General features: G+C 67.1%; 104 protein-coding genes, 2 tRNA genes and 1 other RNA gene (1 of these 107 cut by a window edge). 54 read left to right on the forward strand and 53 right to left on the reverse strand.

Annotation, left to right across the window (positions count from 1 at the left end; genetic code table 11):
• The 3 genes from CHRYSEO8AT_RS04155 to CHRYSEO8AT_RS04165 form a co-directional block, all read left to right on the forward strand.
• Positions 1 to 578: uroporphyrinogen-III synthase (locus CHRYSEO8AT_RS04155; protein ID WP_159846647.1), on the forward strand; the 578-nt coding region annotated here is incomplete at its 5' end.
• 41 nt (positions 579 to 619) lie between these two features.
• Positions 620 to 695: transfer RNA gene (locus CHRYSEO8AT_RS04160), tRNA-Thr, on the forward strand.
• A gap of 172 nt (positions 696 to 867) precedes the next feature.
• Positions 868 to 1,221: a helix-turn-helix domain-containing protein gene (locus CHRYSEO8AT_RS04165; protein WP_159846652.1), complete on the forward strand. Its 354-nt coding sequence runs from the start codon at positions 868 to 870 to the stop codon at positions 1,219 to 1,221.
• Positions 1,222 to 1,253: 32 nt separating this feature from the next.
• Here CHRYSEO8AT_RS04165 and CHRYSEO8AT_RS04170 read toward each other — a convergent pair whose 3' ends face one another.
• Genes CHRYSEO8AT_RS04170 through CHRYSEO8AT_RS04185 form a run of 4 tightly spaced genes read right to left on the reverse strand, consistent with a single transcriptional unit; the run spans position 1,254 to position 2,911 of the window.
• Positions 1,254 to 1,613, reverse strand: coding sequence for a hypothetical protein (locus tag CHRYSEO8AT_RS04170; RefSeq protein ID WP_159846655.1), 360 nt, complete (start codon positions 1,611 to 1,613; stop codon positions 1,254 to 1,256).
• Positions 1,610 to 2,083, reverse strand: coding sequence for a hypothetical protein (locus CHRYSEO8AT_RS04175; protein ID WP_159846658.1), 474 nt, complete (start codon positions 2,081 to 2,083; stop codon positions 1,610 to 1,612). The genes CHRYSEO8AT_RS04170 and CHRYSEO8AT_RS04175 overlap by 4 nt, the downstream gene beginning before the upstream one ends.
• A gap of 11 nt (positions 2,084 to 2,094) precedes the next feature.
• Positions 2,095 to 2,427 carry a hypothetical protein gene (locus CHRYSEO8AT_RS04180; protein WP_159846661.1) on the reverse strand — a complete coding sequence of 111 codons (333 nt, stop codon included), beginning with the start codon at positions 2,425 to 2,427 and terminating at the stop codon, positions 2,095 to 2,097.
• 37 nt (positions 2,428 to 2,464) lie between these two features.
• Positions 2,465 to 2,911: a helix-turn-helix transcriptional regulator gene (locus CHRYSEO8AT_RS04185; RefSeq protein WP_159846664.1), complete on the reverse strand. Its 447-nt coding sequence runs from the start codon at positions 2,909 to 2,911 to the stop codon at positions 2,465 to 2,467.
• 158 nt (positions 2,912 to 3,069) lie between these two features.
• Between CHRYSEO8AT_RS04185 and metK the strand changes: the two genes are divergently transcribed.
• Entirely contained in the window at positions 3,070 to 4,275 is a 1,206-nt protein-coding gene (gene metK, locus CHRYSEO8AT_RS04190; protein ID WP_159846667.1) for a methionine adenosyltransferase, read from the forward strand.
• A gap of 6 nt (positions 4,276 to 4,281) precedes the next feature.
• On the opposite strand, the gene CHRYSEO8AT_RS04195 is transcribed toward metK, so the two are convergent.
• From CHRYSEO8AT_RS04195 to CHRYSEO8AT_RS04210, 4 genes are all read right to left on the reverse strand, one after another.
• Positions 4,282 to 5,550: a pentapeptide repeat-containing protein gene (locus CHRYSEO8AT_RS04195; RefSeq protein WP_159846670.1), complete on the reverse strand. Its 1,269-nt coding sequence runs from the start codon at positions 5,548 to 5,550 to the stop codon at positions 4,282 to 4,284.
• A 53-nt stretch (positions 5,551 to 5,603) separates the two neighbouring features.
• Positions 5,604 to 6,233: a bifunctional diaminohydroxyphosphoribosylaminopyrimidine deaminase/5-amino-6-(5-phosphoribosylamino)uracil reductase RibD gene (locus CHRYSEO8AT_RS04200; RefSeq protein WP_159846673.1), complete on the reverse strand. Its 630-nt coding sequence runs from the start codon at positions 6,231 to 6,233 to the stop codon at positions 5,604 to 5,606.
• Positions 6,230 to 6,943, reverse strand: a complete 714-nt coding sequence (locus tag CHRYSEO8AT_RS04205; RefSeq protein WP_159846676.1) for a 2,3-diphosphoglycerate-dependent phosphoglycerate mutase — start codon at positions 6,941 to 6,943, stop codon at positions 6,230 to 6,232. Before CHRYSEO8AT_RS04205 ends, CHRYSEO8AT_RS04200 begins: the two co-directional genes overlap by 4 nt.
• Before the next feature lie 241 nt (positions 6,944 to 7,184).
• Positions 7,185 to 9,683: a TonB-dependent siderophore receptor gene (locus CHRYSEO8AT_RS04210; protein WP_159846679.1), complete on the reverse strand. Its 2,499-nt coding sequence runs from the start codon at positions 9,681 to 9,683 to the stop codon at positions 7,185 to 7,187.
• Between the two features lie 350 nt (positions 9,684 to 10,033).
• Between CHRYSEO8AT_RS04210 and rpsT the strand changes: the two genes are divergently transcribed.
• The 6 genes from rpsT (at position 10,034) to gyrB (ending at position 17,604) form a co-directional block, all read left to right on the forward strand.
• Positions 10,034 to 10,303, forward strand: a complete 270-nt coding sequence (gene rpsT / locus CHRYSEO8AT_RS04215) for a 30S ribosomal protein S20 (RefSeq protein ID WP_135194610.1) — start codon at positions 10,034 to 10,036, stop codon at positions 10,301 to 10,303.
• A gap of 491 nt (positions 10,304 to 10,794) precedes the next feature.
• Complete coding sequence (gene dnaA / locus CHRYSEO8AT_RS04220) at positions 10,795 to 12,246, forward strand: chromosomal replication initiator protein DnaA (RefSeq protein ID WP_236547419.1); 1,452 nt, start codon at positions 10,795 to 10,797, stop codon at positions 12,244 to 12,246.
• A 108-nt stretch (positions 12,247 to 12,354) separates the two neighbouring features.
• Complete coding sequence (gene dnaN / locus CHRYSEO8AT_RS04225) at positions 12,355 to 13,473, forward strand: DNA polymerase III subunit beta (RefSeq protein WP_159846685.1); 1,119 nt, start codon at positions 12,355 to 12,357, stop codon at positions 13,471 to 13,473.
• A gap of 68 nt (positions 13,474 to 13,541) precedes the next feature.
• A complete protein-coding gene (locus tag CHRYSEO8AT_RS04230; protein WP_159846688.1) occupies positions 13,542 to 13,829 on the forward strand; it encodes a GIY-YIG nuclease family protein in 288 nt (95 codons plus the stop codon).
• Positions 13,830 to 13,878: 49 nt separating this feature from the next.
• Positions 13,879 to 15,033 (forward strand): DNA replication/repair protein RecF, encoded by a 1,155-nt coding sequence (gene recF, locus CHRYSEO8AT_RS04235; RefSeq protein ID WP_159851611.1) that lies wholly within the window; start codon positions 13,879 to 13,881, stop codon positions 15,031 to 15,033.
• 144 nt (positions 15,034 to 15,177) lie between these two features.
• Entirely contained in the window at positions 15,178 to 17,604 is a 2,427-nt protein-coding gene (gyrB, locus tag CHRYSEO8AT_RS04240) for a DNA topoisomerase (ATP-hydrolyzing) subunit B (RefSeq protein WP_159846691.1), read from the forward strand.
• A gap of 18 nt (positions 17,605 to 17,622) precedes the next feature.
• Here the strand turns inward: gyrB and CHRYSEO8AT_RS04245 are convergent, their stop codons facing one another.
• From CHRYSEO8AT_RS04245 to CHRYSEO8AT_RS04270, 6 genes are all read right to left on the reverse strand, one after another.
• On the reverse strand, positions 17,623 to 18,063 hold the full coding sequence (locus CHRYSEO8AT_RS04245) for a hypothetical protein (protein WP_159846694.1): 441 nt from the start codon (positions 18,061 to 18,063) through the stop codon (positions 17,623 to 17,625).
• Positions 18,064 to 18,150: 87 nt separating this feature from the next.
• Positions 18,151 to 18,534, reverse strand: a complete 384-nt coding sequence (locus tag CHRYSEO8AT_RS04250; RefSeq protein WP_159846697.1) for a DUF6491 family protein — start codon at positions 18,532 to 18,534, stop codon at positions 18,151 to 18,153.
• Positions 18,535 to 18,560: 26 nt separating this feature from the next.
• Positions 18,561 to 20,393, reverse strand: a complete 1,833-nt coding sequence (mnmC, locus tag CHRYSEO8AT_RS04255) for an FAD-dependent 5-carboxymethylaminomethyl-2-thiouridine(34) oxidoreductase MnmC (protein ID WP_159846700.1) — start codon at positions 20,391 to 20,393, stop codon at positions 18,561 to 18,563.
• Between the two features lie 82 nt (positions 20,394 to 20,475).
• The gene (locus CHRYSEO8AT_RS04260; protein WP_159846703.1) at positions 20,476 to 20,787 is read right to left on the reverse strand and encodes a hypothetical protein; all 312 of its coding nucleotides are present in this window, start codon (positions 20,785 to 20,787) and stop codon (positions 20,476 to 20,478) included.
• Positions 20,788 to 20,918: 131 nt separating this feature from the next.
• On the reverse strand, positions 20,919 to 21,785 hold the full coding sequence (gene motA, locus CHRYSEO8AT_RS04265; RefSeq protein WP_159846706.1) for a flagellar motor stator protein MotA: 867 nt from the start codon (positions 21,783 to 21,785) through the stop codon (positions 20,919 to 20,921).
• A gap of 84 nt (positions 21,786 to 21,869) precedes the next feature.
• Positions 21,870 to 23,669 (reverse strand): long-chain-acyl-CoA synthetase, encoded by a 1,800-nt coding sequence (locus tag CHRYSEO8AT_RS04270; protein WP_159846709.1) that lies wholly within the window; start codon positions 23,667 to 23,669, stop codon positions 21,870 to 21,872.
• Positions 23,670 to 23,994: 325 nt separating this feature from the next.
• Here CHRYSEO8AT_RS04270 and CHRYSEO8AT_RS04275 point away from each other — a divergent pair, with 325 nt between their 5' ends.
• Positions 23,995 to 24,576: a hypothetical protein gene (locus CHRYSEO8AT_RS04275; protein ID WP_159846712.1), complete on the forward strand. Its 582-nt coding sequence runs from the start codon at positions 23,995 to 23,997 to the stop codon at positions 24,574 to 24,576.
• Between the two features lie 45 nt (positions 24,577 to 24,621).
• Here the strand turns inward: CHRYSEO8AT_RS04275 and CHRYSEO8AT_RS04280 are convergent, their stop codons facing one another.
• Together CHRYSEO8AT_RS04280 and CHRYSEO8AT_RS04285 are read right to left on the reverse strand one after the other, a co-directional pair.
• Positions 24,622 to 25,947: a sorbosone dehydrogenase family protein gene (locus tag CHRYSEO8AT_RS04280; protein WP_159846715.1), complete on the reverse strand. Its 1,326-nt coding sequence runs from the start codon at positions 25,945 to 25,947 to the stop codon at positions 24,622 to 24,624.
• Between the two features lie 12 nt (positions 25,948 to 25,959).
• Positions 25,960 to 26,517, reverse strand: a complete 558-nt coding sequence (locus CHRYSEO8AT_RS04285) for a lipocalin family protein (RefSeq protein WP_159846718.1) — start codon at positions 26,515 to 26,517, stop codon at positions 25,960 to 25,962.
• Between the two features lie 147 nt (positions 26,518 to 26,664).
• Between CHRYSEO8AT_RS04285 and cysD the strand changes: the two genes are divergently transcribed.
• The 3 genes from cysD (at position 26,665) to CHRYSEO8AT_RS04300 (ending at position 30,668) form a co-directional block, all read left to right on the forward strand.
• Positions 26,665 to 27,633 (forward strand): sulfate adenylyltransferase subunit CysD, encoded by a 969-nt coding sequence (gene cysD / locus CHRYSEO8AT_RS04290; protein WP_159846721.1) that lies wholly within the window; start codon positions 26,665 to 26,667, stop codon positions 27,631 to 27,633.
• Complete coding sequence (cysN, locus tag CHRYSEO8AT_RS04295) at positions 27,633 to 29,558, forward strand: sulfate adenylyltransferase subunit CysN (RefSeq protein ID WP_159846724.1); 1,926 nt, start codon at positions 27,633 to 27,635, stop codon at positions 29,556 to 29,558. Before cysD ends, cysN begins: the two co-directional genes overlap by 1 nt.
• Before the next feature lie 69 nt (positions 29,559 to 29,627).
• Positions 29,628 to 30,668, forward strand: coding sequence for a mechanosensitive ion channel family protein (locus CHRYSEO8AT_RS04300; protein ID WP_159846727.1), 1,041 nt, complete (start codon positions 29,628 to 29,630; stop codon positions 30,666 to 30,668).
• Here CHRYSEO8AT_RS04300 and CHRYSEO8AT_RS04305 read toward each other — a convergent pair.
• Positions 30,656 to 32,812, reverse strand: a complete 2,157-nt coding sequence (locus CHRYSEO8AT_RS04305) for a malate synthase G (RefSeq protein ID WP_159846730.1) — start codon at positions 32,810 to 32,812, stop codon at positions 30,656 to 30,658. The two genes, CHRYSEO8AT_RS04300 and CHRYSEO8AT_RS04305, sit on opposite strands and share 13 nt — an antisense overlap.
• A gap of 241 nt (positions 32,813 to 33,053) precedes the next feature.
• Here CHRYSEO8AT_RS04305 and CHRYSEO8AT_RS04310 point away from each other — a divergent pair, with 241 nt between their 5' ends.
• The gene (locus CHRYSEO8AT_RS04310; protein ID WP_159846733.1) at positions 33,054 to 33,428 is read left to right on the forward strand and encodes a hypothetical protein; all 375 of its coding nucleotides are present in this window, start codon (positions 33,054 to 33,056) and stop codon (positions 33,426 to 33,428) included.
• A gap of 19 nt (positions 33,429 to 33,447) precedes the next feature.
• Here CHRYSEO8AT_RS04310 and CHRYSEO8AT_RS04315 read toward each other — a convergent pair whose 3' ends face one another.
• Positions 33,448 to 33,594, reverse strand: a complete 147-nt coding sequence (locus CHRYSEO8AT_RS04315; protein WP_201304354.1) for a hypothetical protein — start codon at positions 33,592 to 33,594, stop codon at positions 33,448 to 33,450.
• 198 nt (positions 33,595 to 33,792) lie between these two features.
• On the opposite strand from CHRYSEO8AT_RS04315, the gene CHRYSEO8AT_RS04320 reads away from it, so the two are divergent.
• From CHRYSEO8AT_RS04320 to CHRYSEO8AT_RS04335, 4 genes are all read left to right on the forward strand, one after another.
• A complete protein-coding gene (locus CHRYSEO8AT_RS04320) occupies positions 33,793 to 35,391 on the forward strand; it encodes a hypothetical protein (RefSeq protein ID WP_201304355.1) in 1,599 nt (532 codons plus the stop codon).
• Positions 35,392 to 35,422: 31 nt separating this feature from the next.
• Positions 35,423 to 37,066, forward strand: coding sequence for a peptide chain release factor 3 (locus tag CHRYSEO8AT_RS04325; RefSeq protein WP_159846736.1), 1,644 nt, complete (start codon positions 35,423 to 35,425; stop codon positions 37,064 to 37,066).
• A 62-nt stretch (positions 37,067 to 37,128) separates the two neighbouring features.
• On the forward strand, positions 37,129 to 37,467 hold the full coding sequence (locus CHRYSEO8AT_RS04330) for a hypothetical protein (RefSeq protein WP_201304486.1): 339 nt from the start codon (positions 37,129 to 37,131) through the stop codon (positions 37,465 to 37,467).
• Positions 37,468 to 37,575: 108 nt separating this feature from the next.
• Positions 37,576 to 38,790: a hypothetical protein gene (locus CHRYSEO8AT_RS04335; protein ID WP_159846741.1), complete on the forward strand. Its 1,215-nt coding sequence runs from the start codon at positions 37,576 to 37,578 to the stop codon at positions 38,788 to 38,790.
• Between the two features lie 4 nt (positions 38,791 to 38,794).
• On the opposite strand, the gene cysQ is transcribed toward CHRYSEO8AT_RS04335, so the two are convergent.
• The gene (gene cysQ / locus CHRYSEO8AT_RS04340) at positions 38,795 to 39,622 is read right to left on the reverse strand and encodes a 3'(2'),5'-bisphosphate nucleotidase CysQ (RefSeq protein ID WP_159846744.1); all 828 of its coding nucleotides are present in this window, start codon (positions 39,620 to 39,622) and stop codon (positions 38,795 to 38,797) included.
• A gap of 95 nt (positions 39,623 to 39,717) precedes the next feature.
• Between cysQ and chpT the strand changes: the two genes are divergently transcribed.
• From chpT to CHRYSEO8AT_RS04355, 3 genes are all read left to right on the forward strand, one after another.
• Positions 39,718 to 40,389 (forward strand): histidine phosphotransferase ChpT, encoded by a 672-nt coding sequence (gene chpT / locus CHRYSEO8AT_RS04345; protein WP_159846747.1) that lies wholly within the window; start codon positions 39,718 to 39,720, stop codon positions 40,387 to 40,389.
• A 93-nt stretch (positions 40,390 to 40,482) separates the two neighbouring features.
• Complete coding sequence (locus CHRYSEO8AT_RS04350) at positions 40,483 to 40,860, forward strand: response regulator (protein WP_159846751.1); 378 nt, start codon at positions 40,483 to 40,485, stop codon at positions 40,858 to 40,860.
• Positions 40,857 to 41,672, forward strand: coding sequence for a protein-glutamate O-methyltransferase CheR (locus tag CHRYSEO8AT_RS04355; RefSeq protein WP_159846754.1), 816 nt, complete (start codon positions 40,857 to 40,859; stop codon positions 41,670 to 41,672). Before CHRYSEO8AT_RS04350 ends, CHRYSEO8AT_RS04355 begins: the two co-directional genes overlap by 4 nt.
• 24 nt (positions 41,673 to 41,696) lie before the next feature.
• On the opposite strand, the gene cckA is transcribed toward CHRYSEO8AT_RS04355, so the two are convergent.
• The 6 genes from cckA to CHRYSEO8AT_RS04385 all read right to left on the reverse strand — a co-directional run bounded on the left by cckA (position 41,697) and on the right by CHRYSEO8AT_RS04385 (position 49,181).
• Positions 41,697 to 43,745, reverse strand: a complete 2,049-nt coding sequence (gene cckA, locus CHRYSEO8AT_RS04360) for a cell cycle histidine kinase CckA (protein ID WP_159846757.1) — start codon at positions 43,743 to 43,745, stop codon at positions 41,697 to 41,699.
• A gap of 51 nt (positions 43,746 to 43,796) precedes the next feature.
• A complete protein-coding gene (flhB, locus tag CHRYSEO8AT_RS04365) occupies positions 43,797 to 44,873 on the reverse strand; it encodes a flagellar biosynthesis protein FlhB (RefSeq protein ID WP_159846760.1) in 1,077 nt (358 codons plus the stop codon).
• Positions 44,866 to 45,651 carry a flagellar biosynthetic protein FliR gene (fliR, locus tag CHRYSEO8AT_RS04370; RefSeq protein WP_159846763.1) on the reverse strand — a complete coding sequence of 262 codons (786 nt, stop codon included), beginning with the start codon at positions 45,649 to 45,651 and terminating at the stop codon, positions 44,866 to 44,868. The genes flhB and fliR overlap by 8 nt, the downstream gene beginning before the upstream one ends.
• Positions 45,651 to 45,914: a flagellar biosynthesis protein FliQ gene (fliQ, locus tag CHRYSEO8AT_RS04375; RefSeq protein ID WP_017505641.1), complete on the reverse strand. Its 264-nt coding sequence runs from the start codon at positions 45,912 to 45,914 to the stop codon at positions 45,651 to 45,653. The genes fliR and fliQ overlap by 1 nt, the downstream gene beginning before the upstream one ends.
• 82 nt (positions 45,915 to 45,996) lie before the next feature.
• Entirely contained in the window at positions 45,997 to 47,685 is a 1,689-nt protein-coding gene (locus tag CHRYSEO8AT_RS04380) for a response regulator (RefSeq protein WP_201304356.1), read from the reverse strand.
• A complete protein-coding gene (locus CHRYSEO8AT_RS04385) occupies positions 47,682 to 49,181 on the reverse strand; it encodes an ATPase domain-containing protein (protein ID WP_159846766.1) in 1,500 nt (499 codons plus the stop codon). The genes CHRYSEO8AT_RS04380 and CHRYSEO8AT_RS04385 overlap by 4 nt, the downstream gene beginning before the upstream one ends.
• Before the next feature lie 362 nt (positions 49,182 to 49,543).
• On the opposite strand from CHRYSEO8AT_RS04385, the gene folE reads away from it, so the two are divergent.
• The 4 genes from folE to CHRYSEO8AT_RS04405 all read left to right on the forward strand — a co-directional run bounded on the left by folE (position 49,544) and on the right by CHRYSEO8AT_RS04405 (position 56,618).
• Positions 49,544 to 50,128, forward strand: coding sequence for a GTP cyclohydrolase I FolE (gene folE, locus CHRYSEO8AT_RS04390; protein WP_159846769.1), 585 nt, complete (start codon positions 49,544 to 49,546; stop codon positions 50,126 to 50,128).
• Positions 50,129 to 50,192: 64 nt separating this feature from the next.
• On the forward strand, positions 50,193 to 51,350 hold the full coding sequence (locus tag CHRYSEO8AT_RS04395) for an acyltransferase (RefSeq protein WP_159846772.1): 1,158 nt from the start codon (positions 50,193 to 50,195) through the stop codon (positions 51,348 to 51,350).
• Positions 51,351 to 51,488: 138 nt separating this feature from the next.
• Complete coding sequence (locus CHRYSEO8AT_RS04400) at positions 51,489 to 53,162, forward strand: MFS transporter (protein ID WP_159846775.1); 1,674 nt, start codon at positions 51,489 to 51,491, stop codon at positions 53,160 to 53,162.
• 90 nt (positions 53,163 to 53,252) lie between these two features.
• Positions 53,253 to 56,618 carry a PAS-domain containing protein gene (locus tag CHRYSEO8AT_RS04405; RefSeq protein WP_159846778.1) on the forward strand — a complete coding sequence of 1,122 codons (3,366 nt, stop codon included), beginning with the start codon at positions 53,253 to 53,255 and terminating at the stop codon, positions 56,616 to 56,618.
• Positions 56,619 to 56,628: 10 nt separating this feature from the next.
• On the opposite strand, the gene CHRYSEO8AT_RS04410 is transcribed toward CHRYSEO8AT_RS04405, so the two are convergent.
• Positions 56,629 to 57,240, reverse strand: a complete 612-nt coding sequence (locus CHRYSEO8AT_RS04410) for a response regulator transcription factor (protein WP_159846781.1) — start codon at positions 57,238 to 57,240, stop codon at positions 56,629 to 56,631.
• Between the two features lie 164 nt (positions 57,241 to 57,404).
• Between CHRYSEO8AT_RS04410 and CHRYSEO8AT_RS04415 the strand changes: the two genes are divergently transcribed.
• The 4 genes from CHRYSEO8AT_RS04415 to CHRYSEO8AT_RS04430 all read left to right on the forward strand — a co-directional run bounded on the left by CHRYSEO8AT_RS04415 (position 57,405) and on the right by CHRYSEO8AT_RS04430 (position 61,912).
• Positions 57,405 to 58,760, forward strand: a complete 1,356-nt coding sequence (locus CHRYSEO8AT_RS04415; RefSeq protein ID WP_159846784.1) for a DcaP family trimeric outer membrane transporter — start codon at positions 57,405 to 57,407, stop codon at positions 58,758 to 58,760.
• Positions 58,761 to 58,781: 21 nt separating this feature from the next.
• A complete protein-coding gene (gene acs, locus CHRYSEO8AT_RS04420; RefSeq protein ID WP_159846787.1) occupies positions 58,782 to 60,722 on the forward strand; it encodes an acetate--CoA ligase in 1,941 nt (646 codons plus the stop codon).
• Positions 60,723 to 60,805: 83 nt separating this feature from the next.
• On the forward strand, positions 60,806 to 61,816 hold the full coding sequence (locus CHRYSEO8AT_RS04425) for a bile acid:sodium symporter family protein (RefSeq protein WP_159846790.1): 1,011 nt from the start codon (positions 60,806 to 60,808) through the stop codon (positions 61,814 to 61,816).
• 22 nt (positions 61,817 to 61,838) lie between these two features.
• Positions 61,839 to 61,912, forward strand: a tRNA-Gly gene (locus tag CHRYSEO8AT_RS04430).
• A 47-nt stretch (positions 61,913 to 61,959) separates the two neighbouring features.
• On the opposite strand, the gene CHRYSEO8AT_RS04435 is transcribed toward CHRYSEO8AT_RS04430, so the two are convergent.
• The 5 genes from CHRYSEO8AT_RS04435 to CHRYSEO8AT_RS04455 all read right to left on the reverse strand — a co-directional run bounded on the left by CHRYSEO8AT_RS04435 (position 61,960) and on the right by CHRYSEO8AT_RS04455 (position 65,586).
• Complete coding sequence (locus CHRYSEO8AT_RS04435; protein ID WP_159846793.1) at positions 61,960 to 62,922, reverse strand: TraB/GumN family protein; 963 nt, start codon at positions 62,920 to 62,922, stop codon at positions 61,960 to 61,962.
• 45 nt (positions 62,923 to 62,967) lie between these two features.
• Complete coding sequence (locus CHRYSEO8AT_RS04440) at positions 62,968 to 63,618, reverse strand: hypothetical protein (RefSeq protein WP_159846796.1); 651 nt, start codon at positions 63,616 to 63,618, stop codon at positions 62,968 to 62,970.
• Positions 63,615 to 63,821, reverse strand: a complete 207-nt coding sequence (locus tag CHRYSEO8AT_RS04445) for a helix-turn-helix transcriptional regulator (RefSeq protein WP_039244055.1) — start codon at positions 63,819 to 63,821, stop codon at positions 63,615 to 63,617. Before CHRYSEO8AT_RS04445 ends, CHRYSEO8AT_RS04440 begins: the two co-directional genes overlap by 4 nt.
• Positions 63,822 to 63,824: 3 nt before the next feature.
• Positions 63,825 to 64,268, reverse strand: coding sequence for a hypothetical protein (locus tag CHRYSEO8AT_RS04450; protein WP_159846799.1), 444 nt, complete (start codon positions 64,266 to 64,268; stop codon positions 63,825 to 63,827).
• A 100-nt stretch (positions 64,269 to 64,368) separates the two neighbouring features.
• On the reverse strand, positions 64,369 to 65,586 hold the full coding sequence (locus tag CHRYSEO8AT_RS04455) for a DNA recombination protein RmuC (RefSeq protein ID WP_159846802.1): 1,218 nt from the start codon (positions 65,584 to 65,586) through the stop codon (positions 64,369 to 64,371).
• Between the two features lie 125 nt (positions 65,587 to 65,711).
• On the opposite strand from CHRYSEO8AT_RS04455, the gene CHRYSEO8AT_RS04460 reads away from it, so the two are divergent.
• Complete coding sequence (locus CHRYSEO8AT_RS04460; RefSeq protein ID WP_159846805.1) at positions 65,712 to 66,068, forward strand: hypothetical protein; 357 nt, start codon at positions 65,712 to 65,714, stop codon at positions 66,066 to 66,068.
• 6 nt (positions 66,069 to 66,074) lie between these two features.
• Here CHRYSEO8AT_RS04460 and recR read toward each other — a convergent pair whose 3' ends face one another.
• Entirely contained in the window at positions 66,075 to 66,677 is a 603-nt protein-coding gene (recR, locus tag CHRYSEO8AT_RS04465) for a recombination mediator RecR (protein WP_159846808.1), read from the reverse strand.
• Entirely contained in the window at positions 66,677 to 67,006 is a 330-nt protein-coding gene (locus CHRYSEO8AT_RS04470; RefSeq protein ID WP_159846813.1) for a YbaB/EbfC family nucleoid-associated protein, read from the reverse strand. Before CHRYSEO8AT_RS04470 ends, recR begins: the two co-directional genes overlap by 1 nt.
• Positions 67,007 to 67,163: 157 nt before the next feature.
• Here CHRYSEO8AT_RS04470 and CHRYSEO8AT_RS04475 point away from each other — a divergent pair, with 157 nt between their 5' ends.
• Positions 67,164 to 67,778 carry a malonic semialdehyde reductase gene (locus CHRYSEO8AT_RS04475; protein WP_159846816.1) on the forward strand — a complete coding sequence of 205 codons (615 nt, stop codon included), beginning with the start codon at positions 67,164 to 67,166 and terminating at the stop codon, positions 67,776 to 67,778.
• Positions 67,779 to 67,856: 78 nt separating this feature from the next.
• Here the strand turns inward: CHRYSEO8AT_RS04475 and CHRYSEO8AT_RS04480 are convergent, their stop codons facing one another.
• On the reverse strand, positions 67,857 to 68,579 hold the full coding sequence (locus tag CHRYSEO8AT_RS04480; protein WP_159846819.1) for a cytochrome c family protein: 723 nt from the start codon (positions 68,577 to 68,579) through the stop codon (positions 67,857 to 67,859).
• Positions 68,580 to 68,721: 142 nt separating this feature from the next.
• Between CHRYSEO8AT_RS04480 and CHRYSEO8AT_RS04485 the strand changes: the two genes are divergently transcribed.
• Positions 68,722 to 69,444 carry a 3-deoxy-manno-octulosonate cytidylyltransferase gene (locus CHRYSEO8AT_RS04485; RefSeq protein WP_159846822.1) on the forward strand — a complete coding sequence of 241 codons (723 nt, stop codon included), beginning with the start codon at positions 68,722 to 68,724 and terminating at the stop codon, positions 69,442 to 69,444.
• 292 nt (positions 69,445 to 69,736) lie between these two features.
• On the opposite strand, the gene nudC is transcribed toward CHRYSEO8AT_RS04485, so the two are convergent.
• Positions 69,737 to 70,657: an NAD(+) diphosphatase gene (nudC, locus tag CHRYSEO8AT_RS04490; RefSeq protein WP_159846825.1), complete on the reverse strand. Its 921-nt coding sequence runs from the start codon at positions 70,655 to 70,657 to the stop codon at positions 69,737 to 69,739.
• 49 nt (positions 70,658 to 70,706) lie between these two features.
• On the opposite strand from nudC, the gene ffs reads away from it, so the two are divergent.
• Positions 70,707 to 70,800: signal recognition particle sRNA small type (ffs, locus tag CHRYSEO8AT_RS04495), an RNA gene on the forward strand.
• Between the two features lie 306 nt (positions 70,801 to 71,106).
• Positions 71,107 to 72,966 (forward strand): DNA polymerase III subunit gamma/tau, encoded by a 1,860-nt coding sequence (locus CHRYSEO8AT_RS04500; protein WP_159846828.1) that lies wholly within the window; start codon positions 71,107 to 71,109, stop codon positions 72,964 to 72,966.
• 8 nt (positions 72,967 to 72,974) lie between these two features.
• Here CHRYSEO8AT_RS04500 and CHRYSEO8AT_RS04505 read toward each other — a convergent pair whose 3' ends face one another.
• Entirely contained in the window at positions 72,975 to 73,529 is a 555-nt protein-coding gene (locus CHRYSEO8AT_RS04505) for an ActR/PrrA/RegA family redox response regulator transcription factor (RefSeq protein ID WP_159846833.1), read from the reverse strand.
• Between the two features lie 87 nt (positions 73,530 to 73,616).
• Positions 73,617 to 75,071: an ActS/PrrB/RegB family redox-sensitive histidine kinase gene (locus CHRYSEO8AT_RS04510; RefSeq protein ID WP_236547420.1), complete on the reverse strand. Its 1,455-nt coding sequence runs from the start codon at positions 75,069 to 75,071 to the stop codon at positions 73,617 to 73,619.
• Positions 75,072 to 75,115: 44 nt separating this feature from the next.
• Here CHRYSEO8AT_RS04510 and CHRYSEO8AT_RS04515 point away from each other — a divergent pair, with 44 nt between their 5' ends.
• The 4 genes from CHRYSEO8AT_RS04515 to CHRYSEO8AT_RS04530 all read left to right on the forward strand — a co-directional run bounded on the left by CHRYSEO8AT_RS04515 (position 75,116) and on the right by CHRYSEO8AT_RS04530 (position 78,259).
• Positions 75,116 to 75,739, forward strand: coding sequence for an SCO family protein (locus CHRYSEO8AT_RS04515; protein WP_159846836.1), 624 nt, complete (start codon positions 75,116 to 75,118; stop codon positions 75,737 to 75,739).
• A gap of 101 nt (positions 75,740 to 75,840) precedes the next feature.
• Positions 75,841 to 77,121, forward strand: a complete 1,281-nt coding sequence (locus tag CHRYSEO8AT_RS04520; RefSeq protein WP_159846839.1) for a polyhydroxyalkanoate depolymerase — start codon at positions 75,841 to 75,843, stop codon at positions 77,119 to 77,121.
• Positions 77,087 to 77,806: a M48 family metallopeptidase gene (locus CHRYSEO8AT_RS04525; protein WP_159846842.1), complete on the forward strand. Its 720-nt coding sequence runs from the start codon at positions 77,087 to 77,089 to the stop codon at positions 77,804 to 77,806. The genes CHRYSEO8AT_RS04520 and CHRYSEO8AT_RS04525 overlap by 35 nt, the downstream gene beginning before the upstream one ends.
• A 75-nt stretch (positions 77,807 to 77,881) precedes the next feature.
• Positions 77,882 to 78,259: a lysozyme inhibitor LprI family protein gene (locus CHRYSEO8AT_RS04530; RefSeq protein ID WP_159846845.1), complete on the forward strand. Its 378-nt coding sequence runs from the start codon at positions 77,882 to 77,884 to the stop codon at positions 78,257 to 78,259.
• Positions 78,260 to 78,283: 24 nt separating this feature from the next.
• On the opposite strand, the gene CHRYSEO8AT_RS04535 is transcribed toward CHRYSEO8AT_RS04530, so the two are convergent.
• The 4 genes from CHRYSEO8AT_RS04535 to CHRYSEO8AT_RS04550 form a co-directional block, all read right to left on the reverse strand.
• Positions 78,284 to 79,507 (reverse strand): GAF domain-containing sensor histidine kinase, encoded by a 1,224-nt coding sequence (locus tag CHRYSEO8AT_RS04535; protein ID WP_201304357.1) that lies wholly within the window; start codon positions 79,505 to 79,507, stop codon positions 78,284 to 78,286.
• A gap of 58 nt (positions 79,508 to 79,565) precedes the next feature.
• Positions 79,566 to 81,671, reverse strand: a complete 2,106-nt coding sequence (locus CHRYSEO8AT_RS04540) for a PBP1A family penicillin-binding protein (RefSeq protein ID WP_159846851.1) — start codon at positions 81,669 to 81,671, stop codon at positions 79,566 to 79,568.
• A 106-nt stretch (positions 81,672 to 81,777) separates the two neighbouring features.
• On the reverse strand, positions 81,778 to 82,401 hold the full coding sequence (locus CHRYSEO8AT_RS04545) for a trans-aconitate 2-methyltransferase (protein WP_159846854.1): 624 nt from the start codon (positions 82,399 to 82,401) through the stop codon (positions 81,778 to 81,780).
• Complete coding sequence (locus CHRYSEO8AT_RS04550; protein ID WP_159846857.1) at positions 82,398 to 83,345, reverse strand: alpha/beta fold hydrolase; 948 nt, start codon at positions 83,343 to 83,345, stop codon at positions 82,398 to 82,400. The genes CHRYSEO8AT_RS04545 and CHRYSEO8AT_RS04550 overlap by 4 nt, the downstream gene beginning before the upstream one ends.
• Before the next feature lie 153 nt (positions 83,346 to 83,498).
• Here CHRYSEO8AT_RS04550 and CHRYSEO8AT_RS04555 point away from each other — a divergent pair, with 153 nt between their 5' ends.
• Positions 83,499 to 84,593: an aromatic ring-hydroxylating dioxygenase subunit alpha gene (locus tag CHRYSEO8AT_RS04555; RefSeq protein WP_201304358.1), complete on the forward strand. Its 1,095-nt coding sequence runs from the start codon at positions 83,499 to 83,501 to the stop codon at positions 84,591 to 84,593.
• A gap of 164 nt (positions 84,594 to 84,757) precedes the next feature.
• Here CHRYSEO8AT_RS04555 and CHRYSEO8AT_RS04560 read toward each other — a convergent pair whose 3' ends face one another.
• The gene (locus CHRYSEO8AT_RS04560; protein ID WP_159846863.1) at positions 84,758 to 85,774 is read right to left on the reverse strand and encodes an adenosine kinase; all 1,017 of its coding nucleotides are present in this window, start codon (positions 85,772 to 85,774) and stop codon (positions 84,758 to 84,760) included.
• 92 nt (positions 85,775 to 85,866) lie between these two features.
• Between CHRYSEO8AT_RS04560 and CHRYSEO8AT_RS04565 the strand changes: the two genes are divergently transcribed.
• Positions 85,867 to 86,739 (forward strand): RimK family alpha-L-glutamate ligase, encoded by an 873-nt coding sequence (locus CHRYSEO8AT_RS04565; protein ID WP_159846866.1) that lies wholly within the window; start codon positions 85,867 to 85,869, stop codon positions 86,737 to 86,739.
• Here CHRYSEO8AT_RS04565 and CHRYSEO8AT_RS04570 read toward each other — a convergent pair.
• Together CHRYSEO8AT_RS04570 and CHRYSEO8AT_RS04575 are read right to left on the reverse strand one after the other, a co-directional pair.
• Complete coding sequence (locus CHRYSEO8AT_RS04570) at positions 86,736 to 87,188, reverse strand: chemotaxis protein CheW (protein ID WP_159846869.1); 453 nt, start codon at positions 87,186 to 87,188, stop codon at positions 86,736 to 86,738. The two genes, CHRYSEO8AT_RS04565 and CHRYSEO8AT_RS04570, sit on opposite strands and share 4 nt — an antisense overlap.
• Positions 87,188 to 88,696: a PAS domain-containing methyl-accepting chemotaxis protein gene (locus CHRYSEO8AT_RS04575; RefSeq protein ID WP_236547421.1), complete on the reverse strand. Its 1,509-nt coding sequence runs from the start codon at positions 88,694 to 88,696 to the stop codon at positions 87,188 to 87,190. Before CHRYSEO8AT_RS04575 ends, CHRYSEO8AT_RS04570 begins: the two co-directional genes overlap by 1 nt.
• A gap of 247 nt (positions 88,697 to 88,943) precedes the next feature.
• Between CHRYSEO8AT_RS04575 and CHRYSEO8AT_RS04580 the strand changes: the two genes are divergently transcribed.
• Positions 88,944 to 89,360: a MarR family winged helix-turn-helix transcriptional regulator gene (locus CHRYSEO8AT_RS04580; RefSeq protein WP_255451502.1), complete on the forward strand. Its 417-nt coding sequence runs from the start codon at positions 88,944 to 88,946 to the stop codon at positions 89,358 to 89,360.
• Here the strand turns inward: CHRYSEO8AT_RS04580 and nth are convergent.
• Together nth and CHRYSEO8AT_RS04590 are read right to left on the reverse strand one after the other, a co-directional pair.
• Entirely contained in the window at positions 89,357 to 90,103 is a 747-nt protein-coding gene (nth, locus tag CHRYSEO8AT_RS04585; RefSeq protein WP_159846889.1) for an endonuclease III, read from the reverse strand. The genes CHRYSEO8AT_RS04580 and nth overlap by 4 nt on opposite strands.
• A complete protein-coding gene (locus CHRYSEO8AT_RS04590) occupies positions 90,100 to 91,401 on the reverse strand; it encodes an NAD(P)/FAD-dependent oxidoreductase (RefSeq protein ID WP_159846892.1) in 1,302 nt (433 codons plus the stop codon). Before CHRYSEO8AT_RS04590 ends, nth begins: the two co-directional genes overlap by 4 nt.
• A gap of 134 nt (positions 91,402 to 91,535) precedes the next feature.
• On the opposite strand from CHRYSEO8AT_RS04590, the gene CHRYSEO8AT_RS04595 reads away from it, so the two are divergent.
• The 5 genes from CHRYSEO8AT_RS04595 to CHRYSEO8AT_RS04615 are packed head-to-tail and all read left to right on the forward strand — an operon-like array spanning position 91,536 to position 96,146.
• Positions 91,536 to 92,630, forward strand: a complete 1,095-nt coding sequence (locus tag CHRYSEO8AT_RS04595) for an HlyD family secretion protein (RefSeq protein ID WP_159846895.1) — start codon at positions 91,536 to 91,538, stop codon at positions 92,628 to 92,630.
• Positions 92,627 to 94,237, forward strand: a complete 1,611-nt coding sequence (locus tag CHRYSEO8AT_RS04600; protein WP_159846897.1) for a DHA2 family efflux MFS transporter permease subunit — start codon at positions 92,627 to 92,629, stop codon at positions 94,235 to 94,237. Before CHRYSEO8AT_RS04595 ends, CHRYSEO8AT_RS04600 begins: the two co-directional genes overlap by 4 nt.
• A complete protein-coding gene (locus CHRYSEO8AT_RS04605; RefSeq protein ID WP_159846900.1) occupies positions 94,237 to 94,857 on the forward strand; it encodes a TetR/AcrR family transcriptional regulator in 621 nt (206 codons plus the stop codon). Before CHRYSEO8AT_RS04600 ends, CHRYSEO8AT_RS04605 begins: the two co-directional genes overlap by 1 nt.
• A gap of 48 nt (positions 94,858 to 94,905) precedes the next feature.
• Complete coding sequence (locus CHRYSEO8AT_RS04610) at positions 94,906 to 95,679, forward strand: creatininase family protein (protein ID WP_159846903.1); 774 nt, start codon at positions 94,906 to 94,908, stop codon at positions 95,677 to 95,679.
• A 50-nt stretch (positions 95,680 to 95,729) separates the two neighbouring features.
• Positions 95,730 to 96,146, forward strand: coding sequence for a phasin family protein (locus CHRYSEO8AT_RS04615; protein WP_236547422.1), 417 nt, complete (start codon positions 95,730 to 95,732; stop codon positions 96,144 to 96,146).
• Positions 96,147 to 96,237: 91 nt separating this feature from the next.
• Here the strand turns inward: CHRYSEO8AT_RS04615 and CHRYSEO8AT_RS04620 are convergent, their stop codons facing one another.
• From CHRYSEO8AT_RS04620 to ftsY, 4 genes are all read right to left on the reverse strand, one after another.
• Positions 96,238 to 96,978: an alpha/beta fold hydrolase gene (locus tag CHRYSEO8AT_RS04620; protein ID WP_159846906.1), complete on the reverse strand. Its 741-nt coding sequence runs from the start codon at positions 96,976 to 96,978 to the stop codon at positions 96,238 to 96,240.
• 122 nt (positions 96,979 to 97,100) lie between these two features.
• Positions 97,101 to 97,715: a MarR family winged helix-turn-helix transcriptional regulator gene (locus CHRYSEO8AT_RS04625; protein WP_159846909.1), complete on the reverse strand. Its 615-nt coding sequence runs from the start codon at positions 97,713 to 97,715 to the stop codon at positions 97,101 to 97,103.
• A gap of 95 nt (positions 97,716 to 97,810) precedes the next feature.
• Positions 97,811 to 98,431: an inner membrane-spanning protein YciB gene (locus CHRYSEO8AT_RS04630; protein ID WP_159846912.1), complete on the reverse strand. Its 621-nt coding sequence runs from the start codon at positions 98,429 to 98,431 to the stop codon at positions 97,811 to 97,813.
• Between the two features lies 1 nt (position 98,432).
• Positions 98,433 to 99,368, reverse strand: coding sequence for a signal recognition particle-docking protein FtsY (gene ftsY, locus CHRYSEO8AT_RS04635; RefSeq protein WP_159846914.1), 936 nt, complete (start codon positions 99,366 to 99,368; stop codon positions 98,433 to 98,435).
• A 119-nt stretch (positions 99,369 to 99,487) separates the two neighbouring features.
• Here ftsY and CHRYSEO8AT_RS04640 point away from each other — a divergent pair, with 119 nt between their 5' ends.
• Positions 99,488 to 99,715, forward strand: a complete 228-nt coding sequence (locus CHRYSEO8AT_RS04640) for a ParD-like family protein (RefSeq protein ID WP_159846917.1) — start codon at positions 99,488 to 99,490, stop codon at positions 99,713 to 99,715.
• Positions 99,712 to 100,479 carry a type I methionyl aminopeptidase gene (gene map / locus CHRYSEO8AT_RS04645; protein WP_159846921.1) on the forward strand — a complete coding sequence of 256 codons (768 nt, stop codon included), beginning with the start codon at positions 99,712 to 99,714 and terminating at the stop codon, positions 100,477 to 100,479. The genes CHRYSEO8AT_RS04640 and map overlap by 4 nt, the downstream gene beginning before the upstream one ends.
• A gap of 164 nt (positions 100,480 to 100,643) precedes the next feature.
• Here the strand turns inward: map and pelA are convergent, their stop codons facing one another.
• Entirely contained in the window at positions 100,644 to 101,942 is a 1,299-nt protein-coding gene (pelA, locus tag CHRYSEO8AT_RS04650) for a pectate lyase (protein ID WP_159846924.1), read from the reverse strand.
• A gap of 220 nt (positions 101,943 to 102,162) precedes the next feature.
• On the opposite strand from pelA, the gene CHRYSEO8AT_RS04655 reads away from it, so the two are divergent.
• The 4 genes from CHRYSEO8AT_RS04655 to CHRYSEO8AT_RS04670 all read left to right on the forward strand — a co-directional run bounded on the left by CHRYSEO8AT_RS04655 (position 102,163) and on the right by CHRYSEO8AT_RS04670 (position 106,194).
• Complete coding sequence (locus CHRYSEO8AT_RS04655; protein ID WP_159846927.1) at positions 102,163 to 104,205, forward strand: NAD(+) synthase; 2,043 nt, start codon at positions 102,163 to 102,165, stop codon at positions 104,203 to 104,205.
• Between the two features lie 95 nt (positions 104,206 to 104,300).
• The gene (locus tag CHRYSEO8AT_RS04660; protein WP_159846931.1) at positions 104,301 to 104,525 is read left to right on the forward strand and encodes an alkylphosphonate utilization protein; all 225 of its coding nucleotides are present in this window, start codon (positions 104,301 to 104,303) and stop codon (positions 104,523 to 104,525) included.
• Between the two features lie 41 nt (positions 104,526 to 104,566).
• Entirely contained in the window at positions 104,567 to 105,700 is a 1,134-nt protein-coding gene (locus CHRYSEO8AT_RS04665) for a GTP-binding protein (protein ID WP_159846934.1), read from the forward strand.
• A 77-nt stretch (positions 105,701 to 105,777) separates the two neighbouring features.
• The gene (locus CHRYSEO8AT_RS04670; RefSeq protein WP_159846937.1) at positions 105,778 to 106,194 is read left to right on the forward strand and encodes an endonuclease domain-containing protein; all 417 of its coding nucleotides are present in this window, start codon (positions 105,778 to 105,780) and stop codon (positions 106,192 to 106,194) included.
• 3 nt (positions 106,195 to 106,197) lie between these two features.
• Here the strand turns inward: CHRYSEO8AT_RS04670 and CHRYSEO8AT_RS04675 are convergent, their stop codons facing one another.
• Both CHRYSEO8AT_RS04675 and CHRYSEO8AT_RS04680 read right to left on the reverse strand, forming a co-directional pair.
• Complete coding sequence (locus tag CHRYSEO8AT_RS04675; protein WP_159846940.1) at positions 106,198 to 107,250, reverse strand: deoxyhypusine synthase; 1,053 nt, start codon at positions 107,248 to 107,250, stop codon at positions 106,198 to 106,200.
• A gap of 213 nt (positions 107,251 to 107,463) precedes the next feature.
• Complete coding sequence (locus CHRYSEO8AT_RS04680; protein WP_159846943.1) at positions 107,464 to 108,729, reverse strand: type III PLP-dependent enzyme; 1,266 nt, start codon at positions 108,727 to 108,729, stop codon at positions 107,464 to 107,466.
• A 240-nt stretch (positions 108,730 to 108,969) separates the two neighbouring features.
• Between CHRYSEO8AT_RS04680 and CHRYSEO8AT_RS04685 the strand changes: the two genes are divergently transcribed.
• On the forward strand, positions 108,970 to 109,596 hold the 5' portion of the coding sequence (locus tag CHRYSEO8AT_RS04685; protein WP_159846946.1) for a DUF2254 domain-containing protein. Its footprint extends 603 nt past the window's final position; the window shows 627 of its 1,230 coding nt (coding positions 1–627); the start codon lies at positions 108,970 to 108,972; its stop codon lies off the right edge, out of view.

Genomic DNA, 109,596 nt, shown 5'->3' on the forward strand with positions numbered 1-109,596 from the left:
CCCCCGTCCCCGACCTGGCCCCGTTCACCGCCCTGGCCTTCACCAGCATCAACGGCGTCACGGCCTTCGCCGCCCTGACCCGCGAGCGCAACCGCCCGGTCTTCGCCGTGGGCGATGCGACCGCCCAAGCCGCCCGCGACGCCGGCTTCGCCCACGTCCGCTCCGCCTCCGGCGACCTCCACGCCCTCGCCCGCCTGATCGCCTCTGAGCTGAACGACGCCTCCGTGCTGGTTCCGCAAGCCGAAACCCCCGCCGGCGACTTCGACGCCGCCCTGATCGCAGCCCGCGCCCGCAACATCTCGATCCAGCCCCAGATCGTCTATCGCGCCCAGCGCACGTCCGTCGCCATGCCCACGACATTCGACGCGATCCTGATCCACTCCCCCCGCGCGGCGAAGATCCTGGCCGAACAGGACATCGCCCGGCTGTCGCACGCCGTCACGGCCTGCATCTCCCCCGCCGCCGCCGCCCCGCTGATCGCCCTGGGTCTGACGCCGGCTGTGGCCCAAACGCCCGACGAAGCCTCATTGCTCACGATCTTGAAAGCGGCGCTTGGCAAGCGTGATCGGGCCGTATAAAGACCCCGTCTCGCGCGGACCACTTCATCCGTCGCAACCGGGCCGCTTTAGCTCAGCCGGTAGAGCACATCATTCGTAATGATGGGGTCAGGTGTTCGAGTCACCTAAGCGGCACCACTTCTCCGAGCGCGGTTCGCGCCGGAAGCGACGGCGAGAGCGCCGTCATGTATCCTAATGGTTGAATTCCTACTCATCAGCACACGTAGCACTCCTTAGCGAAGCAGCTTTGGCTTGACGGCGTTGATGTTTTGGGGCCTTGGCACGCCATTAGTCCTGTCCGTAGGCCCAAATGAACGACGCAGTAGATCCCGTAGACATCGCCATCGGCGGACGCATCCGCGCACGTCGCGAAGAGCTTCGCATCACCCAGGCGCAGTTGGCCGCCGGCGCCGGCGTCACCTTCCAACAGATTCAGAAGTACGAGCGGGGCGTCAATCGTGTTTCCGCCGCCCGTCTTCTGCAGATCGCCTCGGTCCTGAAATCGACCGGCGCCGCCCTGCTGGGCGAGCTGGAAACGGCCGAAGGCGACGAGCTTGCGCTGGCCGCCCCTGGCGTCGCCGAACTGCTGGCCGCCTTCCGCGGGATCAAGGACGCCGCGCAACGCGACGCCCTTCTGACCGTGGCCAAGGGCCTGCGCGGCTGAGCCGTCGGACCTGACGCTCAGGTCCGACCACATCAGACCTGGGCTTGGCGCAGCAGTCGTTCGACTGACTGTCCTCCGGTTGCTCCGGTCGGGGCGTCCGCCAGCCACTGCTGCACCGCCGCAATGGCGCGAAGGTCCAGCCCGTCCGAACGGCCTGCGTCCGCTATATTCTGACGCACCACCTCAAGCAGGCAGGCGGCTTCGACAGCGTTTGACGGCGCATGGTTGAGCAGGCTGGTTTCGGCCTCCACCATCGGCCCGAGGTCCAGCTCGGCCAGTATGTTTTCGGAACTGCCCTCCAGACCGGCCGCGCCGATCTTGTCGGCCAGCGAAGCGGTGTCGAACCAGGAGCGGAACAGCGGCAAGAAGGCTTTGATCGGTTGAGTGTTCATGTTTGATATCCTTTTGAGGTCGAACGACGCGCGACTTCGCGCGCAGCGATGAATTTGGGTTGGGCGTAGGGCGCAGAGCGAGCTTCCCAGACGCCGAAGATGGCCAGCACCATGATTTCGACCCAGACCGTCATCCTGGCGGTCACGATGGACCAGGTGAGCGCGTCCGGACCGATCATGGACGAGATGTGGGTGATGAAGGCCAGGAGCTGAGCGCCGGCGGCGAAGAGCAGCCACCAACGATCGTAGCGAAGACTGAGGCGCACGAGCAGGATCAGCAGACCCAGCGAGATGACCGCCACCGCCCACCGAAACTGACCGATGATCAGATGGTCCACCCAGCCCGACAGCAGTTGAGCGAGAAACAGCCCGACGGCGGCTTCGCGCTCTGGCCGTCTACCCTTCCAGATCAGCAGGCACAGGGCGACAATCGTCAGCCCGGTACCAAATATCCAGAGCGGCGAAGGCATTCGGCCGTCGATCAGGCGGCCAACTTGACGACGTCAAGCTGGGCGGATGGTCTGGTATCGGTCTTGGATTCACCCATTCCCTCCATCCGCCAGCCGATCCCGTGATTGTCGGCCACTGTCGCCAGTTCGGCGTGACCGGCGACGACGCTGGCGCGAACAGTGGTCAACTGCCCCAGGCCGGCGACGATGTTTTCCAGCGCGGATTGACCGACCTCTGCCGCCAGACGCGTTTCGACACGCCCTTCGAGAGAGGTTTGGATCAGCCGGCAGACTTCGATCATGGCCTGATCGATCGCATGTTCCGCCGTCCGCACCTGTCGTGCGACCCGGATCCCCACCTGCATGTTTCTCATCATTGATCCTCGTGACTGGTGCCTCGCGTCAGCGGGCCCATTCGGGAGCGATCCGATCAAATAGTGTGGGAACCACCATACCTGCCGTCACGATCCCGATGGCGAGCAGCAAGGCGACGACGGCGCTGGCGACAATAACCCCCAGTCTCACGCCAAGCCCTCGAGGGGGAGGCGGCAGAACCCAGGACGTCGAAGCAAGCGAACCATCGTCGACCGACTGTCCAGCCGACGCCGGATCAACAGGCCCGCTTTCCATCGTTTCTGAAATGAGTATCGGCGCCTCTGAGTAGACGCTACTCAGCCGCCGCGCCGCCAGCTTGCGGTCGGATACGCCCAGTTTGGTGTAGGCGCGATGCAGATGATTGCCGACAGTGCGCGGCGAGATGCCGAGACGCGCGGCGATCTCCTTATCCTCCAGGCCTTGACCGGCGAGGTGGACGCATTCGCTTTCTCTCGTCGTCAGGCTGTCAGGCATCCGATCCCCCGGCACCCTGTTTACCCTAAATTTCAGCGGTGTCAGCCGATCCGCTTAGCCTGCAAAACACTTTCCGCGTCATCCCGCGACGTCAGATCACTTGAACATATAAGCATATCTTTATATGTCTGGCGGCCTGACACAGACAGGAGCCTCTCTTGGCCGCTCGTTCCTCCTTCCTCTTCACCTCGGAAAGCGTTTCCGAGGGCCACCCCGACAAGGTCGCCGACCGCATCTCCGACACGGTCGTGGACGCCTTCCTGGCCAAGGATCCCGAGGCGCGCGTGGCGTGCGAGACCCTGGTCACGACCCAGCGCATCGTTCTGGCCGGCGAAGTCCGCGCCACCCAGCCGGGCAATACCAAGGAAGAGAACGAGGCCTTCACCCAAGCCATCATCGACAGCCTGGAGCCGCTGGTCCGCGCCGCGGTCAAGGACATCGGCTATGAGCAGGACGGCTTCCACTGGGAGACGGCGAACTACGCCTGCTACCTGCACGCCCAGTCGGCCGACATCGCCGTCGGCGTCGACTCGACCAACGAGAAGGACGAGGGTGCGGGCGACCAGGGCATCATGTTCGGCTATGCGTCGAACGAGACGCCGGAACTGATGCCGGCGACCCTTCAGTACAGCCACAACATCCTGAAACGCCTCGCCGAGGTTCGCCATGCCGGCGGCTCGCAGCTGGAGCCCGACGCCAAGAGCCAGGTGACGATCGAATACCAGGACGGCAAGCCGGTTCGCGCCACCTCGATCGTCCTGTCGACCCAGCACGCCAAGGGTCTCAGCTCCGAACAGGTCGCCGAGATCGTCAAACCCTATATTCTCGAAGTGCTGCCTGAGGGTTTCACCGACGAAGAGACCGTCTGGCACATCAACCCGACGGGCATCTTCGAGATCGGCGGGCCTGACGGCGACGCCGGCCTGACCGGCCGCAAGATCATCGTCGACACCTACGGCGGCGCGGCGCCTCACGGCGGCGGCGCCTTCTCGGGCAAGGATCCGACCAAGGTGGACCGTTCGGCGGCCTACGCCTGCCGCTACCTGGCCAAGAACGTGGTCGCCGCCGACCTGGCTGACCGCTGCACCATCCAGATTTCGTACGCCATCGGCGTGGCCAAGCCGCAGTCGATCCACGTCGATCTGCACGGCACGGGCAAGATTTCGGAAGCGGTGCTGGAAGACAAGATTCTGGACCTGATCGGCGGCGCCACGCCGCGTGCGATCCGTGAGCATCTGAAGCTGAACAAGCCGATCTACGCCCGCTCGGCCGCCTATGGCCACTTCGGACGCGAGCCGGATGCGGAGGGCGGTTTCAGCTGGGAAAAGACCGACCTGGTCGATCAACTCAAGGCGCTGGCCTAAAGCCGGTTACGCGGCCTGGTCCACGACCAGGCCGCGCACGCCGGTCAGATTGGCATCGGTCAGATCGGCCTGACGGGTCTGGGCGCCGTGCATCGTCGCCCGGCCCAAGTCGGCGCCGACCAGGACAGCGCGCTTAAGATCGGCGCCGGACAAGTCCGCACCCCGCAGCACAGCCCCCGTCAGATCGGCCGGCATCAAGCGATCGGCGGTGATCAGCAACGGCCCCAACTGCGCCTCGCGCATGTCCGCGCCGTTCAGTCTCGCGCCCTTAAGACGCGCTCCGCGCAGGTCGGCGCGACGCAGTTTGGCGGACCTCAGATCGGCGTTTTCGAGCTGGGCGCCCTGTAGCTGCACCCCCTCCATGTCCAGGCCATAGAAGACGGCGCCCTTGGCCGACAGCGCGGTCAGGTTCAGCCCCGTGATCGACTTCAGCGGACGCAGATCGACACCGTCGAAGACCGAAGGCTGGCCCTCCGCCCCGCCGGTCTCGCACCAGCGCGCGTGTTCGCGCAGCATCTCTGCGGCGGGCATCCGGTCCACGGATTCGCACGCGGACTTGTTGTCCGTCAGGGCGCCTTGCATATCCGCGCCGTCCGCGCGCCACATGGTCATCTTGCAGCCCACCAGGATGGCGTCGCGCAGATCCGCGCCCGACAGGTCCGCGCCCGACAGATCGGCCCCGGCGAGATCCGTGCCGCGGAAGTTGGCCTGTTTCAGATTGGCCCGGACCAGCTTGCAGTCCTTCATCACCGCGCCGGAAAAGTCGGCCTTCATGGCGATGACGCCCGACATCTTGGAGCGTTGCAGATTGGCGCCGGACAGGTTGGCGCCGACGGCCTCGGTCTCTTCGCGGTGACGCGGTTCGATGACCCTGAAGCCCAGCCGGGCGTCGGCGGCGGCGATGGTGCCTTCGCGCAGATCAGCCTCGAACATGTCGGCGCCCGACAGATCTGCACCGCGCAGGCAGGCGCCGCGCAGGTCCGCGCGACGCAGGCTGGCCTCGGCCAGGATCGCGTCCTGCATGTCCGCGCCGAAGAAGTTGGCGTTGTCGAGTTTGGCCCCCGTCAGGTCGCAGCCCTCCAGGCAGGCGGCTGCGAAATCGGCGTCGGCGAGATTGCGGCCCTTCAGGCTGAGGCCCGACAGGTCCATCCAGGCGAACACCGCGCGGGCGCCGCCGGGACGGGCCTGGAACAGCCGGTCATGCCGGGCGCAGACCAGATCCAGCTCCGCCTGCGTCAGGCGCTTTCTCACGATGGGTTCAGCCGCAAGTGCCATTTCGACACATTGCACCCGTCTGACTTAAGAAACCCTTGAACGACAAGCCGTTGTCAGGCGCTGAGGAGACCCTGCTCTTCCAAGGCCTCTGCAAGCTCGCCGGGGCCGGTCCAAAGGCGCGTATAGCCCGCCTCGCCCAGCCGCTTCAGTTCGGTGACCAGATCGGCCTTGGGCGAGGCGACGAAGCGGCCGTCGAAGCCCACGCCGTCCTCGCTGATTCTCACCATGGGCCGTCCGGTTTCCAGCCGATGCAGGAAGCCTTCGCACAGGGCGGCCCCTTCCTCGCACATCAGGCCGGTCTCGACGGTCAGGCCCTGTGCGCGCAGCCGTTCTGTGCCGCGTCCAGCCGCAAAGGGCGACGGGTCCAGACAGGCGATGACGACCCGCGCCACCCCTGCCTCGGTCAGGAAGTGCGCGCACGACTTGCGGCCCGAAGAGCGCGCGCCACACGGCTCCAGCGTGACATAGACGGTCGAACCGACGACCTCGGCGCCGGCGGCAGGCACGGCCTGTTCTTCGGCATGGGGGCGGCCGCCCGGCGCAGTGGCGGCCTGGGCGATCACTCGGCCGTCCTTGACGATGACGCAGCCGACCGCCGGATTGGGCCAGGTCTCGCCCATTCGGCCGGTCGCCAGGGCGATAGCCTGGGCCATGAAGGCCTGGTCGGCGTCGCTCCAGCTCATGATGCGGTCGGCAGCGTCTCGGCGCGGGCGGCGTCGAGATAGCGGGCGGCGGTGGGCTTCAGCTCCGCGTCCAGATCGATCTCCAGCGGATTGCCCGTGGGGATTTCGACGCCGACGATCTGGTCGTCCGGCACGCCGAACAGCAGTTTGACGATGGCGCGCAGCGAGTTGCCGTGGGCGGCGATCAGCACGTCCTCGCCGGCCTTCAGGCGCGGCGCGATCTCGGCGTCCCAATAGGGCTTCACCCGATCCAGCGTGGTCTTCAGGCTTTCGGTGTCGGGGATCGCCTTGCCGGCATAGCGGGGGTCAGCCTCGAAATCGAACTCGCCGCCGGACGCCAGCGGCGGCGGCGGCACGTCATAGCTGCGGCGCCAGACCTTGACCTGGTCTTCGCCGTGCTTCTGCGCCGTCTCGGCCTTGTTGAGGCCTGTCAGGCCGCCGTAGTGGCGCTCGTTCAGGCGCCAGTCCTCGATCACCGGCACATCGGTCAGGCCCGCCGATTGCAAGGCCAGGGCGCCGGTGCGCTTGGCGCGCGTCAGGACCGAGGTGAACATCACCGCCGGCTTGAACCCGGCCGCGGCGATCAGCTCACCGCAATGACGCGCCTGGGCCTCGCCCTCCGCCGTCAGATCGACGTCGACCCAGCCGGTGAAGCGGTTTTCGAGGTTCCACTGGCTCTGGCCATGGCGGAGCAGGATCAGGCGCGGCATTCGGTCGGTCCTTCGGGAAACGGCCTTTCGGGGTAGGACGCCCTCCCAAGTCGGTCAAGGCTCGCCGGGACCAGGCCGCCAGCTCTGCTTGTCTCACCGGACACACAGAGGTAACAATCGACCGATGTCTGACCGTCTGTTCTTCCCCCTGGCGCTTGCCGCCGCCGTCGTGATGATCGCGCTGGCGACCGTCTGGCCGTAGGGCGGGCCGCAGCCCGCCCCAATCCTTCGCCCTTGTCGCCTAGAACAGTATCTTGCGCAGGTTGATGCGGAACACCCGGCCCTGCGGGTCCAGATAGTCCCGCTGATAGTTGACCGGCGTGGCGCCGTCGCTGCTGGTCACGGACACCCGGTCGTCGAAGATGTTCTGAACCCCGAAGCCGATCCGCGTCCCCTTCAGGATCGGGAAACGTTCGACCCACGACGTGCGCTGGGTCAGGTCGGCGAAGGCGAACAGATTGACCGTCGTCCGTCCCGAGAAGTCCAGATCAGGCGAGCCCAGGGCGTCGCCGTTGACCGTGGTGCCCGCACGCCAGTTGGCGTTGACGAAGGCGCCCAGCCCATTCTTGAACAGGCCGGTCTGAAGCTGGACCTCGTGGCGCGACTGGCCGCCCGAGCCCGAGATCGAGTCGCCGTCCAGCAGATCCAGCGGCTCCAGACCCTCGCGGATCACCACCTCGTCCTGGACGCGCCAGGTGTGGGTCAGCGACAGGTTGAACATCCCCTGGCCGGGCTGCATCCCCTGTCCGCGTCCGCCGCGCATCCGTCCGCCGCCGCCAGGGCCTCCGGGTCCGCCCGGACCGCCGCCAGTCATCATGCCGCCGCCAGGACGACCGCCGCCCGGCCGCTGTCCCGCCGCAGCGGGGTTCGGCTTGCCGAAGGGCCGCGAAAAGTTGAAGCCCCACTGCACGTCCTGCTGCTCGCGCTTGAAGAAGTTCAGCGGGCGGGCGTCGATGGACAGCAGATTGCCGTCGGCGTCGCGCACGAACCGATCCGGCAGCGCCGCCTCGAGCGCAGGGGTGATGGTCGGGAAGCTGGAAATCTCGTCATCCGCCTCAGTGCGGGTATAGGCCAGATTCAACCGGAAATCCTGGGCCGACAGCGGCTGCCAGTTCATGCCCAGCTTCAGGATGCGCCGATCCTCGGCCTTCAGATTGGGATCGCCGCCAGTAATCTGGGTGATCTCGACAGTCTGGTTGTTGCGGAAGTCGAACACCGGCGTGTTGGGCGTCGACACCGTCGGGTCGTTCAACTGCTGAACGGTGGGGGCCTTGCCCTCGTCGGAATAGTTGGCTGACAGCGACAGCCGCTCGACCGGCGACCAGTTCAAACCGGCCCCGACCGACGACACGCCGCCGAAGTCGGACAGTTCCTGATAGGCCAGGTTCAGATTGGCCGACAGGTCGCCGATCCTGGGCAGAATGCCGCGTTCGACATTGGTGATCGGCAGGTCGAAATTGGCCTGGACGCTGCCCGAGTTGCGCGACTGAGACCGGTCCACGGCCACGCCCGAACGCAAGCTCTCGGAGTCCAGCGACTGATAGCCGGCGCCGACCTTGAAGGTCGAGGTGATGTCGCCCGCCGGCAGCTCGTACGGGCGGCCGTTCAGCACCAGTTCGGCCGTCGCGGTCTGGGCCACCGAGTTCGCGGTGTCGCGAGCGCGCTCCGTCACCCGTCCTTCCAGATCGCCGAATGGATTGACGCTCAGGTCACCCGCCGTCACCGCGGCCTGAAGGGCGTCGGAATTCACCCCCTTGCCCGTCGAGGTGTCGGTCTCGACGCGGGTGTAGCCCCCCGTCGCCGTCCAGCGCCAGTCGCCAACATAGCCGTCAAACACCGTGCCCAGTTCGGCGGTGCGCGTATCGGTCTCGCGCGTCAGGGCGCCCGGCAGGTTCAGATAGCGGAACAGGACAGCGTCTGCGCCCGACGGCGAAAACGGACTGGTCCCAGGCACGTTCAGGCTCACGCCCGGCAGGCCCAGGTAGCTGAAGCTGCTGGAGTCCTCCAGACTGCCGCTCAGCGTCATTCCGACCTTGTCGTTCAGGTCGTGCTTGTAGGTGCCGGCTACCGACGCCTGCGCCGTTTTGGGCAGAAGGGTGCGATAGGCGTTCGCCAGTTCGCTGTCGCCACCCGCAGTCTCGCTGCGGTCGATATTGCGCTCGGTCTCGAACAAAGTGTTGGCGGTCGTGCCGTTGATGTCCAGCGACCAACGGTCGGCGCCGGCGATGCGCAGGACGTTGTTCTCGCTGGCGGTGGTCGTGCGGCCGCCCTGCTCCGGCCGGCTGACGTTGACCGAGGCGGTCAGGGACTTGAAGTCCGCCTTCAGCACGATGTTCACCACCCGCTGATTGGCGCTGTAGCCATAGGACAGCGCCGTCTCTTCCGGCAGGACGTCGAAACGGTCGATCGCCTCGGGCGGGATGCCACGGATCTCGCGGAAGCCCGAGATGCGGCGCCCATTGACCAGGAAGACCGGCGATCCGCCGCGCGCGCTGCGGGTCTGGGCTTCCAGCAGCGTGACCAGTTCGCCGATGTTGGTCGCGCCGAACGCCTGGATCTGGGCGGAGTCGTACGAGACGATCGGCTCCTGCCCACCCAGGGCCACGCCGCGACGCGCGGCTGTGACCTCGACATCAGGCAGCACCACCGTGGGCTCTTCCTGCTGCACCTGGGGCTGGGCAGGCTCGACGGCGGCGGCGGAAGGGGCCAGCGCAAGAAGGAGAAGCGCGGTCTGGGTCATGGAACAACGATCCGGGAGAAGATTTCAGACCCCTGTGGGACGGCACAAACATGGCTGGAAAACGACGCAATTCATGAAGTTTCAGAAAGCGTTGCACCCTTTCAACACCGGCGAAAAAGCCGCGACGGAATGGGCGATCTGGCGCGTTGAAGCTGATCGCGGTGTGTCCGAAAAGCCGGCTGTAAGACATCGGCGATGATGACATCGGGGTTCGCCGTTGGCCAACCTGGGAGTCGATCAAAGAAGACTCCGCGTTGACCACCCCCGGGCTTTCGGCTATAGGCCCGCCCTCTTGAGATTTCCGCGCCGTGGACGTGTGCTCCACGGCGTTTTCCGTTCGAAGGTTTGACATGGCCAACAACCCCGGCGCCCGCAAGGCGATCCGCAAGATCGAAGCGCGTACCGAAGTGAACAAGGCGCGCCGTTCGCGCGTCCGCACCTATCTGCGCAAGTTCCAGGAAGCTCTGGCCGGTGGCGATGCCGCCGTCGCCAAGACCGCTTTCGTGGAAGCTCAATCCGAGCTGATGCGCGCAGTCTCCAAGGGCGTCGTTCACAAGAACACCGGCTCGCGCAAGGTGTCGCGTCTGGCCGCCCAGCTGAAGAAGCTGTCGGCCGCCTGAGCCAGAATTAATCCAACAGCAGACGGAACAGCTGTCGCTGTTTCGTTGTGGGATTATGAAGCAATATCAACGCCGAAGGAGCGCATGCTCCTTCGGCGTTTTGCGTTGTGTCGCTAAGGTGCAATTTTGAAATCCGCACTCGTCGAGCGCTGATCCTTTGAAAATTCCAAGCAGGATCAGGGTTTGACGGAGTCAAACAATTTAACTGCGAATCGACCAACGAATCAGCGTTGACCCACCCGGCTCGCAGCGTAAGTTTTGGCCTCTAACGCACTTCCATCCCAGCACGGATGAAGACGGCGCGGGACTTAGTTTCGCGTTGGCGGGAGATGTCTGTCCAGAGGTTCGACCCCGTCCGAAAAGCATCGCTTTTCGGCGCAGGAGAAGTCGTCCCTGAACCATCGCCCTGAAGCTGCGGAAGGTCGGATTTGGTTTTGGATTGGGCGGGCAAGATGGTTGGGGGCGCAACGGCGATGGCGGGCGGAACGAATATGTCGGGAATGACGGACCCGGACCGCATCTGGAGCGAGGCCTCCGTGCGCCTGCGCGCCGAGATCGGCGACGGCCCCTTCTCGTCCTATATCGCCCCGTCGGCGGTCCGGCTGGACAACGCCGGCCATCTGATCCTGGTCACCCCCACCGCCTATGCCCGTGACTGGGTGCGCAAGAACGCCCTGCGCCGCATGAACGAGCTGTGGTTGGGCCTGGACGGCCTGTCGCGTCGCCTCGAGGTCCGTTGCCGCGCCGAGGTGGGCTCGGCCCCGCCAGCCTCGGCCGTGCTGGCCGGCAATGTGGTGGACGCCGCCCCGCGTCTCGCCGCCTTCGCCTCGACGCCCCATATGGCTCCCGCCGCCCCGATCAGCGCCACCCCCATAAGCGCGGACGGCGCCCGCGCCGTGCGCGCCGCCGGCCTGCAGGACCGTCTGACCTTCGACAGCTTCGTGGAGGGTCAGGGCAACGCCTTCGCCCTGGCCATCGCCAAACAAGTCGCCAGCTGGGCCGACGGTCACTTCAACCCCGTTTTCTTCTGCGGCCCCTACGGCTACGGCAAGACCCACCTGCTGAACGCCATCGCCTGGGAGGCGCAGCGCCTGCGGCCCGAGGCCAAGGTCGTCTATCTGACCGCCGAACGCTTCCTGTCCACCTTCGTCAAGGCGATGCAGGACCGCTCGACCGCCGCCTTCAAGGAAAGCCTGCGCTCGGCCGACATGCTGCTGCTGGACGACGTCCAGTTCGTGGGCGGCAAGACGTCGACCCAGGAAGAACTGCTCTCGACCCTTACGGCCCTGATCGAGGACGGCAAACGCATCGTCTTTTCGGCCGACCGCGCCCCGATGGCCCTGACCGAGGTCGAGCCGCGCCTGCGCAGCCACCTCGCCGCCGGTCTGACCTGCCCAGTCGAGGCGGGCGACCGCGAGCTGAAGATCGCCGTGGCCCAGAACCGTCTCAAGGCCTTGTCGGCCCTGGGCGTGGTCCAGGGCGAAGCTAACCCCGAGGTCCTGGCCCAGCTGGTGGACCGCACCCCCGGCTCGATGCGTGAGCTTGAAGGCGCCGTGAACACCTTGGCCGCCGCCGCCGGTTCGCGCCTGTCGGCCGTCTCGGTGGACGAGGCCTCGATCCTGCTGGGCGCCGCCCTGCGCGGCGGACCCGAGCGCCGCATCACCGTGGACGAGATCCAGAAGACGGTCGCCGACCACTTCAACATGAAACAGGCCGACCTGCTGAGCGAGCGCCGCACCCGTGCGGTGGCCCGCCCGCGCCAGATCGCCATGTATCTGTGCAAGCAGCATACGACCCGCTCCTATCCCGACATCGGCCGTCGTTTCGGCGGGCGCGACCACACCACGGTCCTGCACGGCGTGCGCAAGATCGAGGAGTTGATGCCGCAGGACGACCAGATCGCCCGCGACGTCGAGGCCCTGACGCGCAAGCTTCGCGGCTGAAGCTGTGGAGCAGCGGGACTGACCCGTTGCTCCCGCCGCGCAATCCGCTAGTGTCCAAGGTCACTTAACCGCGGCCATCTGCGAATCGGCCGCGCCGGGCGAGACGACATGCAGCTGACCATCGAACGATCCGCGCTCCTCAAGGCCCTGGGCCACGTGCAGAGCGTCGTCGAACGTCGAAACACCATTCCGATCCTGTCCAACGTCCTGCTGTCCGCAGGGCGCGACCGGCTGGCCTTCGCGGCCACCGATCTGGACATGGAGATGGTCGACGAGGCCGAGGCCCAGGTTCAGGTCGAGGGCCAGATCACGGCCCCCGCCCACACCCTGTATGAAATCGTCCGCAAGCTGCCGGAAGGCGCCGAGGTCTCGCTGCTCTATTCGGGCGACGATCCGCGCCTGGTCGTTTCGGCCGGTCGGTCGCGCTTCAACCTGCCGGTCCTGCCGGCGGGCGACTTCCCCGTCATGTCCACCGACAGCGCCGGCGCCTCCTACGTCATGCCCAAGGAAGACCTGGCCCGCCTGATCGACAAGACCCGGTTCGCGGTCTCGACCGAGGAAACCCGCTACTATCTGAACGGCCTTTACCTGCACACGGTGTCGGAGGCTGGCGTGCCCCTTCTGCGCGCCGTCGCCACCGACGGTCACCGCCTGGCGCTGGCCGAGACCCCGGCGCCCGAGGGCGCGGCCGGCGGCCCCGGCGTCATCGTGCCGCGCAAGACCGTGGATCAGGTCCGTCGTCTTCTGGACGACGCCGGCGGCCCGGTCGAGGTCACCGTCTCGGCCCAGAAGATCCGCTTCCAGATGGGCGAGGCGTCCCTGACGTCCAAGGTCATCGACGGCGCCTTCCCCGACTATCTGCGCGTCATTCCCAAGGGCAACGACAAACAGGCCGACATCGACAACGCCCTGTTCGCCAAGGCCGTCGACCGCGTCGCCACCATCTCGGCGGAAAAGAGCCGTTCGGTGAAACTCGCCTTCGACAACGACCGGGTGAAGCTGACCGTGCGCAACATGGAGGCCGGCCAGGCCGAGGAAGAGGTCGAGATCGGCTATTCGGACGAGCCGTTCGAGATCGGCTTCAACGCCCGCTACCTGCTGGACGTCGCCGGCCAGATCACCGGCGAAAACGCCGCCTTCCGCTTCGCCGACCCGGCTTCTCCGACCCTGGTCCTCGATCCGGCCGATCCGGGCGTTCAGTATGTGCTGATGCCGCTAAGGGTCTAATCAAGGTATTTCCGCTCATCCCGGCGAAAGCCGGGACCCAGTGCTTTCGTTCGTACCGGAGGCTGGCGTTGGCGTTCTTCACCTACATCGTCGCCAGTCGTCGCAACGGCACGCTCTATACCGGCTCGACAGAAGACCTGATCAAGCGGGTGGCCGAACATCGCGACAAGCTGCGCCCAGGTTTTACGAGCCGATATGGCGTGGTGCTGTTGGTCTGGTACGAAACCCACGAAACGCGCGATGCGGCCATCGTTCGCGAACGCCAGATCAAGGAATGGAAACGGGCCTGGAAGCTGGAGCTGATCGAGCGCAAGAACCCAGCATGGGCGGATCTGTTTCCAACATTGCTCGGTTAGATCGTGCCGAGCAAAAGGACTGGTTCCCGGCTTTCGCCGGGATGAGCGGATAGATTTGAGCCTCACCTCTCTCACCCTCACCGACTTCCGCTCCTATGCGGGCGCGCGGCTGGAGATGACCTCCGGGCCTGTGGTGCTGCATGGGCCGAACGGGGCGGGCAAGACCAATTTGCTGGAGGCGATCAGCCTGCTGACCCCAGGCAAGGGGCTGCGCAGCGCCGCCGCCGCCGAGATGGGCCGGCGCGAGCCCGGCGAGGCGACCGGCCGCGCCTGGGCCGTCATGGTCGAACTGGACGACGAGACCCGTCTGGGCACCGGCGTCCAGACGGCGGGCGCGGCGCGGCGCATCGTGCGGATCGACGGCGAGACGGCGCAGCCGGGGCGGTTGCTCGACTATCTGCGCCCCGTCTGGGCCACGCCCGAGCAGGACCGGCTGTTCTCGGATGCGCGGGCCGACCGGCTGAAATTCTTCGACAGGCTGGTCTTCGCCGCCGATCCCGATCACGCCGCCAGCGTCTCCATCTATGAAAAGGCCCTGCGCGAACGGCTGCGGTTGCTGAATGACGCGCAGGACGGACGCGAGGCCGATCCCGTCTGGCTGGACGCGCTGGAGCTTCGCCTGGGCGAGGCCGGCGCCCGCGCCGCCATCGCCCGCGTCGCCGCCCTCCACGCGCTCCAGGCCGCCATCGACTCCCGCAGCGACCGCCCCTTCCCCCAGGCAGACCTGGGCCTGGACGGCCCCGCCGAACAGATGGCCGAGGCCGGTGCCGAGGAAGACGAGATCGCCGCCGCGATCCGCGAGGGCCTGGCCAAGGCTCGCGCCCGCGACGGCGCCGCCGGACGCTCTCTGTTCGGCCCTCACCGTACCGACCTGACGGCGCTGCACCGCGAGAAGCAGCGCCCCGCCGCCGAGGGGTCTTCGGGCGAGCAGAAGGCTCTGGTCCTGAACCTGATCCTGGCCCAGATCACCCGCCTGTCGGATCATGCCGGGACGGTGGCTGTAGCCGGCGCCGCCCGCCCCGTCCTGCTGCTGGACGAGGCCCCCGCCCACCTTGACGAGCGCCGCCGCGCCGCCTTGTTCGACGAGATCGTGGCCCTCGATCTCCAAGCCTTCATGACTGGCACCGAACGCGACCTGTTCGCGGGCCTGGAAGGCCGCGCCCAGTTCGTCCGCGTCGCCGAAGGGACGCTGGAAACCGACTAGGGTTTCGACGCGGAATTCCTCGCTTTTTCGTCGCAAATTCCTATATGTTGCGGGCTTCGGCGCGGTGCGATCCCGTGGTCGATTCGAGCGCTATGTTCGGCGCTCCATCCCCGTCCCGGTCGGGACTTCAGAGCCAATGACTTCATGACCGATCCGATTGCCGACATGCCCGAATACGGCGCCGATTCCATCAAGGTTCTCAAAGGCCTGGACGCCGTGCGCAAACGTCCCGGCATGTATATCGGCGACACCGACGACGGCTCGGGCCTGCACCACATGGTCTATGAGGTGGTCGATAACGCCATCGACGAGGCCCTGGCCGGCCACGCGGACCTGGTTCAGGTCATCCTGAACGCCGACGGCTCGGTCACCGTGACCGACAACGGCCGCGGCATTCCCACCGGAATCCACGAGGGCGAAGGCGTCTCGGCGGCCGAGGTCATCATGACCCAACTGCACGCGGGCGGTAAGTTCGACCAGAACTCCTACAAGGTCTCGGGCGGTCTGCACGGCGTGGGCGTGTCCGTCGTCAACGCCCTGTCCGACTGGCTGGAACTGAAGATCTATCGCGACGGCAAGGCGCACCAGATGCGGTTCGAGCGCGGCGACACGGTCAAGTCGCTGGAGATCACCGGCGTCGCCCCCATCCGCGAGGACACCGGCAAGCCGCTGAGCGGCACCGAGGTCACCTTCTTCCCGTCGCTGACGACCTTCAGCCACATCGACTTCGACCTGAAGACACTGGAACACCGGCTGCGCGAACTGGCCTTCCTGAACTCGGGCGTGGTCATCAAGCTGGCCGACCAGCGTCACGCCGAGCCGGTCGAGATGATCCTGCACTACGAGGGCGGGGTCGAAGCCTTCGTGCGCCACCTCGACAAGTCCAAGACGCCGATCCTGAAGGACGTCATCGTCATTCGCGGCAAGAAGGAAGGGATCGAGCTGGATCTCGCCCTGTGGTGGAACGACAGCTATCACGAGACCATGCTGTGCTTCACCAACAACATCCCCCAGCGGGATGGAGGCACCCACCTGTCGGCCTTCCGCGCCAGTCTGACGCGCGTCATGGGCGGCTATATCGAGAGCTCGGGCGCCGGCAAGAAGGAGAAGGTCTCCGTCACCGGCGAGGACGCCCGCGAGGGCCTGACCTGCGTCCTGTCGGTCAAGGTGCCGGATCCCAAGTTCAGCAGCCAGACCAAGGACAAGCTGGTCTCGTCCGAGGTGCGCCCCGCCGTCGAGGCCCTGTGCTCAGAAGGCCTGGCCCAATGGTTCGAGGAACACCCGGTCGAAGCCAAGCAGGTCGTCGCCAAGATCATCGAGGCCGCATCCGCCCGTGAAGCCGCCCGCAAGGCCCGCGACCTGACCCGCCGCAAGTCGGCGCTGGAAATCAGCAGCCTTCCGGGCAAGCTGGCCGACTGCCAGGAGCGCGATCCCGCCAAGTCCGAACTGTTCATCGTCGAGGGCGACAGCGCCGGCGGCTCGGCCAAACAGGCGCGCAACCGCGAGAACCAGGCCGTCCTGCCCCTGCGCGGCAAGATCCTGAACGTCGAGCGCGCGCGCTTCGACCGGATGCTGTCGTCGGAACTGATCGGGACGCTGATCCTGGCGCTGGGCACCGGCATCGGCCGCGACGACTTCAACGCCGACAAGCTGCGCTATCACAAGATCATCCTGATGGCGGATGCCGACGTCGACGGCGCCCACATCCGCACCCTGCTGCTGACCTTCTTCTATCGCCAGATGCCCGAGCTGATCACGCGCGGCCACGTCTATATCGCCCAGCCGCCGCTCTACAAGGTCGCCAAGGGCAAGCAGTCGCGCTACCTCAAGGACCAGTCCGAGATGGACTCCTACCTGATCGAGGAAGGCTCGTCCGAGGCCGAGCTGGACATGTCCACCGGCGAGCGTCGCCTGGGCCTGGACCTGCAATCCCTGGTGCGCGAGGCCAAGGCCTTCAGCGCCAGCGTCGATCGCCTCAGCCAGCGCGCCCCCGCCTTCGCCATCGAACAGGCGGCCCTGGCCGGCCTGTTCGCCGAAACCTCGGACATGGCGACCGCATCGGCGGCCGCCGCCGTCCGCCTGAACCTCTATGCCGAAGAGGGCGACGGCGACTGGACCGGCGCGCCGGGCGAACAGGGCGCCGTGGTCTTCACCCGCACCCGTCGCGCGGTGCAGGAGACCATCGTGCTGGAAGAGACCCTGATCCGTTCGCTGGACGCCCGTCGTCTGGCCGAACGCGCCCAGGCGTTCGACGGCGTCTTCGTCGCCCCCGCCACCTATCGCCGCAAGGACAAGTCCACGACCATTCGCGGGCCGCTGGACCTGCTGAACGCGGTGCTTGACGCGGGCAAGAAGGGCCTGTCGATCCAGCGCTACAAGGGTCTGGGCGAGATGAACCCCGAGCAGCTGTGGGAGACGACGCTGGACGTCAACGCCCGCACCCTGCTTCAGGTCTCGGTCGAGCACGAGGAAGACGCCAACGACCTGTTCGCCAAGCTGATGGGCGACGTGGTCGAGCCCCGCCGCGAGTTCATTCAGGAAAACGCGCTGGACGCCGCCGTCGACGTCTGACGGCGAGAGGGACGCGGCCTACTGGCCGCGTCCGCCTGCGATGAAGGCCGCAATGGTCGGGAAGGCCGCGGTCTGAGGCCGCATCTCCTCGCAGGCGAAGGACTTGATGCCGCCGTAGATGCCGCCGCTGGGCGTCGCCTCCCACGGCGTGTCCTCGGAATAGCGGTCGGTTTCGACGCCATCCGCCCCATAGGTCACCGTCGCGCCCGAGCGCGATTGACCGTCCGAACACCGCACCATGACCTCTTCGGTCTCATGGCTCAGGTTGGCGGCGTCGCCGTGCGCCGGCACCCGCGCCATCCGCGTCGTCGCCACGCCATCCACAGGCGTCAGGCCGTCCAGATCGACGAGATAGACGATGGCGTCGCTGCGCGAAAACGCGGCCCAGCTTTCCGCCGCCACGGGCGACGCCAGGACCGCTGTCGCCATGACCGCTGCAAGACCGATTGTTCTGATCATTATCTTCCCTCCCCAGGCAAGACGATCATTTCATACCCGTGTGCGGAAGAATTCAATCTCCCTGACGGTCGTGCAGCGGTTTTCCGATCAGGGGCGATCCCGCGACGGCAGGGCCGCAATCTCCTCGGCCGTCAGCTTCCTGGCGATGCGGACGCGGCACGGCTGAGGCCCGGTCGCCGGGCTGCGCAGGGTCGCCTGATCGCCGACGCACAGGTTGGATCCAGAGAGCGGCTCCAGCGCAACCGACAGGGCGCGAGTCATATCGCGACAGAAGGTGCTCTCGATCTGGAACACGTCGGCGCCCGACGTGCGGACATACAGTGTCTGGTCGTTCGGCGCGGTGAAGTTGCGCACCAGGTTGGGCCGGAAACATTGGTTCGCGTCGATGCGGCTGGCCGTCGTGACGCCGGGCGATGGCGCACAGGCCGACAGCGCCAGGACGGCGGCCGAAGACAGAATGAGATGATGCATGTTCAGCTCCCGAAGCAGCCCCCGGCTCATCCTGCGCTCGCCGGCGACGGGGGCGCAAGGGGATTGCCGACGACGGCCGCCCGGTGCGGCGAAACGCGCGCCGCCAGATCGCGCGGGAGGGGCGACGGTCGGTTCAGCATCAGGGCGGCGACATGCTCCGCCAACACCGGCGCGACGCAGAAGCCCCGCGAACCCAACCCGCCCAGCAGATAGAGACCGTCGTCCAAAGCCCCCGCCAGGGGCAGGCGGTCGGGCGTGGTGGCGCGGATCGCGGCGCGGCTCTGCGCCTGTCCCGCCGCCTCGATCTTCTCGGCCAGGTCCGGCAGACGCGCCCGCAAGGTCGCCAGGTTTCTCTCGCTGTCTTCGTCACGCGGCGTCGTGTCGGCGTCGCCCCGGTCATGGGTCGCGCCATAGAGGACGCCCTGGCCGGTCGGGACGGCATAACCGCCCCAGGCCATGGAGTGGACGCCCACGTCGCCATCGACCCAGTCCGCCTGACCCCGCACCGGCGACAGGCGCGGGGCCGGGTCATGCCCCTCCAGCAGGGCGGCCGATCCCCAGCCGGCGGCCATCACCACCGCATCGACCTCGGCCAGCACCGCGTCCGTTTCGTCGACCAGACGCCAGCGGCCGTCGGTCCGCTCCAGTCTCGTCACCCGCTCCGAGCGCATGTCCGCATCGCCCAGCCAGTCCGACAGCACGGCGGCGGGACGCACCGCACAGGCGCCCTGCATCGACAGGCCGCCCTGCCCCGTCGCCTCGCCTGCCAGGGTCGCGGCGGCGTCTTCGTCCAGCACGACCATCGCGCCCTCGGCCCAGATCGACTGGCGCGCGATCTTGTCGAACCGGGCCGCATCGCGTGGCGCCTGGGGCAGTTGCAGCACCCCATGACCCGTCACGGCGTCCGGCGTCGCGGCATACAGATGACCCGCCCGTTCCAGCGCCTGGGCGTGAAGGGCGGCGATGCCGGCGTCGCCTGCATCCAGACGCGGCGTGACCAGGGCCGCCGGAAAACCCGACCCACCCGCGCCCGGCCGTTCGGCCTCGAACACCACGGTCCTGACGCCCTGATCCCTCAGGGCGCGCACGACCGACGCCCCCGCCACGCCTGCGCCGATCACGGCGATGCTGGGAATCGGCGCAGGCGCAAAAGCAGAGGGTAGCTGCGCCTCCAGCCGCTCGCGCTTCCTGCCATGACCGGGACGTTTCTCGACCACGAACCCCTGCTCGGCCAATCCCCGGCGCACCGCCCCGGCGACGGTGAAGGTGGCCAGGCGCGCGCCCGGCGCAGACCGTGCGGCGATCAGGGCCATCACCTCCGGCGACCACATGCCGGGGTTCAGCGCCGGAGAGAAGCCGTCCAGGAACCAGGCGTCGGCCGCCCCCGACCACTGCTCCAATGCCCAGGTCGCATCCCCGACCGCCAGGTCCAGCACGGCGTCGAAGCCCGGCAGGTCCACCCGGTGAAACCCCGGCGTGGCGGACGGCCAGTTTTCGATCAGCGCCTGCGTCGCCTCAGCCAGCTCAGGCCACGCGCCCAGGGCCCGCGCCGCCTCGGCCGCCGTCAGCGGAAACCCCTCGATGGAGAAGATATGCAGCCGCCCGCCCTCAGGCCGCGTTCGGCGCCACAGGTCCAGCAGGGCGGCGATGTTCAGCCCCGTGCCGAACCCCAGCTCCGCCACGGTGAAACAGTCCCGCCCGGCCCAGGCGTCCGGCAGGCCGCATCCGTCCAGGAACACCGCCCGCGTCTCCGCCAGCCCGTCGTCGCGCGAGAAATAGACATCCCCGAACCGGCCCGAGCGCGGCTCGCCCTCTTCGGTCCAGGTCAGTTGCGGCGAGGCGTCGTCATCGGAAATCATGGCCCGGCTCTAGCACCTTCGTCGCACAGACGAAAAAGGCCGCCTCGTTCGAGGCGGCCTGATCGATGGCTTGCAGCCGGTCTTAGTGGGCGGCGGGCGCGTGCGGCGGTTCGGCCGGCGCGGCGGGCGACGGGGCGGCGGCGGACGCGTCCGCGCCCTGCATCGTCGTTGCGGCCGGGGCCGTGGTCGCGGCGGTGTCGTTCTGGATGGCCTGGTTGGCGGCGGCCTCGGCGTCCTTGGCGGCCTGATCGACCGTCAGGGCCGCTTCCTCGGCGCTGCCGGCGGCCTCGACCGCATCGGTCGCGGGGGCTTCGGCCTTTTCTTCAGGCGCCTTGCTGCAAGCGGCCAGGACCAGGACCGCAGCCGATGCGGCGACGAGGGCTTTGATACGCATGAGGACTTCTCCGAAGGCTTGCGCGAGGCTGCGCGCCACGCACCACAACGATAGGGCCGCCTTGCACGACAGGGCAAGTTACGATCCGGCAAGGCGTGATCGGGGCGGCGTCACGCCGCAGCGGCCTAAACCTAGTCGGCGGTGATGTTGTTCAGCGTCTCTTCCATCTCGCCGAACGACGGCTGGGCGGACGAGGGAATGTCGCCACGGCCGATCTCGACCGAGATCTGGGCGGCGTTGCCGTGCAGGTGGGCCACCAGCACCGACTGGATGATCTTGTAGTAGGCCGCTTCCTCATTGATGATCGCGGTCAGGCGTGCGGCGAACGGGCCGACCAGGCCATAGGCCAGGAACACGCCCATAAAGGTGCCGACCAGGGCGCCGCCGATCATGGTGCCCAGCACCTCGGGCGGCTCGGTGATCGAGCCCATGGTCTTGATGACGCCCAGCACGGCCGCAACGATGCCCAGGGCGGGCAGGCCGTCGGCCAGGGTCTGCAGGGCGTGCGCATTCTCCAGATGCTCGTGGTGATGCTTTTCGAGCTGCTTTTCCATCGCGTCCTCGACTTGGTGCGGATCCTCCAGGTTCATCGTCATCATCCGCAGGGTGTCGCAGATGAAGTCGACGGCGAAATGGTCCTTAAGCACCTTGGGGTACTTCTGGAAAATGGCCGATTCCTTGGGCTTTTCGATGTGGCTTTCCAGCGCCACCACGCCCTTGGACTTCATGGTCTTGGTCAGCTGGAACAGCAGCGACAACAGGTCCTTGTAGTCCTGCTTCTTCCACTTGGGTCCGGCAAAGCACTTGCCGAGCCCCCCCATGGACCCCTTGATCACAGTCATGGAGTTGGAGATCATGAAGGCCGCGATACCCGCGCCGCCGATCGCCATCAGTTCGTGGGGCGCGGCGTGCAGGATCACTTCGAACTTGCCGCCAGATATGGCGTAGCTGCCGAAGACGAGGCCGAACAGCAGCACGATGCCGATGATCTGGAACATGAAAGCGAACGATCCTGACGCGAGAAGTCGGGACTATCGCCGTTAATCATTAAGACGGCGTTTCGCGAACGCCGTCTCCTGACCTCAGATCCGACCTTCGCCGTTCAGGATCGCGGTGCGCGCCGCCGCCGTCAGCTTCTGATACCCGGCCTTGCCGCCTCGCACGTAAAGCGACGTACCGGTCTTTTCGGGATCGAAGCCGTCCGCGACCAGATCGGCCTTGCGATACTTGAACGTGCCGGTCGTTTCCGCCGACTTGATCAGGCGCAGGAACACCGGCTGGGCATAGGCCGGCAGCTTGGCCTCGACATGGTCGGAGAAGGCTTGGGCGTCGAACTTGCCCTCGACCACCAGCGCCGCCATGCCGGCCTTGCCGTCCTGGGCCGGCACCGGCACGCCATAGACGATGGCCTCGGTCACGCCGGGCGCATCCATCAGCACCTGTTCGACCTCGGAGGTCGAGACGTTCTCGCCCTTCCAGCGGAAGGTGTCGCCCATCCGGTCCACGAAGTAGAAATAGCCTTCCGCGTCCTGCTTCATCAGGTCGCCGGTGCGGAACCAGCGGTCGCCCTTCTTGAACACGTCGGTCAGGATCTTCTTCTGCGAGGCGGCCTTGTCGGCATAGCCCGAGAAGTCGTGGCGGATGTCGTTGCCGATCAGACCGATGGCCTCGCCTACCTCGCCCACACGCGCCAGGCGGCACAGGCCGTCAGAACCACGGATCGGCTGTTCGGTATCGACGTCGAACTCGACCAGGCGAATATTGATCTGCGACTTCAGGAAACCGGGCACCCGGCCGATCGCGCCCTGTTTGCCGTCGAAGTTGAACAACGAGACATTGCCCTCGGTCGAGCCGTAGAACTCAAGGATCTCGGGGATTTTGAACCGGCTCTGGAATTCGGGCCAGACATCGGCGCGCAGGCCGTTGCCGAACGCCAGCCGCAGCTTGTGCTTGGTCTCGTCCTCGTGCGGCGGGCAGTTGACCAGATAGCGGCACAGCTCGCCGATATAGACGAACATGGTCGCGCCCGACGACCGCACGTCGGGCCAGAAGGTGCTGGCCGAGAACTTCTTGCGGATCACCAGACGCGCGCCGTTCAGCAGGGCCGCGCCCACCCCGACCAGACCGCCGGTCGAGTGATACAGCGGCAGGACGTTGAAGATCCGATCCTCGGCCGTCGACCGCGTGGCCCCGGCGAAGGCGCGCATATAGGTGCGGGCGCGCGAATGCGGGATGCGCGCGGCCTTGGGCAGGCCGGTCGTGCCGGAGGTGTAGATGTAGAGGGCGGTGTCGCGGTTGGTCAGACCCTCGCGCGCCGACTTGGACGGCCGCACCGACGATCCGCCGCGCACGGGCTTGTCCAGCCCCCGACGGTCGCTGGTCTCCAGATCGTCGGGCAGGCCCAGCACCCAGAGCGCCAGGTTATGATCGACCAGAGGCCGCGCCTCCTCGATCTGACGCCAGCAGTCCTCGTCGGCGACGACGTTGAAGGCGTTAGAGATGGCCAGACAGTGCGCCAGCCCCTGCCCGTTCAGATTGGTGTTGATCAGGGCCGTGGCGATCCCGACCTTGGAGAAGCCGATCCAGGCCGCCAGATATTCGATCCGGTTGGTCATCATCAGGGCGATGGTGTCGCTGCGACGCAGGCCCCGATTCTTGGCCCAGTGGGCGAAGCGGTTCGCCATGGCATCCAGGTCGCGATAGGTCAGGGTGCGCTGACCATCGTCGATGGCGATATTGTCGGCGAACTTGTCCACCGCCTCTTCGAAGTCGTCACAAAGCAGGACATCGCTGTCCAGCTCGATCGGCTTGATGCGCTTGAGCAGGCGGAACAGGCCGCGAGCGAACCGGACGTCCCGACGGATATTCGCTACAAAACCCATGCGCGCCGTGCCTCCGGTCAATGCGTGTTCCACCCGGCCCGGTGATGGACGAAGGGGGGGCGTCGGGTCAACCGCGCCGTCCGCGAACCCTCGCGAACCCGACGGATTGGCGTCAGCCGTGACCCATTTGTTCTGTTGACGCCGGGGAAATCCAGAGGCGGCGCCTGCTTTTTATTGCCGCATTCCCCGCAGATCCGGCCGCAAAGGGCGCGGTTGTCGCCGCATTCCGGGCGAGAAGGGTGTTTCTTCGGGGCTTTTGCGCCGACAGCGGAACGACGTTGCGAGACGGCGGGTTGGTTGATCAACGTTATGGAGGACAGAAACGATGTCGATGACCTACGCCAACGCCGAGACCGAAGCCCGCACCGAGGACACCGCCTTCGTGCCGCGCTACGCCCGCAACACCAAGGCCAAGAAGTCGGTGAAGACTTGGATGATCCTGGCCCCGATCGGCGCCGTCGTGCTGCTGGGCAGCGGCGTCGCGATGGTGATGGGCGGCGGCGAACAGACAGCGCCCGCGCCGGCTGCCGAGGCTGCGGCCCCTGCGATGCAGACCGCGCCCGCCGCGATGACCGCCGCCGAGACGCCCGTAATGCCGGCCGCACCGATGGAGACTACTCAGGCCCCGACCGCCGCGCCGACGCCGGCTGCGCCTGCTCCCGTCGCCCGTCGTGCTGAACCGCGCGCCGAGTCGGTCGCCCGTCGCGCCGCCCCGGCTGGTGAACGCCCGGCCGCCGCTCGCGTCGAGACGCCGGCCGCGCCGACTGGTCCTCAGCCTTATGCTGCCCCGGCAGCGACGGCTGCGAGCACCAGCCAGTTGAACACCGCCCCCGCGACGGCCTCGACCCCGGCTCCGGTCGTGACAACGCCCGCCGCTCCGGCGATCACGGTCCAACCGTTGAACTGATCGCAGTCAAATAGAAGAAGGCCCCGGCTTCGGTCGGGGCTTTTTTTATGCGCCCGCCGTCACGCGCCAGATCACATTGCCCACGTCGTCGGCGACCAGCAGCGCGCCCAGCCGGTCGATCTGAACCCCGACAGGCCGTCCCTGCGCCTGACCTTGGGCGTTCAGGAAACCGGTCAGCACATCCCGCGGCGGACCGGCCGGACGACCGTCCACAAACGGCACGAAGATCACCTTGTAGCCGCTGCGCACGCTGCGGTTCCACGACCCATGCTGACCGACAAAGGCGCCATTCCGCCAGGCTGGCGGCAACAACGTCGCCCCCTCGCCGAACGTCAGCCCCAGAGACGCCGTATGGGCGCCCAGGGCGTAGTCCGGCCTGATCGTCCGCGCGACCATCTCCGGATTGGCGGGCGGCCGCGCATCGACGTGCTGGCCGTAATAGCTCCAGGGCCAGCCATAGAAGGCGCCCGGCGTCACCGAGGTCATATAGTCAGGAACCAGATCGTCGCCGATCTCGTCGCGTTCGTTGACCGCCACCCACAGCCGCCCGCTCTGCGGGTTCCAGTCCATGCCCACCGGATTGCGCAGGCCCGAGGCATAGACCCGCCGCGCGCCCGTCGCCGGATCGATCTCCAGAATGGCGGCCCGATCCACCTCTTCGTCCAGCCCATTCTCGCCGACGTTTGAGTTGGACCCGACCCCGACATAGAGGCGGCTTCCGTCCCGGCTGGCGACCAGGCTCTTGGTCCAGTGGTGATTGCGGCCGGCCGGCAGGTCCACGACCTTGGTCGCGGCGGCGTCGATCCGCGTCTGTCCCGTCCGATAGGGGAAGACCACCACCGCATCGGCGTTGGCGACGTAGAGGCGATCCCCCACCAGCGCCATGCCGAATGGCGAGGTCAGGCCGGTCAGGAAATCCGTCTTCGTTTCCGCGACCCCGTCGCCATCGGCGTCGCGCAGCAGGACGATCGTGTTGGGACTGGGCACGCCGGCCCCGGCCCTGGCCATGACCTTGCCCATCACCCAGTCGCGTATTCCGCCCTTCTTGTCCTGCGGCGGAGGCGGCGCATTGGTTTGCGCCACCAGAATGTCGCCATTGGGCAGGCGATAGAGCCAGCGGGGATGGTCCAGCCCCGTCGCGAACGCCTGGACCCGCAAGCCCGCCGCCGCCACAGGCGTCGCGCCCTGGGGCCAACTCGCCGCCGGGGCGATCTTCACGGTCGGAAGCAGGCCCTGCCGAGGCGCCGGCAGTTCAGGATTGGCGCCGAACCCCGCCTCCGACGGCAGCGCCGTTTGCCCGGCGCAGGCCGCCAGCCCGATCACGGCCGCAACGACGGTCGAAAGGAGCAGGGTCTTCGACGTGGCGGACATGATCGTGGATCCTCAGCGCGGGGGTTGGGCTGGAAACTCCAGGCGACTGACGTCATAACCCAGAGCGCGCGCCCGTTCTGTCAGGCTGCGCACCTGAGCCTCGGTCGGCAGGTCGCGAGTATAGATAAACAGGCGCTCGAACGTCGGATCGGCCGAGATGAACCAGCTGTAGTCGTCCGCCCGGTCCAGAACCCAGTAATCCCAGGTCACGAACCCGGCCAGATATTTGACCCTCAGCTTGGCGTTCGTGCCGGGATCCAGGATTTCGCCCCGTCCGCCGATGGCCTTTTCCTTGCCCTGCGGCGTATCGACCTGACAGGTGTCGCGCACATCGACGCGCGTGCCCTCGACCGGCGTATAGATCGATGCGCCTGCCACGCAGCCGTCGGTCAACCGATCCGGCAGGCGCGCGATCTCGTGCCAGCGCCCGGACCACAGACGCTGCACATCCACCGGCTTGGCGGGCTGGGGCGCGCGATATTCGGAAGGCGACGGGGCCGTCACGCAACCGGCCAGGGCGACGACGGCGACGGCGACGGCCGAGGCCATCAGGGATTTCAAGCTGGACATGAGCGTTTCCGTTTGAAGCCATAAGCCGCTTTCGGCGACCCTGGTTCCTTTACGTCGCAACGGCGTTCTCGGACGCCGCAGGCCGAAAAACTCACAACGCGCGACAGTAACCCTCGCTTGTTCCGAGACGCGCATTGGCGTTGTCACATGGCGTTCGACGGAGACGCCTCGGTGAATATCGCCACCCTGACCAGAAGCCGCATCGCCCTGCCCCCCGCACGCCTGACGCACCTTCAGCGGCTGGAGGCCGAGGCCATCCATATCATGCGCGAGGTGGCGGCCGAGGCCGAGCGTCCGGTGATGCTGTATTCGATAGGCAAGGACTCGGCCGTAATGCTGCATCTGGCGAAGAAGGCCTTCTATCCTTCGAAGCCGCCCTTCCCTCTGCTGCACGTCGACACGACGTGGAAGTTCCGCGCCATGTACGCAATGCGCGAACAGGCGGCGGCCGATCTCGGCGTCGAACTGCTGGTCCACCAGAATCCCGAGGCCGTCGCGCGCGGCATCAATCCGTTCGACCACGGCTCGGCCCTGCATACCGACCTGTGGAAGACCGAGGGGCTGAAACAGGCCCTGTCGCTGTACGGCTTCGATGCGGCCTTCGGCGGCGCCCGCCGCGACGAGGAGAAGTCCCGCGCCAAGGAGCGGATATTCTCCTTCCGCACGGCCGAGCACCGCTGGGATCCCAAGAACCAGCGCCCTGAACTCTGGCGGCTTTACAACACCAGGAAACGGCCGGGCGAAAGCATCCGCGTCTTCCCCATCTCCAACTGGACCGAGCTGGACGTCTGGCAATACATCCACCTTGAGCAGATCCCGATCGTGCCCCTCTATCTGGCGGCGGAACGACCGGTGGTCGAACGCGACGGCGCCCTGATCATGGTCGATGACGACCGCTTCCGCCTGCGGCCCGGCGAGACGCCGCAAATGAAGTCGGTCCGCTTCCGCACCCTGGGCTGCTACCCCCTGACCGGGGCGGTCGAGAGCACGGCGGCGACCCTGCCCGAGGTCATCCAGGAAATGCTGCTGACCACCACGTCGGAGCGTCAGGGGCGGATGATCGACCACGACCAGTCCGCCTCAATGGAGAAGAAGAAGCAGGAGGGCTACTTCTGATGGCCCCAGAAACGTACAAAGCGTCGGACCTGATCGCCCGCGACATCGGCGCCTATCTGGACGCCCACCAGCACAAGAGCCTGCTGCGCTTCATCACCTGCGGCAGCGTGGACGACGGCAAGTCGACCCTGATCGGCAGGCTGCTCTACGATTCCAAGATGATCTTCGAGGATCAGATGGCGGCGCTGGAGGCGGACAGCCGCCGCGTCGGCACCCAGGGCGGCGACATCGACTTCGCCCTGCTCGTCGACGGCCTCGCCGCCGAGCGCGAGCAAGGCATCACCATCGACGTGGCCTATCGGTTCTTCTCGACCGAAAAGCGCAAATTCATCGTCGCCGACACGCCGGGCCACGAACAATACACCCGCAACATGGTCACCGGCGCCTCGACCGCCGACGCCGCCGTCATCCTGATCGACGCCCGTCGCGGCGTCCTGACCCAGACCCGTCGTCACGCCTATCTGGTCAGCCTGCTGGGCATCCGACACGTGATCCTGGCGGTGAACAAGATGGACCTGATGGGCTGGTCCCAGTCGGTGTTCGACGCCATCGTCGCCGACTTCAGCGCCTTCGCTGGCCAGATAGGGCTGAAGACCTTCGACGCCATCCCGATGTCGGCCCTGCGTGGCGACAATATCACCGAGGCCAGCGCGCATTCGCCCTGGTACACCGGCCAGCCTTTGATGAGCCTGCTGGAAACGCTTGAGGTCGGCGACGATCTACAGGCGGATCCGTTCCGTCTGCCGGTGCAATGGGTCAACCGGCCCAATCTCGACTTCCGCGGCTTCTCCGGCCAGATCGCCGCCGGGACCGTGCGCCCCGGCGATCCCGTCCGCGTCCTGCCGTCGGGCAAGACCTCGACCGTGGCTCGCATCGTCACCGCCGACGGGGATCTACCCCAGGCCGTCGCAGGCCAGTCGATCACCCTGACCCTGGCCGACGAGATCGACGTGTCGCGCGGCGATGTCCTGGCCTCGGCTGACACCCCGCCCGAGGCCGCCGATCAGTTCGAGGCCACCGTGGTCTGGATGGACGACGAGCCCCTGCTGCCGGGCCGTCCCTACCTGCTCAAGATCGGCGCCAAGCTGGTAGGGGCGACCATCACCGAGCCCAAGCACAAGGTGAACGTCAACACCCTGGAGCAGCAGCCGGCCAAACGTCTGGAGCTGAACGAGATCGGCGTCTGCAACCTGTCGCTCGACGCCCCTGTCGCCTTCGCCCCCTATGTCCAGAACAAGGACCTGGGCGGCTTCATCCTGATCGACCGCATCAGCAATCGAACGGTCGGGGCGGGCCTGCTGAACTTCGCCCTGCGCCGCGCCCACAACATCCACTGGCAGGCGACCTCGGTCGACAAGTCGTCGCGCGCCGCGATCAAGAACCAGAAGGGCCGCGTCATCTGGCTGACCGGCCTGTCCGGCGCCGGCAAATCCACCATCGCCGACCTGGTTGAAAAGCGCCTCTATGCCGACGGCCGCCACACCTATCTGCTGGACGGCGACAATGTCCGCCATGGCCTGAACCGCGACCTGGGCTTCACCGAGGAGGACCGGGTCGAGAACATCCGCCGCGTCGCCGAGGTATCGAAACTGATGGTGGACGCCGGCCTGATCGTCCTGGTCAGCTTCATTTCCCCCTTCCGCGCCGAACGCCGGATGGCCCGCGATCTGCTGGGCGATGGCGAGTTCGTCGAGGTCCATGTCGACACCCCCCTGGCGGTGGCCGAGGCCCGCGACGTCAAGGGCCTCTACAAAAAGGCCCGCGCCGGCGAACTGAAGAATTTCACCGGCATCGACAGTCCCTACGAAGCGCCCGAAAATCCCGAGATCGTCGTGGACACCACCACCATGTCCCCCGCGGACGCGGCCGAACGCATCGTCGCCTGGCTGGACGGCCGGTTCTCGACCGAGGATTTCAGCATCTGACCCCTCGACGTTCGGCCGGTTCGGGCGCGAGGGTGGAACCTTGACCGTTCGCCAAGCGCTCTGGAGCCAATGACCAATCCGATCAAACAATTGGACCTCGCGGCCATCGAACAGTCGCAGGTCGTGCGGATCGCCGGGGCCAATCTGACGATCGGCGGCCTGACCAGCGCCGGGGTGATCCTGCTGGTCGCCTTCGCGGCGCACTGGCTGGTGACACGGTCCCTGCGCCGACTGCGCGAACGGGCGGATCGCAGCCGCCAGGCCGTCTATCTGCTGGAGCGGCTGGCGGGTTACGCCATCATCGTCATCGCCGTAATGTCGGCCCTGTCAGCGGCGGGCCTGAACCTGTCGTCCCTGACGGTGTTCGCGGGCGCCCTGGGCATCGGCGTGGGTCTGGGGCTTCAGGGCGTGGTCAAGGAGTTCGTCTCCGGCCTGTTCCTGATCTTCGACCGGATGGTGTCGGTCGGCGACTATATCGAGATCGAGGACATCGGCATTCGCGGCGCCATCATGGAGATCGGCCCGCGGGCCACCCGCGTGCGCACCAACGACAACGTCAATGTGCTGGTGCCCAACTCACGCTTCATCGAACAGCCGGTGACCAACTGGACGCTGAAGGGCGACACCCGCCGCATCCATGTGCCCTTCTCGGTCGCCTATGGCTCGGACAAGGGTCGGGTGCGCGACGCCGTCCTGGCCGCCGCCCGCGCCAGCCCCTTCACCCTGCCCGAGACCGAGGCCCGCAAGAGCCAGGTCTGGCTGGTGGCGTTCGGCGACAAGGGGCTGTCGTTCGAACTGCTGGTCTGGCCGACGCGCGAGGCGGTCAAACGCCCCGCCGCCATGCACGCGGCCTATACCTGGCTGATCGCCGACGCGCTGGAGGCGGCGGGCGTCGAGGTGCCGGTGCCCCAGACCGACCTTCGCCTGCGCACCGCCTTCGGCCTGGAGGGCGACGAGGCCCTGAAACGGCTCGGCTATGGTGTGGGCGCCCCGCCCCGACCGACCAGCCCCCAACGCACCGCCCAGACCGCCAACGACGCCGCCGACGACGTCATGGCCGACGACGAGGTGGAGACGCCCGCCCCTTCCACGCCGCGTCAGGCGGACTGAGCCGCCTTCGCCCTCAACCGCCAGGCATGCAGCAGCGGCTCGGTATAGCCGTTCGGCTGTTCCACCCCCTCGAAAACCAGAGCGCGCGCCGCCTGATAGGCCAGGCTGGCCTCCGGGTTCGCCGCCATCGGCCGATACAGCGGATCGCCCGCATTCTGGCCATCGACCTTGGCCGCCATGCGCAGGAAGGCGGCATCCACCTGGTCGGCCGTGCAGACCCCGTGCAGCAGCCAGTTGGCGATATGCTGCGAACTGATCCTCAGCGTCGCCCGGTCTTCCATCAGGCCAATATCATGGATGTCCGGCACTTTCGAACACCCGACACCCTGATCGATCCAGCGCACCACATAGCCCAGTATGCCCTGGGCGTTGTTGTCCAGTTCGGCCGCCACCTCGTCCTCGGACCAGTTGACGCCATTAGCCAGATCGGGGGCCAGCGGCGGGGTCAGCAGGGCCTCCAGCCCCGGCGTCGGCTCAACCGCCACTTCCTTCTGCACCGCGAACACATCGACGGCGTGATAGTGCAGCACGTGCAGGGTCGCCGCCGTCGGGGACGGGGTCCAGGCGGTGTTGGCGCCCGTCCTGGGGTGGGCGATCTTCTGCTCCAGCATGTCGGCCATGCGGTCCGGCGCCGCCCACATGCCCTTGCCGATCTGTGCCTTGCCGGACAGGCCGCATTTCAGGCCGATGGCGACGTTGCGCGCCTCATAGGCCGTGATCCAGGCGCTGGACTTGATGTCCGCCTTTCGCACCACCGGTCCGGCCTGCATGGCCGTGTGGATCTCGTCGCCGGTGCGGTCCAGGAAGCCGGTGTTGATGAAGACGATCCGGTCCTTCACCGCATGAATGCAGGCCGCCAGATTGGCCGATGTCCGCCGCTCCTCGTCCATCACCCCGACCTTGATCGCATGGCGCGGCAGGGCCAGCAGATCCTCCACCGCGTCGAACAGCCGGTCGGTGAAGGCGGCTTCGTCCGGCCCATGCATCTTGGGTTTGACGATATAGACCGATCCCGTCGCGCTGTTGCCGAACCCACCCAGCCCCTTGATGTCATAGAGGGCGATCAGGCTGGTCATGATCGCATCCATGATCCCCTCGGGCGCATCCGACCCGTCGGCCAGGCGAATGGCCGGCGTGGTCATCAGGTGTCCGACGTTGCGCACGAACAGCAGGCTGCGCCCCTTCAGGATCACCGACGATCCGTCCGCCGCCGTCCATTGGCGATCCGGCTCCAGCGCGCGGGTCAGGGTCTCGCCCCCCTTTTTGAATGTCGCCGACAGATCGCCTCGCATCAGGCCCAGCCAGTTGCGATAGGCCTCGGCCTTGTCCGCCGCATCGACGGCGGCGACGGAATCCTCCAGATCGACGATGGTCGTCAGGGCCGATTCCAGCACCACGTCCGCCAGACCCGCCGCATCGCCCCGTCCGACCGGATGGCTGCGGTCCATGACCAGTTCGATGTGCAGACCATTGTGGGCCAACAGGATCGACGCCGGCGCCCCCGCCTCGCCCGTAAAGCCGACGAACTGTCCAGCATCCTTCAGCGCCGGCGACAGGGCGCCGTCCACAACCGACCATCCGCCCACATCCGCATGCGAGCCCTCGGCCAGCGGCGCCGCCTCGTCCAGGAAGGCCTTGGCCCGCGCCACCACCCGCGCCCCGCGCGCCGCGTCATAGCCGCCGCCGGCCGGCAGGTCGCCCAAGGCGTCCGTGCCATACAGGGCGTCATACAGGCTGCCCCACCGCGCATTGGCGGCGTTCAACAGGAAACGCGCGTTCAGCACCGGCACCACCAGCTGCGGCCCGGCCATCTGCGCGATCTCGGCGTTCACGCCTTCGGTGCCGATGGAAAACGCGGCCGGCTCATCGACCAGATAGCCGATCTCTCTCAGGAAGCCCTCCGACGCCCCCACGTCGTAGGGCTGGCCCCGCCGCGCCAGATGCCAGTCGTCGATCTGGGCCTGCAAGGCGTCGCGCCGCTCCAGCAAGGCCCGGTTTTCCGGCGCGAACCGTTCGAAGATCGTCGCCGCCCCGGCCCAGAAGGTCGCCGCATCCAGGCCTAGCCCCGGCAGCACATCCTGCTCGATCAGGGTGATCAGCTCGCCCGCGACCTTCAGCCCGGCGCGATCTTCATGGGTCGTCATGACGGCCTCTCCCCGGCGCGACGCCGGACCTGTAACAATGCGTGATCAGGTAAGCCGAGCCCGCGTCGCTCCGCAAGGGTCACGTCGCGTCATCGCGGTCGCTTTTCGTCAAATGAGGAGGGCGACGCACACCGACCGTGGTCAGAAACTCTTAACCGCGTCCGTGAACGGGACCGCAAGCGGCGGCGCCTATTGTGAGCTTACGGACGAACTCGCGTCCGGCCAGTCGAGCGTATCGCCCATGCTGTTTCTTCTGAACGACGTCGTGTTCGACCTGGACGAGGCCTGCCCGGCCACGCCCGCCGACGCGCGCCGGTTCGAGAAGCTGGAGTTCGACTATGTGCTCGAACTGGGCTGCGAACTGTTCGCCGAGGATCCGCTGCTGCACCGCAACGATCCCGAACGTGCACGCCGCCTGGCCTGGCTGATCGCCCAGCGCAGCCCGGATGTGAACGCCGCCCTGTTCGCCGCCCCTGCCGCCGCCTGCAACCCCGATTTGGTCGAGCCGCGCTTCTGCGCCCTGCCGCAGCAGGTCATGCATCAGCTTCAGGCCAAGGGCCGTCGCCTCGACGCGGTCTCGGCCGACCGCGCCGTCTGGAACCGCTTGGCCGCCTGATCGCGGCCCGAAAACGCAGTCAGAAGACTGCATTGAACACCACGTGGACCAGCGTCGCCACGACCACGATAAAGCCGAACCCGACCACCAGCCCCAAGGCCGGATGAAGGGGCGCATGCTCGCGATGCGTATGGGCGATACGGTCTTGAGGATGGATGACAGCCATCGTCTTTGTCCTTTCCCTATGATCCCGGATCGATCCGGGAGGGGAGCGTCGGACTCTGACGGCCTGATCGTCTCCTCCAGACCGGAGCATGACTCCAATATCCCCTGATGGCGAGGGGTTATTTTCCTGCGCCTGCGCGCTGGACGACGGCGCGCCGAAGTTGCACCTTCGCGCCCAAGGGATGTTCAGGGGCGATCTATGACTTCGAGGCTTTTGACCTGCGCCGCTGCAGCGGTGGTGGCGTTCATGCTGGCGACCACGCCACAGCCGGCGCGCGCCGACTGGCTACGGGCCGAAAGCGAGCGCTTCATCGTCTACAGCGACGGCGGTCAGCGCGCGTTGAGAGACTATGTCCAGAAGCTGGAGATCTTCGACCGGGTCATGCAGTTCCGAACCGGAACTGCAATCACCACCGAACCGCCGCGCAAGATGCCGATCTATCTCGTCGGCAATCGCCGAGGTCTGACTCGGGTGCATCCTCAAAGCGGCGCCAATACGATGGGCACCTATTTCCCGACCGAAGAGGACATCTTCGCGGTCGCGGTCCGGAGCGACGGCTCCGGCGGAGTCTCGGGTGACGACATCCTGATGCATGAATACGCCCACCATTTCATGCTGGGCAATTTCCCCGGCTCCTATCCGGCCTGGTTCGTCGAGGGCTTCGCCGAATACTATATGACCGCCGACATCGACGTTCGCGACCGCAAGGTGGTTCTGGGCAAATACAATCAGAACCGCGCCTACTGGATCCTGTCGGAAAGCTGGATCCCGCTGGACGTCCTCTTGACCAAGCGGCCAGGTGAAGTCCGATCCGACAGCCAGCAGGCGACCTACTATCCGATCGCCTGGCTGCTGACCCATTGGTTCGTCAGCGACCCGGCACGCCTTGAACAGCTTGAGGATTACCTGGGGCGCGTTGCACGCGGTGAGGACTCGGTTCCGGCGATGCAGGCCGCCACGGGCATGAATTTGCGCGATCTTCAGGCGGCGCTTCGGCGTTATACGCGAGGTCGATTGGTCAGCAGAATCATCAGCGGCCAGTTCCCAACATCCGAGATCGTCATCACGCGCCTATCTCCCGCCGCCGACGATTTGCTGCTCGTCAACCAGCGGCTCAAGATCGGCGTGCCGGACGAAGATCGCGAGGCCCTGGGCCAGGAAGTCGCCCGACTGGCGGCCCGACACGGCGACGATCCGCTTGCGCTTCTCGCTGCCGGCCATGCCGGCCTTCATTTCGCCGACAAGCCCGCTGGCGAACGTGCCCTACAGCGGCTGCTGGAAATCGAGCCCAACCATATCGAGGCCCTGCAATTTCTGGCTCAGGAGCGACTGCGGCAGGCGCGCGAGGCTGACGACGACGCTCAAGCCCAGGCGCTGCGGGTTCAAGCCCGCGACTATCTGGCCCGCGCCTATGCCGCCGGTCAGAATGATTATCGCACCCTGATGTTGCTGTCCGAGCTTCGTCGGACCCAGCCGGGCTATCCCAACGAGAACGATCTCCTCACCATGGGGCTGGCGCTGGACCGCGCCCCGCAACTGGCGGCGGTGCGATTCCCCTATGCCGACGCGCTGGTGCAGACCGGCGACAAGGAAGAGGCGGTTGCGGTGCTGAGGCCCCTGGCCAACAATCCGCACGGGGGCAGCGCCTCGACCTACGCCAATCGACTGATCGCCGCTATCGAAGCGGGTCAGGATCTGCCCCAGATCACGGAAGACGCCGACGCGCCACAAATCAGCGAGCCGGAAGCCGAGCCGGAAACCCCGCCCGAATCCGCCCCGGCGCCCGCCAGCGAGTGACTTTCGGCGCGCGGCGGGGTAGTCGCGCGCCATGTCCTCCTTGACCCTGCCTGAAGAAGCGGCGCGCCGTCGCACCTTCGCCATCATCGCCCACCCGGATGCGGGCAAGACGACCCTGACCGAGCATATCCTGCTGGCGGGCGGCGCCATCCGCGCGGCGGGCGCCGTGCGGGCGCGCGGCGAGAACCGACGGACACGTTCGGACTGGATGAAGATCGAGAAGGAGCGCGGGATTTCCGTCAGCGCCTCGGTCATGACGTTCGAGCACGACGGCAAGATGTTCAACCTGCTCGATACGCCCGGGCACGAGGACTTTTCCGAAGACACCTATCGCACCCTGACCGCCGCCGACTGCGCCATCATGGTGCTCGACGCCGCCAAGGGCATCGAGCCGCAGACGCTGAAACTGTTCGAGGTCTGCCGCCTGCGCGACATTCCGATCATCACCTTCATCAACAAGCTGGACCGTGAGGCCCAGGACCCGATGACCCTGCTGGACGACATCGCGTCGCGCCTTCAGCTGGACCCCGCCCCGATCTGGTGGCCGGCCGAGAGCGGCAATCGCCTGCGCGGCATGGTCGAGGTCGGCACCGGCCGGTTCCAGCCCTATACCCGCAAGATCGCCGGCTCGGCCGAAGACCCGGATCACCCCGCCGCCCTGCCGCTGGACCAGGCGGCGCAGTATTTCGAGGCGGGCGAGCAGAACACTCTCGCCGAGGCCGTCGAACTGGTCGAGGGCGGCTATCCGGCCTTCGACCGTCAGGCCTTCCTGGAGGGCCACATGACGCCCGTGCTGTGGGGTTCGGCCCTGCGCCACTTCGGCATCGACGAACTGCTGAAGGCCATCGGCGACTGGGCCCCGGCGCCCAAGACGATGAAGGCCAAAAAGGAATCTCCGCCCGAGACCCGCAACGCCCCCGCCCCGGTCGAGACCGTGGTCGAGCCGGGCGCCAACGAGGTCACCGGCTTCGTCTTCAAGGTCCAGGCCAATATGGACCCCAACCACCGCGACCGCATCGCCATGTTCCGCATGGCCTCGGGCGCCTTCAAGCGCGGCATGAAGCTGAAGGTCCAGAACACGGGCAAGTCGCTGTCGGTGAACGCGCCCATCATGTTCTTCGCCAGCGACCGGGAACTGGCCGACGACGCCTTCGCCGGCGACGTGATCGGCATTCCCAACCACGGCGTGCTGCGTGTGGGCGACAGCCTGTCGGAAAGCGGCGTGGTGCGGTTCGCCGGGCTGCCGAACTTCGCGCCCGAAATTCTGCAACGGGTGCGGGTCAAGGATCCGCTGAAGGCCAAACACCTGAAGAAGGCGTTGGAAGGCCTGGCCGAAGAAGGCGTGACCCAGTTGTTCCGTCCCGAGATCGGCTCGGACTTCATCGTTGGCGCCGTGGGCCAGCTTCAGTTCGAGGTCATGGCCGACCGCCTGGGCGAGGAATACGGCCTGGACGTCATCTTCGAGCCCAGCCCCTACGCCGAGGCCCGCTGGGTCACTCCAGCCTCGGCGGGAACCGACGCCGACATCGAGGATTTCAGCGGCAAATACCGCCCCCAGATGGCCCGCGACATCGACCAGGCCCCGGTCTTCCTGGCCAAATCCAGTTGGGAAACCGGCTACGTCGGCGAACGCTTCCCCAAGATCGCCTTCACCAAGACCAAGGAACGCGGCTGAGCCTGCTCTGCGCCAAACGACTTCCTTTGGTCACGCGGCTGAGCCATGGTCGCGGGATGTCGTTGCTTCTCGCCCTCTCCAGCGCTGTGGTCATGCTGCAGGCCGCCCCGTCCGTGGGGCTGGTCTCGTATGACGAGGCGGTGCGCTGTGCGGGCCTGACCCAGGCGGCGTCGGAGCTGGAAGGCGGCGAAAGCGTCCAAGGGCGGCGGCTGTATGATGCGGCCCTCTATTGGTCGTTGGCGGCGATGCAGGCGGCGACGGCGGCGGGCAAGGCGGCGCCGGCCGCCGAGGCCGATCAGACGCGCGCGCGCATCGCGGCCGTGCGGATGCTGAACGGCGATGCGCCCGAGGCCAGGGCCGCCCTGCAACGCTGTCAGCAGAAGACGCCCAAGCTCGACTAGATTGTCCGCATAAGGCCAAGTCGAACCGCTTTCGCGGCGCTGCGTTTGCATTGGACGCCCCGAGAGACGCAGTCTGCGTCCCGAAGCGGGATAACTGAGGTTCAGCGCATGTTCGAATTCGGCCGCGATCTTCGAAAACTCTTCGCTCAGGCGCGTGAGAGTGAAGACCTGGGCTGGGTCGAACTGATCGGCGTCGACTTGTTGCAGGCCGAGGCGCGACGCGAAACGATCGATTCAGGGCGCGTGTCCTGCGCCCGCCCCTTCGAAACCGAACACCGCGCGGCGGCCCTGTGGCGCGAACATGCCCGACGCGGCGGGGCGTCCGACAGTCTGGACCGCGCCGAACGCTGCGCCGACAGCCTGGCGCGCACGGCCGCAGGCGAGGATCAGGTCGCCCTGGCCGCGATGGACAAGGCGGCGGTGTTGATGCTGCGTTTCGACCTGTGCGGCGATCCCGCGCGGCTGGACCGGGCGCTGGCCACTCTGGCGGCTGTCGGTCGCCCGCGCAGCCGACGTATCGCGGCGGCCATGACCGCCCTTCACGCCCGGCTCAAGGTCCGCACCGCGCGGCTGAGCGGCGATGTGGCCAGCCTGTCCGACGCCGCCGTTCTGATGGACGCAGCGGTGCGCAGCGACGACACGCACGACATGGACCTGCGAATGGACCGCGCGGCCCTGTCGCTGGAGATGGGCGTGGTCCAGCGCGACGTGCGTTTGCTGGATCAGGCCGGTCACGACCTGGGCGCCCTGGTCGAGACCGCCTCGCCAGACCACCGCCCCCTGACCCGCGCCCGTGCCTTGGCCCTGTGCGGCGCCGGCCTGTCGGCGCTGGCCGCCATCGCCGGTCATGAAGAGGCTCGCGCCCAGGGCCGGATCATGTTCGACGCCGCCGCCGATCAGTTCACGCCCGACCACAGCCCGCTGGACTGGGCCGCGATTCAGGTGCTGCGCGCCGGCGACGACGCCCAACCTCTGATGCTGCTGACCCAGGCCGAGAGCCTGACCCAGGGCGGCGAACTGATCATCGGCTCCCTGGTGCGCGAACGCCGCATCACGCGAGAGGTCGCCCTGGCCGAAGCGGTCAAGGACATGACGGCCCTGATGACGCTGGAGACCCGCCTGCGGGCGCGGATGTCGGAGGCCACGCCGCTGGATTGGGCCGCCGATCAGATCGGCATGGCCGAGATCATGCGGGCCCGCCATCGTCTGGGCGGAACGGCCCCGGCCGATCTCGGCCTGATCCTGGCCGAGGCCGCCATGACCGCCCGCGAACTGGGCGTCGAGGCCCTGGCCGACCGTGCCGAGGCCCTGCTGAACGTCTGAGGCCTCAGCCGCCCATGGCGACGAAGGCGCCGTTCAGGAACTTCGACTTGCCATAGGCCAGACGCTGACCGTCGTCGGCCAGCACGCGGCCGCCGGCGGCTTCCAGCACGGCCTGACCCGCTGCGGTGTCCCATTCCGAGGTCGGGCCGGTGCGTGGATAGGCGTCAAACCGCCCCTCGGCGATCAGGCAGAACTTCAGCGACGAATCCGTCCCCTGCCAGCGCGAGCAGCCGTGACGAGCGGCCAGGCGCGTCGCCTCCTCGTCGGTGATGCTGTGGCTCAGCAAGGCCATGCCTTCTTGAGGACGGTCGCGCACCCGGATCGGGCGCCAGTCCTCGCCCGCATGGGCTTCGCCGGCCTGAAGAGCGCCGAACTGACGTCGGAACGCGCCGCCCTCGGGCTTGTCGGTGCGCCAGGTCGTCGCCGTCGCCGGCGCCGTCACCACGCCCGCGACCGGATGCTGGCCATGGATCAGGGCGATATTGACCGTGAAGGCCTCGCCGCCGCGCACGAAGCCGCGCGTGCCGTCCAGCGGATCGATCAGCCAGAACCAGTCCTCGGCGCTGGCGGGCGCGCCGTTCGCCGAAACCGCCTCTTCCGCCACCGTCTGGACGCCGGGATACAGGGCCGCCAGCCGTTCCAGGATCAGGGCCTCGGCCGCGCGATCGGCCTGGGTCACCGGGCTGTCGTCGGACTTGGTCTCGACCGCCGTGCCCGCGCGCCAATAGGGCAGGATCAGCCGCGCGGCCTCCTCCGCGATCTCGGCAATGGCCAGGGAAAGCGCGCCGGACTTCAGATCGCGCGCCAGAACAGTTGTGGAGGAGGTCGTCATTGGCGGGTCGATAGACTATCCGGGCGGTTCCATGAACCGGCAAATCACTCCAACTTCGCGCGCGACACGAACTGTGACCTGAGCGCGCCAGACCTATGACCCCGACCCACGACGCAGACGCCGCTCCGCTGGACCTTCCCGTCGATGGGACGGAGCTGGCCACCTACATCGCGGCCAAGCTGTGCCATGACTTCATCAGTCCGTCTGGCGCCATCGTTTCCGGCCTGGACCTGATGCAGGATCCGACCGCTCAGGACATGCGCGACGACGCCCTGGCCCTGATCGAACAGAGCGCGCGCAAGATGGTCGCCCTGGTGCATTTCGCCCGCGTCGCCTTCGGCGCCGCCACCACCAGCGAACGGTTCACGGCCCGCGAGATCGAAGGCCTGGTGTCGAACATGGTCCAGGGCGGCCGCGCCTCGCTGGACTGGCGCATCGCCGACGGCGAGTTTTCAAAGCCCCAGGCCCGCGCCCTGACGAACCTGGCCTATCTGACGGTCGGCGCCCTGCCCATGGGCGGCGTCGCCGTGATCCAGTCCCGCACCGAGGACGGCCTGCTCTATCTGGAAGGGTTCGCCGAGGGCGCCCGCGCCCGGCTGAAGCCCGAAGCCGTGGTCGGCCTAGCCGGCGAACGCCTGACCGAGGGTCTGGCTGGACAGTGGATCCAGCCCTACTGGCTGTGGCTAACCGTCAAAGAGGCCGGCGGGGCGTTACGCGTCAAGGTTGAAGACGGCAAGGTCTCCCTGATCGCCCGAGTGCCCGCCTGATTTCCAATTCCCAACGACTCATTAACTGGCGTCTGAGATAAAAAGGGTCCATGCGCCTCGGGCGAAAGCCGCCGTGTCTTTGAGGGATCGATCTTGGACTTCCGAACCTGCCTGATCGTCGACGACAGCCGCATCATCCGCAAGGTTGCGCGCCGCATCGTCGAGGGCCTGGGCTATGAGGTTGACGAGGCCGCGGACGGCTCCGAGGCCCTGGCCTATTGCACCGGCGCCATGCCCGACGTGCTGCTGGTGGACTGGAACATGCCCGTGATGGACGGCATCACCTTCCTGCGTCGCCTGCGCGCCATGCCGGGCGGCAAACGACCCAAGGTGCTGTTCTGCACGATCGAGACCCGCCCCGAGCGGATCGCCGAGGCCCTGGCCGCCGGCGCCGACGACTATGTCATGAAGCCTTTCGATGGCGAGATCCTGCAGTCCAAGCTGACGGAGGTCGGAGCGATCGCCGCATGACCCCAGAGGACTTCGACAAGCTGCAGTCCCTTCTCGCCACCCGCGCCGGCTACCGGCTGTCGCGGGATCGCATCCACCTGGCCGAACACCGGCTGGGCCCGATCGCGCGGCGCGAGGGCTACGCCAATGTCGAGGCCCTGCTGTCGAACCTGTGGGCCAATCCGGTCGCCTCACTGGCCTGGTCGGTGATCGAGGCCCTGCTGAACGCCGAGACCTGGTTCCGTCGCGACCGCACCCCCTTCCGCATCCTGGAAAGCGAACTGCTGCCGGCCCTATCCAAGGCGCGGCCCGATGGGCGGATCAAGGTCTGGTCGGCCGGCTGCTCGACCGGCCAGGAAGCCTGGTCCATCGCCATGACCGCGATGGAGGTCGGGGTCGACGTCGATCTGGTCGCCACCGACCTGTCGCAACGCGCCATCGAGAAGGCGCGCTCGGGCCTCTATACCGGCTTCGAGATCCAGCGCGGCCTGACGGCCAAAACCATGCTGCGTTGGTTCGAACCGATGGACGACCAGTGGATCGTCAAGGCCGAGCTGGCCGACGCCGTGCGCTTCGGCCGCGCCAACCTGCTGGACGAACCGACGGACGACGCGCGGTTCGACGTCATCTTCTGCCGCAATGTCCTGTCCGACATGGAGCCGACGCGTCGCGCCCGCCTGCTGGACGGGCTGGAACGCCGCCTGGTCGACGACGGCTGCCTGTTCCTGGGCGCGGACGAAAAGCTGGAGGGCGAAACCGTCGCCTTCCGCGCCGTCAACGGCCGTCGGGGCCTGTATGTAAAGGCGCCCTCGGCGCTTCGCCGCGCCGCCTGATCCCGGCGAACCGACGCGGCGCACTCAGCCCGCGTGTAGTTCCTGCTTCACCCGCTCCGCCAGGGTCTTGATGTCCAGCGGCTTGGGCAGGAAGGACACCCCGACCTCGTCCTGCAACAGGTCCGAGAAGTCGCTTTCGGCATAGCCCGAAATGAACATCACCGGCGCATCGCCCAGATACTGCCGCGCCTTCTTCAGCAGCGACGGCCCATCGAGACCCGGCATGATGACGTCCGAGATCATCATGTCGATCTGGCCCGCGTGTTCCTCGGCCAGCAACAGGGCTTCCTCGCCGTCGGCGGCCTCGATCACCTCATAGCCGCGCTGGCGCAGCAGGCGGGCGGCGATGCCGCGCACGGCGTCCTCGTCCTCGACGAACAGGATGCGTCCGGCGCCCGACAGGTCGCGCGGCGTCTTGACCTTGACCTCGACCGGCAGCACCTCGGCCAGCTCCGCCTCGCCTGCCGCCGGCAGGAAGATGCGGAAGGCCGCGCCAGCTCCCTCGATGTTGCTGACGGTGATATGGCCGCCCGCCTGCTGGGCGATGCCGTATACGGTGGCCAGGCCCATGCCCGTCCCCTCGTTCACCGCCTTGGTGGTGAAGAAGGGCTCGAAAATCTTGTCCACCAGTTCGGGCGGCACGCCGGGGCCGGTGTCCGACACCTCGATCAGGGCCACCTCGTCCGTCGGCGCATCGACCCAGCCCAGGGCGCGCGCCTCGTCGCCCGTCAGGCGGCGCGTGGCGATGGTGACCACGCCGGCGCCCGGTTCGACCACGCCGCGCATGGCGTCGCGGGCGTTGACGGCTAAGTTCATCACCGCCGTCTCCAGCTGTGACTTGTCGGCCAGCACCACCGGCAGGTCGCGGCCGTAGTCTGTCTCCAGCCGCACGTCCTCGCGCAGCAGACGGCGCAGCAGGATGGCGAACTCGCCGACCAGTTCGCCCAGGTCCAGCCGCTCGCGGCGAACGGTCGATTTGCGCGAGAAGGCCAGCAGCTTGCGAACCAAATCCGCCGCCCGAATGGCCGTCTGGCGGATCTCGTTCAGCCCCTCGTACGAGGGATCGCCCACCGGATGCCGTTCCAGCAGGCCCGATAGCTGAAGCTGTATCGCGGTCAGCAGGTTGTTGAAGTCGTGCGCCACGCCCCCGGCCAGCTGGCCCACGGCCTGCATCTTCTGGGCCTGGTTGAGCTGCAGCTCCATCGACTTCTGGCCCGACACGTCGAACAGCCAGATGCGTCGCTTGTCGCCTTCAGGCGCCACATAAAGATGCAGCATCTTGTCGGGATAGGCCCGCGCGATCAGCTCGATCGGCCCCGACGACCCATCCTCCAGCTTCAACCGCGCCTCGGCGACGCCGCCCGGATCGAACAGATCGCCGAATGCCGCATCGCGCGCCGCGCCCGGACCCGTCAGAACGGCCAGGGCGGGATTGGCCTCCTCCGCCCGGCCCGAGAACAGGTCATCGCCGCCGATGACGGCCGAGCCGAACGGCGCCCCAGCCGCCATGGCGCGGGCCTCGCCGGTCGCGGCGGCGGGTGCATGGACGGGCGCGGAGGCGATAGGCAGGACGGCATCTGGCGCCGCGCGCATCAGGAACCGGCCTTCCCCCGTCCTGCTGTCGCCAACTTGGCCGATCACGACCTCGATCTCGCGCGTGCCGATCATGACGATGGCGCGGCCCGGCTCGCCTTTGCGCGCCTGGGCGAAGGCCATGTACAGGGCCTGGGCCGACTTGCCTCGCGGCAGGGCGCCTGTCGCGCCGTTGGCCTCGGCCCAGGCGGCGTTGAAGGCCAGGATTTGTCCTGAATCCCACACCAGGGCGGCCGGCTCGGCCATGGCCTCCAGCACCTCGATGGCGGCGTCGATGCTCGGCTTGGCGTTGGCGGCCCGGCGGAAACCGAACAGGCCGATCAGCGCGATCATCCCTACCGTCAGGATCAGCACCAGCCCCGGCGCCGAGGTCGGATTGTCGCGAAACGCCGGATAGGCCAGGGCGGCGATGGCCGCCACCACGCCGAACGCCATCACGGCCGACAGAAGATCGAACGAAGGGCGTCGGGTGGACGTCATGCAGCCTCGCGAATCAGTGGCCAGATCATACGCTCAAATCCTGACGCACTCTTACCGACGCTTTCTGGACTGGAAGACGAAGCCGATGATCTTGGCGGCGGCGTCGAAATGTTCGCGCGGAATGATCTCGTCCACCTCGACCGTGGCGTAGAGCGCGCGCGCCAGCGGCACGTTCTCCACGATCGGCACACCGTGCTCGGTCGCCACTTCGCGGATGCGCAGCGCCAGTGCATCGACGCCCTTGGCCACGCAGATCGGCGCCCCGTCGCCCTGATCCGGCTCATAGCGCAGCGCGACCGCATAGTGGGTCGGGTTGGTCACGATGACGGTGGCCGTGGGCACATTGGCCATCATCCGCTGGCGACCGCGCTGCATGCGGATCTGTTTCAGCTTGGCCTTGATGTGCGGGTCGCCCTCGGACTGTTTGTAGTCTTCCTTCAGCTCTTCCTTGGTCATCCGCATCCGCTTGGCGAAACGCATCTTCTGCCAGACGAAGTCGGCCCCGGCCGTCGCCCCCAGCAACAGAATCGAGGCGAAGAACAGCGACACGGCCATGTCGCGCGCCAGCGGCAGGATCGCCAGCGGGCTCATCGAGACCATATTCTCGAACTCGCGCAGGTGCGGCTTCAGCACCATCCAGCAGACCACGCAGACGGCGATCAGCTTCAGGAAGGTCTTGACGAACTGCATCAGGCCGTCGGGTCCGAAGATCCGCTTGAACCCCTGCAACGGACTGACCGCCGACCATTTCGGCTTCAGCTTCTCGGCCGTGAAGATCAGGCCCGACTGCGCCAGATTGCCCCCGACCCCGCCCAGGATGGTGGCCAGCATGACCGCCCCCAGGAAGGGCGCGATGGCCCAGACCGTGCGCACCATGATCTGGTTGCCGGCGCCCGAGTTCAGCGTGCCCAGCATCTCGTGCGGGGCGGCGATGAAGGGCAGCATCTGTTCGGCGATGGACGAGGCGAACCAGCCGCCGCCCATCAGGATCACCGCCGCCGCCCCCGCCAGCGACAGGACCTGGGCGACGTCGGGCGACTTGGCGGAATCGCCCTTCTTTCGGGCGTCCTCAAGCTTTCGCGGGGTCGCCTCTTCGGTTTTCGACTCGGGATCCGCGCCTTCAGCCACTGGGGCCCCCGGCGCCGCCAAAGTACACGAAATACTCCGCCAGACGGCGGTAGCGGTCGATGAAGATGGTGCCCAGCGCCCCCAGGCTCAGCGCGAAGATCGACAGGCCCAGGATGACGCTCAACGGTGCGGCGGCGAAATAGACCTGGAACGACGGCATGACCCGCGCCACCAGGCCGGACGCCAGGTTGAAGATCAGGGCGAACACCAGAACCGGCGCCGACAGCTGGATCCCCAGCATGAAGCTGTCGCCCAGCGTCCGCACCGCCATCTGGGTGAAGTCCGCCATCACCAGCGGCTGGGCCGGCGAGATCAGGCGATAGGATCCCACCATGCCGGCGATGAACAGGTGATGGGTGTCGGTGGCGAACAGCAGCGTCACCCCCAGCAGGGTCAGAAAGGCGGCGATGGTCGTGCCCGGCATGGCCTGCAACGGGTTGGCGGTCTGCGAAAAGCTCAGGGTCGTCTGCAACGACACGATCTCGCCCGCCGTCGACAGGGCCGTCATGAACATCCGCAGCAACAGGCCGATCATCAGGCCGACGACCACCTCGCGGATGATCCATCCGACCATCAGCCCCACGCTGTCGGGCAGACCAGGCAGCGATCCGCGCACCACGGGCCACAGCGCCAGACTGATGACCAGGGCCAGCGACAGCCGCACCCGCGGCGGCACATAGGCCTCGCCGAAACCAGGAATCAGCATCAGGATCGCCGCGATCCGGGCGAAGATCAGTCCCCCGGCCCAGACCTGATCGGCGGTCGCATACGCCTCCACTACATCCCCGCGATGCGGGCCGCGATCTGGCGCATGAAGCCGCCCAACAGGGCGCCCATCAGCGGCAGGAACAGGATCAGGCTGACGAAGATGGCGATGATCTTGGGCGCATAGATCAGGGTCTGTTCCTGGATCTGCGTCAGGGCCTGAAACAGGCCGATCACCACGCCGACCACCAGCCCGACCAGCAGCACCGGCAGGCACAGCTGTATCGTCAGCCAGATGGCGTCGCGCCCGACATCCAGAACTTCCGCGCCGTTCATCGACACCGCTCCCAAACTACTGGGCAGAAAATGCCGACAGGATGGTTAACAGGCCGCTAACCAAACGCGGATTCGATGCGGATCAGGCCGCTAGAGTGCGCGACAGCTTGCGCGCCAGTTCGGCCTGGGTGAACGGCTTGCGCACGATCAAGTCCTCGCCAACGTCGATCAGGGCTTCCGCGTCGGCATATCCCGTGGCGAACAGGATCGGCGCCGACGGACGACGCGCCTTCAGTTCGCGCGCCAGCTCGCCGCCGTTCATCCCCGGCATGGCGAAGTCCAGCACCATGGCGTCGATCCGGTCGTGATGGTCCAGGCTCTCCAGCGCCGCCCCGCCACTGTCGGCCTCGATCACGTCATAGCCCAGGTCGCTGAGGTAGCCGGCGGTCACGTTCCTCACCGCCTCGTCGTCATCGACCACCAGGACGACCAGACCCGCGTCGTGGGCCGTCATCAGTTCCCCGCTCGCCTCCCGCTCCTGCATCGGCTGGGCCTCCGCGCGGGGCAAGAAGATGCGGATCGTCGTGCCCGTGCCGACCTCGGTGTCGATACTGACCCCGCCGCCCGACTGTTTGGCCAGGCCGAACACCTGGCTCAACCCCAAGCCCGAGCCCTTGCCCACCTCCTTGGTGGTGAAGAAGGGCTCGAACGCGCGCGACAGCACGTCTTCGCTCATGCCCGATCCGGTGTCGCTGACCGACACCACCACATAGTCGCCGGCCGGAAGCTCTTCCGGTTGGCCCAGGACGCCGGTCTGGGCGGCGGTCGCGGCGTTCTCGGTGCGGATGGTCAGCGACCCGCCGACCTCCATGGCGTCGCGCGCATTGATGGCCAGGTTCAGAATGACCAGTTCGATCTGCGTCGGGTCGATCATGGCCGGCCATAGGTCAGGGGCCAGTTGCGGCGGCTGGATCTGCACGCTGCCGCCGATGGCGCTTTGCAGCATGTCGCCCATGCTGCGCACCGTCTCGTTCAGATCGACCGCCCGCGGCTCCAGCTTCTGACGACGCGAGAAGGCCAGCATCTGCGCCGTCAGCCGCGCCCCGCGCTGCGAAGCCTCGCGCATCATGTCCAGCCGACGCAGGACCTTGGGATCGCTCTCGTTCTTCCTCAACTGATCGACATTGCCCAGCACGACGGTCAGCAGGTTGTTGAAGTCGTGCGCCACACCGCTGGTTAGCTGGCCCACCGCCTCCAGACGCTGGGCCTGACGCAGGGCCGTCTCGACCTTCTCGCGTTCCACGATCTGGGCGGCAAGTTCGCGGTTGGCGTCTTGCAGTTGGGCGGTGCGGTCTGCGACCCGGCGTTCCAGCATCGCCTCCGCGCGCTGGATTTCGGCGATCCGTTCGCGCGCCTCATACTGCCGACGGCGCCCCCGCAACGCCGTATCGACCGCGCTGACCAGGGTCGTCGGATGAAACGGCCGTTCCAGAAAACTGACATTGCCCAGTGTGACCGACAGGCGTCGGGCCGCCGGGTTGCGCTCCACGCTGCCGCCGCGCCGGTTCAGCACCAGGAAGGGAAAATCGGACCAGGACGGCTGCCCCTCGATCCAGGTCGACAGGGCGTTGAGGTCCCCGTTGATCAGCATCTCCTCGACCACCACCGCCAGGGCCGCGCCCTCGATCATGCGCGCCAGAAGATCGTCCAGCGTGTCGCAGACCTGCGCCACCGTCCCCGCTTCATTCAGGATCTGGGCGGCGACGACGGCGTCGCGCCCGACGGGCGCAAGGACCAGGGCGCGTTCGGAAAGCTCCCCGCCCCGGCTCATGCGGAGCGATCGCCCATCAGGCCTTCGCCGTCCTGGGCTACGAAATTGGGCACGCCACGCAGCACGCCCTGGAAGCCGTACAGCGGCTCGCCCAGCGTCAGGCCGTCGGCCCCGATGTCGAACTCGCGGATGGTCTTCTCGTGACCGCCGGCGCGCTTCTTGATGACCGAGATGGCGCGACGCACCAGACCCGCCGCCTCGAAATAGCGCAGCAGCACCACGGTATCGGCCAGATAGGTCACATCCACCGGCGCCTTCATGTCTCCGACCAGCCCGTGCTGGGCCACGGTCAGATAGGTCGTGGCGCCCTGACGGTTCAGATACTGCAGCAGTTCGTGGATGTGCAGCACCAGGAACTGCTCCTGCGGCATGGCCGCCTGATAGCCGTTGAGGCTGTCGATCACGACGGTCTTGATGTTCTGGCTCGCGACGCAGTTTCGAACCCGTGAGGCGAACTCGCCAGGCGCCAATTCGGCGGCGTCCACCTGTTCCACGATCAGCGACCCTTGGGCCTGCATCGCCTCCAGATCGATGCCCATCTGAAGCATCCGCGCGTACAGCAGGCCCAGTTCCTCGTCGAAGACGAACATCGCGGCCTTCTCGCCGCGTGCGATCGCCGCCGTCACGAAGTTGACCGCGAACAGCGACTTGCCCGTGCCCGCCGGCCCCAGGATCAGGGCGCTTGACCCGCGCTCGACCCCGCCGCCCAACAGGGCGTCCAGCCCCGCCACGCCGCTGGACATGGGTTCGCGCTTGAACTGGGTGCGGTGCTCCGACGCCACGATGCGCGGATAGACTTCCAGCCCGCCGGTCTTGATGGTGAAGTCGTGATAACCGCCGCGGAATCGACGCCCGCGATATTTCATCACCCTCACGCGGCGACGCTCGGCCCCGTATTCGGGCACAAGTTCCTGCAACTGGATCACGCCGTGCGCGACGCTGTGAACCGTCTTGTCGTTGGCGTCTGTCGTCAGGTCGTCCAGCATCAACACCGTCACGCCGCGCTTGGCGAAATAGTGTTTCAGCGCCAGCACCTGACGGCGATAGCGCAGCGACCCCTGGGCCAGCAGCCGGATTTCCGACAGGCTGTCGATCACCACCCGCTGGGGCTGAAGCCGCTCGACCGCCTCCAGGATCATGCGGCTGGTCTCGCCCAGTTCCAGGTCCGACGAATAGAGCAGGCTCTGCTGCTGCTGTTCGTCCAGCAGGCTTTCCGGCGGCACCAGTTCGAACAGGTCGATGCCGTCCAGCGACCATCCGTGCGACCGGGCGGTGGCCCGCAGCTCTTCTTCCGTCTCGGACAGGGTGATGTAGAGGGTGGTTTCGCCCCGCGCCGCCCCGGTCATCAGGAACTTCATGGCGGCGGTCGTCTTGCCGGTGCCCGGATTGCCTTCCAGCAGGAACAGCCTGTCCCGCTCCAGCCCCCCGGCCAGAATGTCGTCCAGTCCGGCGATCCCGAAGGCGGCCTGGTCTTGCTTGGTCTCGCCGTCCGTCATGCCGTCCTCTTGCCTTTTAGCTGAGCCGTAACGCACGGAAATGCAGAAGGTTACAAGCGGCGCTTGTCGCACGTCTCGCACGGCCGCGACGCGGCTCCGAAAGTCTCGCGACAGGGCTTGAACCTCGCCATCCGCATCCCGACTTGACCATTCAGCCGAACCTGAACCCGCCTCGGATTTCAGACGAAGTGCACTATTCAGACGGTGTTTTTGCGCGGCGTCGTCTGAATTTGAGACGAAGTGCACCATTCAGACGGTGTTTTTCGGGCCAGGTTCGGGGCCGAGGTCTGAAAACGGCCGCGCTTCGTAAAGGGTCGGCACAGGCCCTCCCATTCCCGTAATCGCCCCGCTATGTAGGCCCCATGACAGACGCCCGCACCCCCAAGGTTTCCCAGGCCGACGCCGAAGCCGCCGTCCGCACCCTGATCGAATGGGCGGGCGACAACCCCGACCGCGAAGGCCTGCTGGAGACCCCGGCCCGCGTCGCCCGCAGCTATCGCGAACTGTTCGAGGGCTATGAGGTCGATCCCCTCTCCTATCTGGAGAAGACCTTCGAGGAGACGGGGGGCTACGACCAGCTGGTCGTGCTGAAGGACATCCGCTTCGTCAGCTTCTGCGAGCACCACATGCTGCCGGTCGTGGGCAAGGCGCACGTCGCCTATCTGCCGACCGACCGCGTCGTCGGCATCTCCAAACTGGCCCGCGTCGTGCGCGGCTTCGCTCGCCGCCTGCAGATCCAGGAGAAGATGACCTCCGAGATCGCCGAGGCCATCCAGACCGTCCTGCGCCCCCACGGCGTCGGCGTCGTCATCGAGGCAGAGCACAGCTGCATGACCCTGCGCGGCGTCAATGCGCCGGGCGCCAGCCTGTCGACCAGCCACCTGATCGGCGTCGTCCGCGACGATCCCCGCACCCGCGAAGAGTTCCTGCGGCTGGTGCGAGGCTAGGATTTCCCCCATCGCGCGAACTGGCGCATCTCTTGCGACGATGGGACCAAAGGAGGCGCTGACGATGCCCTGGTCCGTAATTTCGACCCGCAATGAGACAGTTCAGATCGCGCGTGGCGGCTGGCTGGACGCCTTGCGTTTCATCGTGGCCTTCCTGATCATCCTGCATCACTTCCAGGCGGCCGGCCCTGCCCCCCTGGCACACGTGGTCAATCCGATCTTCGAGCGCGGCGGCTTCCTGCTGACCAACTTCTTCCTGATCGACAGCGGCTATGTGCTGATGCGCGTCTATGGCGCGGCGGTGGACAAGGGCCGGATGTCGCCTGGCGACTTCTTCCTCAAGCGTTTCCTGCGTGTCGTGCCCGCCCACCTGATCATGGGTCTGTCCCTGGTCGGGTTCGTGCTGCTGGCCACGGCCGCCGGCGTCCCGCCTCGCAATCCGGAATGGTTCGCCTGGGACCAACTGCCCGCCCAACTGCTGCTGCTGCAATCGTATGGCGTTCACGGCGGCCTAGGCTGGAACGCTCCAACCTGGTCCATCTCGGCCCTGATCGGCTGCTATCTGGCCTTCCCCTGGATCATTCGCGGCCTGATGCGCCTGGGGCCGTGGTCGGCTCTGGCGGTCGGCGTCGGCGTCTATCTGGTCGCCAATCAGCTCTGCTGGCACTTCCTCGGCTATCCCGTCTATCAGATGCCCATGCGCTACGGCATCATCCGCGCCCTGCCGCTGTTCTTTCTGGGCATGTGCCTGGCCTGGTTCGCCCAGAAGGTCTGGATCGCGCCGCGTCTGGCCGGCTGGGCCGGCCTTCTGGCCGCCGTCGGCTTCTTCGCGCTTGAGCTTCACGACAAGCACGCCCTGGCCGCCCTGACCCTGATCTCCATCATCATCCTGGCCGCCGGCGCCGTGCCGGTGAGGAAGCCCTCTAAACTGGTCGAGACGGCCGCCATGGTCTCCTTCTCCATGTTCATCTCCAACGAGGTGATCCGCATCGTCTGGTTCGGCGTGGTCAACGCTGTGGAGGCTCGCGTCTCCCTGCCCGTCGCCGCCCAATGGGGCCTGTGGGGCCTGGGCGTAGCGGCGGCCGTTGGTTTCGCGTTCGCCTTCCACTTCGTCATCGACACCCCGATCCAGACCCGCATCCGCGGCTGGCTGAAGCGTCGCAGCGCCCGTCGCGGCAAGGTCCAGCCGAAACTGGGACCGGTCATCTCCATCGACGGCTGACCCGGCGACTTTGGCGACCGGCGATCCTCGACCAAAGTCGCTCTCTCCAGCCGCCTCCCTCTCGGTCAATGTCGGCGTCCACGTATCCGCAGGGATGCGCAGAACGGCCGATAACGGCGACTTGGGAGGAAATGGATCATGGCAACCGACGCTCCAATTGCGTCTGGGGAAGAGGGACACACCGTCGATCGCAGCGATCGCCTGGTCATCCTCGCCTCATCGGTCGGCACCGTCATCGAGTGGTACGACTTCTATCTTTACGGCTCGCTGGCGGCGATCATCACCGTCCAGTTCTTCTCGGGCGTCAACGAAACCACGGGCTACATCTTCGCCCTGATGGCCTTCGCGGCCGGGTTTGCGGTGCGGCCGTTCGGCGCCATCGTCTTCGGGCGGCTGGGCGACCTTTGGGGGCGCAAGAACACCTTCCTCGTCACCATGCTGCTGATGGGCCTTTCGACCTTCGTCGTCGGCCTGTTGCCGCCCTATGCGGTCATCGGCATCGCGGCGCCGATCATCCTGGTGCTGATGCGCCTGATCCAGGGCCTGGCCCTGGGCGGCGAATACGGCGGCGCCGCCACCTACGTCGCCGAGCACGCCCCCAAGGGCAAGCGCGGCTTCTACACCTCCTTCATCCAGATCACGGCCACCGCCGGCCTGGTGCTCAGCCTGGTCGTCATCCTGGGCGTCCGTCTCGCCGTGGGCGAGGAAGCCTTCGCCTCCTGGGGCTGGCGGATCCCGTTCCTCGTCTCGATCATCCTGCTGGGCGTCTCCCTGTGGATCCGCCTGAAGCTGGCCGAGAGCCCGTCGTTCAAGAAGATGAAGGCCGAGGGCAAGGGCTCCAAGACCCCGCTGAAGGACAGCTTCGGCAAGTGGCCCAACCTGAAGATCGTGCTGATCGCCCTGATCGGCCTCACCGCCGGCCAGGCCGTCATCTGGTACACGGGCCAGTTCTACGCCCTGTTCTTCCTGGAACGGGTCATGAAGGTCGACGCCACCCTGGTCTATGTCCTGTTGACCATCGCGCTTCTGGCCGCCTCACCCTTCTTCATCTTCTGGGGCTGGCTGTCGGACAAGGTGGGCAGAAAGCCGATCATCCTGGCCGGCTGCCTGATCGCGGCCCTGACCTATTTCCCGCTGTTCAACGCCCTGACCCAGGCCGCCAACCCGCGCCTGGCCGCCGCCGCCGCCTCGGCGCCGGTGACGGTCTATGCCGACCCGGCCGACTGTAATCTTCAGTTCGATCCGGTGGGCAAGACGGTGTTCAACCACTCCTGCGACGTGGCCAAATCCTATCTGGCCAAGGCGGGCGTGACCTACACCAACGTCGCGGCCCCCGCCGGGACGGTCGCCGAGGTCCGCATCGGCGATCAGGCCGTGGTCCCCAGCTTCCGGGGCGACGCCATGACCACCGCCGACTTCGCCGCCCAGAAGAAGACCTGGGACGCCGGACTGGGCGAGGCCCTGACGGCCGCCGGCTATCCGGCCAAGGCCGACAGCGCCCTGGTCAACAAGCCGATGGTGGTGCTGATCCTGTTCATCCTCGGCTTCTACGTGACCATGGTCTACGGGCCGATCGCGGCGGCCCTGGTCGAGATGTTCCCGACCAATATCCGCTACACCTCCATGTCGCTGCCCTATCACATCGGCAACGGCTGGTTCGGTGGCTTCCTGCCGACGACGGCCTTCGCGATCGTGGCGGCGACCGGCAACATCTACTCCGGCCTCTGGTACCCGATCATCGTGGCGCTTGCGACGGTCGTGCTGGGCTTCCTGCTGGTCAAGGAAGGCAAGGACGTCGATCTGAACGCCTGATCCTGCTTTCAGGCGGAACGAGGGGCGGGTCGTCGCGAGACGGCCCGCCTTTCGCTTGTGAAACAGCCCCTGCCCGGTTCAGATGCCCCCATGTTCAGCCTGACGATCCTCGGCCTGGTCGCCGCCTATATGGCGGTGCTGTTCGCCGTCGCCTGGTCTCAGGAACGGCCGGCGGCGCGCGCGCGCGGCAAGGGGTTGGGCCCGTCGGTCTATGCCCTGTCCCTGGCCATCTACTGCACCTCCTGGACTTACTACGGCGCGGTCGGCACGGCGGCCCGGGACGGGTGGGAGTATCTGCCCATCTACATCGGGCCGGTGATCGGGCTGACGCTTCTGTTCCCGCTGTGGCGCCGCATCGCCGCGGCCGCCCGGCGCGAGAACGTCGGCTCGATGGCCGACTTCGTGGCCTCGCGCTACGGCAAGAGCCAGACCCTGGGCGCGGCTGTCACGGTCGTCGCCATCCTGGGGTCGCTGCCCTATATCGCGCTGCAGCTGAAGTCGCTGTCGATGGCCGGCGCCCTTCTGACCGCCGGCACGCCGGTGGCGGGGTCCGAGCGGCTGACGGTGCTGGTGCTGGCGGGCGTGCTGGCCTTCTTCGCCATCCTGTTCGGGGCGCGCCGTCCCGACCTGACCGAGCACAATCGCGGCCTGATCCAGGCCATCGGCCTGGAATCGATGGTCAAGCTGGGCGCCCTGTTGTTCGTCGCCGTCTTCGCCCTGGTCCTGCTGCTCAACGAAGGTTCACCGCCCCGCATCATCGAAGGCCTGGGCGCCCTGGCCGCCCCGCCGCAGGTCACGCCGCGCTTCACCGCCATCACCCTGCTGTCGACCCTGGCCATCTTCTGCCTGCCGCGTCAGTTCCACGTCGCGTTCGTGGAGGGCGCCCAGCCGTCGGACGTGAAGCGGGCGCGCTGGATCTTTCCCCTCTATCTGCTGCTGACCAGTCTGGCGATCCTGCCGCTGGTGGCGGCAGGCGCCCTGTTCGCACCGGCGGTGAACCCCGATCTGCTGGTGCTGGCCCTGCCGTTCGGGCGCGGCGAGACGATGCTGACGGCGCTTGTCTTCGTAGGCGGCTTCTCGGCCGCCACCGCCATGGTCATCGTCGAGGCCGTGGCCCTGTCGGCCATGGTGTCCAACAGCCTGATCCTGCCCTTCCTGGCGCGCGATCGCTGGCGTGTGCGGGGCGACGCTTCGGACATGGCGGGGACCATCCTTCAGGTCCGGCGCGGAGCCATCGTCGCCGTCCTGCTGCTGGCCTGGCTCTATTATCAGGCGACGGATCAGTCGCGCGGTCTGGCGGCCATGGGCCTGGTGTCCTTCGCCGCCATGGCCCAGCTGGCGCCCGCCCTGTTCGGCGCGGTCCTGTGGCGCGGCGGTCATGCGCACGGGGCGCTGGCGGGGATGACGGTCGGGATGGCGGTCTGGATCGTCATGCTGGCCCTGCCCCAGCTGTCGCCCGGCGCCCCCTGGCACCTCCACGTCATGCTGGGGGTCCGTGATCCGCTGGCCCTGGGGGTCTTCGTCAGCCTGGGGCTGAACCTTGCGGCCTATGTCGGGGTGTCGCGCTTTGCTCAGCCCCGGCTGATCGACCGGGTCCAGGCCCGCGCTTTCGTGGATCGGCTGGGGCCGGACTGGATGGAGGCCAAGCCTTCGCCGTCGGGCGCCTCGGTCGGCGACCTGCGCGCCCTGGTCGCCCGCTTCATCGGCGACGAGCGGGCCGAGCGCGCCTTCTCCGCCTGGGGGCGCGAGACCGACACCCGGCTGCGCGACGCCGATCCAGCCGATGCGGCCCTGGCCCGCGCGGCCGAGCGAATGCTGGCGGGCGCCATCGGCGCGGCCTCGGCCCGACGGGTCATCGCGGCGGCCCTGGCCGGTGTGGGTCGCGCGCCCGAGGACGTGGTGCGGATGCTGGACGAGGCGTCGCAAGCGGTCCAGTTCAACCGCGACCTGCTCCAGACCACGCTGGACAACATCGACCAGGGCGTGATCGTGGTGGACGAGGATCTGCGCGTCACCGCCTGGAACCGGCGCTATGTGTCCATGTTCGAACTGCCCGTCGGCTTCGTCCACGTCGGCCTGCCCATCGCCAACATCTATCGGCTGAACGCCGAGCGCGGCGAAAGCCCCGACGACATCGAGGCCTGGGTCGAGCGGCGGCTGGAGGCGCTGAGCCGCCGCATCCCCCACGACCACGAACGCCAGCAGCCCGACGGCCGGGTGCTGCGGTCGTCCGGTGCCCCCATTCCCGGCGGCGGATACGCCACCAGCTACACCGACATCACCGCCCTGCGCCGCGCCGCCCGCGAACTGGAAGAGGCCAACGAACGGCTGGAGGCGCGTGTGGCGGATCGCACCGCCCGGCTGGACGAGGCGCGTCGCGTCGCCGAGGACGCAACGGCGTCCAAAACCCGGTTCCTGGCCGCCGCCAGCCACGACCTGCTGCAACCGCTGCACGCCGCACGCCTGTTCATCGCCGCGCTGAAGGAGGAGCCTGCGCTGACGGAACCGACCAGCCGCACCCTGGCCGTCAACGCCGATCGCGCCATCGACAGCGCCCACCGCCTGCTGACCGCCCTGCTGAACCTGTCCAAGCTGGAGGCCGGCGGAGTGCGGACCAATGTGACCAAACTGTCGCTGGGCGGCCTGTTCGACGAGTTGCGCCGCGAGTTCGCCCCCGTCGCCGAGGCCAAGGGCCTGCGCCTGACCATCATGCCCAGCCGCCTGTGGGCGGCGTCCGACCGCGACCTGTTGCGGTCCATGCTGCAGAACCTGGTGGCCAACGCCATCCGATATACGGATTCCGGCCGGGTGCTGGTCGGGGCGCGTCGGCAGGGCGAGACGGTGCAGCTGTTCGTCTGCGACACCGGGCGCGGCATCCCCGATTCCGATCACGAGACCGTCTTCGGCGAGTTCGTGCGTCTGCCCGGCGCGGTGGACGAGCCGGGCGCCGGCCTGGGCCTGGCCATCGTGCGCCGCTTGTCCAGCCTCTTGGACCATCCGCTGGAGCTGAGCTCGCGCCTCGGACGCGGCACCATCTTCCGCATCACCGTGCCGCGCAGCCCCGCCGACGTGATCCCCGAGGTTGCGCCGGCGCGCGAGGCGCGCCTGCCGCTGGCGGGCCTGCGGGTGCTGTGCGTGGACAACGAGCCGGTGATCCTGGACGCGCTGAACGCCCTGTTGACCCGCTGGGGCGCGAAGCCGACGCTGGTGTCCAGCGTCGCGGCGGCCAAGGCGGCTCAGGGTCCGTTCGACGCCGCCGTGGTCGATCTGCATCTGGGCGACGGGCCGGAAGGCTTCGCCGTCATCGACTGGCTGAGGCCCCACGGCGTGCGCCGCATCGCCCTAGTCACCGCCGACACCCGCGATGGTCTGAACGAACAGGCGACGGCGGCCGGGGCGGTCCTACTGCCCAAGCCCATCAAGCCGGCGGCGCTGAAGGCCTTCCTGTCTAGCTAAGTCTGGCGAGCTAGCTGGGATCCAGCGACTTGGCCAGGATCACCGCCTGGGTCCGGTTGTGGACGCCCAGCTTGCGGAACACGCTGGTCAGGTGCGCCTTGATGGTGGCCTCGGACACGCCGAGATCAAAGGCGATCTGTTTGTTCAGCCGCCCGGCCTTCAGCCCCTCCAGGATCCGCAGTTGCGACGGCGTCAGGCTGGCGACGCGGCCGGCCGGATCGTCGTCGTCCGCCTCTGGCACGTCCGGCGCCCAGCTGTCGCCGGCCAGGATGGCGGCGATGGCCTCGACCATCTGGGGCAGGGACGAGGATTTCGGAATGAAGCCGGCGGCGCCCAGGCCCAGGGCGTGGCGCACCACGGGCGCATCCTCGCTGGCCGACACTACGGCGACCGGCACGGTCGGCTGTTCGGCCCGCACGGCGGCGAGCCCGGCCATGCCCTCGCTGTCCGACAGCTTCAGGTCCAGCAACAGCAGATCGACCGGGCCGGCGACCATCGCCGCCTTGGCCTCGGCCAAACTGGCGCATTCCACCACCATCGCCCCCGGCGCCGCCTTGTCGACGGCCGAGCGCAGGGCGGCGCGAAACAGGGGATGGTCGTCGGCGACGACGATGCGATCCATAGGCGTCCTTCCCGTGCGCGGCGTCTGGTCGGCCGCGTCGTCGCCATCATGGCGCGGTTCGACTTTGGTCGAAATTAGACCAATGGCCAATGGCATCAGACCTATGGAGGCGGAAAGGTTTTGTCAGGGACGCACGCATAAGACGAGCGCGGGAGGATTTCATCATGATCAAGACCAGCCTTATGGCCGGCGCAGCCGCAGCCGCGCTGCTCACAACGCCGGGCGCTGCCCTGGCCCAGAGCAGCCAGTCGGCGCTGGAGGCCCGCATCGCCCAGCTCGAAAGCGAGCTGAACGCCCTGAAATCCGAAGTCGTCGCCTCGCGCACCCAACAGGCCGCGCAGCAGCAGGACATCATCCGCCTGGAGACCCGCCCGGCCGCCGCCGCACCGGTCCAGCAGGCCGCCGCTCCGGCCGCGCCCAGCGACGGTTTCCGCATCGGCGACCACACGGTCAAGTTCGGCGGCTTTGTGAAGGTGGACGCCTACGCGACCCGGTATTCCGGCGGCGATCCGGTCAACGGCGACGCGCTTCGTGAATTCCACATCCCCGGCTCCATCCCCATCGGCGGCGCCGACGAGGACACGGCGACCGACTTCAATGCCCGCCAGACCCGGTTCTGGCTGACGACCGACGGCATGGTCGGCGGCCACAAGGTCGGCACCCGCATGGAGATGGACTTCCAGACCCAGCCCGGCGCGGCCGACCAGCGCACCACCAGCCCGGCCAACCCGACTCTGCGTCGCGCCTTCATCACCATCGACAACTGGCTGATCGGCCAGGAGTGGACCAACTTCCAGAACACCGCCGTCCTGCCTGAATCCGCCGACTTCATCGGCGCGGCGGAAGGCACCGTCTTCGCTCGTCAGGTCCAGGTCCGCTATACGCGCGGTCCCTTCTCGGTTTCTGTCGAGAACCCCGAGACGACCGTGACTCCGTTCGGTGGCGGCGCCCGCATCATCGCCGACGACAACAGCCTGCCGGACTTCACCGCCCGCTATGCGAAGTCCCAACCGTGGGGCGACTTCCAGTTCGCCGGCCTGCTGCGCCAGCTGAAATACCAGAACCCGGCGACCAACATCGATTCGACCGCGACCGGCTGGGGTGTGTCAGCCTCGACCAAGATCAAGGTCGGGTCAAAGGACGACATCCGCCTGATGCTGACCGGCGGCGAGGGCATCGGCCGCTATGTCGGTCTGAACTTCTCCAACGACGCCGTGCTGGACGCCTCGGGCGAGTTGGACGCGATCGGCGTGGTCGCCGGCTTCGCCGCCTATCGTCACGTTTGGGCGCCCGGCTGGCGGTCCAGCCTGATCTGGTCGGCGCAGAAAGTGGACAACGACACCGGCTTCACCGGCCTGGCGGTCAATCGTTCGGCGCAAAGCGTGCATGCGAATTTGATCTGGTCGCCGGTTACGGCGTTTGATGTCGGGGCCGAGCTGATGTTCGCAGACCGCGAGATCGAGACCGGCGCCAGTGGCGACATGACCCGTCTGATCCTGTTCGCCAAATACGGATTCTGATTTTTCCCGGAGACGTCTCGCGTGCCTGATCCCGACCTCTATCCCGTCCCTGCCGACTGGGCCGACAAGGCCCATATGAACCGGGAGGCCTATGAGGCGGCGCGGATTGCGGCGCGCGAGACGCCCGACGCCTATTGGGCGGAACAGGCCGAGCGCCTCGATTGGATCACGGCGCCGACCAAGATCAAGGACGTCTCCTTCAAGAAGGAAGACTTCCGCATCCGCTGGTTCGAGAACGGCGTGCTGAACGTCTCGGCGAACTGCATCGACCGCCACCTGCCTCATCGCAAGGACGAGACGGCGATCATCTGGGAAGGCGACGATCCCGCCGACAGCCGCCACATCACCTTCGGCGAACTGCACGCAGAGGTCTGCCGCATGGCCAATGTGCTGAAGGCGCACGGGGCCAAGAAGGGCGACCGGATCACCCTGTATCTGCCCATGATCCCCGAGGCCGCCTACGCCATGCTGGCCTGCGCACGCATCGGCGCCGTCCATTCGGTGGTGTTCGGCGGCTTCTCGCCCGACAGCCTGTGCGGCCGGATCGAGGACTGCGGCTCCAACCTAGTCATCACCGCCGACGAGGGTCTGCGCGGCGGGAAACATGTGCCGTTGAAGGCCAATGTCGACGAAGCCCTGACGAAGGTGAAGGTCGACACCGTCCTGGTCGTGCGCCGCACCGGCGGCGACGTGCCCATGGTCGAGGGCCGCGACTTCGACTACGCCTTGGAAGCCGCCAAGGTCAGCGCCGACTGCCCGCCCGAGCCGATGAACGCCGAAGATCCACTGTTCATCCTCTACACCTCCGGTTCGACCGGAAAGCCCAAGGGCGTGCTGCACACCACGGGCGGCTATCTGTTCTGGGCCGCCTGGACGCACGAGATCGTCTTCGACTATCGCCCCGGCGAGGTCTTCTGGTGCACCGCCGACGTGGGCTGGGTCACGGGCCACTCCTATATGGTCTATGGCCCGCTCGCGAATGCAGCGACGACCCTGATGTTCGAGGGCGTGCCCAACTATCCCGACGCCGGCCGGTTCTGGCAGGTGGTGGACAAGCACAAGGTCGAGATCTTTTACACCGCCCCCACGGCCCTGCGCGCCCTGATGCGCGAAGGCGATGGGCCGGTGAAGGCGTCGTCGCGCGCCTCGCTGCGCCTGCTCGGTACGGTGGGCGAGCCGATCAATCCCGAGGCCTGGCGCTGGTATCACGAGGTGGTCGGCGACGGCCGCTGCCCCATCGTGGACACCTGGTGGCAAACCGAGACGGGCGGCCATCTGATCACCCCCCTGCCCGGCGCCACCGACCTGAAACCCGGTTCGGCGACCCTGCCCCTGCCCGGCGTCGAGCTTGAGATCGTGGACGCCGAGGGCCAACCGCTGGAGGGCGCGGCGTCCGGCAATCTGTGCATCACCGACAGCTGGCCGGGGCAGATGCGCACCGTCTATGGCGACGACCAGCGCTTCTTCGACACCTATTTCTCGACCTATCCGGGCCGCTATTTCACCGGTGATGGCTGCCGCCGCGATGAGGACGGCTATTACTGGATCACCGGCCGGGTGGACGATGTGATCAACGTGTCCGGCCACCGGATGGGCACGGCCGAGGTCGAGAGTGCGCTTGTGCTGCACGACGACGTCGCCGAGGCGGCGGTCGTCGGCTATCCCCACGACATCAAGGGCCAAGGCATCTATGCCTATGTCACCCTGAACAACGGCGTCGAGCCGACCGAAGACCTGCGTAAGGCCCTGGTTGCCCACGTCCGCCACGAGATCGGGCCCATCGCCGCGCCCGACGTGATCCAGTGGGCGCCGGGCCTGCCCAAGACCCGCTCGGGCAAGATCATGCGCCGCATCCTGCGCAAGATCGCCGAGAACGAGATCGGCGCCCTGGGCGACACCTCGACCCTGGCCGATCCGTCGGTGGTAGACGATCTGGTCAAGAATCGCGCTGGGGCGGAATAGACAGGGCGGAATAGGGGCGCGGGGTTCAATGCGGCGCCGGCTGCGCCTATCTGTGCGTCAGCCTGCCGCAGCCTGAGCCGTCCATGCCCCGTTTCCTGTCCCGCCTGCCCATCGACGGTTATCTTCTGGCCCTGATCGGGATGGTGATCCTGGCGGCGCTGCTGCCCGCCAGCGGACAGGCGGCCGTGGTCATGGATTGGGTGGTCAAGGCGGCCATCGCCCTGCTGTTCTTCCTGTACGGCGCGCGGATGTCGCCGGCGGCCATCGGCGCGGGCCTGCTGCACTGGCGGCTCCAGGGCACGGTCTTCCTGTCGACCTTCCTTCTGTTTCCGCTGCTGGGGCTGGGCCTGGTCTTGCTGATGCGCGGCTCGCTTCAGCCCGATCTGCTGACGGGGATGCTGTATCTGTGCCTGCTGCCGTCCACGGTGCAGTCGTCCATCGCCTTCACCTCCATCGCCGGCGGCAATGTCGCGGGCGCCCTGACCAGCGCCAGTCTGTCGAACCTGCTGGGCGTGATCGTGACGCCGCTGCTGGTCGCACTGATGATCGGGGGCGCCGGCGGCGGGATCCATCTGCAATCCATCCTCGACATCGGCCTGCAGATCCTGGTCCCCTTCGCCGTGGGTCAGCTATGCCGCCCCTTGCTGAAGGACTGGCTGGGCCGTCACGCCAAGCTGACGGGCCTGATGGACCGCGGCTCGATCCTGCTGATCGTCTACGCCGCCTTCAGCGAGGGCGTCGTCGCCGGCGTCTGGTCCCAGGTCGCGCCTATGGACCTGGTCAAGGTCATCGGCCTGAACATCGTGCTGCTGGCCGTCGTGTTGGGCCTGACCCTTTTCGCGGGGCGTGCGCTGAAGTTCGACCGCCCCGACCGGATCGTGATCCTGTTCTGCGGCTCCAAGAAGAGCATGGCCACCGGCATCCCCATGGCCGGCATCCTGTTCGCCAGCGCGTCGGTGCCGCTGATCGTCCTGCCGATCATGCTATTCCACCAGATCCAGCTGTTCGCCTGCACCATCATCGCCCAGCGCTATGCGCGAGAGAATGCGGCACGCGCCTTGCCCCATCCTCCCTTGAGACATGGCCTCCCTTGAGATAGACCGCCCTCAGGCCATCGCGGGCATGATGTAGTGGTAGCCTGGCAGCTTCCCATGCTGCTCGTGCGGGTTCGATTCCCGCTGCCCGCTCCAGCCTGTTGGTGAAGGCGCGACAATGCTGCCGCGCCTCCTTTTCGTTCTCAGTTCGCAGCTTCGACTGTGACGCCGCGTTGTTGCAGGATGGCCTGGACGCTGTCATCGCCAGTCAGGTGTCCGGCGCCCACGGCGATGAAGGCGGTGCCGGAGCCTTCGAGCATCGTCTGGATCTGGTTGGCCCAGTCCGTGTTCCGGTCGACCAGCAGCGCTTGATACAGGGCCGGCGAGGCCGCCTTCATCTCCTCGACCATGACGCGGTCCAGGGTGGCGACGTCGCCCTTGGCCCAGGCTTCGACCATGGTGTCCAGCATGGTGACGGCGTTCTCGTAGTCCTTCAGCGTCTCGCGCAGGAAGGCCATCTGCACGTCGTCGGGCAGGTTGGCCAGGATGCCGATCTGCTTGTCTATGGTCTCGAAGGCGTGGATCGGCTTGCCCGCCGCCTCGGCGCGCGCCTTCAGCACCAGTTCGACGCCGGACTTGGGATCATAGCCGGCCTTGACCAGAGGGGCGACCGACAGGCTGAGCGCCGCCAGCCAGGGTTTCATCGGCTGAAGCTGAGCGGCGGAGGCGCCCATGGCCTGGGCGGCGGCCTCCAGTTCGGCGTTCTCCTCGGGCGTCAGGCGGCTGGACAGAGGCGTTTCCGGCGACAGGCCGTGCTGTTGGATCAGCGGCATGACGGCCGCTTGGTCGTCGGGATTGCTGATCTCGAACCAGATGTCCGAGGCGCTGTCGAAGGCGGCCTCGACGCGGGGGCTGGCCCAGCCGGTGGTGGGGCGCAGGACGTGGACCGAACCGAACAGATACAGGGTCGAATCCGCATCCTTGATCACCCACAGGGCGGGGCCTTCGCCCTGGATGGGCGCGGAGGCAGCGGGGGCCGTCGTCTGGGCCAGGGCGTCGGCCGGGACGCCGGCGATGGCGACGAACAGGGCCAGGCCGCCGGCGACGCCGATGGCGCCGCGCGCGAGGGTGGAAACCGAGGATCGGAGGCGGGCGGTGAGGGTCATGATGTCACTCTCGTCTTTGGAAATGCAGATGGAAATGAAGGAAGGTCAGGCCAGGCCGCGACGGGCGCTGATCCAGATGGAGACGCCGAGATACAGCGTCATCAGCACGGCGTAGATGTCCCAGGCGGTGATCGCCGGCGCGGCGCCCAGGCGTTCGGCGGCGGCCCACATGAAGAGGACCAGTTGTCCGGCGAAGAAGGTGACGGCGGCGGCCTCCATCACGGCGCGACGCAGCAGTTCGTCGGCCTGGCGATAGACCCGCACGTTCATCACCGTGTGCAGCACCACCAGCAGGCCGATGGCGCCGAGGCCGAGCACGGGGCTGACGCCCGTCAGGCTGAACACGATCGGCAGGGTCAGGACGACGCCGGAAAAGCCCATGACCGCCGCCTGGAACCGGGCGAGACCGGTTTCCTCGGGCGAGGCGTCGCCTTCAAGATTGTACATCCGGCCCAGGCGTTTGGCGTCCAGGCTGACAAAGAGGGCCAACAGCGCGCCGAGGGCCAGGGCGGCGCCGACCAGCATGGCCAGCATGTCCGACCAGCGTACGGCCTTGTCCATCAGGCCGAACCCGCCCGGCGCGACCTTGGCCAGCCAGCCGCCGACGCCGTATCCGATCACGCCGAACAGGGCGCCGAAGGCGAGGGCGCGGACCCAGCGGGGCCACGACGCGGGGGAGAGTGAGGGAGACTTCATTTCGTCGGCTCCTGATCGTCGGAAAAGATGGATTCGATGGGCTGGCCGAAGACGCGCGCGATCTTGAAGGCCAGCGGCAGAGACGGGTCGTAACGGCCGGTCTCCAGCGCGTTCACGGTCTGGCGCGACACGCCCAAGTGTTCGGCCAGTTGCGCCTGGCTCCAGTCACGCTCGGCGCGCAGGACCTTGAGACGATTGTTCATGGTTCAGCCCCGCATCCGCGCCAGCCACCACCAGCCCCAAGCCAGGGTGTAGCCCGCCAACTGGAACAGCAGGATGCTCATCATGCCGGTCACGATCAGGTCGCCAGCGTTGGTGTCGGCGGGCAGGAACCGCTCGATTTCGATGTCGCGCGTCGCCAAGGTCAGCACCACCGCCATGCCCACAACCATCCCGGTGCAACCGCCCCAATACCAGGCCCATTTGTGCGCTTCACGCGCCGCCTCATCGAGGCGACGCCACCACCAGGCGCTGATCACAAGCGTCCCAGCCATCACCAGGAGCAGAAACACACCCGATCCGACCAGTCCGCCGACACCCGGCACATCCGACAGAAAGCCAGCGCCAATACCGCCGACCAGACCCAGCACAAGGACAAAGAGGGCAATGCCGATAAGGCCACGCGCGCCGAGCGGTTTGACGGTTTTCATCGGAAGGGCCTCGCCGGGTTGCTAAATGCTTAGACAAGCGTCTTTTACATCAGCGACCGGCAATGTCAAATACCCTTTCCACCAACTTCGGTGGAGTGGTTCAGTCCGATGTCTGCGAGGCGATCAGCTCGGGACGGGCGATGACGCGTGGCGAAGTCTCCACCGGCGCGAGGTCCGGCAGGGCCTTGCCCTCGTGGTCCACCTGCAAGTCTTCGAACCGGCGGGCCGAGACCATGACCTGGCTCTCCAGCGAGCCGACGAACTGATTGTACTTGCCCACGGCCTGATCCAGGGCGCGGCCGACGGCTGAGGCGTGACCGCCCATGACCGACAACCGCTTGTAGAGCTCGCGCCCCAGGGCGGCGACCTTGTCGGCGTTGGCCGCCTGTTCTTCCGCCCGCCAGCCATAGGCGACGGCCTTGCACAGGGCGAACAGGGTCGAGGGAGTGACGATGACGACGCGCGAGGCCATCGCCTGGGTCATCAGGTCCGGCTCATGGTCCAGGGCGGTGACCAGGAAGGCGTCGCCGGGCACGAACAGGACGACGAAATCTGGGCTGGGCTTGAACTGGTCCTGATAGGCCTTGGACGACAGCTGACGCACGTGGGTCTTCAGGCTGGCGGCGGTGCGAAGGCCGACGGAACGGGCGCGCGCCTCTTCGTCGCCGTCACCCTCGTCGAAGGCCAGGGGCACCTTGGCGTCGATCACGAACATGCCGCCGCCGGGCAGGCGCACGATGAAGTCGGGCCGGTTCTGGCGACCCTCGTCGTCGGCGCTGGAAGTCTGTTCGGTGAAGTCGAACCGGCCGGCCATGCCGGCGGCCTCCAGCACGTTGCGGCAGGTCTGCTCGCCCCAGCGGCCGCGCCGGCCGGTGTTGCCGCGCAGGGCCTCGGTCAGTTTGCGCGCCTCGTCCCGCGTCGCCGAGGACGCCGCCATCAACTGGGTCAGTTGTTCGCGCAGGCCGCCGGTTTCTTCCGACCGGGTCTTTTCCAGAGCCGCAACATGTTCCTGGAACTTGGTCAGGGTATCGGCGACGGGTTTCAGCTGGGCCGCCATCCGCTCGCGCGCCAGCTGGTCCTGGGCGCGGAAGGTCTCGGTCGCGCGGCTGACCATTTGGTCCGCCACCACCTGGGCCGACTGGGCGGCCTGGGCCTTGAGCAGTTCGCCCATGGTGACGCGGCTTTCCTCGACCAGGTCGATGCGCGCCTCCGCAGCGGCCAGCGCGCCTTGCGTCCTCTGCCAGCCCATGAAGGCCCACAGGAAGCCGCCCGCGAAGGCGGCGGCGAGAGCGGCGAGGATGGGCACGAGCATGTTCATGCTCCGTTCCTAGCGGGAGTCGCCTTGCTTGAGAAGCGCCAGGAGGGGTGTTGGCGGGTCGTCAGGAACGCGGCGGTTCCGATGACGTTGGTTTGGCTGACGATATCCACGGAGGAGAGACGCCGATGATCCCGCAAGAGCCCGAACGCCACGACAAGGCCGCCGACGCTGTCCATGAAGGCCGTCCGGTCGACGCCGAACTGGTGCGCAGCGGACGCAAGGGCCCGCGCATCCTGGTGCTGCTGGTCGTGTCGACGCTGGCGGCGGCGGTCCTGCTGCTTGGGATCTGGATGATCTCCAACGGCGGCTTCAACGCCCAGAACGACGAAACGGGCCCGACCGCAGCGGATACGCGGGATTTTGCGGGTGACAGCCAGACGCCGCCGGCGGCCGATGCGCCGACGGACGCGACAGGCCGAGCTGAGCCTGTGCCGACGGGCGAGGCGCCGAACGTCAACGCGCCGACGACGCCGTCGAACTGATCGGCGTCAGGCGGGGCGGCGGGCCTTCAGGGCCTGGACGATGGTGCCGTCGTCCAGCCAGTCCAGATCCCCGCCGACCGGCACGCCGCGCGCCAGGGACGTGACCTCGACCTCCGGCCCGCCGATCCGCTCGGCGACATAGTGGGCAGTGGTCTGGCCATCGACGGTGGCAGGCAGGGCCAGCACGACCTCGCGCACCCCGCCGCCCCTCACGCGCCCGACCAGTTCGGTGATGCGCAGATGCTCAGGCCCGACCCCGTCCAGGGCGGACAGCAGCCCGCCCAGCACATGGTATTTGCCCCTGAAGGCGCCGGATCGCTCCATGGCCCACAGGGCGCCGGCCTCCTCGACCACGCAGATCAGGCCATTGTCGCGCGCGCCGTCCGAACAGATGGCGCAGGGGTCGCGGGTGTCGGGCGTGCCGCACACCGAACAGGACACGACCTTTTCCGCCGTCTCGGCCAGAGACGCCGCCAGCGGCACAAGCAGTTGCTCGCGCCGCTTCAGCAGGGCCAGGGCCGCGCGCCGGGCCGAGCGCGGACCCAGGCCCGGCAGTTTGGCGAGAAGGGAGATCAGCCGTTCGATCTCCGGCCCGGCGGAGGCGGCCATCAGAACAGTTTCGGCATTCCGGGAATGTTCATCCCGGCCATCGGCCCGGCGGCTTCGCGCATCAGGGCGTTGTTCTGTTCATCCAGCTTGCGCTTGGCGTCGGCATGGGCGGCGACGATCAGGTCGGCCAGGATCTCGCCCTCGCCCGGCGACAGCAGGCTGTCGTCGATCTTGATAGACGTGATCTCGCCCGGCCCCTTGAGGGACACCGAGACGAGGCCGCCGCCCGAGGAACCCTCGGCGGAGGTTTCGGCCATCTTCGCCTGGGCGTCCTGCAGCTTTTGCTGCATCGCCTGGGCCTGCTGCATCAGTTGTGTGAGGTCTTTCATGCCCTCTAGATAGGGGCAAGACGGCCGGTGCGACAGGGGTTTTGCGCATCGATCACAGAATCGGAAACGCTAAGGCGCCGTATTCGCACTTGCGACCGTTGCGAAACACCCTAATTAGCACCTGCATTCGTTGCTGTTCTAATCAGGAAGGCATTCCATGGCCTACGACGCCATCACTCAACGCGACGCCCCGCTGTCGGACGCCGCCCTGTCGCAACTATTCACCCAGGCGCGCACGCGTAACGGCTGGACAGATCGCCCCGTCGCGCCCGAGCTGCTGCAGAAGCTCTACGACCTGACGAAGTTCGGCCCCACGGCGGTCAATGGATCGCCCGCCCGCTTCGTCTTCGTCACCTCGCCGCAGGCCAAGGCGCGCCTTGTTCCGCTGATGAGCGAGGGCAATCAGGCCAAGACCCAGCAAGCGCCGGTGACCCTGATCATCGGCCAGGACATCGACTTCCACGAACATCTGGACGCCCTGTTCCCGCATGCGCCGGGGGCCAAGGCCTGGTTCGCCGACGAGGCCGGTCGTCGCGAAAGCGCCTTCCGCAACGCCTCGCTTCAGGGCGGCTATCTGACCATCGCCGCGCGGGCGCTGGGTCTGGACGTGGGACCGATGTCCGGCTTCGACGCAGCAGGCGTAAAGGCCGAGTTCTTCCCCGACAGCAATGTCGAGCCGAACTATATCCTCAACCTGGGTTATGGCTCGGACGAGAACCTGTTCCCCCGCTCGCCGCGCCTGTCGTTCGACGAGGCGGCGCAGATTCTCTGAGGCGTCTGCGTCCAGCGCAAACGAAGAAGGGCGGCCCGTCGGGGCCGCCCTTTTGTCGTCTTGGCGTCGCCGTCGCGATCAGTGGTTGGCCGGCGCCGTGCTGGTCGCGGCGGGTGGAGCCGCCGGCGTGGCCTGGGCCGCAGCGGGCGCGCCCTCGGCTGGGGTCGTGCCGGTCGCCTCGGTGGCCGCAGCGCCTTCGGTCACCGGGGCCTCAGCGCCGGCGGCAGGCGCGGCCGCGCCGGGCTGACGGGTCGGATCCGGCGCCGGGATGGCGAAGCCGCCCGAACCCTGCGTGCGCAGCCAGGCGATCAGGTTGATGCGCGTCTGGGTGTCGCGGATGCCGGCGAAGGACATCTTGGTGCCCGGCACATATTTGGCCGGCGAGGTGATGAAGCTGTTGATCTGGTCGAAGCCCCAGGTCGGCGCCTCGGCCTTGTGCTTGGTCATGGCGTCGGAATAGGCGAAGCCCGGACGGTGCTCGACCGGACCGCCGACCACGCCCCACAGGTTGGGACCGATCTTGTCGGCGCCGCCCTGGTGCGCATCGTGGCAGGCCTGGCAGCGCGCGAAGGCGGCTTCGCCGGCGGCGAGATCGGCCGTCGGCAGGACCGTGCCCCAGTCGGGCGCCAATTCGGGCGCTTCACCGCCCGCGGCCTCTTCAGGCGCATCGACGAAATAGCCCATCTTTTCCGGCGGTTCGGAATGATAGACGAGGCCCGAAGCCTGTTGGACGACCAGGATGACGAAAGCCGTCCCCAGAGCCGCACCGAAAATCTTGTTCCACTTAAGATCGCCGCTCATGCGCCTGGTCGAATCCCTCTGACGGCCGGGCCCCTCGAAAACACGCCCCGGACATAATCTTGCTTTGGCGTCTCTGGCACGGTAGCGCCGCCTTCGCAACCAGCCCGGCACGCAACGGGCGAGACAGGCGTCAGGGAAGTCGATGAATCCGTTGATAATGATACCCGCTCGCATGGCGGCGACCCGCCTGCCGAACAAGCCGCTGGCCCTGATCGGCGACACGCCGATGATCGTGCGCGCCTATCGCCAGGCCGAGGCCTCGGGCCTGCCGGTCGTGGTCGCCGCCGGTGATCCCGAGATCGTCGAGGCGGTCGAGGCGGCGGGCGGCCGGGCCATACTGACCGACCCCACCCTGCCCTCGGGTTCGGACCGGATCCGCGCCGCCGTGGACGCCATCGATCCAGAGGGCGATTTCGACGCCGTCATCAACGTCCAAGGCGACATGCCCTTCGCCAGTCCGGGTCTGGCCGTCGCCTGCGCCGCCATCCTGCATGGCGAGCCGACGTGCGACATCGCCACCCTGGTCGCCACCGAGGCGGAGGCGTCGGACCGGACAAATCCCGACGTGGTCAAGGCGGTGTTGGCCCTGGGCGAAAACGAGCGTCAGGGCCGCGCCCTCTATTTCACCCGCTCGACCCTGTATGGCGACGCGCCCATCTGGCGGCACATCGGCGTCTATGGCTATCGCCGCGAGGCGCTGAACCGCTTCTGCGCGGCGCCGCAATCGCCGCTGGAGACGCGCGAGAAGCTGGAACAGTTGCGCGCCCTGGAGATGGGGATGCAGATCTGGGCCGCCGTCATCGACGAAGCCCCCCTGTCGGTGGACAATCCGGCGGACCTGGAGGCGGCGCGGCGGTTGGCGTGACGGCGAAATTGCACCCCCGGAAAATGGTGCAACGAAGTGCAATTCGACGAATGTATCTGTTTTTATTGTAGAATTTCGTTACGACAAATTGCACTGGTGCAACTTTCCTTCGCAAGCTCGGTTGCGTGACGATGTCAAAGACCCGGCGGCGATTATAGGCGTTGTCAGACCAGCGTATGGCAAACGGTCGATGCGAGGCTGCAAGCCCTTGAAACGGCTTGGGTTCGATCTTCAAAATAGGATGGAAGACTAACATTCTCCCTCCCCGCTCCGGGGAGGGAGAGGCATCTGTCTATTTCTCCTCGACCCAGGCCTGGATCAGGCTGTGGGCGATGGCGAAGGGGGGCGGGGCCTGGATGGTGGGGTGTCCGCCGGCCAGCACTGCGCGCGCCTCGGCCCGCGTCAGCCAGGCGACGGCTTCCAGTTCGGTCTGGTCGGGCTGGGCCTGATCGTCCGAGACCTCGGCGATCAGGCCGATCATCAGTTGCGACGGGAAGGGCCAGGGCTGGCTGGAGTGATAGGCGGTGGCGATCACGGTCAGGCCGGCCTCTTCCTTGACCTCACGGGCGCAGGCCTCCTCGATGGATTCACCGGGCTCCAGGAAACCGGCCAGGGCCGACATCCGCCCCTCGGGCCAGGCCGCCTGACGGCCCAACAGACAGATGGGTTCGCCCCCGCCCTTGTAGACCGGCAGCATGATGGTGACCGGATCGACGCGCGGGAAATGCTCGGTCCCGCAGGCCGGGCAGCGGCGCTTCCATCCGCCCGAGGCACTCTCGCTCAGCGTGCCGCAATTGGCGCAGAAACCGTGCCTGCGCCGCCAGTCGAACAGGCTTTTGGCCCCGCCCGCCATGGCCGCATCGGCCGCTGGCAGTATGGCCGCCGCCGACCGCAACTCATGAAAGGCGCCGACGCCGACCAGCGGCCCGTCGGTCGGATCGATGGAGCCTTCGAACTCGATGGCGAAGACGGGTTCGTCATTCCACAGGCCCAGAAACGCCTCGCGATCCCGCACCAGGGTGCGCGCGTGGCTCATCGCCAGCCAGGTAAGGCGCGGCCCCTCGGCCGTCTCTGCGATCAGAGGCCGACCTTCCCACAGGACCATGGCCTGGGCGTAGGGCTTGCCTGCCTGCTCGGCCAGCCATTCGGGATCGTTGCGCAGGTCGCCGGCCCGATCGAGCGGATTGCCGGCGAAGGTGTTCTGATGGGCCATGCGGGTTTTGTAGCTCTTGATTCCGACGGCCGCACCCGTCATATCTCCGCTCGGAGATCGCGGGCGAAGGTTTCGCCAACTTGGTCAGGGCCGGAAGGCAGCAGCCACAACGAATTCCCCTTCGGGTCGCGGTCTCTACTTCTCTGTTTTTTGGGCGCTAACGCTCGCGACGCGGTCGCTCGCTGCTTGAGCGCGGTTGTACGCTATACCTCGCCGCATGGCGGTTCTCCTTGAGCGCGATTGCATCCTCGTCTCCTCCCCATGAAATGGGGAGGGAGACCGCGAAGCGGTGGAGGGGCTCTGGAAGTCCCACAGGTGTCGGTGATGCGGTGAAGAGCCCCTCCGTCGCAGCGCGAAGACGCGCCGCCCCACCTCCCCGCAAAGCAGGGCGGAGACGAGGGCCGAGAATCGCTTCTACCCGCCCCTGACCCGCTGTAAGACTTCACCCCATGACGGACAGCGACACGAATCTCGACGGCCCGCCCTGGGAAGAGGACGACGTCGTCCAGCGCGACGAGAACACCGACGACATGTTCGGCGCGCCCGCTGCCGCGCCTGAGCCGGTCGCGGCGCCCGTCGTTGCGCCAGTCGTGGCCAAGCCTGCCCAAGCCCATGCCGACGTCGCGGCCCATGTGGACGACGGGGCCGCCTATCAGGTGCTGGCGCGCAAATACCGGCCGCGCACGTTCGAGGATCTGATCGGGCAGGAGGCGATGGTGCGCACCCTGACCAACGCCTTCGCCACCGGCCGGATCGCCCACGCCTTCATGTTGACCGGGGTGCGCGGCGTCGGCAAGACGACCACCGCCCGTCTGTTGGCCCGCGCCCTGAACAACGAGACCGATGTCATCGACAAGCCGTCGCTGACCCTGACCGCCCACGGCCGGCACGACGCCGCCATCATGGCCGGCCAGCATATGGACGTGATGGAGATGGATGCGGCGTCGCACACCGGCGTCAACGACATCCGCGACATTCTGGAAAGCGTCCGCTATGCGCCGGTCGAGGCGCGCTACAAGGTCTATGTGCTGGACGAGGTCCACATGCTGTCGACGCAGGCGTTCAACGCCCTGTTGAAGACGCTGGAGGAGCCGCCGCCCCACGCCAAGTTCATCTTCGCCACCACCGAGATCCGCAAGGTGCCGGTGACGATCCTGAGCCGATGCCAGAGGTTCGACCTGCGCCGGGTCGAGCCGGAGGTGCTGGTCGAGCACCTGGGGCGGATCGCCGACCGCGAAGGCATGAAGATCGAGACCGATGCGCTGGCGCTGATCTCGCGTGCGGCCGAGGGGTCGGTGCGCGACGGCCTGTCTCTGCTGGACCAGGCCCTGGTTCAGGCCGAGCGGGGCGAGACGGTAAAGACCGAGACGGTGCGCGACATGCTGGGCCTGGCCGACCGGACCCAGACCATCGCCCTGTTCGAAAGCGTCATGGCCGGCCGCACGCCCGAGGCGCTGGAAAGCTTCCGCACGCTTTACGGTTTCGGCGCCGATCCGGTGCAGGTGACCAACGACCTGCTGGAACATTGCCACGCGGCGTCGGTCGCCAAGATGCTGGGGCCGAATGCGACGCGCCTTCCCAACGACCAGGCGCAGAAGCTGGCCGCCCTGGGGGCCGCCATCCCGGCGGCGACCCTGTCGCGGACCTGGCAGATGCTGCTGAAGGCGCTGGACGAGGTGCGGCGCGCGCCCAATCCGGCCGATGCGGTCGAGATGGCCATCGTGCGTCTGGCCTATGCGGCCGATCTGCCGGGACCGGAGGAGGCGCTGAAGCGGTTGCAGTCGGGCGAACCGCTGGGCGGCGGCTCGGCCCCGCGTGGCGGTGGTGGTGGAGGCGGCGGCGGGGGAACCTCGGCGCAGCTGGCCGCACGCCCGGTCATGGCCCCAGCCCTGCCCGATCCGCAGACCTTTGAACAGGTCGTCGCCCTGATCGGCGAGAAGCGCGAGGTCGGGCTTCAGATGGACGTGGAACGGTATGTGAAGCCGGTCTCGTTCAAGCCCGGCGCCATCGTCTATGAAAGCGTCCAGGGGGCGCCCATCGAACTGGCGCGCAAACTGTCCGCCCGCCTGCGCGAATGGACCGGCCGCACCTGGCTGATCGCCGCCAATGGCCAAGGCGGCGCCGAGACGGTCATCGAACTTCAGAAAAAGGCCCGCGCCGCCGAACGCGCCGAGGTCGAGGCCAACCCCTTCATCAAGGCGGTGATGCTGGCCTTCCCCGGCGCCAAGCTGGGCGAGATCAAGACCATCGCCCCGACCGTCGTCACGCCGGAAATCCCGGACGCGTCCGAGGACGACGACGAGGACTGAAGAGCCGCCTACCGCGGCGCGCGCTTGGCGAGGATGCGTTGAAGGGTGCGGCGGTGCATGCCCAGGCGGCGGGCGGTTTCGGAGACATTGTGGTCGCACAGCTCGTAGACGCGCTGGATATGCTCCCAGCGGACCCGGTCAGCGCTCATGGGGTTTTCGGGCGGCTCAGGCGAATCGCCAGTGGCCAAGAGGGCCTTGACCACGTCGTCGGCGTCGGCGGGCTTGGACAGATAGTCGACGGCGCCGGCCTTGACCGCCGCGACCGCCGTGGCGATGGCGCCGTAGCCGGTCAGCATGACGATGCGGGCGTCCTCGCGCTTTTCGCGTACGGCCTCGACCACCTTGAGGCCGTTGCCGTCCTCCAGCCGCATGTCCAGCACGGCGAAGGCCGGGGCCTTGTCGCGCAGCAACTGGGTAGCCTCGGCGACGGATTCGGCGGTGGTCACGTCGAACCCGCGCGCCTCCAGCGCGCGGCCCATACGGGTGCGCAGGGCCTGATCGTCGTCCAGCAGCAGCAGGGACTTGTCGGGCAGGGCGGCGATGCGGGCTTCTAGTTCGGACATTCGGTTCTCTCCTGCCGCTTCAAGTCGGGACGGGTAGCGTGTGGGTCAAGGCCAAGGTTCCGCCTGCGACGCTAAGACCCAACTCGGTCATGCGGCGACTTCCAGCGCCGGTCGCGCCCAGCGCACAGCCACGCGGGCGCCGCGCAACGCCCCCTTGGCCTCGGATTGCGCCAGGCCCTGGCCTACGCTGACCGAGCCGCCGGTGCGTTCCAGAAGGGTGCGGGCGATAAAGAAGCCCAGGCCCATGCCGCCCTGGCTTGGGGCGATGGGCGCCTCCACCGTCGCCCGGCGCTTGGAGGGGCGGGCGGCGGCGGCGATCTGGGCGGCCAGGGCCTGGCGCGCCTTGCCCTGGGGCCGGCTGGTCACATAGGGCTCGCCCAGGCGGGGCAGGATGTCGCTGGCGAAGCCCGGCCCGTCGTCAAGGATGTCGATCTCGATCCAGCCGGCGTCGACCACGGCCTGGACCCGCACGGTGGTCGCAGCGAAGTCGGCGGCGTTCTCGACCAGGGTGGACAGGCCGTGAACCACCTCGGGCAGGCGGCGTACGCGCGGCGCGGGCTGGCCCGGCGGCGTCTTGACCAGCACTTCGAACGCCAGATCGAAGCCGCGGTGGGGCTCGACCACCTCTTCCAGCAGGGCCTTCAACGACACGTCGGCATAGAGGGCGTCGTCGCCCTCGGGCTGTTGCGACAGCTGGGTCAGGATGCCCCGGCAGCGTTCGGCCTGTTGCAGGATCAGGGCGGCGTCCTCGGCCGCGTCGCTGTCGGGGGCGGAGGCGCGTTGAAGCTCCTTGGCCACCACCTGAATGGTCGCCAACGGCGTGCCCAGTTCGTGCGCCGCCGCCGCCGCCAGACCGCCCAGGGCCGCCAGCCGTTGTTCGCGTTGCAGCACGTCCTGGGTCGTGGCCAGGGCCAGCTCCAGCTTTTCCGCATCGGCCGCCACCCGCCAGGCATAGCCGGCGGTGAAGACGACCCCCGTCACCAGGGCCATGGCCATGCCCAGCCGATACAGGGTGGGCAGGTGGAAATCCTCGTAAGGGCGCCAAGGCAGAGGCTCGGACCAGAAGAACAGCAGGCCCACCGCCATCAGGGCCAAGACGCCCAGCATCAGGGCCTGACGCGCAGGCAGGGCGGCCGCCGCGATGGTCACGGGCGCGACCAGCAAGAGGCAGAAGGGGTTCTCCAGCCCGCCCGTCAGCGCCAGCAGCACGCCCAGCTGGAAGATGTCGAAGCCCAGATGGATCGCGGTCTGACGCCCGTCCGGCAGGCTGGCCTCCAGTCGCCGCACCCGCGCCATGGCCCCGACGTTCACCGCCGCGCTGATGGCGATGACGATCAGGCAGGGCCAGAGCGGCAGGGGGAAGTGCAGCCCCTGATGCGCCGTCAGGATCGCCGCGCTCTGACCCACGATGGTCAGCCAGCGCAGCACGATCAGGGTGCGCAGCGAAAAGCCCCGCCCGCGACGCGGCGCGTCGCTCCAACCGTTCAACGGCTCGGAATATGATGCGCCGTGCGGCGCATTGCGGGCTTCTGTCGGGATCACACCGCTTCTATAGACCGATCAGATCCGTTTCGTGAGAGGCCGTCATGCCGCGTCGTTCCATCCTGCTGTTCGCGGGCGCCTGTATCGCCATCGCCGTGGCCCTGGCCATCATCACCGTCGTGGTGGTGAGCGGCCGCACGCCGGCGTCGAACGGCGCCGAGATCACATCGACCGGCCAGCCTCTGGTCGGCGGGGACTTCAACCTGGTGAACCAGGACGGACGGCCCGTCGATCAGACGATGTTGAACGGCAAATGGAGCCTGGTCTTTTTCGGCTTCACCTACTGCCCCGAGTTCTGCCCCACGACCCTGGCGGAAATGGCCGTCGTGCAGCAGCGGCTGGACGACAAGGCCAAGAATCTTCAGATCGTCTTCGTCAGCGTCGATCCCCAGCGCGACACGCCCCAGGCGCTGAAGGACTATCTGTCGTCGGACGGGTTTCCGAAGGGGACCATTGGTCTGACCGGCACGCCGGAACAGGTGGCGACGGCGGCCAAGGCTTACCGCGCCTTCTACGAGAAGGTCGGCGAGGGCGAGGCCTATACGATGAACCACTCCCTGACCGTCTATCTGATGGGGCCGGACGGCAAGTTCCGCACGGCCGTCGCCTATGGAATGGGACCGGACAAGACGACCAAGATCATCGAGGACGCCATCGCCCGAGGTTGAATGGGCGGGGTAAGGGCTATTCCGCTGCCTCATAATCCTTTTGCAGGGTGATGCATTATATGTTGCCCTGCACAAACGGCGATGGGCCGTAACGGATCGTCATGCTCTACGCATTTCATGAACTCGCCTACCAATCCGCCCTGCCGTTCCGGGTCGGCGCCCAGATGGCGCGAAACTTCTGGACTTCGCCCTTCAATCCGGCGGCGGACACCGCGATCGGGCGCACGGCCTACGCCTCGGCCGAACTGTTCGAGAGCGTCACGCGGCGGTACGGCAAGCCGGACTGGAAGCTGGAGACCCTGGAGATCGGCGGCAAGACCGTCCGCACCACCGAACAGGTGATCTGGCAGAGCCCGTGGTGCCGCCTGGTCCGGTTCGCGCGCAACATCGGCGACTTGAAACGGGCGGGCAAACCCGTCGCCGCGCCCGCCGTCCTGATCGTGGCCCCGCTGTCGGGTCACTACGCCACCCTGCTGCGCGGCACGGTCGAGGGCTTCCTTCAGGACCACGACGTCTATGTCACCGACTGGATCAACGCCCGCCAAGTGCCGGTGCTGGAAGGTCGGTTCGACTTCTTCGACTATATCGATCACGTCCGCATGATGCTGGCCGAGATCGGCGGCCGCGCCCATGTCGTCGGCGTGTGCCAGCCCGGCCCGCCGGTGCTGGCGGCCGGGGCCGTGATGGCCGAGGACGGCGACGAGAACCGGCCCCTGTCCATGACCTTCATGGGCTCGCCCATCGATGCGCGCCTGTCGCCGACCGTGACCAACCAGCTGGCGGAGGAAAAGCCCTTCACCTGGTTCAAGTCCAACATGATCCACACCGTGCCCCTGCCCTATTCCGGGTTCGGGCGCCGCGTCTATCCGGGCTTCGTCCAGCTCTACAGCTTCATGTCGATGAACGAGGCGCGCCACCGCGACGCCCACTGGGACTATTTCAACAGCCTGATCGACGGCGATGGCGACGGGGTCGATAAGCACGAGGAGTTCTACGACGAATATCTGTCGGTGCTGGACCTGACCGAGGAATTCTATCTCCAGACCATCGACATCGTCTTCCAGCAGCATCTGCTGGCGCGGGGCCTGTTGGAGCATCGCGGGCGCAAGGTCGATCTGTCCAAGATCACCGACATCGGCCTGATGACTGTCGAGGGCGAGAAGGACGACATCTCCGGCGTCGGCCAGACGCAAGCCGCGCACGGCCTGTGCCCCAACATCCCCGAGGACCGCCGCGTGCTCTATGTCCAGCCGGGCGTGGGCCATTACGGCGTGTTCAACGGCCGTCGCTTCCGTGACGAGATTTATCCCCGCGTCCGCGATTTCATCGCCCAGAACGAGGCCATCGGTGGCGTACCGCAACGATCAGCGGCTGCCGCTTGACGAGGGGGGCGGGTCTGGTCCCGTCCTGAGACTGTCGGTCAATCCACGCGCCCGACGACTGTCGGTGCGGATCGACGCGCGGGCGGGCGAGGCCGTGGTCATCGCCCCGACCGAGCGTGGCCTGACCCAGGCCGTCGCCTTCGCCCGGACCAAGTCCGTCTGGATCTGCGAACGGCTGGCGGTGCGGCCAAAGGGCCGACCGCTGGAGCCGGGTCAGGTCATTTCCCTGCGCGGTCGCCCCGTGCGGCTGGAAGCCGTGCCGGGCGCCGGCGCAGCGCGGCTGGTCGAAGAGGGAACCGTCATCCGCTCGGGCGGCGAGGGCGAGGCCTATGCGCGGCGGGTCGAGAACCTGCTGAAGCGCGAGGCGCGCGACACGCTTCTGGAACGCACCGACCATCACCTGCGCGCGCTGGGCCAGACGCCGGTGAAGATGTCGATCGCCGACACCCGGTCGCGCTGGGGCTCGTGCAGCCCGCACAATCGCACCATCCGCTATTCCTGGCGCGTCATCATGGCCCCGCCCCCGGTCATCGACTACCTCGCCGCACACGAGGTCGCCCACCTGGTTCACGCCGACCACAGCCCGGCCTACTGGTCCGTGGTCGAACGTCTGGTCGGAGATCACAGGCCGTGGCGCAAATGGCTGAAGGATTATGGCGGCGCCCTGCACGCGGTGGGGCGGTAAGGCACCGGTCGATCCATACGGAAACTCCTGAGCCTCGGCGCGTTTGGTCTGCGCCATCCCAATCAGGAACGCCCCATGAAAACGATGATCACCCTGTCGGTCGCCTTCGGTCTAGCCCTCGCCGGCGCGTCTTCCGCATCGGCGCAGTCGCAGGCGACGATGAACGCGAACGCCGCCCAGGACATGCAGAGGGCGGACCGGGCGCTGAACGCCCAATACACAGCCACGATGGCGCGGCTATCGACGCCCAGCCGGACGTTGCTGCGCACCGCCCAACGCACCTGGATCAGCTTCCGCGATCAGGAATGCCGCTTCGAAGCGTCGGGCGTCCAGGGCGGGTCCGCCTATCCGATGGTGCATTCGGCCTGCGTCGCACGCCTGACGACGGAACGGACCCGGCAGTTGCGGACCCTGTCGCAATGCCAGGAAGGCGATCTGTCATGCCCCCGGTGAGGGTGGCATGACGACGGTCGTCGCCTAGAGCGGCAAGGACGTCGCCGCGACCGGCATGCGGAAGACGAACCGTGTCTCGACCTCGTCCGAAACGACCGTCAGTTCGCCGTTGTGGGCGGTGGCGATCTGGCTGGCGATATAAAGGCCCAGGCCCAGACCGTCGCGCACGTCGGCCGTGTCGCGGCGGTTGAACGGCTGGAACAGGCGCGGCTGCACCGTCTCGGGAATAGGCCGGCCGCCATTGGCCACCGACAGTTCGAAGGTCTGGCCCACCACGGCGGCGGCCACCCGCACCGGCTGGTCGGGGTCGCCATGCACCAGGGCGTTGGCCAGGAGGTTGGACATCAGTTGGGCGATCCGGTCCGGATCGCCCGGCACGGCGTCGGTCAGGGCGATGCCAGCCTGAACGATCCGGCCGGGGTGGGCGGCGCGCAGCTCGTCCACCACCTGATTGAGCATGGCCGGCAGTTCGGTCGCGGGGCGCCGCGCCAGGCTGAGCCCGCCGCCCAGACGACCGCGGGCGAAATCCAGCACGTCGTTGATCAGCCGGCTCATGCGTCCCGCCGAGCCGCGCATCTCGCCCAGGATCCGGCGCGTGTCCTCGCCGGTGACCTTGCGTTCCAACAGGGTCGCGCCCGCCTCGATCGCCGCCAGCGGATTGCGCAGGTCATGGCCCAGGACGGCGATGAACTGATCGCGCAGTTCGGCCGTCTCGCGCGCATCCATCAGCGCGGCCTCGGACAAGGCCAGTCGCCGGCCGGCGTCCAGCTGTGTCGCGATCAGACGCGCGAACAGTTCGAACATCCGCACCGTCTCGGGCCGCGAGGCGGGCGCCGGCCGGGGGTCGATGGCGCACAGGGTGCCGAAGAAGTCGCCGTCATCGAGCACGATGGGCACGGCGATATAGCTTTCCAGTCCATAGGCCTTGGGCGTCTGGTGATCGCGCCAAAGCTGGTCCGCCGAGGCTTGGTCGAAGGCGATGGGCGCGCGGGTCTGGCGCACCTCGTTGCACAGGGTGGAGCGGATCGGCAGTTCGCCCCCGACCGGCAGGCCGAAGTTGACCTCGTCCAGCACGGCGCAGGCCAGCCAGCGGTCCTCGGTCACATGGGCGACGACGACATAGCCCATGCCGGTGACGCGGGCGCAGACCTCAAGAATGTCGCTGACGTCGGCCAGGGCGGCCACAGCCGCCGTCTCCGGCGTCTCGATGATGAGCGTCGTCGTTCCGTCGTCGCTCGTTGCGCTCACCGACATGGCTCCACCGTAGCGGCAAAGCCCGCCCGTGTTAAGCGCACGCCTGCGTGGGTCAGAAGAACAGGGCGTCGCCCTTGCGTTCGGGCTGGCGACCTTCCGGTTGCTGGTTGGGCGTGTCGCGCTGCATGGGCTTTGGAGACGGTTGGGGCGAGGTCGGGCGGAACGTCGGCTGTTTCGGCGACGGCTGCTGGACCTGCGCCTCCGGGTCTTCGACATAGGGCTCGCCCAGCAGCGGATCGACGGGTTCGACCGGCAGGCCGTTCTGGTCCAGGCCGCTCATCAGGTCGCCCACCGGATCGGGCGCGACCCAGCCCTCGGGCATGGCCGGGCCGTCGGGGATGCGGGGGGCGTTCAAGCGCGGCAGGGCCGCCTCCATGAAGCCCTTCCAGATGGCGGCGGGCGACGAGCCGCCCGTCACGCCGCGCATGGCCGTGTTGTCGTCCTTGCCGACCCAGACAGCGGTGACGAAGCCGCCGGTGTAGCCGACGAACCAGGCGTCCTTGTAGTCCGACGTCGTGCCCGACTTGCCGGCCAGGTCGCGGCCGGTGATGGCCGCACCGCGGCCGGTGCCGGAGGTCATGACCCCGCGCAACATCTGGTTCATATAATAGAGCGACGGATTGTTGATCGCCTGGCCGCTTTGGCCGGTCTCGCGCTGATAGATGACGCGGCCCTGGGGCGTGCGGATGCGGCTGATGCCATAGGCGTCCACGCGGCGTCCGCCATTGGCGAAGGCGTCATAGGCGGTGGCCATCTCCAGCGGCGAAACCTCGACGGCGCCAAGCGCCATGGCCGGTTCCAGGCCGATGCGGCTTTCGATACCCAGGCGGCGCGCGGCGCGGGCGACGCTGTCGCGACCGACCTGATCGGCGACATAGGCGGCGACCGTATTGGTGGACTGGGCCACGGCCTGGGCCAGGGTCATGTTGCCGCTGAAGGTCCCGGAATAGTTGCGGGGCGACCAGTTGCCGATGGTGATCGGCTGATCGACCACCGGGGTCTGGGGCGTGTAACCGGCCTCGACCGCCGCCAGATAGACGAAGGGTTTGAAGGCCGAACCCGCCTGACGGCGCGCATCGACGGCGCGGTTGAACTGGCTGTCGGCATAGGAGGCGCCGCCGATCATGGCACGCACTCGGCCGTCGCCGTCCAGGGCGACCAGGGCCGCCTGCTGCACGCCCTTGCCCTCGTCGCGGTCCAGGATGCGACGCACCGACCGCTCGGCAGACGTCTGCAGCGTCAGGTCCAGGGTGGTCTCGACCACCATGTCCTCGGTCGGTTCGCCGACCAGGCTGCGGATCGACTTGTCCAGCCAGTCGATGAAATATTGGGCGTGCTGGGTCGCAAGCGTTCGCGAGACGATGACCGGCTGGGTCACGGCCTGTTCGCGCTGGGCGGCGGTGATGACGCCGGCCTCTTCCATCTCGTTCAGGACGACGGTGGCGCGAGCGGCGGCGCGCTCGCTCTCGGACACCGGCGAATAGCGCGACGGCGCCTTCAGCAGGCCGGCCAGCAGCGCGGCCTCGCCCACGGTCAGGTTCTTGGCCGACTTGTCGAAATAGCGTTGCGACGCCGCCTCGATCCCATAGGCGCCGGCGCCGAAATAGACCCGGTTCAGATACAGGGCCAGGATTTCCTTCTTAGAGAATTTCATCTCCAGCCAGACCGCCAGCATCAGTTCCTGCACCTTGCGGCGCATGTTCTGGTCAGGCGTCAGGAACAGGTTCTTGGCCAGTTGCTGCGTCAGGGTCGATCCGCCCTGCACCACGCGCCCGGCGCGCATATTGGTCGCCATGGCGCGGGCCATGCCGATCGGGTCGAAGCCGGGGTGGTGATAGAAGCGCCGGTCCTCGATGGCGATGAAGGCTGCGGGCACATAGTCCGGCAAGGCGTCCAGATCGGCCGGCGGCGCCATCTGGGTGCCTCGCGTCGCGATCAGGGCGCCGTTGCGGTCCAGATAGGTGATCGAGGGCTGGCGATCGACCTTGTACAGGCTGGAAGTGTCCGGCAGGCCGCGCGCGAAGACGGCGAAGAAGACGACCAGGAAGATCAGCCCCCAGACCGCCAGCACCGCGCTCCAGTAGAACAGCCGTTGCCAGGCCGACCGGCGGGGCTTGCCCTGCGCCTGTTGTCCGCCCCCGTTACCTGGACCCGCCATGACTATCCTTCAGATGCCGCGCTGGGCGGGTTTTCGTTCAGAGGCTGTGTATCGCGGATGAACGACCGCCGAAACGGTCCCGCCGACTTCACGGGATCGTGAGCGGCTATTTCGCCGAAAGAAAGGCGCGTCGGGCCAGCCAGACCCCCGTTTTCGCCCCGTCGCCGTCGATGGTCAAACCCGCGTCGGTCAGCAGGGCGCGATAGGCCTCGGGATCGAGGCTGGCGTGATACAGGGGCTCGCCTCGCCACACGCCGATGGTCTCGCCGTGCGCTGGACCGGAGGTAAACATCAACCGTCCGCCGTCGGAGACGCAGCGCGCCAGTTCCGGCAGCACCCTCTGCTGCTCTTCGGGGCTGAGGTGAAACAGGCTGTGCCAAGCCAGCACGCCGTCGAAAAGAAGGTTCGGCAGGGGTTCTCGCATATCCGCCGTCGCCCACACGCCCGTCGGCAAGGTGGCCTGGGCATGGGCGATCAGGGCCGGCGACGCATCCAGACCCATGACCTTGAACCCTCGTTCCAGAAGGGCCGCACCGATGGGCCAGCCCGATCCGCAACCCACGTCCAGGATGGAGGCCGCCGGAGGCAGTCCGTCGACGAAGCGGTCGAGCCAGGCGGCTTCGTCCAGGCCGCCGTCGCCGTGGTGCAGGACCGCGCCCCGGTCTCTGATCCAGTCGTCGGCCCTGTCCTGATACAGACCGACGATCCGTTTCGCGGCCGGATGGCTCACTGGGCCAGGAAGGCGTCCAGGTCGCCGTAGAAGGCCTGAGGCTGGTCGAACATGATGAAGTGGGCGCTGTCGTCGATGCGCTTCAGTTCGACGCCTTTCAGATTGGCGAACGAGGCCTGATAGATGGCGTCGGTGATCTGGGGCGTCATGCGCGCATCGTTGAACTTGACGTACAGCACCTCGGTCGGGGCGGTGATCTTCGACAGTTCGGGGCGCAGGTCGGTGGTGATCAGTTCGCGGAAGGCGGCGGCGGAGACCTTCTGGTCGCTGGTCCTCATGTCCTCCAGCGCCTCGGCGCGGCGGCTCTCGGTGTTGATCATGCCGGTGATGGCGGTCGTGGCCTGGGCGACATAGGCCTCGCGCGGGCTGCTGGATTGGGCGGTCCAGATCTGGTCGGCGACGGGGGTCACGCTGTCGGCCATCGCGCCCGGCGCTGCGAACATCGCCCCCATAAAGGGCACCATGTCCACGACCATCAGTTTGCCGACGCTGTCGGGATGACTGGCCGCCAGCATCAAGCCGATGGTCCCGCCCATCGAATGTCCGACCACGGCCGGCTTGATCAGTCCGTTCTCGCGGATGTAGCGGGCGATCTCCTCGGCGACCGGAGCGGCGACGAGGCTGGGCGTGGCGCCCTGGGCGTTGCCCTCGGCCGGCGCGCCGGCGAAGCCCTGGACGTGGATGCGGTGGATGCGCCAGCCGGCACCGTCCTGGGCCGTCAGATGATCCACCGTCCCCTGCCAGACCTCGGGCGAGGAACTGAGGCCGGGGATCAGGATGATGTCGCGCCCATCCATGTCGCCGTCGACGCGGACATGGATGCGGTCGGAAACGAAGGCCGCATGGCTGTGGCCGTGTTCGGGATGCGTCCCGTGCCCGTCCTGGGCCGAAGCGATAGCCGGCGCGCCCAGCATGGCGGCGGCGATGGCGAGGATGCGGAACATGGCGAAACTTCCCTTGGACGACCTGAGCGGCGTTCTTCGGACAAGACATAGCCCCGCCGCGACAGGCAGGGGAAGGGTCTATGGCTGCGACGCCCACGCTGTTAAACAGCGCGGATGACCGCCGCTCCCGTTCAGCCTACCCAAGCCACACCCATGGCCGAAGCCGCCCCGTCCAAGGCGGGCGTCAGTCCGTTCGGCAAGGGGTTCGTCACCGACGCCTGGTATTTCGTCGCCCTGGGCCGCGACGTCGCGCCCGCCAGCCTGAAACGCTACGAGATCATGGGCGAGCCGGTGCTGATCGGCCGCACACGCGCGGGCCAGGTCTATGCCATGCGCGACATCTGTCCCCACCGCGCCGCGCCGCTGTCGGCAGGAAAGCTGGTGGAGAAGCCCGGCGAGGGTGAGACGGTCGAATGCCCCTATCACGGCTGGCGTTTCCGTACCGACGGGGTCTGCGCCGCCATCCCTTCGCTGGTCGAGGACCAGGCGTTCGAGGCCAATCGCATTCGCGTGCGGTCCTATCCGGTGCGCGAGAGCCAGGGGATCGTCTTCGTCTGGATGGCGTCGGACGCGCGCAATCCGATGGAGCCGGACCACGAGCCGCCAGTCTTCCCCGGCGTTGTCGGCGGCGAGGCCAAGCTGGTCGAGGCGATGGATTTCGACAGCCATATCGACCACGCCGTCGTCGGCCTGATGGACCCGGCACACGGCCCTTACGTCCACCAGCAATGGTGGTGGCGGTCCGAACATTCGATGCACGAGAAGGCCAAGGCGTTCGCGCCGACCGAGTTCGGCTGGGCCATGGTGCGCCACGCGCCGTCGTCGAACAGCCGCCTCTACAAGATCCTGGGCGGCGCGCCGGCGACCGAGATCACCTTCCGCCTGCCCGGCTTCCGCTGGGAGCATATTCAGGTCGGCGAAAGACAGGTCCTGGCCCTGACCTGCCTGACCCCGATCACAGACACGAAGACGCGGATCACCCAGATCTTCTGGTCCGACCACTGGATCTTCGACCTGGCCAAGCCCTTCCTGCGTATGGGCGTGGTCGCCTTCCTGAAGCAGGACGGCGGCATGGTGAACCTGCAGAACGAAGGGCTGCGCTATGACCCGGCCCTGATCTGGATCGACGACGCCGACAGACAGGCGAAATGGTATCAGCAGCTGAAGCGGGAATGGGCCAAGAGCCGGGCCGAGGACCGGACGTTCGTGAACCCGATCCAGCCGGTTACGCTGCGGTGGAAGAGCTGAAAGCCGACGTCTCCTCCCCACCTGTGGGGAGGGGGACCGCGCGAAGCGTGGTGGAGGGGCTTGAAGTCCCACAGACGCTTGTGATGCGCCGAAGAACCCCTCCGGCACGGCGCTGAAGAAGCACCGCGCCATCTCCCCAAGAAGTGGAGAGGAGACGGTGATTTCTAGATCTTCAACCCGTGCTCGCCGGCCAGATCGGCCAGTTTCACCATCGGGCGCGGGCCCCAGTGGGCGATGACTTCGGACGCCGCCAGCGAGCCCAGCTTGCCGGCCTCTTCCAGAGTCAGGCCGCGCGCGACGCCAAGCAGGAAGCCGGCGGCGTACTGGTCGCCGGCGCCGGTGGTGTCGATGACCTTGGCGACCGGATAGGCGGCGACGACGACGCGCTCGTCGCCCTTGATCACGACCGAGCCGTGCTCGCCACGCGTGACGGCGGCGATCTCGACGATGGCGGCCAACTTCGCGGCGGCGGCGTCGAAGTCTTCGGTCTCGAACAGGGCGCCCAGCTCGGCCTCATTGGCCAGGACGATGTCGGCGGACTGGGTGATGAAGTCCAGCAACTCGGCCCGCCAGCGGGCGACGACGAAGGTGTCGGACAAGGTGATGGCGACCTTGCGGCCCGCCTTGTGCGCGGCGGCGGCGGCGCGCTCGAAGGCGGCGCGGGCGGGCGCCGGGTCGAACAGATAGCCTTCCAGATAGACGATCTCACTGGAGGCGATCAGAGCCTCATCGATGTCGTCGGCATACAGCTGGTTCGCGGCGCCCAGGAAGGTGGCCATGGTGCGCGCGCCGTCCGACAGGACGTTGATCAGGCAGCGGCCGGTGCCGAAGCCCTTGTCCGCCCCGCCCGTCAGGACCGGGGTGGTGAAGTGGACGCCGGCGGCGCGGATGTCGTGGCTGAACACCTCGCCCAGGGTGTCGTCCGCCACCTTGCCGATATAGGCCGCGCGACCGCCGAACGAGCCGACGCCCGCCACGGTGTTGCCGGCCGAACCGCCCGAGGCCTCGACGCCCGGCGCCATGGCGTCATACAGGGCGGCGCTGCGTTCGGCGTCGACCAACTGCATGGAGTTGGGGGCCAGGTTCTGGGCCGTCAGAAAGGCGGCGTCGCAGGGGCTGAGCACGTCGACGATGGCGTTGCCGACGGCGCAGACGTCATATTGGGCGGTGTTCTGGGTCATGGTCGCGCCTTAGCGGGTGAACGACCCCGCGTCATCCAAAATCATATAAGGAAGCCCTTATATGCTCGTCCCCCCTTCGATATGAGGATCTCATGACCCAGATCGCCGTCCTGATCCCCGATCCGTCCGACCGCTCCTATATCGGCCGTTGGCCCGAGGTGCTGGAGCGGCTGAAAGCGACGCTGGAGAGCACGGGCGCGGCCGTCGTCGCCACGCCCTGGACCGATCATGTCGAGGATGCCTCGGGTCTGGCGGCCTATGACCTGATCCTGCCGGTCATCGCCTGGGGCTATCACCGCGACCATAGGCGCTGGCTGAAGGCCTGTGCGACTTGGACCGAGGCGGGGCTGCCGGTCGCCAATCCGGCGCAGGTTCTGCTCTGGAACTCCGACAAGGCCTATCTGGCGCGGCTGGCGGACAAGGGCGTGCCCATTCCGCCCACACGTTGGACCGACGGCGTGATACAGGATCAGGTGGACGCCGCCTTCGCCGAGACCGGCGCGCCGCTGCTGATCGTCAAGCCGACCGTGTCGGCCGGGGCGTTTCGCACCCTGCGTCTGGCGCCCGGCCAACCCTTGATCGATGCGCCCGAAGGCGCGGCGATGATCCAGCCCTATCTGAAATCCATCGAGACCGAGGGCGAGACCTCGTTGCTGTTCTTCGGCGGCCGGTTCAGCCATGCGGTCAACAAACGCCCCGTGCCCGGCGACTTCCGCATCCAGATGCAGTTTGGGGGCCTTTATACGACCGTGACGCCGGACGCCGAGGCCATGGCTCTGGCGCAGCAGGTGCTGGCGGCCATCGACGAGCCGCTGCTGTACGCCCGCATCGACCTGGCCCGCGACGATGCGGGGGCGTGGGTGTTGATGGAGGCCGAACTGATCGAGCCGGACTTCTATCTGGACCACGACCCGCAGAACGGCGCCGGCTTCGCTGAGGCCGTGAAGGCGCGGCTGGAGGCTTAAGCCGCCTCGCGCACCGGGGGCAGCAGATTGTCCAGGTCGAGCAGGCTGATCAGATTGCTGTCGACCGCGAACACCCCCGAGACCACGCTGGGGCCCTGAGCCTCGCCCATGTTCGGCGGGTCCTGACGCGCCGCATCATCCAGTTGCATGATGTCCGACACGCCCTCGACCAGCAGGCCGACGGTGCGTTCGCCACAGCGCACGACCACGATGGCGTGACGCGCGGACGGCTCGGTCGACGGCAGGCCCAGCCGCGAGGCCAGGTCGATGATCGGCAGCACCGTTCCGCGCAGATTGACCACGCCCTTCATATAGGCCGGCGCGCCGGGTAGCGGCGTGGTCGCCGTCCAGCCGCGGATCTCCAGCACCGAGGTTATGTCGATGCAGAAGGCCTGTTCCCCGACGCGGAAGCCGACCAGTTCGCGTTGTCCGGGCGCACGGGCGGTCATCAGAACTCCTCCCAGTCGGACTGGACCGCTGCGGCGCGACCGCCGCCAACGGCCATGCGCGCCCGAGCGGGCGCGGCTTGGGCGCGGGCGAAGCTCTCGATCCGCGACTTCATCTGCTGCACGGGGGCCTTGTGAATGGGCGTCGGAGCCGCCGCGACCTGGCTGGTCTCGAACCGTCCGACCAGTTCGGCCAGTTCGGCGGCTTCGCGGCTGAGGCTCAGGCTGGCGGCCGTCGACTCTTCGACCATGGCGGCGTTCTGCTGGGTGACCTGGTCCATCTGGTTTACGGCGGTGTTGACCTCGGCCAGGCCGACCGCCTGTTCCTGGGTCGAGGCGCGAATTTCGCTCATCAGGGTGGTGATTTCCTCGATCCGGCCGGCGATGCCGGTCAGGGCCTCGCCCGACTGCCGCACCAGAACCACGCCGTCCTTGACCTGGCCGCTGCTGGCCGAGATCAGCGTCTTGATCTCCTTGGCCGATTCCGCCGAGCGCTGGGCCAGAGCCCGGACTTCCGACGCCACGACCGCAAAACCGCGACCGGCCTCGCCGGCCCGCGCGGCCTCGACCCCCGCGTTGAGAGCCAGGAGGTTGGTCTGGAAGGCGATCTCGTCGATGACGCCGATGATCTGGCCGATCTGATCCGACGATCGTTCGATCTCGCCCATGGCGGCCACGGCCTTCTGGACGACCACGCCGCCGGTCTCGGCCTGGGTCCGGCCCTGCGTGACCACGACGTCCGCCGCCTGGGCATTCTCGGCCGTCTTGCGGACGGTCGCAGTGATTTCATCGAGGGCGGCGGCGGTCTCTTCCAGACTGGCGGCCTGTTGTTCGGTGCGGCGCGACAGATCTTCGGCGGCGCTGCTGATCTCGTGGGCGCCCGACTGCATCGATCCGGCGTTGACGCCGATCACGCCGACGGCCTCGTCCAGCGCAGACATGGCGCGGTTGAAGTTCTCGCGCAGGACGGCGTAGTCGCCGGGGAAGTCTTCCTGGATGCGATAGGACAGGTCGCCCGACGCCATGGCCGACAGACCCTTGGCCGTGCCTTCGACGATAGCGGCCTGAACCTGGGCGGACTGGCGTTCCACCTCGGCGCGCCGTTCGCGCTCTTCCTCGACGGCGGTGACGTCCATGGCGAACTTCACGACCTTGTAGGGACGGCCTGCGGTATCGAGAATGGGATTGTAGCTGGCCTCGATCACGACCCGATGCCCGCCCTTGCCGTAGCGGATGAACTTTTCCGAGACGAACTCGCCAGCGTTGAGCCGACGCCAGAACTCGGCGTAGGCCGGGGTCTGAGCTTCTGCAGGATCGACGAACATGCGGTGGTGGCGGCCCACGATCTCGCTGAGGTCGTAACCGACGACGGACAGGAAGTTGGGGTTCGCGTCGCGAATCGTGCCGTTCAGATCGAACTGAATGACGGCCTGTGACCGCTCCACCGCCGCCATCATGCTGCGCAGTTCGACTAGCGCGCCGTCGTCTTTGGGTTTGTCGAAAAGGCGCAAGAGCAAGACCTTTCATGGATCAATCGAAAGGTCTTCGCATGCAAACCGTTCAAGACAGGTGTCAGCATGATTAGCGCGCTAACCCTCAACCTGAAGGGGAATCAGTTCTTGTGATCGGATGTGAAACCTTAAACGTAAAAGTGGCCGCCTAGTATCCGGTTCATCGGGGTCGATCTTGCCAGTTTTTTCCGTCGCTTCGGCGTCTTCGCCTCGCGAGGCCATGCAGTTGCAGGTCGCGATACAGGTCATGGTGACCGCCCGACGGTGGAAGTCCCGGGTTGCCGATTTGTTTCGAGAAGCAGGCCACACAGGCGCGCCCACCTTGGTTCTCTACCATCTCAAGGACCACCCCAAGGGGCTTACGCTGTCCGAATTGTCGGCGCGTATGGAGTTGTCCGGGGCCTCTCTGACCCGGCTGGTCCAACGGTTGGAACGGGACGGCATGGTCACGCGTCGTCGCATGGTCGGCGACGGTCGATCGTGGCTCATCGCCATGGAACCGTCCGGCCACGCTGCTTTAGGCGCATTCGATATCCATGCCGCCGCCATGCGTCAGCGGATGTTCGAGGGCATATCGGACGACGATCTGGCTGCTGCCCTCAGGGTGCTGAAGGTCCTGTCGTCGAAGCTGACCCACGGCCCCGACGCCGTCAGCCTGCCCTAAGCCGCCTCGCCCAGCGCCAGCAGCCCGGCTCGTGAGGGACACAGGTCGGCGATGAGGCATGACAGGCATTTGGGCTTCCTGGCCGTGCAGGTGTAGCGGCCGTGTAGGATCAGCCAGTGGTGCGCCTTGGGCAGCCATTCTTCCGGCACGACCTTGAACAGCTGGGTCTCGACCTTGTCCGGCGTTGCGGCGTTGGCTAGGCCCAGCCGGTGCGAGACGCGAAAGACATGGGTGTCCACCGCGATGGCCGCCTCTATCCCCAGTTCGTTCAGCACCACCGAGGCCGTCTTGCGCCCCACGCCGGGCAGGGCCTGAAGATTGGCGCGGTTCAGCGGGACCTCGCCGCCGTGCTGCTCCAGAACGATGCGGCTCAGGGCGATGACGTTCCTGGCCTTGCCGCGATAAAGGCCGATGGAGGCGATGTAGGGAACCAGCCCCTCTTCGCCCAAAGCCAGCATCTTCTGCGGCGTGTCCGCAACCTTGAACAGCCGGTCGGTCGCCTTGTTGACCGAAACGTCCGTGGCCTGGGCCGACAAGGCGACGGCGACGACCAGGGTGTAGGGATTGGAGAAGTTCAGCTCGGTCTTGGGGTCGGGCATGACGCCCGACAGGCGTTCGAAGATGGTCTCGACCCGGTCCTCGTCCGGCGGCCAGCGCAGCACGGGAATGGACGCGCCGGTCATGATGGACGGGCGTTTGGCGGCCGGCTTGGCGGCGAGCTTTCGGGCCTTGGCGGGCTTCATGCCTCGCTGTCGCCGTCGTCGCGACGCGGGTCAAGACCCAGGGCGATAAGGGCCGCATCGGCCGCCCGCTGCCCCTCCATCCAGGCCCCGTGCGCCGTGCCGTAATAGACGGGCGCCGTCGCCTCGCCGGCCAAGAAGATCCGGTCCTCGACCGAGGTGCGCAGTTTCGCCCGGTCTGCCGCATGGCCCGGCAGGGCGTGGGAATAGGCGCCGCGCGACCAGGGATCGACACCCCATCCACTGACTGCGACCGCCTCCAGCCGTCTGCGCATGTCCGAACCCAGGGCCGCAACCAGTTCGGAGACGGCGAAATCGAACAGGGCGGCCGGGCCTTGCGCCTCCAGCCCCCAGGCCAGGTCGGCGCCGAAATAGGCCTCGATCATCGGACGCCCGAATGGCCGCAGGTGATAGCCGCCCGTTTCGGCCGTGTCGGTGCGGGTCCACAGCTGGGTGTCAGGCTGGAAATCGCCGGCGCCGCGCACCGTCATATGCACCTTGGACGCCAGGCCCAGGGGCACGCCCGCCGTCGCCTCAAGCAAGGCGGTAACAGGCGGGTCGATGCGGACGGTCTCGGTCGCGATCAGACTGTTGGGCACGGTCAGGATCACGATCCGCGCGGTCAGTTCGCCCCGGCTGGTCTCCAGCCGCAGCACCGGACCGGAACGGTCGATCCGCCGCACGGCGCAGTCCGTCACCGTGACCGACGACACGGCCTCGCCCAGACGCGCGATCAGGCGGCCGTATCCCTCACGAACCCGCCAGTTCACGCCGGTGTCGCCATAGGCGTCGTAATCGAGGCTGGAGACCTCAGCGAAGCGCGCGCCGTTCAGGGCGCCGGAGATGGCGTCCATCCGCGCGTTCCAGCGGCTGTCGGGATCGAAGAAATCGGAGGCGGGGCGGTCCTCGCCCCGCGCGGCCGCCTCGGTGACGCGCTGGTCAAAGGCGGCGAAGGCCTCGCCGAACGCGGCCTGATCCGCGCGGGTCATCTCGTGATCGAAGGCCTGGGTGCGCCAGGGCGGCGGGGTCTGATCCAGCGTCAGCCCCTCGGCCTCTACGTGGCCCGCCAGGACATTGTCGTCGGCCGAGTGCAGCCAGCCGCAGCCCATGTCCAACCCCTCGCCCTCGGCCCTGAGCGTCCAGGCGCGCCCGCCGATGCGGTCGCGGGCCTCCAGCACCAAAATCGACAAACCCGGCCGCATCAGGCGACGTGCGGCGGCGATCCCGGCCGCGCCGGCGCCGATCACGACGACGTCGACCTGTGACGGAAGCGGATTCGAGGCCTTGGGGAGATCGGTCATGCAGCGGGAAAGATACACGAAATCCCCCGCCGCCGTCGGCGTCTTCAAACATTCGTACGATGGGTCATTGATTTTTGGACGGCGGGGTCCATTTTAGCGCCGCTTCAAAACGTCGCACCCTCCCCGGATGTCCCATGTCGCCTGAACTCAAGAAACGCCTGCCGCTGATCGCGGCGGTCATCGTCGGCCTCGCCCTGATCGTGGGCGGCGTGATCTGGTGGGTGAACGGCCAGCGCTGGGAGACCACCGACAACGCCTTCGTCCAGGCCGACACCACCCTGGTCAGCCCGCAACTGTCCGGACGCGTGACCGAGGTTCTGGTCGGCGACAACCAGCGGGTCGAGGCGGGACAGATCCTGGTCAAGCTAGACGATTCCGACCAGAAGGCCGAACTGGCCCAGGCCGAGGCCAATCTGGCGGCCGCCATCGCCTCCGTCGGCCATGTCGACGCCCAGGCCGAGCAGGAACAGGCGACCATCGCCGCCCGCGCCGCCGCCGTGACCCAGGCGAACGCCCAGGCCGGTCTGGCCCGCGCCGAGGTCGATCGTTACGGCAAGCTGGCCGAACAGGGCTGGGTCTCGCAGCAGCGCATCCAGACCGAACGCGCCTCGGCCGCCACCGCCTCCGCCAGCGTTCAGCAGGCCCAGGCCGCCCTGGTCGCCGAACAACGCACCGCAGGCGTGCTGGGCTCGACCCGACAGCAGAGCGTCGCCGCCGTCGAACAGGCCCGCGCCGTGGTCGATCAGGCCCGAATCGCGCTGGAGCGCACCGTCATCCGCGCCCCCGCCGCCGGCGTCGTCGGCGCCCGCAGCGTCCGCGCCGGACAGTACGTCAATGCGGGGACCCAGCTGCTGTCGATCGTGCCGCTGACCCAGACCTATATCGTCGCCAACTTCAAGGAGACGCAGCTGGACAAGGTGCGCCTGGGCCAGACCGTCGAGATTTCGGCCGACGCCTTCCCCGGCCGCAAGATCGAGGGCCGGGTCGACAGCTTCGCCCCTGCCACCGGATCCGAGTTCGCCCTGATCCCGGTCGAGAACGCCACCGGCAACTTCACCAAGATCACCCAGCGCGTGCCCGTGCGGATCGTGGTCAGCGGCGCCGACCGCAGCCTGGCCCTGCGTCCCGGCCTGTCGGTGGACGTCAAGATCGACCTGAAGAGCCAGGGCGGTCAAAGCTTCGGCGAGGCCGCGATCGGGGCCGCGACGACGGGAGCCGCAGGCCAGTGACCGCCGCCAACCCCGCCACTGACGGCGGGGCCCCTGCCGCGCCCAAGGGCCCCGTCGCCGGCCATCCCGAGATCAACTGGACCATGCTGCTGCTCGGCTTCGCCGGGATGGTGGTGGGCCAGTTCATGGCCATTCTGGACATCCAGATCGTCGCCGCCTCCCTGCCCCAGATCCAGGCCGGGGTCGGCGCCTCGGCTGACGAGATCAGCTGGATCCAGACCGCCTATCTGATCCCCGAGGTGGTGATGATCCCGCTGTCGGGCTTCCTGTCGCGGCTATGGGGGACGCAGCGGCTGTTCCTGGCCTCGTGCGCCGGCTTCGTGCTGATGAGCATCGCCACCGGACTGTCGTCATCCATCGACATGATGATCCTGTTCCGGGCCATCCAGGGCTTCGTCGGCGGGGCCATGATCCCGACCGTCTTCGCCGTCGCCTTCACCGCCTTCCCGCCGGACAAGCGGGTCACGGCCAGCGTGGTCATGGGCCTGATCGTCACCCTGGCGCCGACGGTCGGCCCGACCCTGGGCGGACACCTGACCGAGTGGTTGAGCTGGCGCTGGCTGTTCTTCATCAATGTGGGCCCAGGGCTGCTGGTGCTGTTCCTGGTCGGTCGGTATGGCAACTTCGACAAGGGCGATCCGTCCCTGGCCAAGGGCTTCGACTGGTGGGGCCTGGGCTTCATGGCCGCCTTCCTGATGTCGATGCAGTTCGTGCTTGAGGAAGGGGCCAAGAACGACTGGTTCGACGACACCCATATCCTGCTGCTGGCGGTGGTCGCGGCGGTGGCCGGGCCGGTCTTCATCTGGCGGTCGCTGACCTATCGCCAGCCGATCGTGGAGTTGCGCGCGTTCGGCAACCGCAACTTCCTGGTCGGTTTCATCATGACCTTCATCGTCGGTTTCGCCCTGTTCGGCGGCACCTTCCTGTTGCCGTTGTTCCTGGGCCGTGTGCTGCACTATTCCTCGTCCGAGGTCGGCACCACCATGGTCGTCTCGGGCCTGGCCATGTTCGCCACAGCCCCGTTCGCCGGGCGACTGGTGCGCAAGATGGACGCGCGCATCCTGATGTTCGGCGGCTTCATGCTGTGCGCCTGGGGTATGTGGGAGGCGCGGATCGTGACGGAGAATTGGGGCTTCTGGAATTTCGCATCGATCCAGGCGTTCCGGGGCGTGGGCGTGATGCTGGCCATGATCGCCTCGCAACAGGTGACGATGGCGACACTGCCGCCGCACATGGTCAAGAACGCCTCGGGCCTGGTCAATCTGGCGCGCAACGTCGGCGGCGCCTTCGGCCTGGCGATCCTGAATACCAGCCTGACCACCAACACCGCCCTGCACATGGCCGAACTGACCAGCGCGATCAGTGAAGGCGACCAGGCGATGCGGCAGATGATGGCGGGCATGGCTCAGAGGTTCGCCGGCTCCATCGACCCGGCGGCCTCGGCGATGAAGGCCATCTACGGCATCCTGCAACGTCAGGCGACGACGATGGCGTTCGGCGACGCCTTCGCCTTGCTGGGCATCCTCTGCGCGGGCGCCGCCTTCGTCACGCTGGCGGCCCAGCCGGTGAAGGCCCAGGCGGGCGCGCCGCCCTCGGACGTCCACTGATGGCGCGCCGTCGCGGTCAGGTCGATGAAAAGAAGAGCGAGGCGATCCTGGACGCCGCCGCGACCCTGTTCGCCGACAAGGGGTTGCAGGCCAAGATGGACGAGATCGCCAAACTGGCCGGCGTCTCCAAACAGACGGTCTACAACCGCTTCGCCTCCAAGCTGGAGATCGCCCAGGCCCTGGCGTCGAAGCGGGTGGAGGACATCATCGCGCCCCTGCGCGGGACCGGCGATCCGCAGACCGTGCTGGAGACCCTGGCCCTGACCTTGCTGGACCGAGTGTGTAGCGCCGACAAGGTCGGCTCGATGCGCGGCGTGGCCCTGGTGTCCGTCGAAGCGCCCGAGATCGCCCATGCCATCTATGAGGCCGGCCCGCGTCGCAGTTTGCGTGAGGTGTCGCTGTGGCTGGCGGAACAGACGCGGCTGGGGCGGCTGGATGTCGCCGATCCCGAGGAGGCGGCCGAGATGTTCTCCGGTCTGGTGCTGGGCCACGGCCATTTGCGCGCCATGCTGGACGTGCCGCAACTGGCGCCAGAGAAGCGCGCGGCGCGGGCCAGGGAGGCGGCGAGGATCTTCGTGGTCGCCCATGCTCCGCGTCCGTCCATGGCGAAGACTTCTTGACCCTGCCGCGTTAGAAGCGCTGGTGTTTTGTAGCCTGAGAGTGTCGCCATGCTGATCCATCTGTCGTCCTGGCCCGAAATCGACGCCCGGCTGAACGACGGCGGTCCGCTGTCGAAGACGGTCGTCGTGCCCATCGGCTCCAACGAGCAGCACGGACCGACGGGCCTTCTGGGCACCGACTGGCTGTGCCCCGAGATCATCGCCCATGCGGCCGAGAAGACCGACGGCGGTCTGATCGTGGCGCCGACCTTCAACATCGGCATGGCCCAGCATCATCTGGCCTTCGCCGGCACCATCAGCTTGCGCCCCTCGACCTTCATGGCCGCGATCACGGACTGGGTGTCATCGCTGAGCCGGCACGGGTTCGAGCGGATTTATTTCCTGAACGGCCACGGCGGCAATGTCGCCACTATCGAGGCGACCATCTCGGAGATCTATTCCGAGTGGAGCTTCGTCGAGGATCAACCGCCGTTTATTCTGAAGCTCAAGAACTGGTGGGATCTGCCCGGCGTGCATGGCCTGTGCAACCGCCTGTTCCCTACCGGCCATGGAATGCACGCCACACCGTCCGAGATCGCGGTGACGCAGGCCGCCTACCCCGAGCGGATCAAGACCGCCGACTACAGCCCGCAGATCGCGCCGAACGGCCCGATCCGCGACGCCCTGGACTATCGCGCCCGCTTCCCCGACGGCCGTATCGGCTCGGACCCGGCCCAGGCCAGTCCCGAAAAGGGCCAGCAGATCATCGACGCGGCGATCCCCGCCCTGTTGAGCGACATCGCGGCCTTCGCCGCAGAGACTGAAGCCGGAGGTCCTCACTGACCCGCAAGACCCCCACAGCCGCCAATGCGGCCATCGTCGGCGCCGAACTTTTGGCCGCATCGGCCGAGGTGATCGCGGCCCGCACCGGCCTGATGGCCCAAGGCCTGACCAGCGCCAAGGGGCAGGACCTGAAGGAGCTGTCGCTGATGAGCTCGGAGAAGGCCGAGGCCCTGTCCGCGTCGGCCGGCGCCGTGTCCGCCAGCGCCGGGGCCATAGGCCAGCGGCTGGGACGGGCGGCGATGGACGAGGGCGCGCATGCGCTGCGGGCGGCGGCCGCGGTCACCCAGGCGCGCACGCCGGCCAAGGCGGCCGAGGCTCAGTTCAACTATGCGATGGGCTGGTGGAGCCGGGCGGCGGCCCAGGCCATGACCCTGAACGGCGAACTGATGAAGGCCCAGGCCGAGGCCCTGGCCCCGATCCACAAGACGGCGACGGCCAATGCGAAACGGCTGCGCAAGAAGAGCTAGCGCCTACAGGCAAAACGAAGCGCAGGCGCCGCAAGCGGACATGCCTATGGTCCGAAAAGGGTGGAAAGCGGAGGTCGGCGGCAGGCGGTTTTCAATTCTTCTCGAGGGCTTGCCGGATTAAAGGCGCGTTCTCCCTGCCATGCCCGATCACGGCAGTCAGGTGATCGCCTTCTGTCCAAAGCATCTTCCACCTGTACTGGGCGGCCAGCGTCTGCATAGACATTCCTCTCGGGTCGTCACGCCCACTCCAGAGCAGCACCGGGCACGCACATTCGAGCAGCACCTCTGCCGCGCCGTCGAGGTCACCCATCGCCTCCCATGAGGCGCGCAATCCAGGCTCGTTCTCGGCTGTCACCCACGCGACGAGTTCAGGGGCGGTCGCCCGGGCCATGCTGAGCACCCTTGCAAACGGGATTGGCCCTTTTACCTCGGCGGGAAGCCCCGCCGCGATGCCCTGTACGGGATTCCATCCGCCCAGGGTCACGGAGAGCAGGCGGTCAGGTATGGCTCGCGCCAATCCGACGGCGGTCCATCCCCCCATAGAATGACCTACGAGATGTAAGGTTTCGGCTCCGACTGCGTCGAGAACGGCAACGACTTCACCGGCACGACACGTAAGTTGGTACGCGTCGGAAGCGCTCGGTTTATCACTTTGGCCGTGACCCAAGGCGTCGATCAGAACGACGGTGTAGCCGTCTGCCAGAGTTTGAGCGAACCCGCCGTCTCGCCAGCAAGCTGAACTCAGCAGGTGACCATGCAGCAGAACCACGACCGGTCCACTGCCTTGAACCGTATAGAAGATACGGTGTCCGTCGTGTTCGGCATAAGCCATGGCTCGACCGTCGCCCAATCGGGCAAAGTCCGCAATGGGACGTGAACCATCTTCAAGATCGCGCCGACAACCGGACCTTCAAAATCCTCGCCGCGGCGAAGGGCTGGATGAAGCGGCCAATCTCACGCCGTTTCGACGACCTTGAGCTTGGGCTTCTTGACCTTGGCGGGCTTGGCCGGGCGGTCGGCCTTCTTGGCGGCTTTTTCGGCCTTCTTGGCTTCTTTTTCGACCCCCTTCAGCGCCTTCTTGGCGGCCTTGGCCTCGGCCTTGGCGGCGTCGGGGGCGGCGTCGGCGGCGGCGGCCAGCTCGGCTAATTGAGCCAGGAAGGTTTCGCGCTGGCCCTTGGGCAGCAGGGCCATGATCCGCTTGTCGGCGGCCTCGACCAGCGGACGGGCGGCCTCCAGCCGGGCGGCCCCTTCCGTGGACAGACGAACGGCCTTGGCGCGGGCGTCCAGGGTGGAACGTTCCCGCTCCAGCAGGCCCTTGGCCGTCATGCGGGTGACAAGGTCGGCCAGGGTCGAGCGGTCGATGCCGGTCATGCGCACCAGTTCGGTCTGGGTCAGGCCGGCCTTGATCGACACCGCCTCCAGCACCGCGAACTGGCGCTGGGTCAGGCCGTCGGCGCCGGTCTCCTCGGCATAGATGTCGAGCGACAGTTGCAGCGCGCGGTGCATCAGGTGGCTGGGGGAGGTCGCCAAAGGCCCGACCTTCCGTATCGCTTTTCCAGCCTTCACCATCGCACCGCTCCCCTTAAGTTTCGTCCGAACACGTATCAGCTATGCTTTACGATTTGACGGGAAAAGCGCGTCGGTTCCGTGACAGTTCGCCAGAACTAAAGCCCCGTATCGGGCGAGACGGGCGCAGGCTCCTCGTCCTTGATCATGTGTTTCATGATGAAGAAGACCTGCCAGACGCCGAAAACGGCCGAGGCGATCCACAGGCCGCCGCGGAAGGCGACCCATGTGTCGTCCGACTGAGTGCGCCAGACGATCTCGTTGACGATGCAGACGGCCGCGAAATAGAGGCCGTAGCGCAGGGTCAGGCCACGCCAGCCCAGGTCGGTGATCTTGATCGCGTCGCCCAGCAGATATTTGAACGGGTATCGACCCATCGGCAACGAACCCAGCAGCACGACCGCCAGAAGACCGTTCTGAATCGACAGCTTGATCTTCAACAGGTTCGGGTCGTGGAACACGATGGTCAGCACGCCGAAGATCAGGGCGAAGCCGCCCGTCAGCAGGGGCAGGGGCGCCAGGCGCCGTTCCACCGCATAGCCGACGATCAGCGCGATGGCCGAGGCCCCGACCAGCACCCAGGTCGCCTGGACCAGGGCCTCCTGCCCGTCCAGGCCGCGTGCGAAGCGGTTGACAGCATAGGCGACCATGAACGCCAGCAAGGCGCCGAAGTCGACGGCCTGGCGGATGTTGGAGGCTTTGCGCGGCGTCTCGGTCATGTCAGTCTTCCAATCCCACCAGCGAGCGGGAGAAGGCGCGCGCGTCGAACGGTTGCAGGTCCTCGACGCTCTCGCCCACGCCGATCAACATCAGGGGGGCGTCGGACGCCTGGGCCACCGGCACCAGCACACCGCCGCGCGCCGTGCCATCCAGCTTGGTCATGACGATGCCGGTGACGAAGGCGGTGCGACCGAAGATCTGTTCCTGGGCCAGGGCGTTGCGTCCAACCGTGGCGTCCAGCACCAGAAGCGTGTCGTGTGGGGCGTCCGGATCGATCTTCTTCAGCACCCGCACGATCTTGAGCAGTTCGTCCATCAGGGCGGACTTGTTCTGAAGCCGGCCGGCGGTGTCGATCAGGACGACGTCGAAGCCCTCATCCTTGGCCTTGGTATAGGCGTCGAAGGCCAGGCCGGCGGCGTCGGCGCCGTCGCGACGGCTTTCGAAATGGGCGCCGGCGCGTTCGGACCAGACCTTGAGCTGTTCGCGGGCGGCGGCGCGGAAGGTGTCGCCGGCGACGATCATCACCTTGGCGCCCTTGCCCGTCAGGTCGGCGGCGATCTTGCCCAGGGTCGTGGTCTTGCCCGAGCCGTTCACCCCGACGAACAGGACGACATAGGGTTTGGGGCCGGACAAAGGATCGAAGGTCGCCTGGCGCGGCGACAGTTCGGCGGCGACCGCCTCGGCCAGCGCCTCCTTGACCTCGCGCTCTTGGGCGTCCTTGCCGAACTTCAGCCCGCGGAAGCGTTCGACGATCCGGGCGGAGGCGGCGGGGCCGAGATCGCTTTCCAGCAGATGCTCTTCCAGCTGCTCCAGCGAGGCCTCGGACAGGGGCTCCTTGACGAAGGTGGCGACGACCTGATCGGTCATCTGTTTGGAGGAGCGCGAGAGCCCAGCGGACAGGCGCTGGAACCAGCCCTTTTTCGGCGTGTCGGTCATGGGATGGCTTTAGCGGGGGCGAAGGCGAACGTCATCCGCATTCGCAAAAAGAGGCGCTTGCATAGGATCGCCGACAGATTATACGCATCACATACGTTTCATATAGTCGAGAACCATTCATGGGCATCGTCAACATCGAGGACGAACTGCACGAGCAGCTGCGTCGGGCCGCCAAGGCGTCCTATCGCTCCATCAACGCCCAGGCGGCGTTCTGGATCAGGATCGGCATGTTGTGCGAGACCCATCCGGGCGTGACGTTTCAGGAACTGGTGGCGCGCGAGCTGAGGGCGGCGGGCGTTGATGGGCCTGCCCAAGACGCTCCAATGCCGACGAACGCCGCGGCGTGATCAAGACGCCGGCCGAGATCGAACTGATGGCCAAGGCGGGGCGACTGCTGGCCTCGGTCTTCACCCATCTGGACGCAATGACGCTGGAGGGGCTGAGCACGCTGGAGATCAACGACCGGGCCGAGGCCTTCATCGTCGACGAGTTGAAGGCCCGGCCGGCCAGCAAGGGCCAATACGGCTATGGCTTCGTGCTGAACAGTTCGAGGAACCAGGTCGTCTGCCACGGCGTGCCGTCGGCGGACGAGGTGCTGACGGACGGCGACATCGTCAATCTGGACATCACCCTGGAGAAAGACGGCTTCATCGCCGATTCCTCCAAGACCTATCTGATCGGATCGGTGGGACCGCAGGCGCGCCGCCTGGTCCGCACGACCTATGAGGCGATGTGGAAGGGCATCCAGGCCGTGCGGCCGGGCGCCAAGCTGGGCGACATCGGTTTCGCCATCGAGAAACACGCCCGCAAGGCCGGCTATTCCGTCGTGCGCGACTACTGCGGCCACGGCATCGGGCGCGAGATGCACGAAGACCCGCAGGTGCTGCATTTCGGCAAGGCGGGAACCGGCGCGACCCTGCGCGAAGGCATGACCTTCACCATCGAACCGATGCTGAACCAGGGCGTCCGCACGGTCCGCACCGAGGACGACGGCTGGACCGTGGTCACCGACGACGGAAAACTGTCGGCCCAGTTCGAACATACGGTGGCGGTGACGAAGGACGGTGTGCGGGTGCTGACCCTGAGGCCGGACGAGAAGCGGGCGGGGTGACGGCTGGTCCCAAGTCTCCTCCCCACTTCGTGGGGAGGTGGCGCGGCGCTTCTTCAGCGCCGTGACGGAGGGGTTCTGCACCGCCTCACAGGCGTCTGTGGGACTTCAAGAGCCCCTCCACCACTTCGTGGTCCCCCTCCCCACGATGTGGGGAGGAGACGAAGTCAGCGCGCGGCCGACCAGGCCGCATAGGCATCCAGCGCCGTCTGCGGCTGAGCCAGCCACCAGGAGTAGCCGTTGCGGCGGCCGACGGAGATGCCGTTGACGTCGTCGTGGATGGTTTGGTCCTTGTCGCCGAAAATCGGGCGGCCGGTGACCAGGTCGTAGTTGCGCGACCAGATCGGACCGGCGCCGGGCTTGTCGATCAGCTTGCGGCCATCGTCGGTCATTTCGAACGACTTGTCATAGGTGCGGTTCGCCTCCAGCCAGGCGACGCCGCCCCGGATGGCGGCCTGGACTTCAGGCGAGGGATCGGGTTCGCCCATCAGGAAAATCAGGATGTCGGTGGTTTCGCCGCTGGCGATGGAGCGGGGTTCGTAGTTGCGGGCGCTGGTCGGGACCAGGCGCATCGGCTCGACCTGTTGCGGCCAACCCAGCAGGCGGTCGCCCTGTTTCACCTGGGCGGCCAGGGTGACGTCGATGGCCTTCTTCGTCGCTTCGCCGGCGCGAGCCTTCAGTTCGGCGGGGACGAAGTCGAAGCCTTCCGCGCCCTTGGACACGTCGCGCAGAACCATGGCCGCCTCGGCCACCGCATTGTCGTTGAAGGTGATGGAATCGTGGAAGCCGCCTTCCAGCGGCCAGATCTGGGGCCAGCCGCCGTTCGGATACTGAGCGTTCAGCAGATAGTGGACGCCCTTGATCACGCTGGCGCGCCAGGCGTCGCCCTGACGGCCCGGCGTCTGGGCCGCGACCTTGGCCAGATAGCGCATCTCGGTCCAGGTGGCGTTGTTGTCCAAGGTGCCGACGAAGGTCCAGAACCGGTCTGCGGGGGCGTCGAAGTTGGCCGGGTTCTGCTCCATCGTCTCGGCGTCGTTGGAGAACCGCTGGCCCGGCAAGCGGGCGATGGATCGGTCCTGGTTCTTGCTCCAGCCGCCGGCGGGGGTCTGGAAGGTGACGATGGCGTCGGCGACGGCGCGAGCTTCGGCCGTGCCATACCAGGCGGCGGGGCGATCCAGCGGCATGTGCGAACTGTTGCCGCGAATAGCCAAGGGCGGCGGGGGCAGGGTCGCGCCTGCGGGCAGTTCGGCGGCTAGGGCCGCGCGATCCGCCAGATGCTGGGCCTGGGACCGCGCCAGATAGTCGGCCCAGGCGCCGCGCTCCGCATCCGGCAGGGCGCCGATCCGGTCAATGGTCAGGCCCACCGCCGGGGTGTTGGCGCGAATGACCTCGGCCTGGGCCGCGCCGACGGCGAGACCGGCGGCCAGAACGAGGGTCAGAACCGAGGCGGCGAGGGCGTGTCTCATGGTGCATTTCCTGGTGCGGTCCGGCCTCTTCGCCAGTCCCATTATTTGCGACGCACTCTACATATTGAAATCTGACACGCAAGGCGGTGATGGCGGGTTTGATCGAACCTCCATCACGTCTCCATGATCAATCCGGTCGGACGACGGATTCTCGCCCTTCACCTTTTCGGCCTATATGAAGGGCGACGACCGGCGCGCGCCGGATGCAGCGGACGATCCTATGGTAGACGCCACCTCCTTCTTCTCGCCCAAGACGCACGGTTTCGTGCGTGTGGCGACGGCGACGCCGGTCAGCCATGTCGGCGATCCCAAGGCCAATGCGGAGGAGCACGTCGCCCTGATCCGCCAGGCGGGCGAGCAGGGCGTGGACCTGATGGTGTTTCCCGAACTGTCGCTGTCGGCCTACGCCATCGACGACCTGCATATGCAGGCGGCCCTGCTGGAAGAGGTGGAGCGTCAGATCGCGGTCATCGCCCAGGCGACCGGCGAGCATGATCTGGTCGCCGTCGTCGGCGCGCCGATCCGCAACGGCGACGCCCTGTATAACTGCGCAGTGGTGATGGGCGCCGGCGAGGTGCTGGGCATCGTGCCCAAGACCTATCTGCCCAACTACCGGGAATACTATGAGAAACGCTGGTTCGCGCCGGCGACGGCGCGCAGTGAGGACGTGATCCAGCTGAACGGCGAGACGGTGGATTTCGCGCCGGGCCTGCTGTTCGAGGCGGTCAACCGGCCGGGCTTCGTCTTTGCGGTCGAGATCTGCGAGGACTATTGGGCGCCCCTGCCGCCCTCGACGCGGGCGGCGCTGGCTGGCGCGCGGATCCTGCTGAACCTGTCGGCGTCCAACATCGTCATCGGCAAGGCGGACGAGCGGGCCATGCTGAGCGCCAGCCATTCGGCACGCACCCTGTCGGCCTATGTCTTCGCCGCCTCGGGCTGGGGAGAGAGCACCACCGACCTGGCCTGGGACGGCCAGGCGACGATTCATGAGCTGGGCTCAAAACTGGCCGAAGGCGAACGGTTCGCCCTGGATAGCCATCTGACGCTCGCCGACGTGGACGTGGACCGGATCGGGCTGGACCGACTGCGCAACGGCACCTTCGCCGAATGCGCGAGAAACGAGGGTGAGCCGGTGACGGTCGTGCCCTTCATGGCGCGGGAAGACCACGAAGCCAGCGAACTGATCCGGCCGCTGGACCGGTTCCCGTTCGTGCCGGACGACGCCGGGCGGCTGGATCAGGACTGCTACGAGGCGTTCAACATCCAGGTGCAGGGGTTGATGCGCCGGATGACGGCGACGGGCGCGAAGTCGCTGGTGATCGGCGTGTCGGGCGGGCTGGATTCGACGCAGGCGCTGCTGGTCGCCTGTCGCGCCTTCGACCGGCTGGAGTTGCCGCGCACGAACATCCGGGCCTTCACCATGCCGGGCTTTGCGACGTCGGACGGCACCAAGTCCAACGCTTGGGCGCTGATGAACGCGCTGGGCGTCACGGGCGCCGAGATCGACATCCGCCCCACCGCCGAACAGATGTTCAAGGACATCGGCCACCCCTACGCCGAGGGTCAGCCGGTGCACGACATCACCTTCGAGAATGTGCAGGCAGGCTTGCGGACCGACTATCTGTTCCGACTGGCCAACCAGAACAAGGCGTTCGTCCTGGGGACCGGCGACCTGTCGGAACTGGCCCTGGGCTGGGCCACATACGGCGTCGGCGACCATATGAGCCACTACAACGTCAACGGCGGGGTGGCGAAGACGCTGATCCGCCACCTGATCCGCTGGGTGGCGGCCGGCGACCTGATCGGCGGCGAGGCGCGCGAGACCCTGCACGCCATTCTGGACACCGAGATCTCGCCCGAGCTGGTGCCGGCGAAAGATGGCGTGATCCAGTCGACCGAGGGGACGGTCGGCCCCTATGCGCTGAACGACTTCTTCCTGTTCTACATCAGCCGGTTCGGGCTGAAGCCGTCAAAGGTCGCCTTTCTGGCGCACCAGGCCTGGAGCGATGCGAGCGCGGGAGACTGGCCGGCGAACACGCCCGAGGACGAAAAGGTCCAATACGATCTGGCGACGATCAAGGCCTGGCTGAGGAAGTTCCTGGTGCGCTTCTTCCAGACGTCGCAGTTCAAACGCTCGGCCCTGCCGAACGGGCCAAAGGTGGTTACGGGCGGGTCGCTGTCGCCACGCGGCGACTGGCGCGCGCCGTCCGACGGGAATGCCCGGGTGTGGCTCGACGAACTGGACGCGAACGTGCCGGATTAAGCCGTCTCCTCCCCGCAAAGCGGGGAGGAGACGATACGTGAATTCCCATAGGTTGAGTGTGGATATTCGCCGAACCAGTCGCTAGAAGCTTCACCATGACCGATGACGTGACCAAAGATTCCAACGGCAACATCCTGGCCGACGGCGACAGCGTGACCCTAATCAAGGATCTGAAAGTGAAGGGGTCGGGCGGGGTGACGCTGAAGCGCGGGACGCTGGTCAAGAACATCCGTCTGACCGGCGACACCGACGAGATCGAGGCCAATGTGGACAAGGTGCGCGGCCTGGTCCTGCGCGTCGAGTTCGTGAAGAAGGCCTGACCCCCTTTTCATCAGGCGATGCAGCCGCCATCTAGCGGCCTATGACCGACACCCTCGCCGCCCCCGCTTCGACCGCCGCACCCCAGAATTCTGGCGGCAAGATCCCCGTCACCGTCCTGACCGGCTATCTCGGCGCGGGCAAGACGACGCTGCTGAACCGAATCCTGACCGAGGACCACGGCAAGCGCTACGCCGTCATCGTCAATGAGTTCGGCGAGATCGGCATCGACAACGATCTGGTGGTCGGCGCGGACGAGGACGTGTTCGAGATGAACAACGGCTGCGTCTGCTGCACGGTGCGCGGCGACCTGATCCGCGTGGTCGCCGGCCTGATGAAGCGCCAGCGTCCCGGCAAGCCGGCCTTCGACGCCATCATCGTCGAGACCACGGGTCTCGCCGACCCCGGCCCGGTGGCCCAGACCTTCTTCGTGGACGAGGACGTCAAGGCCAAGACCCAGCTGGACAGCGTCACCACCCTGGTGGACGCCAAACACGTGATGGCCCGTCTGGACGACTCCAGGGAGGCCCGCGAACAGGTGGCCTTCGCCGACCGGATCATCCTGAACAAGGTGGATCTGGCGACGGCGGAAGAGCTGGACGCGGTCGAGGCCCGTCTGCGGGCGCTGAACCCGTTGGCGCCCATCGTGCGCGCCGAACGGTCCAACGTGCCGCTGGATCAGGTGCTGGGCCTTCACGCCTTCGACCTGGACCGTATCCTGGAGGTTCGGCCGGACTTCGTGAACCCGCCGCACGGCGCGGACGGCCATGTGCATGACGAGGACTGCGGTCACGACCACCACGATCATGGACACGATCATCACCACCACGACCATTCACACAGCGCGCATTCTCATGGCGCCCGGGGTCACGCCCACCAGGACGACATCAAGGGCATCTCCCTTTCGCTGGACCGGCCGCTGGACGGCGCCAAGTTCACCGCCTGGCTGGACAAGCTGCTGGGCGAGCAGGGCCAAAACATCCTACGCGCCAAGGGCATCATCGACGTTCAGGGCGAAAACCGCCGCCTGGTCTTCCAGGCCGTTCACATGATCCTGGAGGGCGACCTGCAGCGCGAATGGGGCGTCGCCGAACGCCGCTGGAGCCGCGCGGTCTTCATCGGCCGCGACCTTGACGAGGCGGCGCTGAAGGCCGGGTTCGAGGGCTGCGCGGCCTAGCCACCCCTTGATCCTTCTCCCCTCGGGGGAGAAGGTGGCCCGCGGAGCGGGTCGGATGAGGGGGCTGCCCGATACAAATGTGGCAGTCGCCGCCAAGAACTCGACAGTCGAAACGTCTGCGCGCCGACATGACGAGCGCGGAAGCGATCCTGTGGGCGATGCTGCAAAACCGACAACTGGACGGGCTGAAGTTTCGACGACAGGCGCCGGTCGCCGGAGCGATCTCGGACTTCGCCTGTCATGAGATCAAGCTGGTGATCGAACTGGATGGCGGCGTGCATGATCTGCACGAGGCACGGGACGCCGTTCGGGACGCTCGGATCGAGGCGGCGGGCTATACGGTGCTGCGGTTTCGGAACGCGGAGTTTTCAAGAAACCCAGCGGTCGTGACCGAGGCCATACGGCGACATGCCGTGGGGCGGACACAGCCCCCTCATCCGACCGGCTCCGCCGGCCACCTTCTCCCCCGAGGGGAGAAGGAAACCGACGAGTAGATCTTACTTCCCGAACAGCTTGTTCCAGCGGCGCTTGTCGCGAGCCTTCCAGGCGCCGCGATGGTAGGCGTCGGAGCCGATCAGGGGGACGACGGTGGTGGCTTCGGCGAAGACCATCTGTTCGTGGGTGGTCTGGACCTTGCCCCAGGAGGCGGCCTCTTTCAGGGTCGAGGACGAGCAGGCGCCGTCGCGGACGTCGGCGACGGTGATCTGGACGGCATAGCGGTGCATCTCGGCCTCGACGCCGAGGATTTCGGCGCAGACGACGGTGTCCTGGGCGAAGTTCTTGGGCACGCCGCCGCCGACCATGAACAGGCCGGTGACGCCCGCGGCGATCTTGATGTCGGTCAGTTCGCGGAAGTCGGCGATGGCGTCCAGCATCAGATAGGGCTGGCCAGCGGCCGCACGCTCCTTCTGGTGCTTGACCAAACCAAAGCCGGCCGAGCTGTCGACGAAGGCCGGGCAGAAGATCGGCACGCCCTCTTCATAGGCGGTCTGGATCAGCGAGCCGGGCTTCTTGGCGTTGCCCTCGCTCAGCCACTTGCCCATTTCCCAGATGAACTCGCGCGAGGAATAGCCGCGCGGCTCCAGCCGGTTGGCGATCTCCAGGATGGTGTGGTCGCAGGCCTGGAGCTCTTCCTCGTCGATATAGGTGTCGTAGATCCGGTCGATGTAGTTCTCACGCAGGACGTTGTCGTCCACTTCGCCGGCGGCTTGATAGTGTTTGAAGCCCAGGGCCTCGAAGAAATCCATGTCCACGATGGAGGCGCCAGTGGCGACGACGGCGTCCACCATGCCGAACTTCACCATGTCGCGGTACACATGCATGCAGCCGCCGGCCGAGGTCGAACCGGCCAGAATCAGCCAGGGCGAGCAGTCCTTGTCCTCGATCGCCATGGAGAAAATGTCGGCGGCGCGGGCGGTGTCGCGCGAGCTGAATGACATCTTGCGCATGCTGTCGATGATCGGACGCGCGTCGAAGGACGTGATGTCCACGTGCTCGACGACATTTTGCAGCAGTTGGGCCTTGGTGTTGGCCTGGACGGGTGCGTTCATTTCGGAGGTTTCCCTTTGATTTGAGCGCCCGTCGAACAAGCAGACATGCCGGGACGGAGCGACCGACAGGACCGATAGACTTACAGCCTCAAACCGTCACCCTCGGACTTGATCCGAGGGTCTGACGCGCCGGCGCGAACGTCCCGCAACGGGAGTCGCGGACAGCCCGATCCTCGGGTCGAGCCCGAGGATGACGGATGGGGTTGGAGCGACCTACTTCCGGCGCGACTTGCGCTGACCGGCCTTACCCTTGGGACGTGACAGGCGCACGACCTTGCGGGCGTTCTCTTCCGCCGTGGTGCGCACGGTCGGGATGGAGCGCGGGGCCAGACCATAGAGCGAGGCCATCGGGGCGTCCTCAACCACGGCGAGATCATGCTCGCCATAGCCGTTGAAGCCGGTCGACATCGCAACGCCATAGGCGCCCAGCATGCCGATCTCGATGAAGTCGCCTTCGCGCACATCGGCCGGCAGCCAGAACGGGCCTGGCATATGGTCGATGGAATCGCAGGTCGGGCCGTAGAACTGGAACGCCTTCAGATCGCTCGCCGCTTCGCCGTCCCGAACCAGCTTGGTCGGGAAGGGCCAGCGCGAATGGGTTGCGTCGAACAGTGAGCCGTACGAGCCGTCGTTCAGATACAGGGCGTCGCCCTTGCGCAGATCGACGCGGGCCAGGATCGACGAGGACTCGGCGACCAGCGCCCGGCCGGGCTCGCACCACAGCTCGGTCGTTTCCGACACGGGCATGTCGTTGAAGCCACGATGGATGGCGTCGGCGTATTCGCTCATGTCCGGCGGGACCATGCCCGGATAGACCGAGGGGAAACCGCCGCCGACATCGACGATGTCCACGATGACGCCCGCGCGGCTGATCGACCGGCCGACCTGGGCCATGGCGGCCTGGTAGGCGGTCGGGCGCATGCACTGGCTGCCGACGTGGAACGAAACGCCCATCAGGCCTTCCTTCACCGCCTGACGGGTTTCCATCAGAAGGGCCGGAGCCTGATCCGCCGAAACGCCGAACTTGCCCGAAAGCGTATAGGCCGCGCCGTCGGCCGAGACGGCCATCCGCACGATCAGGTTCAGGTCGTCCGCGCCGCCGGTGGCGTCGAGGATCTTGTTCAGCTCATCGACGCAGTCGAGCGAGAAGGTCCGCACGCCGTGATCGAAATAGGCCTTGGTGATCGCAGACCGGCTCTTGACCGGGTGCATGAAGGCCAGACGCACGTCATGGCTGACCGAGCGAACCAGCTCGATCTCGGCGATGGACGCCACGTCGAAACCGCGAACGCCCGCCTCGATCAGGGTCTCGACGACCCAACGCGACGGATTGGCCTTCACGGCATAGAAGACGTCGGCCTTTAGATTATCCTGGAACCAGCGCGCCGCTACGGAAACCGAACGCGGTCGCACGAGGGCGACGGGACGTTCAGGGGACCGCTCACGGACCAGGTCCAGGGGAAGCTGATACGTGCGCAATTCACGTAACCCCCTGCTAATTGTTAAACCCAGACCGGCGTTAGCGGCGCAGAAAGGACCTACGGGGTCCGCCGGAAGGCGCGATATGGGGACTTCGAACTGTCATGTAAAGGGGTTTTTTCGTGGCAGGGCCTGGGTTTGGCCACGGCTCGACTGTCACAAATGTCCGTCCACCCCATGAAACCCCGTCATGGCGGCAACCTTGGCCGTTCCTTCCCGTTCAGCAGCCTGGAGGCGTGAATGAACCGCTGGATATTCTTGTGGCGCAAGTTGAAACGCCAGCTTTGGGTGCGCGCGACGGCCTATGCGGGCGTCGGGGTGGCTGCGGCGCTGCTGGCCGTCTTCCTGGCGCCATGGGTTCCCGCCCCGATGGCCGAGCGACTGGGCGGCCAGTCAGTGGAATCGATACTGACGATCCTGGCGTCCAGCCTGCTGGGCGTGGCGACGTTTTCGGTCGGGGCCATGGTCACGGCCTATACCTCCGTATCGTCAGCAGCCAGTCCGAGGGTCGCCGCCCTGGTGACCAGCGACGAGGAGACGCAGAAGTCCCTGGCCACCTTCGTCGGCGCCTTTCTCTACGCCATTGTCGCGGTGACGGCGATCAACGCCCATTATTACGGCCAGAACGGCCGAGCCATCCTGTTCCTGTTCAGCCTGGCGATGGTTGGGCTGGTGGCGTTTCGGCTGCTCGCCTGGATCAACAGACTGTCGAGCCTGGCCCGGGTAGGTCACATGATCGATCTGGTTGAGGGCTATGCGCTCGACGCCCTGACGCAGCGCCGCGACCTTCCGCTTCTTGGGGGCAGGCGGGGACACCTTTCAGCGGGAGCCGAGGTCAAGGCCCACGCCACCGGCTATGTCCAGAAC

The organism is Brevundimonas sp. G8, from assembly GCF_902506205.1.
Lineage (GTDB): Bacteria > Pseudomonadota > Alphaproteobacteria > Caulobacterales > Caulobacteraceae > Brevundimonas.

What these genes read in the sequence shown, in the direction of transcription:
- CHRYSEO8AT_RS04605 (WP_159846900.1), top strand. Translation starts at nt 94,237, where the DNA reads ATGGCGCGCCGTCGCGGTCAGGTCGATGAAAAGAAGAGCGAGGCGATC.
- CHRYSEO8AT_RS04455 (WP_159846802.1), bottom strand. Translation starts at nt 65,586, where the DNA reads ATGAACATGCTCGTGCCCATCCTCGCCGCTCTCGCCGCCGCCTTCGCG.
- folE (WP_159846769.1), top strand. Translation starts at nt 49,544, where the DNA reads ATGACAGACGCCCGCACCCCCAAGGTTTCCCAGGCCGACGCCGAAGCC.
- CHRYSEO8AT_RS04285 (WP_159846718.1), bottom strand. Translation starts at nt 26,517, where the DNA reads ATGTCCAGCTTGAAATCCCTGATGGCCTCGGCCGTCGCCGTCGCCGTC.
- CHRYSEO8AT_RS04245 (WP_159846694.1), bottom strand. Translation starts at nt 18,063, where the DNA reads ATGATCAGAACAATCGGTCTTGCAGCGGTCATGGCGACAGCGGTCCTG.
- CHRYSEO8AT_RS04500 (WP_159846828.1), top strand. Translation starts at nt 71,107, where the DNA reads ATGACGGACAGCGACACGAATCTCGACGGCCCGCCCTGGGAAGAGGAC.
- CHRYSEO8AT_RS04320 (WP_201304355.1), top strand. Translation starts at nt 33,793, where the DNA reads ATGACTTCGAGGCTTTTGACCTGCGCCGCTGCAGCGGTGGTGGCGTTC.
- CHRYSEO8AT_RS04505 (WP_159846833.1), bottom strand. Translation starts at nt 73,529, where the DNA reads ATGTCCGAACTAGAAGCCCGCATCGCCGCCCTGCCCGACAAGTCCCTG.
- CHRYSEO8AT_RS04435 (WP_159846793.1), bottom strand. Translation starts at nt 62,922, where the DNA reads ATGACCCTCACCGCCCGCCTCCGATCCTCGGTTTCCACCCTCGCGCGC.
- cysN (WP_159846724.1), top strand. Translation starts at nt 27,633, where the DNA reads ATGGCCCCAGAAACGTACAAAGCGTCGGACCTGATCGCCCGCGACATC.
- CHRYSEO8AT_RS04460 (WP_159846805.1), top strand. Translation starts at nt 65,712, where the DNA reads ATGATCCCGCAAGAGCCCGAACGCCACGACAAGGCCGCCGACGCTGTC.
- motA (WP_159846706.1), bottom strand. Translation starts at nt 21,785, where the DNA reads ATGTTCCAGATCATCGGCATCGTGCTGCTGTTCGGCCTCGTCTTCGGC.
- CHRYSEO8AT_RS04355 (WP_159846754.1), top strand. Translation starts at nt 40,857, where the DNA reads ATGACCCCAGAGGACTTCGACAAGCTGCAGTCCCTTCTCGCCACCCGC.
- CHRYSEO8AT_RS04315 (WP_201304354.1), bottom strand. Translation starts at nt 33,594, where the DNA reads ATGGCTGTCATCCATCCTCAAGACCGTATCGCCCATACGCATCGCGAG.
- CHRYSEO8AT_RS04470 (WP_159846813.1), bottom strand. Translation starts at nt 67,006, where the DNA reads ATGAAAGACCTCACACAACTGATGCAGCAGGCCCAGGCGATGCAGCAA.
- CHRYSEO8AT_RS04210 (WP_159846679.1), bottom strand. Translation starts at nt 9,683, where the DNA reads ATGACCCAGACCGCGCTTCTCCTTCTTGCGCTGGCCCCTTCCGCCGCC.
- gyrB (WP_159846691.1), top strand. Translation starts at nt 15,178, where the DNA reads ATGACCGATCCGATTGCCGACATGCCCGAATACGGCGCCGATTCCATC.
- CHRYSEO8AT_RS04440 (WP_159846796.1), bottom strand. Translation starts at nt 63,618, where the DNA reads ATGAAGTCTCCCTCACTCTCCCCCGCGTCGTGGCCCCGCTGGGTCCGC.
- CHRYSEO8AT_RS04300 (WP_159846727.1), top strand. Translation starts at nt 29,628, where the DNA reads ATGACCAATCCGATCAAACAATTGGACCTCGCGGCCATCGAACAGTCG.
- CHRYSEO8AT_RS04630 (WP_159846912.1), bottom strand. Translation starts at nt 98,431, where the DNA reads ATGACCGAGACGCCGCGCAAAGCCTCCAACATCCGCCAGGCCGTCGAC.
- CHRYSEO8AT_RS04570 (WP_159846869.1), bottom strand. Translation starts at nt 87,188, where the DNA reads ATGACCGCCCGTGCGCCCGGACAACGCGAACTGGTCGGCTTCCGCGTC.
- CHRYSEO8AT_RS04565 (WP_159846866.1), top strand. Translation starts at nt 85,867, where the DNA reads ATGACCCAGATCGCCGTCCTGATCCCCGATCCGTCCGACCGCTCCTAT.
- ftsY (WP_159846914.1), bottom strand. Translation starts at nt 99,368, where the DNA reads ATGACCGACACGCCGAAAAAGGGCTGGTTCCAGCGCCTGTCCGCTGGG.
- nudC (WP_159846825.1), bottom strand. Translation starts at nt 70,657, where the DNA reads ATGGCCCATCAGAACACCTTCGCCGGCAATCCGCTCGATCGGGCCGGC.
- CHRYSEO8AT_RS04415 (WP_159846784.1), top strand. Translation starts at nt 57,405, where the DNA reads ATGATCAAGACCAGCCTTATGGCCGGCGCAGCCGCAGCCGCGCTGCTC.
- CHRYSEO8AT_RS04640 (WP_159846917.1), top strand. Translation starts at nt 99,488, where the DNA reads ATGGGCATCGTCAACATCGAGGACGAACTGCACGAGCAGCTGCGTCGG.
- fliQ (WP_017505641.1), bottom strand. Translation starts at nt 45,914, where the DNA reads ATGAACGGCGCGGAAGTTCTGGATGTCGGGCGCGACGCCATCTGGCTG.
- CHRYSEO8AT_RS04590 (WP_159846892.1), bottom strand. Translation starts at nt 91,401, where the DNA reads ATGACCGATCTCCCCAAGGCCTCGAATCCGCTTCCGTCACAGGTCGAC.
- CHRYSEO8AT_RS04335 (WP_159846741.1), top strand. Translation starts at nt 37,576, where the DNA reads ATGTTCGAATTCGGCCGCGATCTTCGAAAACTCTTCGCTCAGGCGCGT.
- CHRYSEO8AT_RS04560 (WP_159846863.1), bottom strand. Translation starts at nt 85,774, where the DNA reads ATGACCCAGAACACCGCCCAATATGACGTCTGCGCCGTCGGCAACGCC.
- CHRYSEO8AT_RS04445 (WP_039244055.1), bottom strand. Translation starts at nt 63,821, where the DNA reads ATGAACAATCGTCTCAAGGTCCTGCGCGCCGAGCGTGACTGGAGCCAG.
- CHRYSEO8AT_RS04555 (WP_201304358.1), top strand. Translation starts at nt 83,499, where the DNA reads ATGGCCGAAGCCGCCCCGTCCAAGGCGGGCGTCAGTCCGTTCGGCAAG.
- CHRYSEO8AT_RS04405 (WP_159846778.1), top strand. Translation starts at nt 53,253, where the DNA reads ATGTTCAGCCTGACGATCCTCGGCCTGGTCGCCGCCTATATGGCGGTG.
- CHRYSEO8AT_RS04450 (WP_159846799.1), bottom strand. Translation starts at nt 64,268, where the DNA reads ATGAAAACCGTCAAACCGCTCGGCGCGCGTGGCCTTATCGGCATTGCC.
- CHRYSEO8AT_RS04195 (WP_159846670.1), bottom strand. Translation starts at nt 5,550, where the DNA reads ATGGCACTTGCGGCTGAACCCATCGTGAGAAAGCGCCTGACGCAGGCG.
- cckA (WP_159846757.1), bottom strand. Translation starts at nt 43,745, where the DNA reads ATGACGTCCACCCGACGCCCTTCGTTCGATCTTCTGTCGGCCGTGATG.
- CHRYSEO8AT_RS04205 (WP_159846676.1), bottom strand. Translation starts at nt 6,943, where the DNA reads ATGCCGCGCCTGATCCTGCTCCGCCATGGCCAGAGCCAGTGGAACCTC.
- CHRYSEO8AT_RS04515 (WP_159846836.1), top strand. Translation starts at nt 75,116, where the DNA reads ATGCCGCGTCGTTCCATCCTGCTGTTCGCGGGCGCCTGTATCGCCATC.
- CHRYSEO8AT_RS04325 (WP_159846736.1), top strand. Translation starts at nt 35,423, where the DNA reads ATGTCCTCCTTGACCCTGCCTGAAGAAGCGGCGCGCCGTCGCACCTTC.
- CHRYSEO8AT_RS04660 (WP_159846931.1), top strand. Translation starts at nt 104,301, where the DNA reads ATGACCGATGACGTGACCAAAGATTCCAACGGCAACATCCTGGCCGAC.
- pelA (WP_159846924.1), bottom strand. Translation starts at nt 101,942, where the DNA reads ATGAGACACGCCCTCGCCGCCTCGGTTCTGACCCTCGTTCTGGCCGCC.
- CHRYSEO8AT_RS04175 (WP_159846658.1), bottom strand. Translation starts at nt 2,083, where the DNA reads ATGCCTTCGCCGCTCTGGATATTTGGTACCGGGCTGACGATTGTCGCC.
- CHRYSEO8AT_RS04165 (WP_159846652.1), top strand. Translation starts at nt 868, where the DNA reads ATGAACGACGCAGTAGATCCCGTAGACATCGCCATCGGCGGACGCATC.
- CHRYSEO8AT_RS04395 (WP_159846772.1), top strand. Translation starts at nt 50,193, where the DNA reads ATGCCCTGGTCCGTAATTTCGACCCGCAATGAGACAGTTCAGATCGCG.
- CHRYSEO8AT_RS04400 (WP_159846775.1), top strand. Translation starts at nt 51,489, where the DNA reads ATGGCAACCGACGCTCCAATTGCGTCTGGGGAAGAGGGACACACCGTC.
- CHRYSEO8AT_RS04675 (WP_159846940.1), bottom strand. Translation starts at nt 107,250, where the DNA reads ATGAACGCACCCGTCCAGGCCAACACCAAGGCCCAACTGCTGCAAAAT.
- CHRYSEO8AT_RS04475 (WP_159846816.1), top strand. Translation starts at nt 67,164, where the DNA reads ATGGCCTACGACGCCATCACTCAACGCGACGCCCCGCTGTCGGACGCC.
- CHRYSEO8AT_RS04480 (WP_159846819.1), bottom strand. Translation starts at nt 68,579, where the DNA reads ATGAGCGGCGATCTTAAGTGGAACAAGATTTTCGGTGCGGCTCTGGGG.
- CHRYSEO8AT_RS04530 (WP_159846845.1), top strand. Translation starts at nt 77,882, where the DNA reads ATGAAAACGATGATCACCCTGTCGGTCGCCTTCGGTCTAGCCCTCGCC.
- CHRYSEO8AT_RS04260 (WP_159846703.1), bottom strand. Translation starts at nt 20,787, where the DNA reads ATGCGTATCAAAGCCCTCGTCGCCGCATCGGCTGCGGTCCTGGTCCTG.
- CHRYSEO8AT_RS04580 (WP_255451502.1), top strand. Translation starts at nt 88,944, where the DNA reads ATGGTGACCGCCCGACGGTGGAAGTCCCGGGTTGCCGATTTGTTTCGA.
- CHRYSEO8AT_RS04275 (WP_159846712.1), top strand. Translation starts at nt 23,995, where the DNA reads ATGTCGATGACCTACGCCAACGCCGAGACCGAAGCCCGCACCGAGGAC.
- CHRYSEO8AT_RS04670 (WP_159846937.1), top strand. Translation starts at nt 105,778, where the DNA reads ATGTGGCAGTCGCCGCCAAGAACTCGACAGTCGAAACGTCTGCGCGCC.
- cysQ (WP_159846744.1), bottom strand. Translation starts at nt 39,622, where the DNA reads ATGACGACCTCCTCCACAACTGTTCTGGCGCGCGATCTGAAGTCCGGC.
- dnaN (WP_159846685.1), top strand. Translation starts at nt 12,355, where the DNA reads ATGCAGCTGACCATCGAACGATCCGCGCTCCTCAAGGCCCTGGGCCAC.
- CHRYSEO8AT_RS04610 (WP_159846903.1), top strand. Translation starts at nt 94,906, where the DNA reads ATGCTGATCCATCTGTCGTCCTGGCCCGAAATCGACGCCCGGCTGAAC.
- CHRYSEO8AT_RS04485 (WP_159846822.1), top strand. Translation starts at nt 68,722, where the DNA reads ATGAATCCGTTGATAATGATACCCGCTCGCATGGCGGCGACCCGCCTG.
- CHRYSEO8AT_RS04380 (WP_201304356.1), bottom strand. Translation starts at nt 47,685, where the DNA reads ATGAGCCGGGGCGGGGAGCTTTCCGAACGCGCCCTGGTCCTTGCGCCC.
- CHRYSEO8AT_RS04665 (WP_159846934.1), top strand. Translation starts at nt 104,567, where the DNA reads ATGACCGACACCCTCGCCGCCCCCGCTTCGACCGCCGCACCCCAGAAT.
- CHRYSEO8AT_RS04385 (WP_159846766.1), bottom strand. Translation starts at nt 49,181, where the DNA reads ATGACGGACGGCGAGACCAAGCAAGACCAGGCCGCCTTCGGGATCGCC.
- CHRYSEO8AT_RS04655 (WP_159846927.1), top strand. Translation starts at nt 102,163, where the DNA reads ATGGTAGACGCCACCTCCTTCTTCTCGCCCAAGACGCACGGTTTCGTG.
- CHRYSEO8AT_RS04185 (WP_159846664.1), bottom strand. Translation starts at nt 2,911, where the DNA reads ATGCCTGACAGCCTGACGACGAGAGAAAGCGAATGCGTCCACCTCGCC.
- CHRYSEO8AT_RS04170 (WP_159846655.1), bottom strand. Translation starts at nt 1,613, where the DNA reads ATGAACACTCAACCGATCAAAGCCTTCTTGCCGCTGTTCCGCTCCTGG.
- dnaA (WP_236547419.1), top strand. Translation starts at nt 10,795, where the DNA reads ATGTCGGGAATGACGGACCCGGACCGCATCTGGAGCGAGGCCTCCGTG.
- recR (WP_159846808.1), bottom strand. Translation starts at nt 66,677, where the DNA reads ATGGCCGCCTCCGCCGGGCCGGAGATCGAACGGCTGATCTCCCTTCTC.
- nth (WP_159846889.1), bottom strand. Translation starts at nt 90,103, where the DNA reads ATGAAGCCCGCCAAGGCCCGAAAGCTCGCCGCCAAGCCGGCCGCCAAA.
- CHRYSEO8AT_RS04620 (WP_159846906.1), bottom strand. Translation starts at nt 96,978, where the DNA reads ATGGCTTATGCCGAACACGACGGACACCGTATCTTCTATACGGTTCAA.
- CHRYSEO8AT_RS04410 (WP_159846781.1), bottom strand. Translation starts at nt 57,240, where the DNA reads ATGGATCGCATCGTCGTCGCCGACGACCATCCCCTGTTTCGCGCCGCC.
- rpsT (WP_135194610.1), top strand. Translation starts at nt 10,034, where the DNA reads ATGGCCAACAACCCCGGCGCCCGCAAGGCGATCCGCAAGATCGAAGCG.
- CHRYSEO8AT_RS04520 (WP_159846839.1), top strand. Translation starts at nt 75,841, where the DNA reads ATGCTCTACGCATTTCATGAACTCGCCTACCAATCCGCCCTGCCGTTC.
- CHRYSEO8AT_RS04270 (WP_159846709.1), bottom strand. Translation starts at nt 23,669, where the DNA reads ATGGGTTTTGTAGCGAATATCCGTCGGGACGTCCGGTTCGCTCGCGGC.
- CHRYSEO8AT_RS04310 (WP_159846733.1), top strand. Translation starts at nt 33,054, where the DNA reads ATGCTGTTTCTTCTGAACGACGTCGTGTTCGACCTGGACGAGGCCTGC.
- CHRYSEO8AT_RS04305 (WP_159846730.1), bottom strand. Translation starts at nt 32,812, where the DNA reads ATGACGACCCATGAAGATCGCGCCGGGCTGAAGGTCGCGGGCGAGCTG.
- CHRYSEO8AT_RS04625 (WP_159846909.1), bottom strand. Translation starts at nt 97,715, where the DNA reads ATGGTGAAGGCTGGAAAAGCGATACGGAAGGTCGGGCCTTTGGCGACC.
- CHRYSEO8AT_RS04425 (WP_159846790.1), top strand. Translation starts at nt 60,806, where the DNA reads ATGCCCCGTTTCCTGTCCCGCCTGCCCATCGACGGTTATCTTCTGGCC.
- chpT (WP_159846747.1), top strand. Translation starts at nt 39,718, where the DNA reads ATGACCCCGACCCACGACGCAGACGCCGCTCCGCTGGACCTTCCCGTC.
- CHRYSEO8AT_RS04595 (WP_159846895.1), top strand. Translation starts at nt 91,536, where the DNA reads ATGTCGCCTGAACTCAAGAAACGCCTGCCGCTGATCGCGGCGGTCATC.
- cysD (WP_159846721.1), top strand. Translation starts at nt 26,665, where the DNA reads ATGGCGTTCGACGGAGACGCCTCGGTGAATATCGCCACCCTGACCAGA.
- CHRYSEO8AT_RS04180 (WP_159846661.1), bottom strand. Translation starts at nt 2,427, where the DNA reads ATGCAGGTGGGGATCCGGGTCGCACGACAGGTGCGGACGGCGGAACAT.
- CHRYSEO8AT_RS04550 (WP_159846857.1), bottom strand. Translation starts at nt 83,345, where the DNA reads ATGTTCCGCATCCTCGCCATCGCCGCCGCCATGCTGGGCGCGCCGGCT.
- CHRYSEO8AT_RS04200 (WP_159846673.1), bottom strand. Translation starts at nt 6,233, where the DNA reads ATGAGCTGGAGCGACGCCGACCAGGCCTTCATGGCCCAGGCTATCGCC.
- CHRYSEO8AT_RS04540 (WP_159846851.1), bottom strand. Translation starts at nt 81,671, where the DNA reads ATGGCGGGTCCAGGTAACGGGGGCGGACAACAGGCGCAGGGCAAGCCC.
- mnmC (WP_159846700.1), bottom strand. Translation starts at nt 20,393, where the DNA reads ATGATTTCCGATGACGACGCCTCGCCGCAACTGACCTGGACCGAAGAG.
- CHRYSEO8AT_RS04280 (WP_159846715.1), bottom strand. Translation starts at nt 25,947, where the DNA reads ATGTCCGCCACGTCGAAGACCCTGCTCCTTTCGACCGTCGTTGCGGCC.
- CHRYSEO8AT_RS04250 (WP_159846697.1), bottom strand. Translation starts at nt 18,534, where the DNA reads ATGCATCATCTCATTCTGTCTTCGGCCGCCGTCCTGGCGCTGTCGGCC.